This window comes from Flexivirga meconopsidis, from assembly GCF_026162425.1.
In the GTDB taxonomy this organism is placed as follows: Bacteria; Actinomycetota; Actinomycetes; order Actinomycetales; family Dermatophilaceae; genus Flexivirga; species Flexivirga meconopsidis.
Genome location: NZ_JAOBQJ010000001.1, coordinates 342,289 through 454,489, shown reverse-complemented (window position 1 = coordinate 454,489; position 112,201 = coordinate 342,289). Strand labels below are relative to the sequence as shown.

Sequence of the window (112,201 nt, the reverse complement as noted above, 5' to 3'; positions counted from 1 at the left end):
TAGGAGGTGAACTGGCTGAAAACCAGCGCTCGGTGTCCCTCCTGCGCCAGCTCGACGAGTTGCTCGACCAGGACGGCGAGTTTCGCCGAAATCTCGGGCGCCGCGGTCTCGGGATCGACCAGCCTGGGATCGAGAGCGAGTTGGCGCAGCCGGGTCAGCGACGCCAGGATCTCGACGCGGTTGGCGTCTGGGTCGTCCAGCAGGCCGAGGATGCGCTGCCGCTCGCGCTGCAGCTGCCGGTCATAGGTCTGCCGGTGCCTCGGCGTGAGCGTCACCGACAGGGTTTGCTCCTGCTTCGGCGGCAGGTCCGAGGCGACCTGGTCCTTGGTGCGGCGCAGCATCAGCGGCCGGATGCGCTGCCGCAGCTGATCGAGCAGCTCGGGCGCCTCTCCGCGCTCGATCGGTTTGCGGTAGCGCTGGGTGAAGGCGTCGGGCCGGGGATAAAGGCCCGGTGCGGCGAGCGCGAGCATCGACCAGAGATCCATCAGGGAGTTCTCCAGCGGGGTGCCGGTGATCGCCAGGGTGAACGGCGCGCCAACCCGTTTGGCCGCCTGGAAGGTCTTGGACTGGTGGTTCTTGACCGACTGCGCTTCGTCGAGCACCAAGCCGTTCCAGTCGGTTTCGGCGAATTGCTCGTCGTCCAGCCGCAGCACCGCGTATGACGTGACGACCACTTCGGCGCCGGCGATCGCCTCCGCAACGGTGGTGCCGCGCCGCTTGCTGGTCTCGGCGAGCGCGACCACCCGCAGGTCGGGCGCGAACCGGCCCGCCTCGCTGACCCACGTGCCGACGACCGAGCTGGGCGCCACGACCAGCACCGGGACGGCCAGCTCACCTTCTTCTCGCGCACGTGCGAGGAGCGCGAGAGTCTGCAAGGTCTTGCCGAGCCCCATGTCGTCGGCGAGCACCCCGCCGAGGGCACAATCCCAGAGCGCGGCGAGCCAGGTGAATCCGTCCAGCTGATAGGGCCGCAGCGTCGCCTTGAGGCCGTCCGGCACGGTCGGCCGAGTGAACTCGTCGAGCCCACGGATGCGCTCGATCTGTTGCGCCCATCGGCTGCTCTGCTGGTCGACGACGCCGATCGACTCGAGCTCCTCCCAGAGCCCGACCTGAAACCTGTTGATCGATAGGCCTTCTCGCTGCTTGTCGGACAGTTCTTTCGCTTCGGCGATCAGCCGCTCCAACTGGTGCAACTCTGGGTGGTCGAGGGTGAACCAGGTGCCGGAGTCGAGCAACATCGCCTCGTCACCGCGCGCGAGCGCCGCGAAAAGCGGTGCGAACGGGACGTCTTCGCCGTCGATCGTCACCGTCACGTGCAGGTCGAGCCAGTCGTTGTCCTCAGAGTCGGCGGCGCCGATGTTGATCTGCGGTGTGCTGGTCGACTCCTCGAAGACGGGCAGCTCTCCGTCCACGACCAGGTCGATGTCGTCGAGCTCGGCGAACGCGTCGAGCCGCTCGGCGAAGCGCACGGCGCGCCAGCCCGACAGCCGCACCCGCTCCACCGGCCACCAGCCGAGGCCGCCGATTGCGTGCAACAGGCCGGCGTCGTGCAGCTTCGACTCCAGCCGCTGCACCAGCTCGTGCTCGGCCTTCCGATCACGGGTGCGGTCATAGAGATCGGGGGTGACCGCTTTGAGGTGCCTCCCGGCATACAGCATCTGGGTGGTGACCTCGATGCTCTGCGGCTCGGGCGAGGTCACGGTCAGTCGCAGCCGCAACGGCACCGGCTCGGTGTCGGCGTCCACGACGGCATGCAGGCGGCGCGCCAGCCGCGGCAGGTAGAGGTCGATGAACTCGTCCGCGTCCTGCGCCGGCACCTCGACCGGACCGTCCAGCAGCATGGCGAGCGCCGGTCCGGTGATCAGCCGATCGGTGCCGGCGAGGGTCAGGCTCTGGTCGTAGCCGCGCAGCACGACCCCATGCGGCGGTTCGCCGACGAGCAGCAGCTCGCCGTCGTCATCGGGCAGACCGACGACGTCGGCCCGGCCGACCACCGAACCGTCCTGTTGGCGTTGGAAATCGGCGGCGACGCGCACCGGGTCCGGGACGAGGGTCACCCCATACTCACCGTTGTATGACGGGAGCAACTCCACCCCCGCATCCGCAACCTCGTGCAGGGCACCCCAGACCGCCGGCCCGCACTCATCGAGGAAAAGGTTGGCACCGGAGTAGAACACCGCGTGCGCCGAACCGCGGGCGAGCCGGTGGATCCGCGAAAGTGCTTGTGCCTGCTCGACATTGAAGCGTGAATTGAACCGATTGGCGGCTACGTCGTCCCACGAGGTCTGTTTGGACCAACGGCCCGCCTTGGTGAAATGACTGGGGCTCATGAAGATCCGCGTCGCCGGCCGGCCGTGCTGCAACTCTCGCGAGGTGCCGATGCGCAGCCCGAGCCGCACCCCGTCGTCGGCGGCTGCGCGCTGCTCGCTGTCGTCGAGTTGCTGCTGCACGAAGCGACGCCAGGCCGGGATCGGGTCGGCCCGCCCGCCGACGGCGTCGCGGGCGGTGAGCAGCGTGGCGGCGACGTGTTTGCACTCGGTGGCCACCGGGCAGGAGCAGCGCGACGTCCAGTCGGGGTCGCCGCCGATGTCGTCCAGCCGGGTGATCATCACCGTGTAGGGCCGATCGCGGCTGCCGTCGACGGTCGAGAGCAACAACCGGCCGCGGTCGCCGGTGTTGATCGTCAGCACCCGCTCGGAGTCGACGTAGACCAGCGCGCGCTCGTAGGACAGCTCCCCCACGTGCTGCACGATCTGGGCGTCGGTGACCTGGCGCACCCAGTCGGCGCCGCGCACCTCGAAGTCCGGGCTGTGGCTCACCACTCGACGGTAGCCCGAGCCACCGACATGCCGCGGAAGTTGTTCACAGCAGCTGACGGAAGTTGGTCGAGGCGAGGTCGAGCAGCTCGTCACCCCGGCCGGACAGCACGGTGCGGATCGCGTAGAGGGTGAACCCGCGCGCCTGTTCGAGGGTGACCGCGGGCGGCATCGACAGCTCCTGCCGGTTGGTCCGCACCGAGACGAGGGCCGGGCCGTCATACGCGAGTGCGTCACGCAGCGCCGGCTCGAGCTGGCTTGAGCTGTCGACCCGAAAACCCTTGATACCAATGGCATCCGCGACCGCGGCGAAGTCCGGGTTTTGCAGGTCGGTGCCGTAGGTCACGAAGCCGGCGGCCTTCATCTCCAACTCGACGAAGTTGAGCGAGGAATTGTCGAAGACCACGATCTTGACCGGCAGGCGGTTCTGCACCAGCGTGACCAGCTCACCCATGAGCATGGTCAGGCCGCCGTCGCCGGCCAGCGCGATGATCTGCCGATTGCGGTATGCCGCCTGGCCCCCGATCGCCTGGGGCAGCGCGTTGGCCATGCTGCCGTGCACGAAGGAGCCGAGCATCCGGCGGGTGCCGTTCATCGTGAGGTAGCGCGCGGCCCAGACCACCGGCGACCCGACGTCGGGGATGAACACCGCGTCGTCGGCCGCCAGCCGGTCGAGGGTGCGCGCAACGTACTGCGGGTGCAGCGGCTTACCCTCCGGCGCGGTCGTCGCGAGCTCGTCCAGCTTGGCGCGGGTCTTGCGGTAGTGGTCGCGCGCGTCGCGCAGGTGCTTGTCGTCGGTGCGCGGAGCGAGCCGGGCCGCGAGCGCGGGCACGGTCTCCTTGACGGTGCCGACCAGTCCGACGTCGACCGGGTGCCGCCGGCCGAGTTGCTCACCGCGCACGTCGACCTGCACGTACTTCGCGTTCGCGGGCAGGAACTGCTGGTAGGGAAAGTCGGTGCCGAGCATGAGCACCGCATCGGAGCCGGCCATCGCGCGATAGCCCGACGCGAAGCCGAGGAGCCCCGTCATACCGACGTCGTAGGGGTTGTTCCACTCGAGGTGTTCCTTGCCGCGCAGCGCGTGCACGATCGGCGCGTTGAGCTTGCCCGCCAGCGCGATCACTTCGTCGTGCGCGCCCGCGGTGCCGGCGCCGGCCAGGATCGTGATGCGCTGCGCGCCGTTCAGCAGCTGCGCGGCAGCCTCGAGCTCGTCCTCGGACGGCAGCACGGCGGACCGGGTCGGGCGGATGCGGACCACGCGATCGCTTTTGGCCTCGGCGAGCGCGACATCGCCGGGTATGACCAGCACCGCCACGCCGCGCTTCTCGATCGCGGTGCGGGTCGCGATCTCCAGCAGCCGCGGCATCTGCGACGGATCGGCGACGTATTCGGCGTAGACCGAGCACTCGCGGAACAGCTCCTGCGGGTGGGTCTCCTGGAAGTAGCCGGAGCCGATCTCGGCGGTGGGGATGTGGGCGGCGATCGCGAGCACCGGGACGCGGCTGCGGTTTGCGTCATACAGGCCGTTGATGAGGTGCAGGTTGCCGGGACCGCAACTGCCCGCGCACACCGCGAGGTCGCCGGTGAGTTCGGCGTCGGCCGCGGCCGCGAACGCCGCCGCCTCCTCGTGCCGGACGTGCACCCAGGTGATGTCGCCCTGCTTGCGCAACGCGTCGGTGAAACCGTTGAGCGAGTCGCCGGGCAGCCCGTAGACCCGGCGGATGCCGTTCGCGTGGAGGTTCTGCACCAGGTTCTCGGCGACCGTTGCCATCGGCGGCTCCTTCGGGGCGGTATGACGGTGCGACCGCACCATCGCGGCCTTCCCCCAGGTATAACCCAGCGGGCGGCGTGATGTGCGTCGCACCCGATGCCTGATCGTGACCTGCGTCCCGAACACGGTCGCTATCTTGGACAGCAAGGGGGCATCATGAGTGCAACTTTCGGACTCACTGCTGGGCGCACCGGGATCACCGGCACGGCCGTTGCCTGGCGGCCCGCGGTGGCCGGTCTCGTCGCGCAGCTCGCTGCGGCTGGGGACCTGCACTTCACCGAGGTCGTCGCGGAGAACATCCACCTGCCCGCGGTCGATCCGCGTCTTGAGTCACTGGCCGCCGGTGGCACGGTCGTGGTGCCGCACGGGGTGTCGCTCGGCCTGGCCGACGCGGCGCGCCCCGATGCCGCCCGGCTGCGCCGACTAGCAGATCTGGCAACGCATTTCGGATCCCCACTGGTGAGTGAGCACGTGGCTTTCGTGCGCGCCTGCGACACGCCGGACGCGATGCACGGGGACGTGCTGGAGGCGGGGCACCTGCTGCCGCCGCCACGCACGCGAGACAGTCTCGCGGTGCTCGCGGACAACATTCGCATCGCGGGCGAACAGTTGCCGGTCCCGCTCGCGGTCGAGAACATCGCAGCCGTCATGTCGTGGCCGGAGGACGAGCTGTCGGAGCCCGAATTTCTCACTGAACTCACCGAACTCACCGATGTTGGGATCGTCCTCGACGTCGCCAATCTCTATGCCAGCGCGATCGCTCGCGGCACCGACCCGCACGCCGATCTGCACCGTTTCCCGCTGCACCGGATCGCCTATGTGCATGTCGCGGGCGGGCGGTGGGAGTCCGGCTTCTATCTCGACACGCACGCCGATCCGGTGCTTCGCGCGGTCGCCGACCTGCTCACCGACCTGCTGGAGACCGTCGCGCCGGCGTCGCCGGGCGTGCTGTTGGAACGCGACGAGCACCTCTCGATCGAGGCCGTGCGCGCCGACCTCGCCGTCGTGAACGGAGCGTTCGTATGACGATGATCGCGCACGAACTCGACGTCGCCCGAGGGCAACTCGCGGCCCGGCAGGCCTCGGTGGTCGCGGACTTGTTGGCGGGACGGCCACCTGCGGGTTTCGATCCTGTTGCGGCGGAGCTCACGTCGCGGATCCTGGTGCGCAAGCGGGCGTCGGCTGCGTCATACGCCTGCCCGGAGGTGGCGCTGCTGCCCGGCTGGCGCGGCTTGTTCACCGAATATGCCTGGCAATGCGTCGAACACGGCTGCGCGCACGATGACGTCGTGGCGTTTCGGCGGTGGCTGGTTGCCCGACCGGTCACGCCCGAGATCGGCGCATGGTTGCGGCTCGCGGAGGTCTACGCCGGTGAGCGGCGCAGTTGCGTTGCGATCCGAAACGGCTTCTGGTCGTTGCACATCGGCGTTGGGAAGAGCGTCTGGCACGTGAAACTCACGCGAGCGCCCGGCTCGCGACTCGGGAGGGGAGAACGCTCATGATCATTGCGATCATCGTCATCGTCGCCGTCGTCATCGGCGGCGGCTACCTGATCCGCAACAGCGGAGCCGACGCCGGCCGACGCAAGCGGGTGAAGCGGTCGGGCACCGGCGGCGGCGCTGGCGCGGGCGTCTACGGCTACGACGGTGGGTCGTCCGACGGCGGCTCGCACCACGGCGGCGGCTCTCATCACAGTTGCAGCTCAAGCAGTTGCGGCGGGTCCAGCGGCTGCGGTGGGGGCAGCAGCTGCGGCGGAGGCGGCTGCGGCTCGAGCTGAGGCACCGTCACTGTTGGCCGGCAAAGCGGTGGCGTGCGCGCCGGGTGGGCCACCGGCCGGTCGCAGGTTCCGGTCGGTCGCAGGTTCCGGCCGGTCGCAGACGCCGCCACGGGTCAGTCGTAGGTGCCGGCTTACCCGCAGATCCAGCGGCTGCCGGTGCCGGGTTACGCGGCCGCGTGGGCATGCCCGGGCATGCGGCCTTCGGTGAGGTCCCAGGTCACGCCAGTGTTGGTGACAGCCGCGGTGTAGCCGTGGCGGTGGACTTCTTGGTGGTGTCGGCAGCACAACATGGCGGAGTTGGTCAGGCTGGTGGTGCCGCCGGCCCACCACGGCGTCACGTGGTGAACCTCGCAGAAACCAGGTGGTCGGTCGCACCCGGGGAAGGTGCACCCACCATCGCGTATGAGCACGGCCGCTCGTAACCCCTTGGTCACTAAGCGTTCTCGCCTACCCACGTCCAACGGTTGACTCGGCCCACCCAACACTGCGGGGATCAGCTCCGCATCACACGCGGCCCGCCGGACCGCTCCCGCATCGAGCACCTCACCGGTGGGGGTGGTCGCCCCACCGAGCCCCTCGGTCAACGACTTCAGGTTCATCGTCAGCAGGATTGTCGCCGCGGACCCGACCGGCGCCGACTCACCGGCAGCGACTTTCGCGCCCGCGGCCACCAACTCGATCAACGCATCCGCACGGCGTTTGCCCGGGGTGCGGTCATCCCGCACGGTCTTGCTGGTGTCGCTCCCGCCGGGCTCGCCCGCACTGGTCGTGTCGCCGGGTTCGGCGGGAGTGGACCCGTCGGTCCCGCCCGGACTGGCGGGTCGAGGCGCGCACCCAGCAGCGATCGCGGCCTTCAGCACCGCCGCATTCGCCGGCGCCAACTCCGCCACCAACCGCGTCATCCCGGTCGCGGTCGTACCCCAGGTCAGCGTTTCGACGGCTTCGAGTTTCGCGTCCTGCGCCGACAACGCCTCCGATGCGTAGGTCGCCAGGATCTTCCGGGTCAACGCCTGCACACCCTTGACCCCGAGCAACGGGTCGAGTTGCAGGAACCACGACAGCACTTCACCCCGGTCCGCGAACGGCACCACGGGCGCGACCTTGTCCGCATGGGTCAACGCGCCCCGCGCCGTCGACACCGTGCACAACCCTCGTGCGACTGCTGCCGCGATCACCGCGTTCTTCGGTTCCCGGCACGCCTCCGCCACCACCGCGATCGTCTTCGCCTCCACCGGTTCGACCGGCACCCCAGCAGCCGTGGCGTGCCGGCATACCCATTGGGTGGTGTTCGCCGCCGTCGAGCCCGCGACCGTGCCCCGGTCGACCGCATCCGCGGTGACCACCGCGGCAACCTGAGCCGACCGCCCGTGCAGCCGCAACAACACTTGCGTCAACGACTCCAGTTGCGCGTCGCCGAGCTGATGGACGACGTCCGGCACCTCGTCCAGCAACGCCGCAAGCTCCCGCACCCGCTCCAGCACGACCGGTCCACGACCCGGCTCAACCGGCACCCGAACACCATCCTCAGGCACGTCCGGACAATCCGGCAGCGGCAGGGCACGATCGAGAGACATATGCTCGAATCTCCTTCCGCCGCAGTGGTTTTCGTCGTGGTGATCATCATAACGTCGACCACCGACAACCGGCAGGGATTCGAACGTATTTCTACGCCTGGATCGGCCAGTTCCCGCGTGCGCTCAGCAACAACCCCACCGGGCGGATCATGCGTCGAGGCGGCCCGCATTGCTCCACCCGAGCGTGTCGGCCCAAGTCCTCCACCCCACCCCGCACGACCGAGAGATTTGAAACTCGGCGCCCAGAGACACGGCGCCCAGGGACACATTGCCGGCTCCGCTCCGGACTTCCGACCCATGCCGACGCCGAACACCGACAGCCCGCGGTGCGACGCGACCCGCGCTACCCCCGCCGACGAGAGCGCAGCACACTCATTGCGGCACCTTCTCCAGCTCCGCAAGCCACGCCTTAGCGTTGCCGTCACCCGGCGCCCGCCAGTCACCGCGCGGGGACAACGATCCACCGGCAACCACCTTCGGACCGTTCGGCATCGCCGACCGCTTGAACTGACTGAAACCGAAGAACCGTTTGATGAATACTTCGAGCCACGAACGGATTTCGGCCAGGTCGTAGGCGACGTGTTCATCGTCGGGATAGCCCGGCGGCCACTCGCCCGCGCCCGCGTCACTCCACGCGTGCTCCGCCAGGAAGGCGATCTTGCTGGGTCGCATTCCGTAGCGCAGCGTGTGGAAGAGGTTGAAGTCCTGGAGGGCGTAGGGCCCGATGCTGGCCTCGGTCGACTGCGGCTTCTCGTCCTCGCCGGCCGGCACCAGCTCGGGGCTGATCTCGGCGTCGAGGATGGTCTGGAGTGTCGAGGACGCCTCGGCCGGGAAGAGCTTCGAGGCGATCACCCACCGGATCAGGTGCTGGATCATCGTCTTCGGGATGCCGGAGTTGACGCCGTAGTGCGACATCTGGTCACCGACGCCATAGGTGTTCCAGCCGAGTGCGATCTCGGACAGGTCACCGGTGCCGAGCACGATGCCGCCGTCCTTGTTCGCGATCCGGAAGAGGTAGTCGTAGCGCAGGCCGGCCTGGACGTTTTCGAAGGTCACGTCGTAGACCGGCTCCCCATCACCCGCGGGGTGCCCCATGTCCTTCAGCATCTGGGTCGCGGCAGGCCGAATGTCCAACTCGTGGAACGTGACTCCCATGTCGGCGGCCAGTTTGGTGGCCGCCGACTTGCTCGCATCGCCGGTGGCGAAACCCGGCATCGTGTAGGCCAGGATGTCGGTGCGTGGCCGGTCCAGCTCGTCCATCGCACGGGCTGCCACCAGCAGGGCGTGGGTCGAGTCGAGGCCGCCGGAGAGCCCGAGCACGATCTTGGGCTGGCCGATCGCCCGCAGCCGCTGCTTCAGTGCGGACACTTGGATGTTGTAGGCCTCGTAGCAGTCCTGGGCCAGGTGCTCGGGATCGTCCGGGACGAACGGGAAGCGGTCGACCTTGCGCATCAGCCCGATGTCGGTGCGCGGCGGGTCCAGCGTGAAACTGACTGTGCGGAAATGGGTTTCGCTGGCAAACGTGCGCTCGTTGTCCGCGATCGACCCGTCCCGCAGGCGCTCCTGGCGGATCCGGTCGAGGTCGACGTCGACCGTCGTGCGCTGCGCGGTGTCGGGGAAGCGCTCGGTCTGGCCGAGCAGACCGCCGCACTCGTAGACCATCGTCATACCGTCCCAGGACAGGTCGGTGGTCGACTCGCCCTGACCCGCCGCCGAATAAACGTATGCCGCAAGGCATCTCGCACTCTGTGCCTGCGCCAGCAGGTGGCGGTCGGCGGCGCGGCCGACGGTGATGGGGCTGCCGGAGATATTCACCAGCACGGCCGCACCGGCCAGCGCAGCCAGTGACGATGGTGGGATCGGCACCCACATGTCCTCGCAGATCTCGGCGTGCACGGTCAGATCGGGCAGGTCATCGGCCTGGAAGATCAGGTCCGGACCGAACGGAATCTCGTTGCCACCCAAGGTGATCGACTCACCATGCTGGTCGTCGCCCGGAGCGAAGTAGCGCTTGTCGTAGAACTCCCGGTAGTTGGGCAGGTAGCTCTTCGGTGCGACGCCGATGACCTCGCCACCGTGGATCGCAACGGCACAGTTGTAGAGCCGCAGACCCTTGCGCAGCGGGGCACCGACGATCACCAACGGCAGCAGATCCGTTGTGGCCCGGGCAATCTCGGCGATCCCGGCTTCCACCGCGTCCAGCACCGGGTCCTGCAACACCAGATCGTCGATCGCGTAGCCGGTCAGACTCATCTCGGGGAAGACCGCGAGCGCAACCGCATCCTGGTGGCACTCCCGGACCTGGCTGACGATCGTGGCTGCATTGCTCGCCGGGTCGGCGATCGCCGTCGGGATCGTGCACGCCGCGATGCGTGCGAACCCCTGGTCGTAGGCCGAGTGGAAGTTCATGCCGCCATACTGTCAGCACGGCGCTCCGCCCGGTGAGGGTCTAACCCTTGACCGCCTTGACCACGGCCTCGTCGAAGGCTGGAAGGTCATCCGGGTTGCGGCTGGTGATCAGGTTGCCGTCGACGACGACCTGCTCGTCGACCCAGTCGCCGCCCGCGTTGCGGATGTCGGTCTGCAGGCTCGGCCAGGAGGTGAGCCGCTTGCCGCGCAACACGTCGGCTTCGATCAGCGTCCAGGGCGCGTGGCAGATGGCCGCCACGGGCTTGCCGGAGTCGACGAACGTCTTGACGAAGGAGACCGCGTCCTTGTCGGTGCGCAATGCGTCGGGGTTGGCGACGCCACCAGGCAGGACGAGCGCTGCGAAGTCGTCGACGGAAGCGTCCTTGACCTGCTGGTCGACCTGTTGGGTGGTGGATTTGTCGAGGTGGTCGAAAGTTTGCACCTCACCGGATTCGGGGCTGAGCAGCACCGGCTCGAAGCCGGCGTCCTGCACCGCCTTCCACGGCTCGGTGAGCTCGACGCGCTCGATGCCTTCGCCTGCGGTCAGAAATGCGATCTTCTTGCTGTCGGCCATGATGAATCCCTGCCTTCTCGCAATCGGGGCGGGCGCCGCACACGCGGCCTCGTCAGTCCACGTATAACGCGTAAAGGCGGCCCGCGTCGAGTCAGATCCCTTGGGATCGCAGCAAATTCACCCTTTCGAATGATGGAACGGACCTATTCGGAAGCATCCGTGCACAAGCCGTCGGCAATCTTGCCCATCACCCTGCGCAACGCAGCCTGATCGGCGGCAGTCAACCGGTCGAAGATCAACTCGCGGACCCGTTCGACGTGACCGGGCGCGGCCTCGACCAGAGCCTCCTGCCCGTCGTCGGTGAGGACCGCAAGGGTGACGCGCCCGTCCTGCGGGTCCGGCTCCCGTCGTACCAGACCCCGCTGCTCGAGCCGGCGCATCAGGTGCGACAGCCGGGACTGCTCGGAGTTGGCGAAACTGGCGAGCTCACCCATGCGCATGCTGCGACCCGGGCGGTCGGCCAGGCCGACGAGCACGTAGTACTCCAGGAAGCTCAGACCGGAGTCAGACTGCAGCTGGCGCCCCAGCGCGCCGGGCAACGTGGCGAGCACGAGGTGGAGGGAGCGCCAGGTCTGCCGCTCCTGCGAGCTGAGCCAACGCGGCCGGTCCGGCAGAGAGTCGGGCATAACAACAGCATACGTTTCGTTTGAAGATTCATATATCATCACTTGAACACTCATACGATTGGACGGAGAAACTACGTGAACATCGCAGTGTGGATCGTCAGCGGACTGCTCGCGGCGGTCTTCCTGGCCGCCGGAGCGTCGAAACTGCCGGTGACGAAGGAGAAGCTGGCGACCGACCCGAAGCTCGCCTGGGCTGCCGGCAAGCCGGCCGGGCTGGTGCGCTTCATCGGTGCCGCCGAGGTCGCCGGAGCGCTCGGTCTGATTCTGCCCGGCGCGTTCGACGTCGCCACCTGGCTGGTGCCCGTGGCAGCGGTCGGGCTCGCTCTGATCATGGTGGGCGCCGCCATCACCCACGCCCAGCGCAAGGAATGGCCCAACGTCGCGGTCAACGTGGTGCTGTTCGCGATGGCGGTCTTCGTGGCGATCGAACGGTTCGGGCCGCAGAGCTTTTGACCCACCGTCATATCCCCGCTTGCGCCCCGGCACACTTCGGCCGGGGCGCAAGCGTCTTGCTGACATGCTGGCGGCATGCGACTGGCCCCGTGGATGAGAGTGAGCTTCGCGCTCTTCGTGGTCGGGTGGGGTGCCAACGAGTTCGCCCCGCTGCTGATCGTCTACCGGCGCACCGACAACCTCTCGGAGACGCTCGTCACCGCGATGTTCGCCGCCTACGTGCTCGGCCTCGTGCCGGCGTTGATCGTGGCGGCGCGGCTCGCCGGGAGCTTCGGGCACCGGGCGGTCATGCGGCCCGTCATGGTGACCGCCGCGCTGTCGTCGCTGCTGTTGGCGATCGGTGAGGACTCGCCGCCACTGCTCTTCGCCGGTCGGGTCCTGTATGGCGTGTGCACCGGCGCCGCGATGGCCCCGGGCACGACCTGGGTGAAGGAACTGTCCGCCGGCGCACCAACCGGCACCGGCGCGCGCCGGGCGGCGATGTCGTTGTCCGCCGGTTTCGGAGGCGGCCCCCTCGTGACCGGCTTCCTGGCGCAGTGGCTGCCAGCGCCCAAGGTGCTGCCCTACCTGGTGCACATCGCGCTCACGATCGTCGCGGGCGCCTTGGTGTGGCGCGCCCCGCAGACGGCTCCCGCCGAGGAGGAGCATGTCGTCTCGTCCGGGGAGCCGTCGGTGGCGCGGGCCGTGCCGGAGCGGGGCCCGCGTCATACGGCCTTGAGGGGGCACTTCTGGTCGCTCGTCGCGCCGATGGCGCCCTGGGTATTCACTTGCGCCACAGTGGGTTTGGTGATCCTGCCGAGCCTGATGCAGGCGACGATCGAGGGGTTCGCGGTCGCCTTCACCGGCATCATGGCCGGCCTCACCCTCGGCGTCGGCGTAGTCGTGCAGCAGCCCGCCCGCGGCATCGAGGCCCAGCGTCCCGGCCTGGTCAGCGTGCTCGGTATGGCGTGTTCTGTCGCCGGGGTTCTGCTCACGGTCGTAGTCGTCAGCCACCGATCGGTGCTGCTGGTGCTCGCCGCGGGCGTGGTCCTCGGCTGTGGCTACGGCATGACGCTGGTCGGTGGCCTCACGCGCATCGAACACCTCACTCCGGCAAGCGATCTCGCGATGACCAACGCGGTCTTCTACTCACTCACCTACCTCGGCTTCTTCGTCCCCACGATCGTGTCGATGCTCGTCGAGCAGTGGCCGGAACGCTGGGTGCTGCTCGGTCTCGCCGGCCTGGGTGTGCTGTCGTTCATCGCCGCTGTGCTCGCCCAACGCGCGGCACGTCCCGCGCCGACACGGGCGGCCTCGCTGGTCGAGTAGGCCGAGCCCCAGCCTCGCTGGTCGAGTAGGCCGAGCCCCCAGGGGCGAGGCCGTATCGAGACCAGCACCTACTTCCGCGGCCACTTCTTCCGCGCCAATCCCGGCAACAGCTCGAACTGTCCCTCGATCAACGCTTCCCGCTTTGCTCGACCCCAACCCTGAATCTGCTTCTCGAAGGCGTAGGCCTCCCCGACGTTGCCGAATTCTTGACACCAGACGAGCTCCACCGGACACCGAGAACGGGTGTAGATCGAGCCGACGCCAGCCGCGTGTTCGGCCATCCGACGGTCCAGGTCACGAGTGCTACCCACGTAGTAGGAACCGTCGCTGCATCGCAGAATGTACGTCCAGGCCATTCGTCCAGGATGCGCTTGCGCCGTGCACGCGCTCCCGGTCGTTGCGTCGCCTTGTGGATTAGCGACAGGGCAGGGTCGCGGATGTGGATCGTGGTCTCGATACGGCCTCCGCTAGCGCTCCGGCCTACTCGACCATCTCAGGAACCACTAGCGCTCCGGCCTACTCGACCACCTCGGGTCCAATGCTGGTCGAGTAGGCCGAGCCCCCAGGGGCGAGGCCGTATCGAGACCAGCGCCGTCGGTAGCGTACGAATATGGAGGAGCAACTGACCCACCCGGACGGTGTCCTGGTCTCACCTGAGCGGCATTGCGGCACAGGCGTTCTCACGCTGGGCGGTTCCAGTGGGCGCATCGACGACGGCCGCGCGCGGTTGTTCGCCGCGCACGGAGCGCTGGCGCTGTCGATCCGCTGGTTCGGCGGCGACGGCCAACCCAGTGGCCCACGCCTCATCCCGCTCGAGACCTTCACCGCCGCGCTCGACCGACTCGCTCCGCACTGCGACCGGCTCGTCATCGCGGGCACGTCGTTCGGAGCGGAAGCCGCCCTCCTCACCGGTGCGTATGACGAAAGAGCCTCCGCCGCAATCGGTTTCGCACCGAGCAACGTCGTCTGGTCATTCATCGACCCCGACGGCACGCAGGTCTCGCATTGGTCCTGGGCTGGCGAGCCCATGCCGGCGGTCCCCTACGACACGGCCTGGAAACCGGACACCGACCCGCCGGCTTTCGTCGGAAACTACCGCCAGAGCCTCGCGGCGGCTGACCCGAAAACTGTTGCGGCAGCGACGATTCCGGTCGACCACATCGACGAGGTGCTGCTGGTCGCAGGTGGCGACGATCAGGTCTGGCCTGCGGCCGACTTCGCCTCCGCGATCGCCGACCGACGCCGCGCGCACGGCCGGGACACGACGGTCGTGACGCGCGGCGATGCCGGCCACCGGACGATCCTGCCGGGCGAATCGGCGGTGTCGGGGGGCATGCACATGCAGCGAGGCGGCACCGAGCAGGCCGACCGTGCGCTGGGTGAGCAGGCGTGGCCGGCGGTGCGCGACATCCTGCGGCTGCCGTCCGCGGGCTGAGAGCCAACCGTGCGGGATCCGCGGAGCAACCGACGACCCGTCGTCACAAAAGTGCAGCGCGACCGGCGTCAGCGGGACCGCGGTGCGAAAACCGGCTGTTCGCGCTGCAACCCGGCCTTCCGGGCGATCTTGGCGTTGCGTCCCATGAGCAACTTCGTCTGCTCCCAGCGCTCCTTGGCGAAGGTCCGGCGAGGGGAGGAGCCCCAACGGCTGTCGAAGAGCTTCTTTGCGGCCGCGAGTGCGTCCGGCGACCGCTGTGCGAGCTGCCCGGCCAGTTCGCGGGCTGCGTCATACGGCTCGGGGGAGACCTGGCCGACCAGCCCTAGTCGCGCCGCCTCCTCGCCGCTGATGATTTCAGCGGTCATCGTCAGGCGCTTCGCCGTCTCGATGCCGACGAGTTCGGCGAGCGCACGGACACCGGTCATGTCCGGGATGAGTCCCCACTTGCCTTCCAGCACAGACCATTTCGCGTCCGGCGCGGTGACCCGCAGGTCTGCTCCGAGAGCGATCTGCACGCCTCCGCCGTAGCAGTGGCCGTGGACCGCGGCGATCACGGGCACCGGCACCCGACGCCACGCCCAGCACGCCTCCTGGAAGACGTTCGTGCCGCGCCACGGCCGCGGGATCATGCCTAGCGGCAGCTGCTTCGGGTCGGCGCTGACTGTCTTGAAGTCCAGCCCGGCACAGAACGAGTCGCCGGTCCCGGACAGGATCACCGCGCGCAGCGACCGATCCGCACGCAGCCGGTGCGCCGCCGACGCGAGGCCGCGCAGCATCGGCATCGTCAGGCCGTTGAGCTTCTCGGGCCGGTCCAGCCGCACGTCCGCGATGCCGTCGCTGACGGCGACGTCGATGTGTGAACTCATGGCCCGATCGTAAGCGCGCGGCTCAGGGCGCGTCGTCCACCATGTCCTGCAACATCCGCGCCTGGTGCCGATAGGCGCCGAGCTCGTGGCTGACCACCGTCACGAACGGCGCGATCATGATGAGGATCAGGCTGACCGCCAACGGCGCCCCTGCCATCGCCACCACGACGGCCGCGACCAGGAAGAGCGCGGTCACCCCCAGCTGCACGAAGTGCAGGGCGTCGCCCGCACTCAGCAAGGCGTCGTGCAGAACGAAGACCATGCCGAGATAGATCGCGACGGGGACCGCGAGCAGCAGCGTCGTGGTGACATGACCGATCTTCGCCTCGTGCTCGAGATAGAGCCCCATCACGTGCAGCCCGGCCCCGGTCGCGGCAATCGCGATGAAGATCGGGATGTGCCCGTAGCCGAAGAGGTAACCGCGCCGCGGCCGGTATTGCAGGATCGTGCCAAACGGCGTGATGAAGTAGACCCACCACATGCCGAAGGTCAGCCCGATGCCGGCAACGACAACAGCCACCGCGTTGCCACTCCAGTCGGTGCCCGACTCGCCACCGAGCAGACCTTGCGAGGAGGCAACCGTGCCGACGACACCCTCGCCGAGGGTGATGATCGCGAAAAGGCTGTACCGCTCGGCGATGTGGTGCGGGTGCCACGGGGTGCCGTTCGCCTGTCCTTGGGAAAGCACCGGCAGCAGGAGTTCGAAGATGCCGAGCACCAGCGCGCACACAAAGGTCAGCGGCATGGACATCGACGTCCAGGCGACGATCACCCAGCCGACCTGCGCAATCATCACCCAGCCGATGTTCCGCAGGGCAACCCGGCGGTATGACGACTGCCGCGCCGCCCGCCACCACTGCCCGGCCATCGCGATGCGCATCACGATGTAGCCGATCACGATCAGCCGGTTGTCGACGTGCTGGCCTTCCTCGACCGAGTTGAACATCGGCGGCAGGCCCAGTGCGAACACCACGACTCCGACCATCGCCACCATCGTCAGCGCCCGATACAGCCAGTCGTCGGTGTCGAACGCCGACGCGAACCAGGCGAAGTTGATCCACGCGACACAGATGGCGAACATCGCGAACAAGAACGCCAGCAGCGCGTTGCCGATATGCCCTGCGGCGCTGACCTCGGCGAAGTGCGAGGCCGCTGTCCCGACGGCAACGACGAAGGTGAGGTCGAGAAGCAGCTCGAGGGGCGTCGACGCGCGCTCACTCTCCTCGGGGTCGCGGCCCCGCATCGGCGTCAGCCGGTGCACCAGGTCGGCCGGCGATTGGGGGTTACTCATGCCCCGAATCCTCCCAAACGCCGTCCGCTCAGGTGGTGGTTCGCGCGGGCCGATCGCCTCAGGCGGGCTTGACCGCCACCGGCTTGCCGTCGACCCATTCGTATGGCGTCATCTCGGTCAGCCCCGGTGAGTAGGCGTGAATCGTCACCGCGTAGTCGTCGCCAAGGTTGGTCACGTTGTGGATCTGGCCCGCGGCAATCACGTGCTCGTCACCAGGGGCGAGGTCGCGCACCTGCACCGACCCGCCCTTCCACAGTTCATCGCCGAGTTGACCCTCGACGACGACCATCGCGCCGCTCGCGTCACCGTGGTCGTGCCAACCCGTGGTGCTCCCGGGCGGCCACGTCATCACCCACACCTCGAGGTGCGGCGTCTGCGCCAATGGGTGACGGGTGCGCTCGTCGCCGGAGCGGTCGACGGCGCTGGCGGCGCCGGAGTCTCCGGCGAAAAGCTTTGCTACCCGGAGCAATTGGGCTCGGGTGAAATTGCGAACACCGGGAGAAGTGGTGGTCATCGAGGTCTCCGTGGGGAAGTGGCGCGCCTGCTGGCGACAGTGGTCTGTTGCGGTCTGAGCGGGTTCGGCTCAATAGCGACAGACATGCCACATGACGGGTCGCCGGTCGGCGATCCGCGTCAGGTGCGTGGCAATCGAAGACATGCCCCCAGCAGAACATGCCAGGCGACCGATCACCAAGCGGATTATCACCAGTCTTGTCATCCGGAACGGTTGTCCCGAAGGGTGGACAGTGCTATTCGCCGTGGCCCACGCGCAGCGGCTCGCCGAAGCGCTCGGCGAAGGCGAGTTGATCGAGCGGACGACGCTTTCGCGGGCGCTCCTCCCGCTCGACGTTCGCCTGGTCGACGTCCGGGGAGTCGGTCGTGCGCTCGGCGGACGGCAACCACCTCCCGACGGCGATGCCGCTCAGGACCTCCCATTGCGGCGGGACGGCGAAGCCGGCGGCGATCGCGTCGTGGTCGAACCCGCCGAACTGGTGGACAGCAAGGCCCATGCTCACGGCCTGCACGCTGAGGTGCGCCGCCGACTGACCGAGGTCGTAGGCGGTGTAGTCATAGGTGCGCAGGCCGCCCTTCGGGTCGTCGGGCTCCGCCCCGACCTGCCGCAGCCCGATCAGGATCGCGCTCGCCGCCGGCGCCCACTGTCGATTGCCGCGGCTGAGCGCCGCCACGATCCGCGCGTGGCTGGCGTCGCCGCGCCGCCCGACCAGGAACCGCCACGGTTGGGTGTTACCCCACGACGGCGACCAGCGAGCCGCTTCCAGCAGCGACGCGAGTTGACTGTCGTCCAGCGTGTGCGTCGGGTCGAAGACCGACGGCGAGCGTCGGTCGCGCAGCAACGGGTCGATCGGCGGGGTCGTCACCCGCGCCATTCAACTACGGTCGCGCAGCACGGAAGGATCGGCGCCCGCCATACGTTGCGCTGGGTGACAACGGCGAGCGGGTACTCGCTCGCCACCCACCCGAGGAGCTGACACCCGTGGCCACCACCACTTTGACGACCGACACCTTCACCGAAGGCGTCACCGGCGACGACATCGTGCTCGTCGACTTCTGGGCCGACTGGTGCGGTCCGTGCAAGATGTTCGCGCCGGTCTTCGAGGACGCGTCGGAGCAGAACCCCGACATCACCTTCGCCAAGGTCGACACCGACGCAGAGCCCGCGCTCGGCCAGGCGCTCAACATCACCTCCATCCCGACGCTCATGGCGTTCCGCGAGGGCATCCTCGTCTTCGCCCAACCCGGCGCACTGCCGGCGCGGGAGCTGAACTCACTCATCGAGCAGGTGCGCAAACTGCCGATGGACGAGGTGCGCGCCAAGCTCGCCGAGGCCGAAAAGGAAGACCAGAGCGGCTCGGATCAGCAGTGATCTGAGGCGCGCGATCCGGGCGGTCACACTTCGGGACCGCCCGGATTACACCTCGTGTCGTAGAGCACCTTGCCCGACACTACCGGCCGCCAAGGCTCGAGGTTCCAACTCGCCTTGGTCGGATCCGCAAGCCTAGCCAGCTGCCAGTGGCAGTCGAATTGCGCTCGCATTCCTGGGCTTTCGGCATCCGGCGCTCGGCGGACCACTTCCGCCCAGGCGTCGCTCTCGGCACCGGGATCGGTCGCGCGTCGCCCGCTTGCGGTCGGGTAGACCTGCAGGCTCCGCCCGCTGCGCAGCTCGACCCACACCACCTTCGCAATGTATGGCGGGGGCGCGCTCGTCACGTCCGACGCGTCTGACGAGCGGGCCGCAGCCGCCCCACCGGCCGGCATTCTCGCCTGCGAAGCAACTGTCGAGCCTTCGCTGTACGGCCCCGATCCTGGTGAACCACACCCGGACATGACGACCATGAGGACCACCGCCGACCCTGACCTGAACGCGCGCATGGGTCCATTGTCGGGCGCGACCGACGGGTGGCAGCCCCGGCCAACTGAGGTCGACGCCGTGCGGCACGCCGGCCGCTGCATCACTCGCGGCTCACACCGGTAGGGGCTCGAAGTTCCACTGATGTGCTGCTCGTTGCGTCAGCGCGACCGGTGGCGCGGGTATCACTGGAGCGCTGACGCTTCCCGTCGCGATGATGACAACCCGCTCGTCCGCGGAGCGGTAAAGCTGGACAACACAGTCAGGATCGCGTGCCAACAATGACGGTACGGCCGATCCGGATATCCAGCTGAGCAGTCGATCCAGTGCGTCCTCGGCGGCGACCGTCTCCCACATGGTCGTGCGATGCGGACTCACGGATTCCGCCGGAGCGGCGGCACTGCAGGTACATCCGGAGCTGCCGCCATATCGGCGGCGGTGAGGCGGAATGCCTCCGGGTAGAGCGCGGATTCAGTGCGTCGCTTGGGCTCGGTCGAACGCCAGCTGAAGTGACACACGCGGCACATGTAGACCGTCCAAATATTGCCGCTCGGCGAAACGGTCGCGACAGTGGCGGTGCCGTCCGGGCAGCGCGGGCAGGGTTGATTATCTGTATTCATGATCTACTCCTCTAGGTTGATCAGTTAAATGCGATCCGCCAGCATGGCGTTGAGTCGGGTAACCCACTGTGCCGTCTCAGGTAGGTCATGGGCCGCCTGTCCGTAATGACCACGAACGTCGGGGGCCACCGGAGTCGTCGCGTCTATAACCAGCTTGTCGCTGATGCCCGGCGGCACTGCGGACGGATCCAGGTTCATTACCGACATCTTGGGAAGTTGCACCAGGTCGCCATCGGGGTTGACCTTGGTCGACAGAGCCCACATGACCTGCGGCAGATTGAACGGGTCGATGTCCTCGTCGACAACAATTGCCATTTTGACATAGCCGAGTCCGTGCGGGGTCGTCATCGCCCGGACTCCTACCGCCTTGGCAAAGCCACCGTAGCGCTTCTTGGTGGATATGATCGCGAGGAGCCCGTGCGTGTACATCGCGTTCACGGCCTGCACCTCGGGATACTCGGCCTTGAGTTGCTGATAAAGCGGCACACAGGTGGCGGGGCCGATGAGAAAATCGATTTCCGTCCACGGCATTCCGAGATAGAGCGTCTCGAATATGGGGTCCGTCCGGTAGGAGACTCGGTCAATGCGCACCACCGGCATTTTCCGGCCCCCCGAATAGTGGCCCGTGAACTCGCCGAAGGGCCCTTCAAGTTCACGTGTTCTCCCTTCGATGACCCCTTCCAATACAACCTCGGCCCCCCACGGAACATCAAAACCAGTGAGCGGGGCACTGCTAATCGGATACGGCGACTGTCGCAATGCACCAGCCATCTCATATTCTGACTGGTCGTATTCGAGCGGTGTACCAGCCATCATTGTGATCACGGGGTCGTTTCCTACCGCGATGGCGATCGGCAAATCTTCGCCGCGTTCTTCCGCTTTGGTGAGCTGCAAGGCGATGTCGTGCATCGGGACCGGCTGCAGCCCAAGTCTGCGTGCTCCCTTGACCTGCATTCGATATATGCCGACATTCTGTTTACCGAAGTTGTCAGGATCCTCCGGGTCTCGGGATATCACTGGAGCCTTGTCGAGATAGAATCCACCATCACCGTCGTTGAGACGAAAGAGTGGCAACAACGAGAAGAGGTCGATTTCATCTCCTTCTGCACTATTCTCCGCCCACGGGGGGTCGTCTCGCCGCTCCGGTGCAACCGGAAACGTCTCCCACCTGCGAATGAACTCTGCGACCTGATCCCTCATGCTGGTCTCCATGGGCAGGCCAAGGGCTAGTGCGTGATTGCGCCACGACCCGTGGACTCCGACCGCAATCTGGGCTTTGATGAACCCGGCAACATTGTCGAACATGAGTGCTGGCGCGGTATCGCCGAGACGCGCGGCGGCGTTGGCCGCTGCGGCAATATCGGGTTCAGCGGTTACTTCTTCGGAAATGCGCAGCAGTTGGCCCTGCCTGTCCAGCTCGGACAAAAAGCCACGCAGATCATCAAATACCTTGCTTTTCACGAGCATTTACCTCCAGCTTTCTTGTGTCTTTCAGGCCCGCCCAACGACGGGCGTGCGGCGCGGGCAAGCCAAACTGATCGAGCACCCGGCTTACGGTGTGGTCGACGATGTCTTGGACCGTCTCTGGGTGGTTGTAGAACGCAGGCATGGGCGGCACGATGCGAACGCCCATCCTGGCCAGAGCAAGCATGTTCTCCAGATGGATCTCGTTCAGGGGCGACTCGCGAGGAACCAGCACCAGCCTGCGCCCTTCCTTGAGGACCACATCCGCAGCGCGACCAAGTAGGCCATCCGCGTAACCGCTGCGAATGCCGGCCAGGCTCTTCATGCTGCAGGGGATGATGACCATCCCCTCCGTTTGAACGACCCCGAGGAAACGAGCGCGGTCTGATCCTCCGGACCAAAGCAGTGGTCGGCCATCGACGCCACTTCAGCCGCGGTCAGAGAGGTTTCCAACTGAACCGTCGTCCGGGCCCATCGAGTCATGATGAGATAGGTCTCGACCGCCTGCTCGCGGCCGGCGAGGCGACATTGCCGGTTGATATCGGCCAGGGCCTCAAGGAGCGCTACCCCAAACGGTGCACCCGTTGCGCCAGTCATACCAACGATCAGCCGCATTGCCTCTTCCTTTCATATCGACGCTTAATGAGTCTCAGGACGTCGATGATCATGCGGTAGCATCCTCTTCAACGGACAGAGCAACCCGGATATCGCACGCCCTCAACCGAGGGAAGCCACCCGGGACATCCGAGCAATCTTGCCTCTGACTGGAATCTTCAGTGATGAGCAATTCGCGCTCGGTCTCCATATTCACCAGTCGCCCGCGCGGCGACCAGGTAGTTTCGAGCAAAAGGATGGTCAAAAGTGGACAGGCCCGACTCGGGACGCCAGGATGGTCGAGTCCTCGCCGACGCTCAGGCGATCACGGTTACACGGCTGATCGAAAACTCGGCAAATCCGCACCCTCGTCGCATGAATACGCACCGCCTTTTGTTCGTGCGATCGGGGACGCAAACAATTTTAGTGGACTTTGACGAATATTCCTGCAGCCCAGGAAGCCTGCTCTACACCCGGCCGGGGCAGATTCAACAATTCCCTCCAATCAGAAGCGGAAAGACCGAACGGCAGGATGCTATTCAGATCTGCTTTACCGGGTCGAGCCCTACCCGATTAGCACTCCGCGTCCCTAATCTTATTGACGACACGTTCAGTGCCCAACTGTGGCAGTTGGGCGGTAGCGATCGAGAGAATTTCGAGCGCTCATTCGTAGAGTTGGCCACGGAATACGACCGGAGCGTCACCGACCAGTCCGGCGTGGCCACACAGTTGCTTCGATTGCTCTTGGCAACGATGCTGTTGCGCATCACCCGATTGGCTTCGGAGACGCGAAGCTCCACGGTAGTGCTCGCGTCCCCCACGTATCACCGATTTCGCACCGAGCTCGAAGAATGCTTCACACATATCCACACGACGAACGAATATGCCCATCGGATCGGTTACTCGCCGAGAACGCTCAATCGGGCATGCATCGCGGCAAGTGGCCACACAGCGAAAGAACTAATTGAGGCTCGCGTCGTGTTGGAAGCAAAGCGCCTGCTCATCTATACGCACCTACCGGTCGCAACCATTGCCAGGCAGCTCGGGTTTACCGAGGCGACCAATTTCGGCAAGTATTTCTCACGGGTGTCCGGCGGCAGCCCTGCAGAATTTCGTCGTCGACACCAGGGAATTTGGTGATGCCGCGGCATTCGACAACCGCGGCCCTGGTCGGCCCACAATGCGTCCTAGGCTGACCAACGCCTCGCCCCAGCTACCCGAACCTCAGGCTGCCGACCAACCGCATCGGTGCGTTGTCCGACACGTGACGTCGGCGTCCCGCCCCGGTTACCGATGCGGAAGAATGGCGGCAAGACGCCATTTCGGGGAAGGAACAACCCGTCGTGACCCTGCTCCGGGGGCCGGACGCCCCAGCCGCACGCACGTTGGTGGACATCTTCACCGAGACCGTCGACGAGTGTCCCGATGCGGCCGCGATCGACAGCGGACAGACGGTGCTGACCTACTCCGAGCTGCACGAGCAGGCGATGGAGGTCGCCGCCGAGCTCGCCGGTCTCGGCATCGGGCCGGGGCACAAGGTGGGCGTCAGGATCAACTCGGGCACCACCGATCTCTACGTCGCGATCCTCGGCACGCTGCTCGCCGGCGCGGCATACGTGCCGGTCGACGCCGATGACCCGGACGAGCGCGCCCGCACGGTCTTCGGCGAGGCGCACGTCTCCGCCGTGATCACCGGCGACCTGGATATCAAGCAACCAGAAGGCAACCCGGCGACCACCGCCGATGCCGACGGAGCAGAGCCGACTCCCCCGACGATCACCGACGACGCGTGGGTGATCTTCACCAGCGGGTCCACCGGCAAGCCCAAGGGCGTCGCAGTGACTCACCGCAACGCGGCCGCCTTCGTCGACGCCGAGTCCCGGCTCTTCCTCCAGGACGACCCGATCGGCCCGGACGACCGGGTGATGGCCGGCCTGTCGGTTGCGTTCGACGCCAGCTGCGAGGAGATGTGGCTCGCCTGGCGCTATGGCGCATGTCTGGTCCCCGCACCCCGGTCGCTGGTCAAGAGCGGGATGGACCTCGGGCCGTGGCTGGTCGCCAACGACATCACGGTCGTCTCCACGGTGCCGACCTTGCTGGGCATGTGGCCGACCGATGCGCTCGCGAAGGTGCGGCTGCTCATCCTCGGCGGTGAGGCGTGCCCGCCGGAGGTCGGAGTGCGCTACGCGACCGACACCCGTGAGGTCTGGAACACCTACGGCCCAACCGAGGCAACGGTCGTCGCGTGCGCGGCCCGACTAGACGGCACCGACCCCGTGCGGATCGGCCTGCCGCTGGACGGGTGGGACCTGGAGGTCGTCGACAAGGAGGGCAACCCGGTCGCCGAGGGAGCCTCGGGCGAACTCATCATCGGCGGCGTCGGCCTCGCGCGCTACCTCGACCCGGAGAAGGACGCCGAGAAGTACGCGCCGATGCCGACGCTCGGCTGGGGCCGTGCCTACCGATCGGGCGACGTCGTCGTCAAGGACGAGGCGGGGCTGATCTTCGCCGGGCGTGCCGACGAACAGATCAAGCTCGGCGGACGGCGGATCGAGCTGGGCGAGATCGACGCCGCGCTCAGCGCACTGCCCGCAGTCTCCGGCGGCGCCGCCGCGATCCGAGCCACCGGCGCCGGCAACAAGATCCTGGTCGGATATCTGCTCACCGAGCCGGGATTCGCGCTCGAGCCCGCTCTTCAACAACTACGCGACGAACTACCCGCCACGATGGTGCCGCGGCTGGCTGCCGTCGACAACCTGCCCACCCGCACCTCCGGCAAGATCGACCGCGACGCGCTGCCCTGGCCGATCGCGACGCTGCGTGCCGGCGGCGACGACGCGCCCGACGAGCTCACCGGCACCGCGAAACAGGTCGCCGACATCTGGCTCGACCTGCTGGGCGCGGTCGTCACTTCCGGCAAGGACAACTTCTTCGACCTGGGCGGTGGCAGTCTCACGGCGGCGCAGCTGATCTCCCGGCTGCGCGAGACTCAACCCGAGGTGACCGTCGCCGACGTCTACGAGCACCCGACCGTCGAAGGCCTTGCCAGACAACTGGATTCGATGTCGAGCCCGGCCAATCTGCGCGAGCGCGACGTCCCGCCCACACCACTGAAGACGCAATTCGCCCAACACGCCGGCTTGATCGGGACTCGCTGGCTGGCCGGACTGCGTTGGGCCACCTGGCTGCTCATCGGCGTGCGACTCGCCGACCCACTGACCTCTCGTGATCTGCCGGTCGCGCCATGGTGGGTGCTCGTGCTGCTCTGGCTGGTCTTCCTCACCCCGCCCGGGCGGATCGTGCTCGGCAGCACCCTGGTGCGTGTCGTGCTCGCAGGCCTCAAGCCGGGCAACTACCCGCGCGGCGGCAAGGTGCACCTGCGGCTGTGGCTCGCCGAACGCATCGTCGACGAGGTCGGTGCCACCCGTCTCAGTGCCGCTCCGTGGATGCGCCTTTACGCCCGCCTGCTCGGGGCGCGGGTGGGACGCGACGCCGACCTGCACACGATCCCCCCAGTCACCGGCATGCTGCGGGTCGGGCGCGCGGCCTCCATCGAGCCTGAGGTCGATCTCGCCGGCCACTGGCTCGACGGCGACCGGCTCCTCGTCGGACCGATCGTGGTGCGCGGCGGTGCTCGCGTCGGCACTCGTTCGATGCTCACGCCTGGCGCGGTGGTTGGACGGCGTAGCGAAATCGCCCCGGGATCAGCGGTTTTCGGGAGTGTCCCCGACGATGAGTCGTGGAGCGGCGCACCCGCAGCCCGGGTCCGCAAGGCACGCGGCCCCTGGTCCGACACCCGGCCGCCACACAAGCCCGCGTTCTCCTTCCTGTATGGCGCAGCCGCCGTCTCGATCACGCTGCTGCCGGTGATCGCCACCGCTGCCGCGGTGGCCGTCGCGCTCGCCATACTCGGCGACCGCAGCCTGCTCGCGATGGCCTTGCCGATGGTGGTCCTGGGCGGCCTGACCGGCATCCTCGTGCTCGCCCTGCTGATCTGGATCCTGGTGCGGTTGCTGGCGATCGGCCTGACGCCGGGTCACCACCCCGTGCACAGCCGACCCGCTCTGCAGGCGTGGGGCACGCTCCGCGCACTGGACGAGGCCCGCGGGTGGCTGTTCCCGCTCTACTCAAGCGCGCTCACGCCCGCCTGGCTGCGCAGCCTTGGTGCCAAGATCGGCAAGGACGTCGAGGCCTCGACCGTGCTGATGATCCCGGCACTGGTCAACGTCGGCGACGGCGCGTTCCTCGCCGACGACACCCTCGTCGGCCCCTACGAACTCGGTGGTGGCTGGTTGCGCGTCGAACGATCCAAGGTCGGCAAGCGCGCCTTCGTCGGCAACTCCGGCATGACCGCGCCTGGACGCAAAGTGCCGAAACGTGGTCTGGTGGCTGTGCTTTCAGCCGCTCCCGGCCGCACCGACAAGGCGAAGTCGGGCACCTCCTGGCTCGGCAGTCCGCCGGTCAAGCTGCGGCGGCAGTCAAGCAAGAGCGACACCAGCCGCACCTACCAGCCACCGCGCAAGCTCAAGGTCGCGCGTGGCCTGGTCGAGGTGTGCCGACTCATCCCCTGGCTGGCCGGATTCGCCCTCGCCGGTGCGGTGGCGGTGGTGCTCATCGCGATCGGCAACGCCTGGGGCTGGTGGGCGATCCTGCTGCTCACCGGGCCCGTGCTGCTGGTGGGCGGCGCCCTCGCCGGAGCAGCCGCGACCATCGCGAAATGGTTGTTGATAGGCAGGATCGGCGACGGCGAGCATCCGCTGTGGAGCTCCTTCGTATGGCGCAACGAACTCGCCGACACCTTCGTGGAGATGCTCGCCGCCCCGTGGCTGGCGCGTCCGGCTCTCGGCAGCCCGGTGCTGGTCTGGTGGCTACGGTCGATGGGCGCCCGCATCGGCAAGGGCGTCTGGTGCGAAACCTACTGGCTGCCCGAGGCTGATCTGATCGAGTTGCAGGACGGCGCCACGGTCGGGCGTGGCTGCGTGGTGCAGACACACCTCTTCCACGATCGCGTGCTTTCGATGGACACTGTGCGACTGTTGCGCGGTGCCACCATCGGCCCACACGGGGTCATCCTGCCGGCCGCCACCATCGGCCGGCACGCCACCGTCGGACCGGTATCGCTTGTAATGAGAGGAGAATTCGTGCCCGACAAGACGCGTTGGATCGGCAACCCGATCGGCCCGTGGGTCGAGGACGAGGCCAGCGAAGTGGGTGCGCGGTGAGCGTCGCGACCGGCGTCACCGCCGACCCTTACCTGCCCGGGCACGGCGACCCGTCATACACCGTCCGGCACTACGACCTCGACCTCGACTACGCCCTCGAGAGCAACTCCCTCAAGGGCCGTGCCGTGCTCACCATCGAGGCGCTCGAGCCGGTCCGGCAGCTGACCCTCGACCTGCACGCGCTCAACGTCGTCAAGGTCACCGGGCCGAAGGCCGGGCGTCATACCCACCGCGGTGGCCGACTGAACATCCGTCTGACAGAAGAAGTTTCGCCAGGTGAGACGACCACGCTCACAGTGACCTACCGCGGTGTGCCGCGCACCGTCCCGGACAAGATCGGGGATGCCGGGTGGGAAGAACTCACCGACGGCGTGATCGTCGCCTCGCAGCCCGGCGGTGCGCCCAGCTGGTTCCCGTGCAACGACCGACCCGACGCCAAGTCGACCTACCGGCTCGCGATCACGGTCGCGAACGACTACCTGGTCGTCGCCGGCGGCGAGCGCACCGACCTACGCCGGCGGGCCGGCCGGACGACCTGGACCTACGAACAACGCAATCCGATGGCGACCTACCTGGCGACCGTCCAGATCGGCCGGTATGACGAGATCGCCCTGCCTGGGTCGGTCCCGTTGACCGCTGCGGTGCCGCCCGCGCGACGAGCCGCGTTCCAGGCCGCGTTCGCCGACCAGCCCGCGATGCTCGAGTTCTTCAGCCGTTGCTTCGGCCCCTACCCCTTCGACAGTTATCGCGTCGTTGTCACCGACGACGCGCTGGAGATCCCGCTCGAGGCCGGCGGACTGTCGATCTTCGGCAGCAACCTGCTCAACCGGTCGTGGGACGCCCAGCGGTTGATCGCCCACGAGCTGGCTCATCAGTGGTTCGGCAATGCCGTCACGCTGCGCCGGTTGCACGACATCTGGCTGCACGAGGGCTTCGCCTGCTACAGCGAGTGGCTGTGGTCGGAGGAGAGCGGTGGCCCGAGCGCGGACGCGCGCGCCCGTGAGCACTGGTCGCGGCTGCGACACCATCGGTTCAGCCGTGCGCTCGGCGACCCGGGCATCGCGCAGGTCTTCGACGACTGGGTCTACAAGCGCGGGGCCCTCACCCTGCACGCGATTCGCCGCGCGATCGGGGATGAGTCGTTCTTCGCGCTGCTGCGCACCTGGATCGACCGGCACCGTGGCGGGAATGTCACCACCGGCGAGTTCGTCGCGCTCGCAGACGAACTCGGCCACCCGCAGGTCGCTGCGATCGTCGACGCCTGGGTCTACGAGACGCCGCTGCCGGCGCTTGTCTGAGCCGCCGGTCCACAGGGCTTCGCTGACCGCACGTCCCGCGCCGGACACGCGATTAGGCTGATCGCATGCGCCCCGTCATACGCCTCACGTTTGCCGCCGGAAGCCTGCTGCTCGCCGGGTCTCTGGCTGGCTGCGGGAGCACGCCGGCCGTCAGTGTGACGTCCGGTAGTGCAGCACCCGGCAGCGCCGCGCCGAGCAGCGCGAGCGCAACCGGCCAAAGCACGGTGCCCACGGCGAAAACCGTGGTGGAGCAAGCCCGCACGTCGTCGGCGGCGGCCAAGTCGGCGCATCTGCACGCGGTCATCGCAGTGGAGGCCGGCGACGAGACGATAGATCTGAAGGGCACGATGGACGGCACCAACCAGGAGCTGACCGTCACCTATCCCGACGAGGGCACCGCAACCATTCGCACGGTCGACGACAAGCGCTACATGAAGGGGGACAGCACCTTCTGGCGCATGGCCGCCGGCGTCGGTCCGGCGACGGCCACCCAGATCGCGGACAAATGGGTGGTGACGCCCCCGCAGACGGCGCAGCGGATGAGCAAGCTGACTCTGCGCAGCTTCATCGACGAACTCATCGGGCCGCAGACCATCAGCGACAGCGACCTGGAGCAGGCCACCACCAGTCGCGCCAGCAAATCCGGCACCCCCGTGTGGCTGGTCGACTCCGGCGAGGGCGACACCCTCAAGGTCAGTGCCGACAGCTCGCACAACCTGCTGGAGGCGGCCGGGCCCACCGACGAGGGCGACGGCACCGCAACCATCGACGGCTGGAATGCCCAGTCCCGCATCACCGCGCCGCCCAACCCGATAAGGCTGCCCGGCAGCGGCGGGGGCGGTGGCAGCACAGACACCAGCACCGAGGACGGCCGCACCACCTGACAACCCGCGCCCGCGACCGCCGATCGAGCGGTCCACCAACGCATCGAGCGGCCCGCGAAATCGGCGTGATTTCGCGGGCCGCTCGCTGCTGTCCGTGCCGCTCAGTCAGCGGGGCAGCACGCGATCAGTGGCTCAGACACCGGCGAGCACCGGGTCGTCCTTGTCTCCGCCGCCGTCGCCACCCTCGGCGGCGTCCCGGTCGCGACCGGCGGTCAGGCCCTCGCCCTCGACGTCGACCTTCGGCAGGATCTTGTCCAGCCACTTCGGCAGCCACCACGCCTTGTCACCGAGCAGGTACATCACCGCGGGGATCAGCGTCATACGCACGATGAAGGCGTCGAAGAAGACCGCTGCGGCAAGTGCGAAGCCCATCGACTGGATCAGCGCGTTGTCCTGCAACATGAACGCGGCGAACACCGAGATCATGATCGTGGCGGCCGCCGCGACCACCCGTGCCCCGTGCCGGAAACCGTCCACGATCGACTCCCGCGCGTCGGCGCCGTGGACGTAGGCCTCACGCATCCGGGTGACCAGGAAGACCTGGTAATCCATGGCGAGCCCGAAGACGATGCCAATCAGGATCACCGGCATGAAGCTGACGATCGGCTGCCCCTCGACCAGCCCGAACAGGCCGTTCTGGAAGACCGCCACCGTCGCGCCGAGCGTGGCCAGCACCGAGAGCAGGAAGCCCAGAGTCGCGGTGAGCGGCACCAGCACCGAGCGGAAGACGATCATCAGCAGGATGAACGCCAGCCCGATCACGACTGCCAGGTATGGCGGGAGCGCGTCGGTCAACCGCTGTGACACGTCGGTCTGGATCGCGGTCTGACCGGTCACGCCGACGGTGGTGTTGGTCCGCTTCTCGATCGAGGACTGCCCGTCGCGCAGGTTGTTCAGCAGGTCGACGGTCGACTTGTCGTCGGCTCCGGCCTTGGGCGTGACCAGGATCTGCGCGCCGGTCTGGTCCTTGTTCATCCCGACGATTTGCGCGTTCGCGACGTCCTTCTGGCCACCGGCCCACTGCAGCACCGAACCGAACGCGGCCGGGCGCTGCTTGGTGTCAGGTATGTCGGAGGCGTCGGCCACGATCAGCAGCGGAGCCTGCCGCCCGGCGCCGAACGCCTCGGTGATCATGTCGGCGGCCTTGCGCTGCGTGGTGGAGGTCGCGGCGGTGGAGTCGCTCGGCAGGGCGAGCTGCATGTCCTTGATCGGCCCGGCGAAGGCGCCGAGCAGCACGACGACGAGCGCCACGATGATCGCCGGCTTCTTGCCGACCAGCTGCGCCCAGCGCACGCCGTTGTTGGTGGTGCGGCCGTCCGCGGCGACCTTGTCCTGCCGCTTGCGAAGCTGCCCGCCGAACGCCTTGGTCTTCAGCATGCCCAGCACCGCGGGCAGCAGGGTCAATGCGACAACCACCGCGAACGCGACGCTGCCGGCCGCGGCCAGACCCATCGAGGTCAGGAACGGAATGCCGACCACGGAGAGCGCGCACAGTGCGATAAGGACGGTCAGTCCAGCGAAAACGACTGCGCTTCCTGCCTTTCCGACGGCAAGGCCCGCCGCGTGGGCACGGTCGTCGGTCTCCTGCAACTCGGTGCGGTAGCGGGCGAGGATGAACAAGGTGTAGTCGATGCCGACCGCCAGCCCGATCATCGTGGCGAGGATGGGCGTCGTGGTGCCGATCGTGGTGAAGCCGGTCGCGAACTGGATCGCCAGCTCACCCATGCCGACGCCGATGAGTGCGGTGACGATCGGCATACCGGCGGCGACGAGCGAGCCGAAGGTGATGAAAAGCACGAACGCGGCGACGATGATGCCGAGCATTTCGCTGGTGCCACCCGGCGGTTCGACCGCCTGCATGCCGGAGCCGTTGACCTCCGCCTTCAGGCCGGCATCGCGTGCACCGTCCAGTGCCTTGAGCACGTCGTCCTGGGTGGACTTCTCCACATCGGCAACGGTCTTGACGTCGAACTTCCAGTTGATCGTGCCGGTGCGGCCGTCGGCGGACAGCGGCGAGAGCGCCTGGGCGTTCTGCTTCGCGGCAGCCTGCTCGGCCGCGGTCGGACCCGCCGCCTTCATGATCTGCTGCTGCTGGCCCTGCGCCGCGATGACCGGGTTGACCGGCTTGTCCTTGGCGTCGGTCGGCATCTGCGGCAACTTGTCGAGTCGCGCGATCAACTGGTTGACCGCACCGGAGTATTTCGCCTCGGTCAGCTTGTGCCCTTCGGGAGCCTGGACGACCACGGTCGCGCTCGCCTCGTCCTGGGCGTCACCGGTGCCCGGGAACAGCTTCTGCTGCATGTCCTGCGCCTTGAGCGACGGGATGCCCGGGATCGAGAACGTGTCGACCATCGGCTTGCTGACGCCGATCGCGAGCGAGCCGAAGCCGACCAACACGATCAGCCAGCCGACGAGGAAGAGCGGCCAACGCCGATAGGCGGTGTACCCCAGTCGGTAGAGAAGAGAAGCCATGAGGGTTCCTTAATAGGTATGACGAACCGGTGTGAAACTGCTTGTGCTGACTGATAATTGGGCTAGGCCAGCAGTTGTCGTGCGATCTTCAGGTTGTCGAGGAAGATGTCGGTGAGATCACGCTCGTCGCCCTCGCTGAAGTGGTGGATCGAGACCTCGAAGATGCTCGCCAGCAGCCCGAGGAGCAGGTGCGAGCGCGGGTCGTCCGGGCGGATGCCTTCGCGCTGTTCGATCAGGCCCTGCAGCGCCGCGATGAAACCCTGAAAGGTGTCGATCGTGGCGATCAGCAACTTCGGGTTGCGCTCGAAACACAGCCGGGAGATGCGCAGGTCCTCGCGGGTGAACTCATCGCCGGCCGAGGCCCGCAAGGTGGCCAGGATCAAGCCGCCAGATCGTCGACCGACTCCCCCGTGGGTCCGCCGTCGAGATACCTGTCGATGTCGTCCTGATCCACCCACGGGCCTGCGCCGATGGTGGCTTCGAGCTTGCCGTCGAAGTAGTTGAACAGCGTCCGCCGCGACACCTCGGCGCGCTGCGCCAACTCGTCGAGCGTGAACTCGTCGTAACCCTTTTCGACCGCGAGCCGCTGCGCCGCCCGGGTAATGCGATATGCGGTCCGCATCCGCTTGTCGGACAACCGACCCGCGACGAGGCGTCGCGGGTCGGGGTCGACCGAGGAGGGGAATCGCATGGGCTTTATGTTGCACTTCGCTAGGTCAAAGTGCAAATTTAGGCACCTGTGACCTTGGCCTCATTTCGCCAGCGGGACCGCCCGCGACCGCTGCCGGGCGCAAGCGGTACGCCTACCGACACGGGCTGGCCGACTGACCGGGGCCGGTTGGCCGCCGAATGGACGCCGTCGGCGCGTCCAGGTTGGATAGGACGCAGACCTGGAGCACCATCGAGGCGGCGCGCGAGCATGCCGCCCAGATCAAGGAGGGACACATGTCAACGCCCACAGGTGGATCGTGGAACGACGACAAGCACGGCCAGGACGAGACTCAGCGCAGCGGCCAGCAGTCCGCGCAGCAGGGACAGCCAGGGGTGAACCGGCCGGCTCAGGGCAGCCAGCCGCCCTATGGCCAGCAGCCCGGACAGGGTGGGTATGCCGCGCCGCAGGGGCAGAGCCTCGGGCAGGGTTACGGCCAGCAGGCCGCGCAGGGCACGCCGGGTCAGGGCGCTTCGGGTCAGGGCGCTTCGGGTCAGGGTCAGCAGCCGCCCAGCCAGGGCGGCCAGTCCGGTTACGGCCGGCCCACCCAGGGCGGGCAGCCCAGCGCGCCGGGTTACGGCCAGGGCCAAGGCCAGCAGACGCACGCCGGCCAGGGCGGTCAGAGTGGTTTCGGCCAGCAGGCGCAGCAGGTCGGGCAGCAGTTCATGGGTGATGCCGGTCAGATCGCGGCCGGTGCCGGCGACGGCATCGGTGCGCTGTTCTCGGACCTGCAGTTCAAGAAGTCGCTCACCGAGAAGATCGCCGGACTCACCTTCCTCGGCGTGATCATCTGGGCGGTGCTGAAGTTCCTCAGCAACCTGTTCTACAACTTCGGCAGCCAGGACTTCGCTGGCCAGTCGATCAAGAACATGAGCACCGGCTCGGCAGTCATGCACACGCTGGCCGATCTCGTCTGGCTGATCATCGTGGTCGCGATCGTGCGACTGCTGCTCGAGGTGGCGATCAACATCGCGCGCATCGCGCAGCGCAGCAGGAGCTGACAGCGTCCCGCACAAGCAGTAGGCGGCCGGTCCCGAGCGTTTCGGGGCCGGCCGTTTCGCATCCGCCGGGCGCGTCTCGCGCCGCGTGTGATACAACATATCCGAACATTTTCGAACGTTGATCCGTGGAGACCCACATGGAGCGCACGACAGGTCGGCTCGCCGACGGCCGCGAGATCATCTGGTATGACGCCGACGGCACCGGCCGGACCGCGTCACCCGACAAGCGGGACCTCCCGCACGCGGTCACCAACTCCCAGCTGCGGCGGGACCCGCTGACCGGCGAGTGGATCGCGATCGCATCGCACCGCCAGAGCCGCACCTATATGCCGCCGGCGAACGAGTGTCCGCTGTGCCCATCGCGCGACCACCTGTCCGAGGTGCCGTCCACCGAATATCAGGTCGTGGCCTTCGAAAACCGTTTCCCGTCATACAGTTTGAAGGCGGAGGCGACCGAGACGATCGAGACCGGCCTGGAGCAGACGCGGCCGGGCCATGGTCGGTGCGAGGTCGTCTGCTTCACCAGCGACCACAACTCGATGTTCGCGGCACTGTCGCCGCAGCAGGCGCGGCTGGTGGTCGACACCTGGGCCGACCGGACGACCGCACTGTCGGCGATGCCCGGCATCGAGCACGTCTTCCCGTTCGAAAACCGTGGCAAGGAGATCGGCGTCACCCTGCAGCACCCGCACGGGCAGATTTACGCCTATCCGTTCGTGCCACCGCGCGCGTTGCAGGAGCTCACGCAAGCCGAGGCCTACCGCGCGCAGACCGGGCGGTCGCTCTTCGGGGACATCATCGAGCGCGAAATCGCTGACGGCGCAAGGGTGGTCGCCAGCAACGACGAATGGGTGGCGTTCGTGCCCTATGCCGCTCGCTGGCCGATCGAGGTGCACTTCTACCCGCGCCGACAGGCGCCCGACCTCCCCGCTCTGGACGACGCGGCACGCGATGGGTTCGTGCCGATCTATCTCGATGTGCTGCGGCGCTTCGACCGGCTCTACTCCGAGCCGACGCCCTACATCGCCGCCTGGCAGCAGGCGCCGGTGCGCGCGCACCGTGACGACGCGTGGCTGCACCTGGAGCTCTACTCGGTCCGTCGTGCCGAGGGCAAGGTGAAGTTCCTCGCCGGATCCGAGTCCGGGCAGGGCGCTTTCGTCAACGACGGGCTGCCGGAGGCGCTGGCCGACCGGCTGCGGGAGGTGGGTCGTGAAGGGTGACATGAGCGCGGTCCGCACCCCTGCCGAGATCGACATCGACGGGCTGGTCGCGCGCTTCGCGCAGCTGTATGACGGGGCTCCCGCCGGGGTCTGGGCCGCGCCGGGGCGGGTGAACATCATCGGCGAGCACACCGATTACAACGGCGGCTTCGTGCTGCCGATCGCGTTGGCACAGCACACGATTGCGGCTGTGCAGCCCCGCGACGACGGTGTGGTCCGCGTGGCGTCCGCGTCAATCGACGGCGGCGCACCGGTGGAGGTCGAGCTCTCGCGGGTCGCGCCGGGTGGCGAGTTCGGTTGGGCGTCATACGTCGTGGGCGTCGGGTGGGCTGCCCGCCAGCGAGGGCTGCCGGTGACCGGGATCGACATTGCGCTGGACTCGAATGTCCCTCTGGGCGCTGGGCTTTCGTCGTCGGCGGCGCTCTCTTGCGTGACCGCACGGGCCTGGTCGGATCTGCTCGGGTGGGGCATCGACGACGAGACCGTGGCCGATCTCGGGCGCGATGCGGAAAACCACATCGCCGGTGCGCCGACCGGCTTGATGGACCAGCTCGCGTCGGTGTGCGGGCGGGCCGCCCACGCGATGCAGATCGACACCCGAGCGGTGACTATCGACCAAATACCCTTCGATCTGGGCAAATTCGGCCTCTCCTTGCTGGTGATCGACTCGCACACCGAGCACTCACATGCCGGTGGCGAATATGCCGAGCGCCGGCAGTCCACCCAGGAAGCAGCGCTGCGCCTCGGCGTTTCCGAGTTGCGCGATGTGCCACTGGAGAGCCTCGCCACCACACTCGACAAGCTCCCCGACCTGCTGCGCCGCCGGGCCCGTCACGTCATCACCGACTCCGCTCGTGTCGAACAGGTCGCCGCGATGCTCGCCGCCGGCGATGACCCCCGCCGCATCGGCCGATTGCTCAACGACTCGCATGCGTCGATGCGGGACGACTTCGAGATCACCGTGCCGTCGGTCGACTCGATCCAGGCGGCTGCGGTGAAGGCCGGTGCACACGGCGCCCGGATGACCGGCGGCGGGTTCGGCGGTTGCGTGATCGCGCTGGTCGAGGACACCGCCGCCGAGTCCGTGGCGCAGGCCTGCGTGGACGCGGCCGCGCGCGGTGGCTTCCCGACTCCGACCGCGTTCGAGGCAGTGCCGAGCGCCGGCGCGGCCCGCCTGCGCTGAGCGATCCCCCGCGGGGTGGGCGGGTGCGGTCACGTAGGGTCGATCGGGTGAGCTACGCCGTGTGTTTCGTGTGTTCGGGCAACATCTGCCGGTCGCCGATGGGCGAGGTCATCCTCCGGTCGATGCTGGCGGAGGCCGGGCTCGGCGACGAGGTCACCGTGGACTCCGCCGGTGTCGGCGCGTGGCACGTGGGCGAGCCGGCCGACCCGCGCACGGTCGCTGCGCTGCGACGTGGCGGTTACGACGGCAGCACCCACCGCGCCAAGCAGATCGACCCGTCATACCTGACCGAGCGCGACCTGATCCTGGGCGCCGACCGCGGCCACGTCCGGGAGATTCTCCACCTTGCCGGTGGCGGCGCGCCCGACGCCGACGTGCGTCTGATGCGCGAATTCGACCCGGTGGCAATGCAATCCGGGGATCTGGAGCTCGACGACCCTTATTACGGCAACGCCGCCGACTTCGACCGGTGCCGCGAGGAGGTCGAGGCCGCCTGCCGCGGGCTGGTCGACGAGCTGAAGAAGCAACTGCGCTGAGTCCGCTGCGTCATACCAACGGCAGATCGCCGCGCGCGACGTCGGTCGCCCACTGCAGGATCAGCAAGTCGTCCAGATGCCCGGTGGGTAGCCAGTCGGGCACGGCGTCGCGCTCGGTGACCAGGTAGTGCAGCGCGGCGATCACCACGCGCGGGCGCGGGTCCGCCGCCAGCGCAGCGCGCCTCTCGTCGGTGATGCCCGGCTCGGTGAGCTCCTCCAGATGCGCCTCCACCATGGCACCGGCAATGTCCACGTGCACACCGCGCGGCGAATCGGTCAGGGGGCCGATCCCGAAGACCTTGCCCTCGACGTCGGCCAACAACTTGCGCAGCCCGGCGATGTCACCGGCAAGTTGCGCAGCAACTTCCCGCGACCGCCGGAACGACGCCGAGGCCAACAGCTGAGCGAGCCCGATCTCGTCGGATGCGTCGCCCACCGAATCTCCTCCCACGTCGCCACCGTAGGTGCGCCCAGGTGACCGAGTAACCGATTTCACGAACTTCGTCGATTCTGGCCACTCGACAAAGATCCCGCAAACCCGGTCGAGGCTCCCGTCATACTCCGACTTCTGTTGCCGCCTAAGCTTCCGCACATGGCTACCCGGAAGACACCCTGGCCCGCGGGCACCCCGTGCTGGACCGACTGCGCATTCGAACCGGAGCACCGCGGCATGCACCACGCGCGTGACTTCTACAGCAAACTCTTCGGCTGGCGCATGGAGGAGGGGGCGAAGGAGACCGGTGGCTACACGACCTGCTTCAAGGACGACGAGCCGGCCGCGGCACTCCTGCCCAAGACGGAGCAGGACCAACCCACCGCGTGGGTGACCTACCTGGCCACCGACGACGTGGACGCAACGGTCGCCAAGGTGCGCGACGCCGGCGGCCAGGTCGTCGCCGAGCCGCAGGACGTGCTGACCTTCGGCCGTATGGCGCTGTGCGTGGACCCGACCGGCGCCCTCTTCGGGGTGTGGCAGGCAGGCGACCACATCGGCTTCGGCATCGTCAACGAGCCGGACACCGTCACCTGGAACGACCTGATGACCCGCGATCTGCGGGCCGCAAAAACGTTCTACGCCAGCGTCTTCGGTTACACGTATGACGAGCGCGACGATGCGTACGTCACCATCCAGCTGCCGGACGGCACGGTGGTCGGCGGCATGCACCAGGCCGATCAGCTGGACGCCGACACCCCAGCCAACTGGCTGGTGCACTTCGCGGTCGCCGACCGGGACTCCTCGGCGCAGATCGCGCAGGAGCTCGGCGCCGAGATCCTGATGACCTACGACACCCCCTTCGGTCCGGAGGCGCTCCTGCAGGGCAAGCACGGCGAGGTGTTCACGGTCTTCTCCCCTGCCACGGACGCTCCCGCGGAGTAAGGCCACCGGCGCCTGGCGGAGAGCGCATGGGGTTCTGGGAGACTTTGCCCCATGCGTTCGCTTGCTGACTCCACCCCGCCCATCGCGCTCGGTGCGCTGGACGGTCGCTACCGTGCCGCCGTCGCCCCGCTGGTCGACCACCTGTCGGAGGCCGCGCTCAACCGGCAGCGGGTCAACGTCGAGGTCGAGTGGCTGATCCACCTCACGACCAACGGTGCGGTGCCCGGCGTGCGTGCGCTGACCGACGCCGAGATCGCCGCGCTGCGTGACATTCCGGCGCAGTTCGACACCGCGGACATCGCCGAGCTCGCTGACATCGAGCGCGAGACCGTGCACGACGTCAAGGCGGTCGAGTACTACCTGAAGCGGCGTCTGCCGCAGATCGTCGGCGCCGACGACGCGGTGGACCTCTCCGAGCTGGTCCACTTCGGCTGCACCAGCGAGGACATCAACAACCTGTCCTACGCGCTGATGGTGCAGGGTGCGACGCGTCGGGTGTGGCTGCCGCGGGCGAACGCTCTGGTCGACCAGATCGCAGCAATGGCAAAGGAACTCGCCGATGTGCCGCTGCTCGCGCACACCCACGGCCAGCCCGCGACCCCGACCACGATGGGCAAGGAGCTCGCGGTGCTCGCGCACCGGCTCCGCCGACAACTGCGCCGCATCGAGGCCGCCGAATACCTCGGCAAGATCAACGGCGCGACCGGCACATATGGCGCGCACGTCGAGGCGGTGCCGGACACCGACTGGATCGAGATCTCCCGCACGTTCGTGGAAAACCTTGGGTTGCAGTGGAATCCGCTGACCACTCAGATCGAGAGCCACGACTGGCAGGCCGAGCTCTACAGCGACATCGCCCGCTTCAACGCGATCCTGCACAACCTGGCGACCGATGTGTGGACCTACATCTCGATGGGCTACTTCGCCCAGTCGCGCGGCCAGGGCACCGTCGGGTCCAGCACGATGCCGCACAAGGTCAACCCGATTCGCTTCGAGAACGCCGAGGCCAACCTCGAGGTCAGCAACGGCCTGCTCGACGTGCTTGCCCGCACCCTGGTGACCTCACGGCTGCAGCGCGACCTCACCGACTCCTCGATGCAGCGCAACATCGGCACGGCATACGGGCACTCGCTGCTGGCGATCGACAACGTCGGCCGCGGCCTCTCGGGGCTGGATGCAGTGCCCGCAGCGATGGCCGCCGACCTCGACGCCAACTGGGAGGTGCTCGGCGAGCCGATCCAGTCGGCGATGAGAGCCCTTGGGGCGCAGGGTGTTTCGGGCATGGAGCAGCCCTACGAGCGGCTCAAGGAACTCACCCGCGGACGACGGATCACCGAGGCCGACCTGCGCGACTTCGTGAAGGGCCTCGGCCTGCCGTCCGAGGTCGAGGAGCGTCTCCTGACACTCACTCCGGCGACGTATGTCGGCCTGGCGCCGCAGCTGGTGCGCTACCTCGACGCCTGAGTCAGATCCGGGCGACCAAGTTTTTGATCAGCGACCTGACCGGCCAGAGCGTAGCCGCGGGCAGGGGCGAACACTCCGCTGACCAAACATTGACCCGCTCTTGACCAGCAGATCACCCGATCGTCGGCTTGGCACGGCACGCTCGTGCCCCATGAAGACACTCATGCCCCGCCTCGGTTACACCATCGCCGCCGCCTCGCTGGTCGCCGGAGTCGGCATCGCCGGCGCCGAAGCCCCGGCGCGCGCCGCCGCTACCCTGCCGTCCTGCGCACTGTCGTCGTTGCCGCCAGAGGCGACGACCACCGCCAACCTGATCAAGCAGGGCGGGCCGTTCCCCTACCCGAGCAACGACGGTGTCGTATTCCAGAACCGCGAGGGGATCCTGCCGCAGCAGTCCGCCGGCTACTACCACGAGTACACCGTCAAGACGCCGAACTCCTCCACCCGCGGCGCCCGCCGCATCGTCACCGGCGGTACGCCGCTGACCAGCCCGCCGAACTGGTACTACACCGGCGACCACTACGCGTCGTTCTGCAAGATCACCGGCGTCTGACCGCACCGCAGAGCAAGGCCCACCCGTGCGCGGGTGGGCCTTGCTCTTGTGACGATGGGTGCGGGCGCCCCGACATACCCCCTATGGGTATACTCGAGGGCGAATCGACTCGGAAGAACGGCAGGAACACCAATGGCGGCTTACACCGGCACCAAGGACGACTACCTCAAACGGCTGCGTCGCATCGAGGGCCAGGTCCGCGGGATCCAGCGCATGGTCGAGGACGACACCTACTGCATCGACGTGCTGACCCAGGTCAGCGCGGTCACCAAGGCGCTGCAGACGGTCAGCCTCGGGCTGCTCGAGGACCACGTCGGTCACTGCGTCGTCGACGCCGCACGCGACTCCGACGAGGCAGCCCAGGTGAAGGTGCGCGAGGCGTCCGACGCGATCGCGCGGCTCGTCCGCAGCTGACGCTGCCCTGGTATGGCGAAAGCCCCGTCATACCAGCATCATTCGACAACGGGAGGCATCACCATGACCCAGACCGACATCACCGTGCAGGGCATGACCTGCGGCCACTGCGTCAACGCGGTCACCGAAGAGCTCAAAACCATCGACGGCGTCCGCGACGTCACTGTCCAACTCAACGAAGGCGGCGACTCGCCGGTGCACATCACCAGCGACGGCGACCTCGACCCGCAGGCGATCGCGGCCGCGGTCGACGAGGCGGGCTACCAGCTGGCCTGAGCCCCCGGCAGACGACAACGCCGCGGCCGCATCAGCGGCCGCGGCGTTTTGCGTGCTGGGGGTCAGAGGACGACGGTCTCGTCACCGCATCGGAACGACACCGACATCAGGCCGGGAGTGCCCATCGGGGCGATGAAGTCGAACGTGATCTCCGGCTCCCAGTCGTCGCGGTCCACGCCGGGCTCGCCGACCAGGCCGAGCCACTCGCGCACCCGCTCGGGCGAGCCGGCGATCTGCAGGGACTCCAGCGCCGCGTCGGTGGCGCCGTCCTGCGACGGGTGCTGCTGGCCCGGGGTCCACTCGATGAAGAACGGCACCTGCGGGTCGGACATCGTGCCGCGCACGCCGAGCTGCTTCCAGGTGACCTCGACGCCGTCGGGACGGTGCCGGTTGCCTGGGACCGCCGGACGGCCCACGAGCTGCTCGGCGACCGAGATGTCCTCGACCTCGACGACCCAGCCGAGCCAGCCGCCGCCGGCCTCGGAACGGGCCCGCACGGCCTGCCCGAACGGCGCCTTGTCGGACGCCGGGTGGTCGAGCACCTCGACAACCTCGAGGAAGCGGTGCTCCAGCAACGGGACGATGGAATTGCGGGTGCCGAACCGTGGGTGCAGCCCGCCGTCGACCGGCTCTACGCCCAACATGTCACCGAGCCGCTTCGCAGTCGCGACCAGTCCGTCAGGCTCTGCGGCAAAGACCAGGTGATCAACTCGCATGTCAAGCATCGTGCCACCACGGCGACTAGCCGCTAAACGCGGGTCGGCCGCTGGCGCACCGCCTCATACAACACAATCGCCGCCGATGTGGCCACATTCAGCGAATTTGCCTTGCCCACCATGGGAATTCGGACTCTGACGTCCGCCCGATCGAGCACTTGCGGGGTCAGTCCCTGCTTCTCGGTGCCGACCGTGACCGCGATCGGGCCGGTCAGGTCGACGTCGGTGTGCGTGATGTCGGTGTCCGGGGTCGCGGCCACCACCCGGATGCCGCGCGCTCGCGCCCAGTCGAGCGTCTCGACGGTCGTGGCCGACGCCACCGGGAGGGCGAAGACCGTCCCCTTCGAACCCCGCACCACGTTGGGATTGCCCCAGTCGGTCACCGGGTCGGCGGCAATCACCGCGTCGACCCCTGCGGCGTCCGCGGTGCGCAGCATCGCGCCGAGGTTGCCGGGCTTCTCGACACCCTCGGCGACCAGCACAAACGGGTCGTCCGGCAGCGACAGCCCGTCGAGCGACGTGCCCACCGCCGGCACGACCGCCAGGAACCCGTCCGCGCCCTCGCGGTAGGCAACCTTCTCGAACGCCGCGCGGCTCAGCCTCGCGACGCTCGCGCCCGCCGCACGGGCGGCGTCCACGACGTGCCGCTGCGCGGCCGGGTCGAGCATCAGCTCCGGGCAGTAGAAGAGTTCGCGCGGACGCACGCCGGCGTCGAGCGCGAGACCGAGCTCGTCATACCCCTCGACGAGGGTGAGGCCGGCCTGCTCCCTGCCGCGCCTGCGCCGCAGCGTCTGCAGCGCCTTGAGCCGCGGGTTGGCCGGCGAGGTGATGATCGCGTCCGGCATCTCAGACCAACTGCCGGAGTATGACGGCAGCCCCGTCCTCCTCGACCGGCGCGGTGACCTCGTCGGCGACCGCCTTGACCTCATCCGGCGCCTGGCCCATCGCGACGCCGCGGGCCGCCCACGCCAGCATCTCCAGGTCGTTGCGGTGATCGCCGATCGCGACCGTGTCGCCGGGCTCGACCTGCAGCCTGCGTCGTACCTGCTCCAGAGCCGAAGCCTTCGAGACGCCCTCGGGGTTGATGTCGAGCCAGGCGGTGTAGCCGACCGCGTAGTTGACCCCGTGCAAGCCGAGCCGCTCGACCAGCTCGACGAAATCCTCCGCGGTGCCACTCGGCGACCGGAAGGTGAGGCGGGTGGTCGGCTCGGCGCCGAGCTCCCGCCACGGCACGACCTTCACCGGGCCCATCAACTCGCCGTCGGGGAAGTTGGCACTCACCTTGGTGCCGATGCCCGGCTCCTCGATGCCGACGACTGCGTCGGGCCAGGCGTTCTCCAGCACGTCGAGCACCGGCGCGGGGTCAAAGGTGACCGTGTCGATGACCTCCCAGTCACTCCCGTGGACCCGCGCGAGCACCGCGCCATTGGACGTGACGGCGAATCCCCTTGGCAACTGCAGGGTTTCGAGCACCGGCACGGTGCCGAGGACGCTGCGACCGGTCGCGATCACGACATGGTGCCCGGCGCGCGCGACCGCCTGCACGGCGTCGCGCACCTCGTCGGACATCCGCCCGTCGTGATGCAGCAGGGTGCCGTCGATGTCGAGTGCGACGAGCTTCTTGGTGATCACGCCCCAACCTTAGGGGTCGGCCGGTTGGGGTCGGCGGAACCGTCAGTCACTCTCGGCGAGCGCCTGCCGGAAGCTGAGCTTGCGGCTGGTCTGCATGAGCGAGGAGCGATACATCCGCTCCGCCATACGCAGGATGTAGTAGGCGCCCACTGCGGCAATCCCGAGCGATGCCAGCGGCTCCCACCAGGATGCGTCGCCGGAGACCACTCGGGCCGGCATCGCAATGGTGGAGAAGAGCGGCACGAACGACAGGATCTTCAGCAGCCCTCCGGTGGCCAGGATGCCGCCCAGGAAGATCGCCATCACCAGAGACGTCATCGGCGCGGAGGTCGACTGCACGTCCTCCATGCGGGTTGCCAGTGCGCCGACGACCGCCCAGAGGCTGGCGAGCGCGAGGAAGCCGATCAGGAAGAACGGCAGGAACCAGCCGATCCCTCCGGCGATGGTGCTCAACAGGCCGGCGTTGTCGGTCACGACCAAGCCGCCGACCGCGACGACCGCCAGCAGGCCGACCTGCGCGATCGCGAGCACGGTGTTGCCGACGACCTTGCCGATCAGCAACTGCCGCAACGGGATTGCCGAGGCGATGATCTCGACGATGCGGTTCTGCTTCTCCTCCACGACGCTGTTGGCGATCGCCATACCGAAGAGCAACGCGGCCAGGTAGAACAGGAAGCCGAAGGCGACCGCGGACACTCGGGCCTCGGTGGTGTTGTCGTCGCCCTTGGGTTGCAGCAGGTCGTACTGCAGCTTGGCGCCCTGTTGCAGCGCGTCCAGGCTGGTCCCGGCCGCGGCCGCGTTGCGGGCGATCGCCTGAGTGCTGACCGTCTGGCCGACATACGTTGCCAGCTCGGTGTTGCGGCTGGACTTGCCGATCAGTCGCCAGCCCTTCCCCTGCGGCACCAGCCCCGCGTCGGCCTTGCCGTCCTTGACCGCCTGGTCGACTGCCTGTGTGGAGGCGACGGTCTTTGCCTTGAGTTCGAGGTCGGAGCCGGCCGCATCGGCGGTCTTACCCGACTGCGTGACGATCGAACTCGCCGCCGGGGACGCGACCGCGACGGTCTTGGTCTGCGACTTGCCACCGAGGAAGACCTGTATGCCGAGACCGACGATGATCAGCACGAGCATCAGGCCGGTCGAGACCAGGAAGTTGCGGTCGCGCAGCTTCACCGCGATCTCGCGGGCCGCCACGATGCGCCATACCGAGCCCGTTGTCATGCCGTCACCTCCCGGTAGATGTCGGCGACGCTCGGGACGAGCTCGGCGAGTTCGCGCACCGACCCCCTCCGCATGGCTTCGGCGAGCAGACGGTCGGTGTCCTGCGGTGCGGCAAGTTGCACGATCGCCCGGTCGCCGGCGACATCGACCACCTGCAGCCAGCCGAGGTCCCGCACCCAACCGACGTCTCCACCGGTGACCAGGCGGTGGCGGACCGGGCCGCTGTGGCGCAGGTCGTCCGCGGCGCCGTCGGCCACGACCCGGCCGCGGGACAGGATCACGATGCGGTCGCACAACCGCTCGACCAGGTCGAGCTGATGGGAGGAGAAGAGCACCGGCACGCCGTCACGGGTGAATTCCCGCAGCAACTCGACCATGTCGTCGACCGCCTGCGGGTCGAGGCCGGAGAACGGTTCGTCGAGCACCAGCAGCCGGGGCCGGGCGATGACGGCGGCGATCACCTGCACGCGCTGCTGGTTACCCAGCGAAAGGGACTCCAGCTTGTCTTTCGCGCGCCCGCCCAGACCGAAGCGGTCCAGCAGCAGATCGGCGCTGGATCGAGCCTCGCCGGCCGAAAGCCCTTGCAGCTGACCGAGATAGACCAGCTGGTCGACCACCGGTTGCTTGGGATAAAGGCCGCGCTCCTCCGGCATGTAGCCAAAGGTGCGGCGCTCGGCGGCGGTGACCGGCGCGTCGTTCCAGCGCACCTCGCCGTCGCTGATCCCGAGCACGCCCATGATCATCCGCATGGTGGTGGTCTTGCCGGCGCCGTTGCCACCGACGAAACCAACGAGCAGTCCGTCGGGCACGGTGAACGACACGTGGTCGACCGCGGTCACCTCACCGAATCGCCGGGTCAGTTGATCCACTTGCAGCATCGTCTCGCCTCTCGTCCACCTGCAGCGTTGCCCTCGACGCTAGGGCCGACGGCCGTATGGCGGATCAGCCGCGCGGCTGAGATGCCGGGTCGGGTCAGTCCCCCGGTCGAAGGAGCCCGGCCTCGTAGGCGAAGACGACTGCCTGCACCCGGTCGCGCAGGTGCAGCTTGGAAAGACAGCTCGACACATGGGTTTTCACGGTCGCCTCGCCCAGGAAGAGCTTCCCGGCGATCTCGCCGTTGGACAGTCCGCGCCCGACGAGTTCGAGCACCTCGCGCTCGCGTGGGGTCAGGCGGTCCAGCGCGCCTGCCTGTGCGCGGCCCGAGTCGGCGGACGAGCCGGCAGCCGTCATCCGCTCGATCACCCGCCGGGTGACCTCTGGGGCGAGCAGGGCATGACCGAGGCCAACCGACCGGATCGCCTCGACCAGATCGTCCGGGTCGGTGTTCTTCAGCAGGAAGCCGCTCGCGCCCGCCTGCAGCCCGTCGAAGAGGTAGTCGTCGCGGTCGAAAGTGGTCAGCAGCACCACCTGGCCAAGCCCCTCCGCGACAATCTGCTCGGTCGCCGCGATGCCGTCCAGGACCGGCATCTGCACGTCCATCAGCACCAGATCTGGCCGGAGTTTCCTTGCCATTTCGACGGATTCGGCTCCGTCAGCGGCTTCGCCGACGATTTCGATGTCGTCCTCGACCGACAGCATCATTGCGAACCCACTGCGCACCAGACGCTGGTCGTCGACGACCATCACCCGCAGCGGGGCTGACCCGGGTTGCGACTCGCTCACCAGCGTTTGACGGCCCCGCCGATGCCCGCGGCGAGCATCGCGACCCCCATGATCAGCACCAGCCACAGACCCCACCCGGAGGTGAGACTAGTGTCGAAGCCGCTCGGCATGCCCGAGCTCTTCATCGAGTCGGCGAAATCGCCGCTCTTGTCCCCGATCCAGATCAGCCGGTAGACCGGCAGCCCGATGAGGACCAGTCCGCCGACCGCGGCCGTGATGGCGGCGGGCAGCGCAGCCACCCGTTTACCGAGCCCGCGGACGACCCCGAGTCCGGCCACCAGGAGCGCGACGAGCGACACGACCCAGCCCTCCCACAAGTCGCCGCCCTCGTCGCCGGTCGCCGACGGCGAGCTGGAGCTGTCGGAGCTGCCGTTGTTGCCGTTGGCCTGCTCGTCACAGGCGCCGGCGCCGGCTCCGGTGCCCTTGCAGGACTGGTGGTTGAAGGCGTTGACCGAGGAGCTGATCGACATGCTGGTGCCGAGGTAGGAACCGCTCACCTTCGCGGTGGCCCACGTCCCGAAGCAGCCGATGAAGGCGATGAGCGCGATCGCGACCGGGATCCAGCCGAGCAGGCGCGCCGGCTGGGACAGCTTGTCCGCCACCAGCGGGAAGCACGGCTGGGTGCCCTGCGGGAAGTAGGGCTGCTGACCGGGGTGCGGCTGGCCCGGGACCGGCTGCTGGTACTGCGGCTGCTGCTGGAAGTGCTGCTGCGGTTGCGGCTGGGGTTGCTGGTGCTGCGGCTGCTGGAACTGCGGTTGCGGCTGAGGCTGCGGCGGCTGCTGTGGTTGCGCACCGCTTCGCTGGCCGAAACCTTGCCCGAGTGACTGCGGCGGAGCGGGCGCCCCGGCATACGGCTGTGGTGGAGGGGGTGGCCCCTGCTGCTGCTGCGGCGGCTGCCACGGCCGGCCGTCCGCGCCGATCACCGGCTGCTGGGTGGTCTCCTGCTCCGCCCGGCGCCGTCGCTCGTCGTCGGGAACGCCCGAGGAATTGTGGGACATGCCTTCCTCCCGCTCTGGTATGTCGCTCTCGGGTCACTCTAATCGGGGTGACCTCAACCCACGACGAACGGCAGGCGCACCCGCACCCGGTAACCCGCGGTGGCGCGCGGCCCGATCTCGGCTTCCCCGCCGTGCGCGGCGACGCGCTCGCGCATCCCGGTGAGCCCGAGGCCGGTGCCGCCCGAGCCGGGCACCGCAAGGCCGGCGTCGAGGACCTCGATCTCGGCATACGGCTTGCCGTCCCGGCGATCGAGACGTGCGATGACCTGCGCGCTGCGTGCGGTCGAATGCCGGCGCACGTTGGCAAGCGCCTCCTGCGCGGTGCGGTAGAGGCTGAGCCCGATCCCCGGTGGCAGCTCCCCGGCGAGCGGCGGGTCAGCGTCCACGACCCGGAAGTCGACGTCCAGCCCAGCGGACCGATACTCCTCGACGAGCCGGTCCAGATCGGCGAATCCCGGTGCCGGCGCGCGAGATTCGTCACCGTCGGCGCGCAATGTGCCGAGCAGGGCACGCATCTCGGTGACCGCCGATCGAGACGACTCCTCGATGCCGGCCAGCGCCGTCCGCGCGGCATCGGGTCGTTTGTCGAAGACACGGCGGGCAGCGCCGGCCTGCACGCCGATCACCGACACGTGGTGGGCGACCACGTCGTGCAATTCGCGGGCAATGCGCAGTCGCTCGGCGACCACCGCCTGCTCGCGGAGCGCCCGCGCCTGATCGTCGATGGTGCGCGCCTGCGCCTCGAAGGCTGAGCGCTGCCGGTTCTCCCGCCACGAGATCACCCCGACCAGGATCGCTCCGCCGAAGAAGATGACGTTGACGAGCACGCTGTAGACGATGTTGGCGGCCAGATAGCCGAACAGGCCCTGTGCCGGCCGCTTCGGGATGTCGAGGGCGAGAAACTGCCACGCGACCCAGCCGAACATGAACGTGACCATCAGCCCGACCGCGGCCAGCATCCGACCGCGCGGATGACCCCACGCGACAACGCTGTAGAAGCCGAACAGGTAGGTGATCTGCGCGATGAACGTCGCCATCACCCCGGTCATCGTGACACCGGTGACGAACATCGTCGCGGCCATCAGCACCATGGAGGTGATCGGGTACCGGCGCCGGAAGACGAGCAGACCGCCCGCGACGCTCAGCGCGAGGTATTCCGCCCAGATCGGCCCGCCGTACCGCTCCAGCATGCCCATGCTGCGGGAGAGTTCGAGCCCGAGGAACGCGCCGATCGTGAAGGTCAACGCGATCGCCAGATCCGCGCGCAGCCAGTCCTTCGGCAGCGGGCGCACCCAGGGGTCGCCCACCCCGAAGAACTGCGTCAGCCGGGTCATCACGCGGCAACTGTATGGCGGGAGCCGCGCACCCAGGATCCGTCGCGCGGCGGAGTTGGCCGCGACGGGTCCTTCTTCAGAGCGGCTTCAGCACGTCCGTCCCGAGGAACGGCTGTAGCGCGGCCGGCACCTTGACCGAGCCGTCGGCCTGCTGGTGGTTCTCCAGGATCGCGACCAGCCACCGGGTGGTGGCGAGCGTGCCGTTCAGTGTGGCGACCGGCTCGGTGCGCCCCTCGGGCGTGCGGTAGCGGATGCCGAGCCGGCGCGCCTGGTAGGTGGTGCAGTTGGAGGTCGAGGTCAGCTCGCGGTAGCGACCCTGCGTCGGCACCCACGCCTCGCTGTCGTACTTGCGCGCCGCCGAACCGCCGAGGTCGCCGGCCGCGGTGTCGATCACCCGGTAGGGCAGCTCGACCTTGGCGAGCATCTCCTTCTCCCAGTCGAGCAGCCGCTGGTGCTCGGCCTGCGCGTCGGCCGGGTCGCAGTAGACGAACATCTCCACCTTGTTGAACTGGTGGACGCGGATGATGCCACGGGTGTCCTTGCCGTGCGAGCCGGCTTCGCGGCGGTAGCAGGACGACCAGCCGGCATACCGCTTGGGTCCGCCGGAGATGTCGATGATCTCGCCCTGGTGGTAGCCGGCGAGCGCCACCTCCGAAGTGCCGGTGAGGTAGAGGTCGTCGGCGGGCAGGTGGTAGACGTCCTCATGCGCGTCGAGGTAGCCGGTGCCGTCCATGATCTCCGGCCGCACCAGCGTCGGGGTGATCATCGGGATGAAGCCCTGCTCGACCGCCTGGTTCATCGCCAGGTTGAGCAGCGCCAGTTCAAGACGAGCGCCGACGCCGGTCAGGAAGTAGAACCGGGCACCGCCGACCTTCGCGCCGCGCTCCATGTCGATCGCGCCGAGCTTCTCGCCGAGCGCGAGGTGGTCGAGCGGCTCGAAGTCGAACGTCGTGGGTTCACCGATGTGTTCGAGCACGACGTAGTCGTCCTCGCCGCCGGCCGGCACGCCGTCGAGCACGATGTTGTCGAGCTTCTTCAGCAGTCCGGTGAACTCCGCTCCCTCGTCGTCGGCGGCGGCCTCCCGGCGCTTCACCTCGGCCGCGAGCTCGGTCGCCTTGGCGCGCGCCTCGTCCGCTTCGGCCTGTATTGCGGTGACGTCGCCACCCTGCTTCTTGGCGGCGCCGAGCTTGCCCATGATCGCGCCGACCGACTTGCTGACCGACTTCTGCTCCGCGCGCAGGCTCTCGAACTCCGACAGGGACGCCCGGCGCTTCTCGTCGGCGGCCAGCACCTGGTCAACGAGGCTCTCGTCGGCGCCGCGGGCGCGCTGGCTGGCGCGCACCAGGTCGGGGTTGTCACGCAGAAATTTGATGTCGATCACGAGGGCCAAGGCTACGCGGCGGGACGGCCCCGCCCGCAACCCGATAACGTCACCTCGAACCGACCGGTAACGTCTGGCGATCGTGAGGAGTGGAGCCGTGCGTCGAGGTGCGGTCATCGTCAATCCCACCAAGGTCCCCGACTCCCGCAAACTGCGAGCCGACCTGTCGGCCATCTTCCGTGGCTACGGCTGGGCAGACCCGCTCTGGTGGGACACCACCGTGGAGCAGCCGGGCAAGCAGCAGGCGCTCGAAGCGGTCGAGGCGGGCGTCGACCTGGTCGCTGCCCTCGGCGGCGACGGGACCGTGCGCTGCGTGGCTGCGGGGTTGCTGCCGTCGCGGACACCGCTCGCGGTGCTGGCCTCTGGCACCGGCAATCTGCTCGCCCGGCAGCTCAAACTCCCGGTCGGGCACTTCGAGACCGCGCTTCGCGTCGCGCTCGCCGGCGTCGACCACGAGATCGACGTCATGCGGATCGCGTTGGACGACAACGGTTCTGGCCAGTTCGGCGCAGAGGAGATCGGGCTGGTGATGTCCGGCATCGGGGTCGACGCGGAGATCATGGCCGCCACCACCGAGGAGTTGAAGGGCCGGATCGGCTGGCTCGCCTACCCCGCGGCCGGACTGCGCCAGGTGGTGCACGACCTGGTGCCCGCGACGATCTGCTTCGACGACGGCGTGCAGATCGAGCGGGACGTCACCAGCGTGCTGGTCGGCAACTGCGGCATGTTGCAGGGCGGGATGAAGCTGATGCCGGACGCGGTTGTGGACGACGGGCTGCTCAATGCGGTTGTGGTGCGGGGCAGCGGGATTCGATGGTTGCCGGTCATCGCCAAGGTGCTCACCCGCTCCACACGAGACTCCGAGGCGGTGACCCGTCACCTGTGCCGCGAGGCGACCGTCCGCGTCGACCGACCGACCGGTGTCGAGGTCGACGGCGATGTGATCGGCACCGCGCGCGCCGTCCGGTTCGCGGTCGACCCGGCCGCACTGGTGCTGCGCCTGCCGCGGTGACCGCCCGGCACTTCCGCTTCGCCAGCACCCACCGCGTGGGCGCGGCGCGCGACGACGTTTTCGCCATACTCGCCGAGGGAGAGACGTGGGACCGGTGGTGGCCACAGATCCGCTCCATCACCGCGTATGACGAAACCCGCGGCTCGGTGCACATCCGCAGCGTGCTGCCGCTGACCCTCCGGCTGGAGCTCACCTCCGAGGTCGCGGATCCCGAATCCGGTGTGCTGCGAGCGTCATTGGCCGGCGACCTGGTCGGCTGGTCGCAGTTCGTGCTGACCTCCGACGGCCCGGCGGCGACGTCACTCGCCTACACCCAGGAGGTCGACCTGATGGTCGGCGGCGTGCTCGGGCGGGTGTCGACCTGGCGTGCGATGCGGCCGCTGTTGATCGCCAACCACGCGGCGATGATGCGCTCCGGGATGCGTGGGCTGGAGCGCGCGGCAAGTCACCCCAAGGGATGAGCACAACGGGGGTTTCCCAGCCGTAAGCTCCGGTCGACGCTGTCAGGGAGGCGGCGCGATCGTCGAGGGGGTCGTTTGTGGAGCCGCTGCCGGTGCCGGATGGGCTGGAGGCCGACGTCGAGCGGTTGCGCCGGGGCTGGAAACGCCCGTACGCCATACGGATCGGGCTTGCGGTGCTGGTCGCGATCCCGCTCGAGATCTTCCTGTTCACCGTTGTCCTGCCGAGCCCGCCGCACCACGATCGCGAGCACCACCGCTCGGCGGCCGGGCTGGTCATCGGGCTGGTCGTCGCGGCGGTGATCGTCGCCGGGTACGTGATCTTCGTGCGCCGCCTCTTCCGGCGCTACCGCGGGTCGCTCGCGCCACTGCAGTTGGCGCTGCCCTTCCGGAAGCGGCGGCAGTTGGCCAAGTCGGTCCGATCGGGTCGGCCCAGTTCCGACCCGCTGCTGCGCTACCTGGGGACCCGGTCCGCGCGGCTGCTGGTCGTGCAACAGCGGCACACGTGGCGTCGGTCCGTGCCGTTCGGGCTGTTGATCTTCGGGATCAACGTGCCGCTGCAGTGGAACTCCAACCGAAAACTCGCGCTCTTCATGCTTTGCATGCTGGCGATCTTTCTGCTGTCTCTACCACTCACCCTGCGCCTCCACCGAGCCGCAGGGCGCTACCTGCGCGCGGTCGGCATCGACCCGGACGAGCTCTACCGCACCCGCAAGCAGCAACCGGGGGCGGTGGGTCGGTGAGAAAGGGCACCACGGCGTTGTGTCTGATCGTCGGCCCGCGTGAACTGACACCGAGGTAGCACTCGTTGTCGCTATAAAGCCGCTTTAGCGACCGCAACTGCTACCTCGGTGCCAGCGCGCGAATGACGTGAGCCGCGACCTCGGCGGGTGCCCACCCCGCCGCCGCGGTCAGGCGCGTAGCTTCGGGTCGCCCCACTGATCATCGAGGCCGAGCACCACGCTCGCGATCCAGGCGATCCCGGCGGCGGTCTCCTCGGGCGTGCCCGACGGGTGGATGACGTGACTGAGCACCGTGCGCACCACGACGTCGACGCCGACGTCGAGCTGGGCGCGGGTGAGCCGCAACTCGAAGCGGAGCATGCCCTCGGTGATGGCTTCCTTGGCCAGGGTCAGCAGCGCCTCGCTGTCGGTGGTCAGCAGCGGCAGCAGCTCGGACTCGGCGCCGTGCGAGCCGGCGATCACCGCGTGCAGCAGCGGGTTCTCCAGGCTGAGCCGAAGCACATTGAGCGCGGCGCCGTGGATCGCGCCGACCGGGTCACTCGGGCTGGCCTCGAAGCCGTCGAACACCCGGCCCAGGAAGACCTGCAACTCGCCGAGCACCAGCTGCTGGGCAAGCGCGGGCTTGCTGCCGAACTCGTTGTAGACCGTCTGCCGGGACACGCCGACCTCGTCGGCGAGCCGGGACATGGTGACCTTCGACCAGCCCTCGCTGATCGTCAGCCGCGACGCCGCGCCGAGCAGTTGCGAGCGCAGCGTGTCGGCATCGGAGCGGGCGGGAGCGGTCACGCGCACCAGTCTAGGCGCGGTCGTGGTCTCCTCGATCGGCTGGGCGCTCATCACCGCCACCTCACGCGACGACCGCATCGGCAGCGGCGGCCTCGGCGAGCGCATCCTCGAACGGCGCCTGCCCCACGATGTGCCGGCGGTAGCGCATGATCTCGCGTTGGCCGTTGATGGTGAACGCACCGACCACCCGGTCACCGCGCCGGTAGAGCGCGAGGAACCGCTCCACCTCGGGTCGTATGACGCGCACCTCGTCCGCACTCGGCACACCGACGAACTGCAGCCGGTGCCCGTGCCAGTCGGACCAGAAGTAGGGAACGGTCTGCAGCGGACGCGCGGCCGACGGGTCGAGCAGGTGCCGTGCGGCGGCCGCGCCCTGCTCGGCGGCGCTCGTCCAGTGCTCCAGGCGCAGCACGTCGTCGCCGAAGACCGAGTGCGGTGAGTGCGCGACGTCGCCCGCGGCGTACACACCGGGTGCACCGGTGGCGAGGGTGGCGTCGACCAGCACGCCGCCGTCGGAGTGCAGCGGCAGTCCGGAGTCGCGCAGCCAGCCGGTGGCCGGTCGGGCGCCGATGCCGAGCACGACGAGGTCGGCGGGCACGTGGCTGCCGTCGCTGAGGCTCAATCCGGTGACACCGGAAGGCGATTGGTGCACCTGGGTGACCTGGGTGCCGACCCGCAGGTCGACGCCGGCCGTGCGGTGCAACCGGGTGAGCACGTCGGCGACGGCTCCGCCGACCGAGCGGGTCAGCGGCTGCGGCGCGGCCTCGATCACGGTGACCGGCAGATCCCGTGCCCGGGCCGCCGACGCGACCTCGGACCCGATGAAGCCGGCGCCGATGACCGCGACGCGGGCACCGGCGTCGAGCGCAGCCCGGATCGCGAGCGCGTCCTGCGCCGTACGCAACGGGTGGACCCCCGCGACGCCCGCGCCCATCGGCCACGCGTTGGCCGCGGCGCCGGTGGCGATGATCAGCCCGTCATACCCGATGCGCTCGGTCCCGACGATCACCTCGCGGCGGTCGACGTCGAGCCCGGTGGCCGGCGTGCCGAGCCGCAACTCGACGCCGAGCTCGTCGCGCAGGTGCCCCTCGGCGTGGAACGGCAGCACCTGCGCCGGGTTGTCGGCGCACAGCAGCGCCTTCGACAGCGGCGGCCGGTCGTATGGCGCCGATTGCTCCGCCCCGATCAGCGTGATCGGGTCGGTGCAGCCCGCCCGCCGGGCGGCCTCGACGGCGCGCAGCCCGGCGAGCGAGGCTCCCACAACGACCAGTCGCATGGCTGCCTCAGTCCTGCAGAGTGAGCGCGAGCACCGGGCAGGAGTCGACCGCGGCCTGCAGGTCCTGCCGGCGTGACTCGTCCGGCGAGGGGTCGTGGATCACGACGTGACCCTCGGGCCCGACCTCGAAGATGTCCGGGGCCATCGCCTCGCACATCCCGAGGCCCTCGCACTGTGCGATGTCGGCAACGATCTGCATCACGCCACCCCGGTCTTGCTGACCGGCACGAAGTCGAGCTTCTCGCGGACACCGCAGTCGGGGCAGCACCAGGTGTCGGGGATCTGGTCCCACGGGGTGCCGGCCGGGAAGCCTTCGCGCGGCGCGCCGACGGCTTCGTCATACACGTAACCGCATCCGGGGCAGCGCCCGCCGTGGTTGGCGCTCTGGTCGTGCGCGGACTTGTCGACTCGCAGCGGAGCCGCGTTGATCGGGGTCGGGTCGATCGCCTTGCCGTACTTGGCCAGGACCTTGTCCCGCTTGCGCGGCGAGATGTTGGCCTGCGAGATGTCGCCGTCGAAGTGCGCGAGCACCCGCGGGTCCATCACCTTGCGCCAGATCGCGGGCACGATCGCGAGCACGATCATCCCGGCATACCCGGTGGGCAGCACCGGCGACTCCTTGTAGTCGCGCAGCGCCTGGTAGCGCCGGGTCGGGTTGGCGTGGTGGTCGCTGTGCCGCTGCAGGTGGTAGAGCAGCACGTTGGTCGCGATGTTGTTGGAGTTCCAGCTGTGGCTGGGGTCGACCCGCTCGTAGCGCTCCTTGCCGGCCGGGCCGACCTTCTTGCGCAGCATGCCGTAGTGCTCCATGTAGTTGACGACCTCGAGCAGCGAGAAGCCGACGACTGCCTGGATCAGCAGGTAGGGAAGGATGCCGATCCCGAGGAAGGCCATCAGCACGCCCCACAGCACGGCGGTCATCAGCCAGGCGTTGAGCACGTCGTTGCCGATGTGGAACGGGTGGGTGCCCCGTCGGGCGTAGCGCTTCTTCTCCAGGTTCCAGGCGCTCTTCAGCGATCCGCTGACGGTGCGCGGCCAGAACTGGTAGAAGTTCTCGCCGACACGGCTGCTGGCCGGGTCCTCCTGGGTGGCGACCCGCACGTGGTGGCCGCGGTTGTGCTCGATGTAGAAGTGGCCGTAGGCGCTCTGCGCGAGGGCGATCTTGGACAGCCACCGCTCGTGGCTCTCCTTCTTGTGGCCGAGCTCGTGGGCGGTGTTGATGCCGATGCCGCCGACGCAGCCGATCGAGATGGAGACCGCGATCTTGTCGATCACGCTGAGGTCCCACGGCTGGACGAACCGCTCGCCCAGGTTGGTGGCGACCCAGTCGGATCCGCCGGTGAGGTTGAGGATCTCACCGACCGGGTTGTAGCCGGCGACCAGCATCATCACGCCGATCAGGCCGAGGTACTGCAGCGGCAGGTACATGTAGACGACCCACCGGTAGTACTTGTCGTTCTCCAGCGCCTCGATCACGTCGTCGGGCGGGTTGTCCTGGTCCAGACCGGCGACCAGGTCGATCGCCGGGACGATGCCGAGGATCAGGATCGGCCCGGTCCACAGCAGCACCGACCATCCGGTCAGCGCGTAGAGCACGTAGATCGCCACGAACGCCGAAGGGATCACCAGGCCGATCAGCCAGAGGTAACGCTTCTTGTCTTTCCACCCTTCGGTGGAACCGTCCGGCACGGTGCCGGATGCATCCATTATCGCCATGGTGTGACTCCCATCACGTTTGCGGTTTACAAAAGAGTGCCGTTTGTAAACCGTGGGTGTCAAGGGGTATGGCGAAAGCGATCCGCAACGCCCTACGTTCACGTAACCCACAGGTTCGGCGTGCCGGGTTCCGGTCGCGCCCGGCGGATCGGCCGTTCATAATCGGCTGCAGGGGTGCTTCGCCTCTCACGGGACCACGACGTCGACGCAGAAGAGCTGAGGGCGATGACCAACCAAGGCGGCGCACACCGCGCCTCCCGCCAAAAGGGGACCGCAGCGATCGTGGCGGGCTGCCTGATCGCCGCGGGCGGCGTCGGTGCCGTGGCGTGGAGCCTGCGACCGGACTCCTCCACCGAGGGCAACGCCGCAACGGCGTCATCGGTCTCGGCCTCCGACACGGGGACGAACAGCTCGGGTTCGGGCAGCTCCTCCGGTGCCGCCGGGTCGTCGAAGGCGTCGAAGTCGGGCTCGGCATCGCAGGGGTCTGCCGCCAAGGAGTCGAAGGGGTCCGCCGCGAAGAGCGCCACCAACGGTTCGTCGTCCGCGAAGAAGTCCGGCGGGTCGTCGCCGCAGAGCACGGTGCCGCCCAACAACTCCGTGCTGCCCAACCCGACCGGGCAGAGCAAGCGCGAGCCGATCGCGAATCCCGCTGGCGCTACCTGCATTCCGTCCAGCATGACGGTCGCCTCGGTCGGCATCTCCGGCGAAAGCGTGGTCCCGATGGGCACCAACTCGCAGGGCCAGATCTACCCGCCCGCGCGCACCACGATGTGGTACAACCGCTCCGCTCAGCCGGGCCAGAACGGCATCGCCGTCATCGCCGGACACGTGACGTATGACGGGCCGGACAACTTCTACAACCTGCGCAAGGTCGGCATCGGCTCCGCGGTCACGGTGAGTTGCACCAACGGCAAGACCGTCAGCCTCCGGGTCACCGGAAAGGAGTCGGTGCCGAAGACGAAACTGACCACGGATCAACGGGTTTGGGGCGGCAGCGCCACTCCGGTGGTGACGCTGGTGACCTGTGACAACACCTCGAAGATGGTCAACGGCCACTACCTGAACAACTACGTCGTCTGGACCCGTCCCGCCTGATCCGAGGTATGCCGTGAGCCGCGGTGAGGACCGCAGTCGACCCTGACTGCGTCAGCCGCGCAGCCGGTCGAGCCAATCGCGCGCCTCTGAAAAGGCTTCATTGGCAGCGGTTTTCGGCACCGACGCTGCCTTGCCGTCGGCGCGCGGGTAGGAGCCGAGGAAGCGGACCTCCTTGGTCACCCGGCGCAGCCCGGTGAGTGCCTCGCCGACCCGTTCGTCGCGGACGTGTCCCTCGAAGTCGATCGAGAAGCAGTAGCTGCCCATCGCCTCCCCGGTCGGGCGCGATTCGAGTCTGGTCATGTTGATGCCGCGAGCGGCGAAGTGTTCGAGCAGCTCGAGCAGACCACCGGGGTGGTCGCTGCTCTGGAAGAGCACCACGGTTGTCTTGTCGGCGCCGGTCGGCGCCGGACTGAGGCCGGGACGGGACACCAGCACGAATCGGGTGACCGCCGCGTCCCGGTCCTCGATGTGCTCGGCGAGCACCTGCAGACCGTGCCCCGCGACCGGCGCGCAGACTGCTGCGTCATACGACGGCGGATCGGAGGCCGCATCGGCGTCCCGCAGTCCGGCGGCCGCACCGGCGGTCGAGAGCGTTGGCACGTGCACTGCCTCGGGCAGGTTGGCCGCCATCCAGCCGCGCACCTGAGCCCAGCCGTGCGGGTGGGTGCCGACGGCGCGGACCTGGTCCAGCGTGATGCCCGGGGGTGCGACCAGCACGAAGGTGATCGGGACCAGCACCTCGCCGATCACCTGCAGCGGCTCACCGACCGACAGGGCGTCGAGCGTCGCGGAGACGCCGCCCTCGACGGAGTTCTCGATCGGCACCATCGCGGCGTCGAGCTCGCCGGATCGCACCGCCGCGAGCGCGAGATCGACCGAGGGACAGGCGACCTGCTCGGCGGTGGCGGCCGGCTCCCACGCGAGCAGCGCCGCCTGGGTGAACGTGCCGTCAGGACCGAGATATCCGTACTTCATCGGGTTCATTCAAGCTCACGAGTCCGGGAGGTGAGATCGACCGTCCGGACCGTGGAACCGGCGAGCACCGCGCAGGCCAGCGCGAAGGCGACCACGGCAACGACCAGGGTGTCGCGCTCGCCGATCGCGGTCGCGAGCAGACCGGCCAGCGGCGCGACGACGACCACCACCGCGCGGTTGAAGGCGCGGCCGGTGGTGTTGGTGCGCGCGAGCAGGTGATCGGGGGTGACCGTCTGCCGATAGGCCATCTCGTGCGAGTTGGACAGGCCCATCGCGCAGCCGTGCAACAACTGGCCGACGCCCAGCACCACCGTGGCACCGACCCCGCTGCCCAACCCGGCGGCCGCCATCACCATGACAGCGACCGCGGACAGCGCGTGCGCGCCGATGATCGTGCGCCCGGTGCCGATTCCGCGACCCACCCGCGTGGTCACACTCGCCCCGGCCAGCGCACCGACGCCGGCCGCCGCGCTCGTGATGGCGAAGGCCAGCACCTGCAGGTCCAACACCTGCAGTGCGTATGCCGGGACGACGACTCCCAGGGTCGCGTTCCCGACGAACCAGATGTGCGTGCTCACCGACATCGGCCCGAGACTGCCCTTGTAGAGCCAGCGCATCCCGTCGGCGATCTCGCGGCGCAGGTTGCGCGGACCGGTCACCGCCGGGATCGGGTCGGCGACCCGCAGGGAGGCCATCATCGCCGCCGAGAAGAGGTAGCTCGCCGCGTCCACGACCACGGCCAGCGGCGCGCCCATCACCTTGATCAGCACGCCGGCGAGGGCCGGTCCGCTCGCCTGGGCTACGGCGTCCGAGCCGTCGATGCGGGCGTGCGCGCGTTGCAGGAGCGGCCGGTCCACCAGCCGCGGCAACACCGCCATCGACGCGGCACCGTTGAGGAGGGTGACCGTGCCGAAGAGCATCACGACCACCAGCAGGAGGGGCAGCGACAGCACTCCGCACGCCCACGCCACCGGGATCGCACCGAGCAGCACGCCGGCGGCCAAATCGGTGGCCACCAGCACCGGCTGCCGTCGGCGCCGCTCCACCCAGGCACCGGCGAACAGGCCCAGCACGAGATACGGCAGCCACCGGGCGGAGTTGAGCCAGCCGACGTCACCGACCGTGCCGTGCAGCGTCTCAAGCACGATCACCTGCAGCGCCAGCACGCTGACGTAGGTGCCGAACGACGAGACCGTCTCGCCGGTCCAGAACCGAGTGAACGCGGCCGGCAGCGGGGTCGCGTCGGCTGCGGCGCGCCCCGTCATACGGCCCGGTCGCTGCGCGCCGAAGCCAGCGCCTGCTGTTCCTCGGGAGTGAGGGTGATCTCGGACCGACCGGAGACCACGCCCTTGGCGTAGGTGCGCGACTCGCCGCGGGCGTGGATCGACGACAGCACCAGCCCGTCGCCGGCGTCGTCGATGATCGCCGCCGAGAAGGACAACCGGCCGCCCATGTCGCCGAAGGCGTCGTAGCGAACCACCGCAACATGCCGCAGCCCGGCCGCGACATGTTCGCCGATGCCGTCGACCCGGCCGTCGAGGCGAGTGACCCGGTCGTCGAGGGCGTCGATGCGGCCGATGTGCATCCGCATGGTCGCGGCCGCATCGCGCTGCGGACCATCACCCCAGAGCACGCGGAACTGCCGTTGCACCGCGCGCAGCCGCAGCCAGGCCGCACCGGCACCGGCCAGCGCCAGCACGGCGAGGATCACGGCCAGCACGGCAATGGTTGTCGCGGTCACAGCAGTGAGGTTAGACCGGTGGCCGACACGGATTGCCCGGTTGGGGCGCCCATGCCGCAGAATGGTCGATCATGTTCAAACGGTGGCTGGCCTGGTTGCTCGCGGTCGCCGTCGTCGGGGTCGGGGTGTCCTATCTGGTCTCCTGGATCGTCGCCTGGCCAAGTGCCAAGCCGATCAGCCAGCCCGGGCCGATCGTCGTCATCAGTCAGCCGGCGTTGTCCTGGGATCAGGTCGGCCCGACCCGCACCCCGACGTTGTGGAAGCTGGCCACCGAGGGCGCCGCCGGGTCGATGGCGACCCGCAACCTGTCGCCGCACAGCTGCTCCAGCCAGTCGTGGCTGACCTTCTCGGCGGGGTCTCGTACGACGCTCGGCGCGTCCGTGCCGATGACCCCGCCCGGTGAGAAGCCGAAGCCGTGCACCGTCCTGCCGGCGCCGCAGCGACCCGGTGGCGGCACGCCGACCGGCGCCGCGGCGCCTGCCTACTACCCGTTCGCCATGTGGAACTCGTGGCGCAAGCTCAACCTGTCGCGCAGCGTCCCGGCCAATATCGCCTCGATGGGGACCCGCCTGGCGAAGGGCGGGCAGTGCATCACCGCCGCCGGCCGGTATGCCGGCTTCGCCGCCGCCAACGCCAACGGCCAGATAGCCAACTACACCATCGACGTGTCGCAGGTCGATCTGACGAAATGCCCGGTGACGCTGGTCGACCTGCCGACCCGCAACGACACGGCGCTGCGCACGATCGTCGAACGGGCACCGCCGAACACCACCTTCGTGGTCGCCGGATTCGCCGACGACTCCGGACCCGAACTCCTGCACACCGTCGTCGTCGCCGGACCCGGCGTCCCGCACGGGTTGCTGACTGCCGACTCCACGCAGCAACCCGGCGTCATCCAGACCACGGACCTGTCGGCGCTGGTCTTCTCCCGGCTCGGCGCCGCCGCCCCGAATCTGCGCGAGGGGCGGGTGCCGGTGGTGCAGCCGCGCGACGCAGGCGACAGCGCGATCGTCGATGCCCGCACGATCGCGCTGCAGCTGCGCATCGAGCACGGGCTGACCGGTGACTTCCTGGTCCGGTTCGTGGCGGCGATGGTGGCGCTGCTGGCGGTTGGTTGCGCATGGTGGGTGATCCGCAGACACCGCGCCCGGAGAGCGGGCGTCACCCTCGGGCGGAGCCGTTTGCTGCGCGGCTGGTTCGCCGGGGTCGCCGCGTGGACCGCGGCGATGCCGATCTCCACCTGGCTGGTCGGCCTGGTGCCCTGGTGGGAAGGGTCGGAGCCGCGCACCACCCTCGGCTGGAGCATCGCCGGGATCGCCCTGCTGCTCGCCGTCCTGGCACTTGTCGGGCCCTGGCGCAGGCATCCGCTCGGGCCGCCGATCTTCCTGGCGACGGTGACCGCGTCGGTGCTGTTGCTCGACGCGATCCACGGCAGTCCCCTGCAGTTCACCTCGATCATGGGCCTGCAACCGGTGTATGGCGGGCGCTTCTACGGCATGGGCAACGTCGGGGGCGCCCTGCTCACGACCAGCACGCTGCTCATCGCGGCCTGCCTGGCCGGCCAGTTGCAGTCCCGCGGACACAACCGGCTCGCCGCGGCCACCGTCATACTCATCGGGCTGACGACGCTGGTGATCGACGGCACCCCGATGTGGGGTGCCGACGGCGCTGGTCCGCTCGCGATGTTCCCGGCGTTCGCCTACCTCACGCTCAACGCCGCCGGCATCGCGCTCACCTGGCGGCGCGCCTCGCTGATTGTCGGCACAGCGGTCCTGATCGTCGGCGTGATCGCGGTGCTGGACTATCTGCGACCGCCGCAATACCGCACGCACCTGGGCGATTTCGTCTCGCAGGTCCGCAATCACGGCGAGTTCACCGGCATCGAACGCATCATCAAGGCCAACTGGACGATGCTGTCGAGCACTTGGTACACGGCGCTGGTGCCGCTCATCCTGGTGCTTGCGGTCGTCGTGCTGCTCGCGCCGTCGCGTCGACCCGGCAGCGTGGTCGCCGGAGTGGTCGACCGGGTGCCGATGCTCGGCCAGGGCCTGGCGGCGATCACCGTCTGCTGGTTGCTCGGCTTCGCGGCGAACGACTCCGGGGTGTCGATCCCGCCGACCGGGATGCTGCTGCTCGCTCCGCTGCTGATCCTGCTCGCGGCCCGGATGAGTTCGGAGACGCACGCCCGCCGCCGTCTCACCGGCACGCTCGCCCATCGCCATCCGTCGCCGGACAACGCCGAGGCATCGGCGACCTGATGCTCAGCCGTGCAGCGCGAGGTATGGCGCAACCGCCAGCATCGCCGCGACGAGCCCGAAACGCAGCATCCGCACCGGTAGTGCGCGAGCGATCCGCCAGCCGACGAACACGCCGATGAGCTCGGGGATCCCGACGAGCGCGGCCACCTTCCAGTCGACCGAACCCTGCATCGCGTAGCCGATGCTGCCGACGCCCGCGATGATCACCGACTGGGCCTGTGCGGCGGCCAGCGCCTCGAGCATGTCCACGCCGGCGACCACGAGCAATGGCACGGTGAGCATCGGGCCACCGATGCCCACGACGCCCGCGACCACGGCGACCGCCCCGCCGATGCCGGCGACGACCGCCTGCGGCGGGTGGTGACCGGTGGCGCGGTTGGTCCTACCCCGCTCGCGCAGCAGCACCAGCGCGGCCACCCCGGCCATCAGCACCGCGAGCGCGACGCTGAACGCGCGCGGTGACAACCAGGAGTTGACCAGTATGCCGATGGGTGTGCCGAAAACAGCTGTGGCACACAGTAATTGGGCAGTGCGACGCACCTGCGGACGACGCAGCTCACCGGAGCGCAGGTAGGCGGCGCTGCCGGCGCCGCCGGTCGCGACGTGCGTCACCAGCGCGGTGCCGGCGATCTGCGCGGGCGACAGCGTGGTGAGCATCGCCAGGCCGATCGTCGGCAACACTCCGCCGGGACCGATGGCGCTGATGCCGACGCCGCCGAGCAGGCCGAACACCCCGAGCGCCACGAGGGTGAGCGCGGACATCAGCGGTCCCGCTCGATCGTCGCCTCCAGGGCGATGCGGTCCGCGCGCACGTGCAGTTGCTCGGCGTCGACCGGTCGGCCGTCGGGCAGCCTGGTGAGCCGATCGATGCGGAAGACCGGGTCGCCCGTAGCGACCTGCAGCAGCGCCGCGAGGTCGGCGTCCGCGACATCGGCGTGCACGACGAGCTGCGCGCTGCCGAGCCGGGTGCCGAGGGACTCCTCGAGCAGCTGGAAGACGTCGGTGCCGGACAGGTCGGCGCCCAGCAACGGTGCACCGACGTCGGTGGGGAAATAGCTGATGTCCAGCGACAGCGGCTCGCCGTCGAGCAGGCGCAGCCGTCGGATCCGCACTCCGCCGGCAGTGGCTTTCTGGTCGAGCCGGGCGGCGGCCTCCTTCGGCAGCCGGCGCAGCCGGCGCGCCTCGAGCACCTCGTTGCGGACCTCGCCCTGACCGGTCAGCGTCTCGGCCAGGCCGGCCAGACGGTCGAGTCCGTGCCCCAGCTTCGGCGCGCTCACCCGCGTGCCGACCCCGCGCCTGCGGCTCACCAGCCCGTCGGCGACCAGCAGGTCGAGCGCCTCGCGAACGCTGTTGCGGGAGGCGTTGTATGCCGTGCCCAGCTCATCCTCGTCCAGCCGCGCGTCGGCGGGCAGTTCGCCGCTACTGATCCGCTCCCGAAGCAGGTCGGCGATCGCTCGCGCGCGGTCGCGGCGCGGGTCGGCGGAGGTCCAGCGAGCGGCGGTCACCGCACCAGTCTAGATGATCCGCCATACCTCCGCCACTGTTACGCCGGGGTTCCGCCAGGCACGCGGCTTGCCTACCGGATGGTGATCTGGCGGGAGACCAAACCGGCCCGGGCGCGGCGTTCGGCATCGTCGAGCGGCCGGTCGGCGACCGAGGCGAGCGCGGCCTCGAACCGGGTGCGCAGCTCGGCGAGCGGGGCGTCATACGAGAGTGGTTCGGCGGTCGCGTCGACCTCCCAGACCGGCACGAGGAGGCCGCTGGTGCGGAATGCTCCGAGCAGCCGGCCGTCGCCGAGCGCGCTGTCACCGGCGGCGTGCAGCCGGGCGAGCGCCGACGTGGCGGCGTCCTCGTCGTGCGGCAGAACCCAACGGACATAGGTGCGTTCGCCGATGCGGCACCAGTAGGCGGTGTCGGCGGACGGCAGCGCGACCGTCGGCGCGACGGCCTCGTTGGCCTGCTGGAGCGCCGCCGAGGTCGCCTCGTCCATCTCGTCCGCGGCGATCCAGAAGTCGAAGCCGTCATGCAGCTCAGGCTCGAACGGGCCGTCGACCAGGATGTCCTGCAGCCGCGGCGTGTCGGCGGTCACCGGCGGGGTGTTCGCGATCGAGTCGCCGGGCTCGGCGGCCGCTGCGGCCAGCAGCGCGGCGGCGAGGTCACGGCTGAGGTCTCCCGACCCGCCGCCGACCTGGGTGGCCACGAAGAGCGCGCCGTCATCGCGGTGCAGAGCCGCCCACGCCATCGGCAGGACGGTCGCGATCGTCGCGGACTGTTCGCCGTCCGGACCCCGGAAGCGCACCGGGACCGTCGCCGCGGGCAGGATCTCCCGCATCGCGACCAACTCGGTCTCACCGGTCAGATCCGCAAAAGGCCTGGCAACAAACGGGACTCGCGCTGCCCGTGCGGCCTTCTTGTCTGCGCCCTTGCGACGCGATGCCTTACCCATGAGGCATCACCCTAATCGGCGGCCGCACGGATCGCGTCGGTGACCGCCGCCAGCGCAAGCAGGCGCACCACGTCCACATGAGCAGGTATGACGCCAGTCGCGGCGGCGACGAACGCGTCCCCGTCGAAACGGGTGTGCGGCGGCGTCAGCGACCGAGCCAGGCCGTCGTGCGCACCCTGCGCCACGATGCGGCAACCGACCTTGTCCAGCCGCGCGTTGGTGACGACCACCCCGATCGTGGTGTGCGTGCGGTCGCTGGTCGCACCGAACTCGAACGGCTCCTGCAGCCGCGCCACCGCGTCGGTCGAGACCGGTGCGTCGCCGAGGTCGATGTCGCCATACGCATTGACCGCGACCAACGCCCAGACGACCACCTCACCCATGCGTCGCTCGGCGGCGCGCAAACCACCCGGTCGTGCGCCCTCCGGTCCACGCCAGTGGCTGGTGTAGGCACCGGTCCCGGCGCCGACCTGCCCGGTCAGCGAGGCGTCCGGCGAGACGGACGCGGCGGCGGCATACCCCTGCTCGGGACCGGGCCGCACGCCGCTCTCGCCGACGGCCAGGTCGAAGAGACCGAGCGCCGGCACGATCGGCACGGCGCCCGCAGGCGTCAGCACACCGCGACCGACTTCCTCCATGCGGCGCATCACGCCGTCGGCGGCGGCCAGCCCGAAGGCCGAGCCGCCGGTCAGCAGCAGTGCGTCGATGCTGGTGACCGACTTGTCGGTCTCGAGGAGCGTGAGCTCGCGTGCGGCGGGTGCGCCGCCGCGGCATTCGTAGGACGCGACGGTGCCCTCGGGGAATTCCACCACCGTGCAGCCGGTGCAGGCGTCCGTGTCGGTCCAGTGACCGACGCGCACCCCGTCTATCGGGATCGCCATGTCAGACCCGTCGCCGCGACGCGCCACCGAGCGCGGCCCACACCATGGTGTGACCGTCGTCGTCGCTGACGCCCCACTCGTAGGCGAGCGATCGCACGATGCGCAGCCCGCGGCCGCTCGGCGCCCAGTCGGCCTGCGGTTTGGGATGCGGGCGCTTTCCGGACCCGCCGTCGGTCACCTCGATCTCGACCCGCGGAGGGCGCGCACGCCAGCGCACCCGCACGTTGCCGTCGGGCATCGGCCGGCCGTGCAGGATCGCATTGGCGACGAGCTCGGCGACCACGGTCTCAGCTTCCTCGGTGACCTGCTCCGGCATCCCGCCGGCCGTCAGGTCACGGGTGATGTCGGCCCGCACCTGCGGCACCGACTCGGTGGTCCAGGGCAGCCGAACCGTGCGCACCCAGGGTTCGGTGCCGTGCTTGTCAGTCACGTGTCGGCCTTCCTTGTCGTATGACGCCAGCGTCCCACCCTATGCATCTAGAGCGCGTATGCCGCATCGACCATCTCGCGCACCAGACCCGGCTTGTTGCTGATGATCGCGTCGACGCCCAGCCGCAGGCACAGCTCGATGTCGGCTTCCGCATCGACGGTCCAGACGTGCACTTGATGGCCGTAATGATGTTGGCGCGCAACGAATTCCGGGTTTCGCCGGACGATGCCCATGCGCGGGCCGGCGATCGCCACGTTGGCGGGCAACCCGTCGCGGAAGAACGGCGAGGTGCCGACCTCGATCAGTTGGACGCGCTGCACGTGCGGCGCGAGCTTCGCCATACGCTGAATTGCCTTGGAGGAGAAGGACATCATCCGCACGGTCGGCTTGTCCGGCGCAGGTCGCAGCAGGTCGAACTCCGCGAGCACCGCGGTCAGCCGGCGCTCGACCTCCCCGGCATAGCGAGTGGGGTGCTTGGTCTCGATGACCAGGTCAGGGCGACGGTCGCTGGCCAGCACGGTGCGGATCAGGTTGCGCAAGGTGAGGATCTGCGCGTGGTGCCGGTCCGGGACCTCGTCCTCGTCGCCGTGCGCCTTCTTCCAGCTGCCCCAGTCCAGGCCCTCGAGCTGGGCGAGTTCCAGCGCCGACACCGCGCCCTTGCCGTCCGAGGTGCGGTTGACCCGCCGGTCGTGCACCAGCACCAGGTGCCGGTCGGCGGTGAGCCGCACGTCGCATTCGACGCCGTCGGCACCCTCGCCGATCGCCCGCAGGTAGGCACCGAGGGTGTGCTCGGGTTCGGAGAAGCTGGAGCCGCGGTGGGCGATGACCTTCGGTGGGCCGCCCCCGAGCGGTGAGCCGACGTTGCGCACGGCCCCATCGTCGCAAAGCTCGCCGCGCTTTCGTCGGCGGCCCGCGGGCGAGGGTGCCGGCACGACGACGCTTGCCTTGGAGCGCGCTCAAAGCTCTAGCGTCTTCGACATGGCCACCGAAGAGCTGCTGCAGAAGGCCCTCGACGCGATCGGCGAACCCGACAGTCCGCTGATCAAGGAGGTCTTCGACCGCCTGGTCACCACCGACCTGCCCGACCGTCCGATGAGCGTGCAGGAGGTCGCCGACCTGCTCGACGCCTCACCGCACACGCTGCGCTACTACGAGCGGATCGGGCTGATCGAGGTCGATCGGGACGCGTCCGGCTACCGCACCTACGACACCGACGCCGTACGACGACTCGTCTTCCTCACCCGAATGCGGTTGTCCGGTATGCCGATTCGCGACCTGCAGCACTACGTGTCACTGGTCGACCAGGGAGAGGGCACCGTGCCCGAACGGCTGGAGATGCTGCTCGAACACCGCGACACCATCCGCCGGCAGATCCGTCAGCTGACCCTGTCGCTGGCCGCCACCGAATACAAGATCGCTACCTATGGAGGCGAAACCGCACCATGAGCACCTCATCGCACGCTGACCTGACCTCGATCCCCCGCCGCCGCATCGCCGACCTCGACGTGTCCGCCGTCGGACTCGGCTGCATGGGGATGAACTTCGCCTACGGAGCGACCGCCGCGGACGAGACCGAGGCGATCGCCACGCTCAACGACGCCATCGACCTCGGCGTGAACTTTCTCGACACCGCCGACATGTATGCCGCAGGCGCCAACGAGCAACTGCTCGCAAAGGTGCTGGCCGACCGGCGGGACGAGGTGGTGCTGGCGACCAAGTTCGGGATCACCATCGGGCCGGACGGAATGGCCAACGGCACGAACGGTTCTGCGTCATACGTGAAGGAGAGTGTGGACGGCTCGCTGCGGCGGCTCGGCGTCGACACGATCGACCTCTACTACCTGCACCGGGTCGACCCGCAGGTGCCGATCGAGGAGACGGTCGGTGCGATGGCGGAGCTCGTGGCCGCCGGGAAGGTGCGTCAGCTGGGGCTGTCCGAGGCGTCCGCGGACTCGCTGCACCGGGCAACTGCGGTGCACCCGATCGCGGCGCTGCAGTCGGAGTGGTCGATCTTCAGCCGCGACATCGAGGCCGAGGACGTGCCCGCCGCGCGCGAGCTGGGGATCGCGGTCGTGCCCTACAGCCCGCTGGGTCGCGGGATGCTGACCGGTTCAGCTGCCGCGGCGACGCCGGGTGGTGACGACTTCCGCAGCACTCTCCCCCGCTGGCAGGGCGACAACCTGACCGCGAATCTCACTCTGGTGGAACGCATTCGGCAGATTGCGGGCGAACTCGATGCGACACCGGGCCAGGTTGCGCTGGCCTGGTTGCTGGCCCAGGGCGACGACGTGGTGCCGATCCCAGGCACCAAGCGCCGAAGCTACCTCCGCGAGAACGCCGCCGCGACCACGCTCGCCCTGCCGGCCGACGTGATCGCCGAGTTGTCGGCGATGCAGGCAACCGGCGACCGCTACCCCGACATGTCCTGGGTCGCCGGCGACTCCGCGCGCGCCTGAGATTCCGCGCGCCTGAGCGCTGCACTGCCGCACCTCCCACCGAGAGGCACATTCCCGCATCGAGGGGCAAACACATTTCGGCCCAGGGTCTGTGCCTCTCGATGCGCTTGTGGGCCTGTCGGCGAGCAGGTTGCGGTTTTTCAAAGTAGGTGCGTATCCTCCAAACAACAGCAATCACGCACCACCCGGGGGAGCACTTTTCCGATGCCGCACCAACAGACCCACGACTCACTGATCGGCTCGGTGCCGAGCCTTCGTATGCCGCCGTCGGTCGGCTATCAAGCGGCCGCGGTGGCCAGCTGTGTCGTCCTGGCGGCGGTCGGAGTCGTCGCGATCACGCGCGAGGTCGGCCGGCCGATCGGCATCGCCGTCGCCGTGCTGCTGCTCGGGTTCGTCCTGTGCTGGCAGTGGGCCGAGGGCCGAGCAGCGGGTCGCCGGCCCTGGACGCGTTCGTCGACGATCCTCAGTTGGGTCTCGATCATCGCCGTGACCTTCCCGATGAGCCAGCTCATCTGGCCCGCAGCGAGCGACACCACGACCTACGCATGGGTCTCGTCGGCGCTGGCGGGGCTCGGCCTGCTCGCCTTCTTCATCGACCGCTGGCGGGGCTGAGCCCGCACCGACGGCCCGACACACATGGATCCACGAGCAGCGCTGCCGAGCACCCTCCACTCGCCCGTCCGATTAGCGATCCTGGGATCGCTGCGCACCGTGCAACAGACCGAATTTGCAGCGCTGCAAACGACGTTCGAGATTCCGGCTTCCGAGCTGTCCCGCCAACTGGCGATCCTGGAGCGCGAGGGACTCATCGAGCTTGCGAAGGTCCGCAAGGGAAGACGCAGCGTGACGCTCGTGCGTATTTCCGACTCGGGCCGGCAGCGGTTCGAGGACTACCTCGACGCACTGCACCGCATCGCCTTCGCACACGAGCCCGGTCAGACGTAGGGGTGTGGCGCCCGCAACCCGCGGGCGCCACACCCTCAGCTCACGACCAGGGCGTCGCGCACCACACCGCGTATGCGCCGAGAGCGGCCGCCATACCGACGACACCACCCTTGACGACAACCTTGAGCCCGCGCTTGGCAGCCTCCTTGAGGATCAGGCCGGCCGCCTTCTGCCATGCCTTCTCCTTGATGGCGTTGACGATCGCCGTCGACGCGCCGACCAGACCACCAAGACCCACGGCCTTCAGGAGGCACGCCGCGTACTGTCCGGCGCTCTTGCCAAACAGGCCGGCCGTCACCAGAACCCCACTGCCCGCCTGTGCGCCGAGCTGCACCGTGCCACCGACGACGTGCGAATCCCATTGGGCCCCAAAGTTCGCCGCGTACTGAGCACCGAAAGCGCGAGTGGCTGCAGCGGCGTCGAACCGGCCGTCCGGACCAAGCAACCCAGCGGCTCCGACACCGCGCAGATAACGGGCGAGGTCATCGACCGTCCGTTGCTGCAGCTGTGCGGCCGGCGTATGGGGCGTGGGTGCTGCGACCGCCGACCCTGAGGCGGCGCTTCCGACGCCCACCGCGAGAACAGCCGACGTTCCGACCGTAAGGAGACGTTTCCTGGCTGACATCGACACGATTGATCTTCCCCCAAACAATTCGTAGTTCCCCCAAACGCCCCGTTGACGAGCGGGGGCTTCCACCTGCGCAACGGCACCGCTTGGGCACCTGGCTGCGGACGAGAAGCTAACAGGGCGAATGGTTTTCAACCAACCCGGGGGCATGCCGTCGCCCGACAGCCGACCTGATAGGGGCCGTTCGTAGGTCCTGCGCGACCAGCGGACCGCCGGGCCGGCGCTCAGGCCTGCAGCAACTCGGTGACCACGGTGACGTCGTGGAACGGCACGTCACCGGTCGGCAGGTGCTGCACCCGCTCGTGCCCCTTGCCGGCCACCACGACGACGTCGCCCGGGCGCGCCTCGGCCAGCGCGGCGGCGATGGCGGCGCGGCGGTCGAGCACGATCCGGGTGTTCGCAGCGTCGGCGCCGGCGAAGACCTCATCGGCGATCTGCTGCGGATCCTCGTGGTAGGCGTCGTCGGTGGTGACCACGCACTCGTCGGCGAGCTCCGAGGCGACCGCGCCCATCTTGGGTCGCTTGTCGGGGTCGCGGGCGCCGGCTGCGCCATACACGCAGATGAGGCGGCCGTCGCCGGCGACCTCGCGAGCCACCTCGAGCACGAGTCGCAGTCCGACGTCGGTGTGCGCATAGTCGACGACCACCTCGAAACCGCGGTCGACGGCCGCGGGAACACGCTCGAATCGCCCTGGCACCTGGGCCATTTCACGCACCGCACTCACGAGAGTCTCGGGAGGCATGCCCATCTCGAGAGCGATCCCGGCCGCTCCCGCGACGTTGTGCACGTTGTAGTCACCGAGCAGCGGGATGCTCAGCGTGAGCCGACCGTGCGCGGGGGTGTCGAGCTCGAAGACCGTGCTCGTCCCCTCGGTGCGCTCGCCGCTGATCCGGTATGCCGCGTCGGCCGCAGTCCCGAAGCCGAGGGTGCCGTCGATCTCCCCCACCAGCCGGCGGCCCCACTCGTCGTCGACGTTGGCGAGCTTGGGCCCGGCGGTCCATTCGAAGAGCCTGCGCTTGGTGAGGTAGTAATCCTCCATCGTGCCGTGCAGATCGAGGTGGTCGCGGGTGAGGTTGGTGAAAAGCGCTGCGGCATAACGGGTTCCGTCCACGCGATGCAGGTGTATGCCGTGGGAGCTGGTCTCGAGGACCACGTGCTGCACACCCGCGTCCCGCATCCGGGCGAGGTTGGCCTGCACCTGGGTCGCCTCGCCCGTGGTGCGGATTGCCGCTTCGTGCTCGGCGCCGACGATGATCTCGGCGGTCGTCATCAGGCCGGTCGCCCGCTCGCCATACGCCGCAGTCAGAATCGCGTGCAGCACATAGGAACTCGTCGTCTTGCCGTTCGTGCCGGTGATGCCGTAGACGGTCAGCTCGCGCGACGGATGGCCGGCGAGCTCGGTCGCGAGCGCCGCGAGCGCCACCCGGTCGCTCGGCACGACCGCGGTCGGCGCGCCGTCGACCGGCTCCTCGGCGACGATCAGCGCTGCTCCCTTCTCCAGCGCCTGCGGCACGAAGTCGGCGCCGCGGGAGGTGAAGCCGTTGATCGCCACGAACGCGCCGCCGGGCACCACCGCGCGCGAGTCGTGGGTGACCGCGACGATCGGGCAGGGCAGCGGCGGGACATCGACGCCGAGCACCCGGGCGACGGCTTGCTGGTCCAAAGGCACCGCAGGAGCGTACCCGCGCGCGACGCGATCCACGCGCCGGGGCACGCGCTCGATCGCACCTTCTATTCGTATCTATTATTATCTATATACATCGGTAGAAGCACCGATCGAGGATCAGCGACCAGACTGTCGGACGTGCCCACTCCCGCGATCCTCTGGCTGCGCCGCGACCTGCGTCGCCACGACCATCCCGCCCTCGGCGCGGCGACCGCCGCGGCCGGCCGCGCCGGCGTCCTGCCGGTCTTCGTGATCGACCCCGTGCTCTGGGAGGGCGCCGGCCCGGTGCGCCGCCGCTGGCTCGCCGACACCCTCCGCACCACCTCCGCCCTGTATGACGACAAGCTCGCGATCCGGGTCGGTGACCCCCGGGACGTGCTGCCCGCGCTCGCCGCGGAGACCGCCGCGGGCAGCGTGCACGTCACCCGCGAGACCACTCCCTACGGCGCGCGCCGAGACGCGCAGGTGGCCGAGCGCCTGCGCGCCGCAGATGTCGATTTCACCCCGACCGGCACGCCCTACGCGATCGGTCCGGGCATCGTCCGCACCCAGGGTGGCACGCCGTTCCAGGTGTTCACCCCCTTCAGCCGCGCGTGGCGCGACCACGGCCGGCCGGCGCCCGCGCCAGACCCGAAACCCACTCTGCACGATGCCGGCACCGACCTTGCCGCCGACGAACTCCTCACCGCGGCAACGGATTTCGAGCTCGCCGAGCCACTGCCCGACGCCGGGGAGCCGGGCGCTCTGGCCCGCTGGGCGCACTTCCTCGACCGGATCGACGACTACGACACCGACCGCGACCGGCCGGATCTGGACGGCACGTCGCGGCTCTCGCCATACCTCAAACTGGGGGCGATCCACCCGCGCACGCTGCTGGCCGATCTCGCCGAGCAGCACGGACCGGGCGTCGACCGGTTCGTCACCGAACTCGCCTGGCGCGAGTTCTACGCCGACGTGCTGCACCACCACCCGCGATCGGCCTGGCACGACCTGCGCGACGGATTGCAAGGGATGGCCTATGACGATCCCGGGGAGGAGGTCGATGCGTGGCGAGAGGGCCGGACCGGCTTCCCGATCGTCGACGCGGGCATGCGGCAGCTGGCCCGCACCGGCTGGATGGCGAACCGCGCGCGGATGATCACCGCGAGCTTCCTGACCAAGGACCTGCACATCTGGTGGCCGGTCGGCGCACGGCACTTCCTGGACCACCTGATCGACGGCGACCTGGCCTCCAACAACCACGGCTGGCAGTGGGTCGCCGGCACCGGGACGGACGCCGCGCCATACTTCCGGATCTTCAACCCGGTCACCCAGGGCATCCGCTTCGACCCGGACGGCGCCTACGTGCGCCGCTGGGTGCCCGAGCTCGCGCACCTGCCGGGCCGGGCCGCCCATGAGCCGTGGAAGCACGACGACGGCTACGACCACGGCTATCCGGAGCCGATCGTGGACCACGCCGCCGAACGCCGCGACGCCCTCGCCCGGTATGACGCAGCGCGCCGCTGAGCTCAGCCGCGCAAACCCAGATAGTCCGTCATCGCCGCCAGTTGCTCGCGCCACAGCTCGTCCTTGTGCTCGATGGCGCCCTGGAACCGCCCGAACAGGTCGAAGCTCAGCGCCCCGAAGAGCTGCTCCCAGGCGATCAGGCCACGCAGCAGCATCGCCTCCGGCACCTCGCTGGTGCCGAGCTGCGCAAGCACGCCCCGCAGCTCGCCGGCCACCGGCTCGCCGATCTCGGCGTCGGGCACCGACCGCCCGGCGGCCGCCGCGTCGCGCAGGATCGTCACCATGGTGACCACCGGCCGGCTCGCCGGCTCGATGGTCGCGGGCGGTGCGGCATACCCCGGGACGGGACTGCCGTAGAGCAGTGCGTACTCGTGTGGGTGCTCCATTGCCCAGCCGCGGATGCCGTCGGCGAGCGCAATCCACCGCCCGGCGAAGTCGTCCCGGGGTGCGGCCGCCTCCGCTGCCTCCGCCGCCTGCGCCAACGCCTCGTAAGCGTCGACGATCAGCGCGGTGAGCAGGGCGTCCCGGCTGTCGAAGTAGCGGTAGACCGCCGACGACACCATGCCGACATCGCGCGCGACGGCCCGCAGCGACAGATCCGCGCCGTGTTCGGCGAGATGCGCCCGGGCGACCTGTTTGATGCGAGCGGTCGTCTCGACCCGCGCCCGGGCACGGATCCCGGTGCCTCGCACGTTCGTCATAAGCGACACCGTGCCACACGGCGCGGTGGGCACGCCGGCGCCGGACAGCTGATTGTCTCAACTCGGTAGCGAAGTCGAACATCCGACGAAACGCGCCGTACTCTGGCGGGCGGCAGCTCACCGGCATCGGACAGTGCCGTCCGATCCTCGAGCCCAAGACCCCAGAGAATTTTGCGAAAACGGAAGCACGATGACGAACGATGAGATGGCCGCCCGCGGCGTGCCGGAGCACCCGGCATACCTGCTGAGCGTCCGTGCCGAGGCCGATGGCACCGAGTCGGCGTGGCTGGACGACCAGCGCGTGATGGTGCCACCCGGCGTCGGCGTGCACCGGGCGCTCATCCAGGCGGCGCGTCAGCGCGCGGACGTCGACTTCCCTGGTGAGACGGTCCGGGTCGTCGGCACGACGCCGGACTCCCGTGCCTTTCACATGGCGATCGGGCCCGACGGGCGCGCGTGGGAGGTGCCGGAGCCGGAGCAGACGTATGACGCGCCGGCCCCCGCGGCGACCAGGCCGGGAGCCGTGTCGGCCTTCACTCCCATGGCCGGGTCACCCGAGCCAGCGGGGTCACCCGAGCCGGCGGGGTCGCGTGAGCCGGCCGGGTCACCCAAGCCGGCCGCGCCCGCCGACGACCGGGCGCCGGCGACGGCCGAGGCCGAGCAACCGGTCCCCGACGACGTGGCGCATGTCGCCGAGCTGCGCGAAAAGGACGGCCGGCTCACCGGCTTCGTCGACGACGAACAGCTCAGCCTGTTGCCCGATGACGACCCCTACGAACAGCTGCTGCGGGCGGCCCGTCGCAAGGCCGACACCCATTCCCCCGGTGCGACCGTTCGGGTGGTCGGCCGCACCCCGGACGGCCGCGTCTGGCACATCGCCCTCGCACCGGACGGCACGCCGCGCATCGTCCCGCCGATCGGCGGGCAGACCGGCGCGACGCCGGAGCCGAAGCCGGACCCGCGCCCGCCCGCCGACGCGACGGCAGCCGGCACGACGGCATCCGGCACGACCGCGGCCGGCACGACACCGGCACCAATTCCCGCGTCCTTGCCGTCGAGCAGCGAGGAACCGCTCACCGACGAGGCCGGCCGCGTCATACCGACCACGACGACGCATTCACCGGCGCCGCGGGACTACCGCCCGGAGGCGACCGAGCCGATCCCGCGGGAGCCGGAGGGCCGCTCCGTGAGCGAGGCCCCGGCGGATCAGGACGAGTCACGGATGTCTCGTCGCGGGCTGCTCGTCGGCGGGGCGGGCGCTGCGGTGCTCGTCGCCGGCGGGGCTGCCGCCTTCTTCGCCACCCGCGGCGGCAGCAAGCCAACGCCCACCCCGGCCCCCACCGGCACCGCGATGCCGGCCGGGGTCAACGCACCCGCCGGCCTGCCCAACAGTTATCTCTGGTCGGTCGCGGGGGTCTCGGACGTCGCACCGGAGATCGTGGTGACCGACGACCAACTGATCTGCACCATCGACAACGACGCGACCGGCGGCACACAACTGGTGTCGATCGAAGCCGGCACCGGAAAGCAGCAATGGAAGTCGGACCTGCCGGTGGACGCCGTGATGACCGCCGGGCCGGCCCGAGCACCGATCGACGGGGTGCAGTCGGTCGTCGTGGTGACCCAGTCGCAGATCCTCGCCTGGCCGATGACCGGCGGCAACCCCAAGACGTGGCCGGTCGAGCAAAACTGGAACACCGCAATCCTGTCCAGCGGCGTGGTCACCACCAAGCCGAGCGACAAGGGCAGTGCCTATGTGCTGCACCGCGGCCAGTTGAGCAAGCGCACGCTGCCCGACAACGCCAACCCGGTGGCGCTGCTGACCGACGGCACCATGGTCGCGACCGACTCCCGGGGCCAGGTCTGGCAGGTCAAGGACGACAAGACGGCGCCGAAACCACAGAAGCTGGCGGCGCCGGAGGGCACCAGTCCCGGCACGTTCGTCGCGGCGACCGCGGGTCAGTTGATCAACGCATTCGTGCCCAAGGACAACCCGCAGGCGTCGATGCTGCGCTCGTTCACGCTGCCGACGCTGCAGCCGCGGATCACCACCGAGGCCTTCCGACCGGCAATCTTCCCGACCAACTTCATGCTCGCGCCGGACCAGAGCTGGGCGGTCGCCGGCAACGCGTGGGTGGACATGAGCAACGGTCAGTCGCACGTCATCGCCGCGCAGTGGTCGCCGATCGCGGTGTCGCAGTACAACTCCTGGAGCAAGTCCGGCGACAACGTGCTCACCGCCGACGGCAAGGGCAAGTCGCTCGGTGCGGCGGTCGACCGGGGCGGCCAGGTCGCCACCCCGCACGGCGGCACCCGGAAGGTCGCCTACTGCGTGGCGTCGGTCGGCAGCGACACCACGCTGTATGCCGTGCCGTTCGCCGGCTGACCGGCGCCGAGCGCAGCCCGCCCCCACCGGCCCGCCAGTGACGGTTTCCGCACCGATCGACGGCACGATCGGACCGTCGGTCGGCAAGGGAGTCCTCGCTCACCGATCGCTGCCCTGGACAATGGCCGGGTGCTGACCGTCCTGCTCCTTGCGGTCGCGGTGCTGCTCACCTGGCCGGTGCCGCGGTTGCTCCCCCGGGTGCCCGCGCTGGAGCGGGTGCCGGGCCCGGCTTTGCTGTTGTGGCAGGCGGTTTCACTCTCAGCGGTGTTCGCCGCGATCTGTCTCGCCCCGCTCGCGGTGCTGCAGTTCGTGCGAGACGGCAGCTCGATCCCGCACCCGGCCGCAAACCTGCCGATGCTCGTGCTCGGCCTGGCGATCTCCGGACTGGTGCTCGGCCGGCTGCTTGTGCAGGGCCACCGCATCGGCCGCAACCTGCGCGCCGCACGTCGCGAGCATGCCGAGCTGGTCGACCTGCTCGGCGAGCCGGCGCAGCCGGTCGCCGCGGGCTCCCACGGGCCGCTGACCGTGCTGGCCCACCCGACACCGACCGCCTACTGCATCCCCGGGCGACGGACTCGGGTGGTGCTGACCGATGGCACGATCCGGGCACTCCCGGACGAAGAGCTCGCGGCCGTGCTCGCCCACGAACGCGCACATCTGCGCCACCGCCACGACCTCGTGCTGGAGTTCTTCACCGTGCTGCACACGGCGGTGCCACGGGCGGTCCGTAGCGACCGCGGGATCGGCGAGGTGAAGCTACTGATCGAGTTGCTGGCCGACCGTATGGCGGCGCGCGCGGTCGGGCCGGTGCCGGTCGCCCGAGCGCTGGTCGAACTTGCCGGTGGCGCTCATCCGGATGCGACACTCGGCGCCGGTGGCGGCGCAGCCGGGCGACGGCTGGAACTGCTCGCCGACCCGAAGCCACACCGGATGCTGGCCGCCGGGACACTCGCGGCCGCGGCGCTCGTCATCGTCATACCCGGGGTGCTGGCATGGGGCGCGCTGCTCGGAGTCGGCTGACCCGCGCGTCCGGATGTCAGGTCCGGTTGCGCCGCTCGACCTCCTCCAAACCGGCACGCAGGGCGTCCCGATCCTCGGCCGACGCGTCTTCCAGGAAGTGCAGCAACACCGCGCGGCGGTCGTCCGGGGTGAGCGACTCGAGCCCGGCGTGCAACGTGTCCGCCGTCAGCTGCTCGCGGGAGGCGACCGGCCGGTAGTGCCAGGCACGGCCCACCCGCTCCCGATCGACCAGTTGCTTCTTGGCGAGCCGGTCGAGCACGGTCATCACCGTCGTGTAGGCCAGGTCGCGGCCGGCGAGGCGCTCCTGCACCTCGCGCACCGACAGCGAGCCGTCGTCCGGCAGCTGCCACAGCTGATCCATGACAGCGCTCTCCAACTCGCCCAACGAGGGCACCGGTCGCCGCTTCACGACGTCACCGTAACCGGTCGGGCGGCGGAGTCCTCAGCCTGTATGACGACGACCCGGTCCGCGCCGAATTCGCCTGTCGCCTGGTGTGTTACAGCGATCACAGTCGCGCCCGCGGTGGCGGCGTGCAGGTCACGCATGACCGCCCGGGCGGTCGGTGAGTCAAGGTGCGCTACGGGCTCATCGAGAAGCAGCACAGGCCGCCCAGAGAGGATTGCCCGGCCGATCGCGAGCCGGGCCCGTTCCCCGCCACTCACGCCGCGCTCCGGTCCCAGCTCGGTGTCGAGACCGGCCGGCAGTGCCGCGAGCCACCGCCCGAGCCCGGCGTCGACCAGCGCGGCACCGAGCTGCCCGTCGGTCGCGTCGGGCCGCGCCAGCAACAGGTTGGCTCGCACGGTGCCGGTGAAGACGTGTGGCTCGTCGTCGACCAGTGCAATGGACGACCGCACCGGGTCCAGGCCGAGCAACCGCACGTCCCCTCTGCCGAACCGGTAGCTGCCGCGCGCCGGGTCGAGGTGGCGGGCGAGCACCGCGAGCAGGGTCGACTTGCCGGCGCCGTTGGGTCCGGTGATCGCAAGGCGTTCGCCAGGATCGACATGCAGCCGGTCGAGTCGCAGATCCTCGGTGTCACCGACCCAGGTGGCTCGAATGTCCTTCAATGCCAATGCCGGTCGTGTCGGTATGTCGCCGGCGTCCGCAATCGACGGCAACTCGTGCACCGCCGGCTCCTGGCTGGTGAGGCTCTTCAGTCTGACGCGAGCGTGCCGGCCACGGGCCGCGGCGCCGACCGCGTCCGGCAGCGTGGCGAGCAGATCGGCCAACGCGAGCGGGCCGAGCACCAGCAGGGCCGCGATGGGTGCTTCGATGCGCCCGGCGTCGTAGGCCTGCCCGGCAACGACCGCCATCACGACCGCAGCAGCCCCGGTCAGCAGCGTGCTCAGACCGATCCCAATGGCTCGTCCGCGAGCCTGTCGTCCGGTAGCGCGCGCCGCACCCGCATCGGCGGCGGCGAGTTGTCGCAGGTAGCTCTTACCGGCCGAAATCGCTTGTACGGCGGCCAGATTGGACACGATCAGTTGCGTTGCCCGGTGCACCTCGCCGCGGGTGCGGAGGGCGTGACCCTGCCCGTCATACTCCAGTCGGTGGTCGAGCCAGGCGATCGCGCCGGCGACCGCCACCACTCCGGCGAGGACCAGTCCGCCGAGCGGCAGCAGTGCGGTGGCGATGCCGATCGCGAGCAGCGATGTCAGCGCGGCACCGAGCAGCGGCACCAGCGCCCGCACCTGCACGTCGACCTCGTCGTCCAGGTCGCTGACCGCGCCGGTGAGCACATCGGCGCGCCGGCGGCGGCCCAATCGCGCTGGGGTCAGCGGGATCAGCGAAGCGAAGAGCACCGCGCGACGCCTGGTGAGGTCGCCGAGTGCGGCGTCGTGCGACCGGACGCGTTCGTAGTAACGCAGCACCGGTCGGCCGATGCCGAAGGCGCGCACGCAGACGATCGCGACCAGCAGACTGAGCACGGGCGGCTGGGTGCTCGCCTGGACGATGAGCCAGCCGGACGTCGCCGTGAGCGCGACGCCACAGGTCGAGGCGAGCGCGCCGACCAGTGCGGCACGGAGCACGCCCGGCGCCGGACGCCAGAGCGAGCCGGTCGGCGTCTCCGGCCGTTGCCCGGTCGGCTCGGCGGTCACGGCCGCCGACGGTGTGCCGGCCGGCGCGCGTTCGGCAGTGCGAGCGGCAGACTCGTCGGCCTCGTGTGGTGCCAACTCGACCACCTCGTCAGCGAGCTCCTGCAGTCGCTCGCTGTGCGTCGCGACGACGACGATCCGGTCCGCGGCAAGGCGGGTGATGAGCTCGTGGACCGTGAGCGCCGACGTGTCATCGAGGTGGGCAGTCGGCTCGTCCAGGAGTATGACGGGAGCCCCGGACAGGTCGGCCCGCACCAGTGCGAGCAGCGCGCGCTGACCGGCCGACAGGCCGAATCCGTCGTCACCGAGCGGAGTTTCGAGCCCGAGCGGAAGCTCCCGCAATGGCTCCGGCAGCCAACCGGTGCCGGCCGGGAGGTCGTGCACGCCGTCGGCAGCGGTCAGGTTGTCGCGCAGCGTGCCGGGCGCGACGAAGGGGCGCTGGGTGACGTAGTGGACTCGCGCGGAGCGGGAGACACTGCCGTTGGTCGGACGGCGAGTGCCGGCGAGCAGCTCCAGCAGCGTCGTCTTGCCCGCGCCGGACGGGCCGCGGAGCACCGTGAGCCCGGTCCCGAACCTCCGGCTCAGCCCCTCGATGACCGGCGCCGTAGCACCCGGATAGCGATAGCCGAGTCCGTCGACCCGGAGCGCCAGGTCGCCGATCGCGGCAGGTGACTGCTGGCTGCCGTCGACGAGCAGGTCGTCCAGCGCCTGCACGCCGTCGGCTGCCGAGTGAAACTCCTGCCCGACCCGGCGGATCGGCCAATACGCCTCCGGCGCAAGCAAAATCGCGACCAGACCTACCTGCAGGTCCATGCCGCCGTGCACCAACCGCAGCCCGACGGCGACGGCGACGATCGCCACCGAGATGGTGGCGAGCAGCTCGAGGGCCGCCGTGCTGAGGAAGGCCGTGCGCAGCGTCCGCACCGTCGCACGCCGGTGCCGCTCCCCGACCGCGCGCACCACACCGACCTGGTGTTCGGCGCGCTGATAGCCGACCAGGGTAGGCAGGCCGCGCATCACATCGAGGAAATGACCTGTCAATCGGTCGGATTCGCGCTGCTTGTCGGCCGTCTGCTCCCGCGTGTGCTGTCCGATGAGCGCCGCGAAGAGTGGCAGCAGCGGAAGGGTGAGCAGCACGATCAGTGCGCTGATCCAGTCGGTCACCGCCAGTGCGATCAAGGCGAGGACCGGCACGACGGTCGCCGCCACCAGCGTCGGTAGATACCGGGCCACGTAGGGCTCGACGGCGGCCGCGCCACCGGTCGCCCGGGTGAGCATCTGCTGCTCGCTCGGACGATCGTCCGCCGGCGCACGCAACCAGGCGGCGACTGCCCGCCGGCGCAGCAGTGCTGCTACTCGCGAAGCCGCCCAGGCCGCAACGCGTTCCGCCATACCGCCCGCGAGGCCGCGTGCTCCGAAGAGCAGCAACACCGCCGCTGCGGGTGCAACGGGCGAGTCGCGGCGCACGACGGCGACGACGAGGGCCGCGACCGCGAACGCCTGGGCGACGGCCAGTGCGCCCTGGACCACGCCGAGCGCTGCGAGGGCAGCCAGGGGCCGTCGCGTGCCCGGCTCGGCGCGCAACACCCGCGAATCGAACGGCCTCATGCGTGCGGCTGTGCCTCGACCGGCGCCAGCGGGTCGCCTTGCGGCTCAATGTTGGCCGGTGACAACCGCTTCCGGAAGACCCAGTAGTTCCAGGCGCTGTAGAGGATCGCGATCGGCAGGAAGACCACCGCGGCACCGGTCATGATCTGCAGCGTCAGGTGCGTGCTGGCCGCCTCGTGCACCGAGAGGCTGTAGGCCGAGTTGGTGGTGCTCGGCATGACATCGGGATAGACGGCCAGGAAGTAGGTCGCAGCGGTCAGCCCGATCGCGAAGAACGTGCCCAGGAAGGCCCAGCCGTCCCGTCCGGCGCGGTCGGCGAGGGCCGACGAACCGAGCGCGAGGAGCGCGACCACGGAGGCCGCCCAGGACCAGACCGTCCCGGTGTGCACGTTCGCCCAGATCAGCAGCGCCGCCAGCAAGACCCAGGCGACCGGACCGAAGCGACCGGCGAACTTCCTTGCTGCCTCACGGATCTCACCGGTCGTCTTGAGTGCCAGGAAGAATGCACCATGAGTCAGCGACAGGGCCACGAAGGTGATGCCACCCAGAATGCTCATCGGGCCGAGCAGGCTGAAGAAGTTGCCGGTGAAGTCGCCCTGCGCGTTGATCGGGACGCCGTGCACGAGATTGGTCAGCGCGATGCCCACCAGCAGCGGCGCGAGCAGTGAACCGCCGATGATCGCGGCGTCCCAGCGGGCCCGCCACTGGGCACTGTCCCGCTTGTAGCGGTATTCGAGGCCCATGTTGCGCAGGATCAGCACCACGAGCAGGACCAGCATCGCCAGGTAGAAGCCGCTGAACATCGTTGCGTACCAGGCAGGGAAGGCCGCGAACATCGCGCCCGCCGCGGTGATCAGCCAGACCTCGTTGCCGTCCCAGAACGGACCGATCGTGGTCAGCATCAGGCGCCGTTTGTCGTTGGTCTCGGCCTCGGTCTCGCCGCGGCCGATGATCGCCAGCAGCATGCCGACACCGAAGTCGAAGCCTTCCAGGACCAGGTAACCGGCCCAGAGGATGGCGATCGCGATGAACCAGAGCGTTTCGAGTGACATTGCGAATCTCCCCGTTCCTTCAGTAGGAGAAGGCCAACGGCTCGTCCTCGGCCGTCTGCTTCGTCGGGTGGTAGGGGTCGGCACCGCGGCGGGTGTAGTCGAGGAAGAGCTTGACCTCGACGACGGCCAGTGCGGCATAAAGGAGCGTGAAGACGACCATCGAGGTGATCACGGCGCCGGCCGAGTTGCCGGACACTCCGGTGGCGGTGGTCATGACGCCGTAGACGAGCCATGGTTGTCGGCCGGTCTCGGTGAAGATCCAGCCGAAACTGTTGCCCAGCAACGGAAGGAACGGCGTCGCGATCGCGGCCCAGACCATCCAGCGCGGGATGGTGTCGCGGCGCTTGCGGGTGAACCAGAGGGCGAGCACCGCGACCGCGCACGACGCCATACCAACACCGATCATCAACCGGAACGACCAGTAGGCCAGCGGAATGTTCGGGGTGAAGACCGCGTCCGGCGGCTGCACGTAGCGCAGCGGCTCCTGTCTGGCCTGCGCCTCCTGGGTGATCTGCGCCGGCAGCTCCCGTTTGAGGTCGTTGATGCCCTCGACCTTGCCCTGGAACGAGCCGGTGCCGAGGAAGCTCAGCAGACAGGGGACGGTGATCGCGTAGCGCTCCTTCTCACCGTTGAGCGAGCCGACAGTGAAGATGGAGAACTCCGCGCAGCTGTCGCGGGTGGTGTAAAGCGCTTCTGCCGCAGCCATTTTCATCGGCTGGACCTCGGTCATCACCTTGCCCTGGGAGTCGCCGGAGATCGCGACGCCCAGACCGGCGACCAGCGTGACGACCGCGCCGACCCGCGCCGCCTTCCGGTACATGCCGCGGTCCTGCTGGTGCTTGCGCATGAGCCAGAGCCCGATGCCGAGCACTACGGAGCCGCCGACGAGGTATGCCGAGGCGAGCACGTGCGGGAAGGCAACCAGCTGCACCTTGTTGGTCAGCACGGCCACGAAGTCGGTGAGTTCGGCGCGCCCGGACTGCGGGTTGTAGCGCCAGCCGACCGGGTGCTGCATGAACGAGTTGGCCGCGAGGATGAAGTACGCCGACAGGACGGTGCCGATGTGCACGATCCAGATGCAGGCGACGTGGACCTTCTCCGGCAGTCGCCCCCAGCCGAAGAGCCAGAGGCCGAGGAAGGTGGACTCGAGGAAGAACGCGAGCAGTGCCTCGAACGCGAGTGGGGCACCGAAGATGTCACCGACGAACTTGCTGTACTCCGACCAGTTCATCCCGAACTGGAACTCCTGCACGATGCCGGTGACCAGTCCGAGCGCGAAGTTGATCGTGAAGAGCTTGCCGAAAAACTTTGCCAGCCGGAGCATTTCGGGCGTCCGAGTGCGCAGGTACCACGTGTGAAACCCGGCCACGATCGCCGACAGCCCGATGGTGATCGGCACGAACAGGAAGTGGTACACGGTCGTGATGGCGAACTGCCACCGCGCCAGGTCCAAGGCGTCCACGCTGGCTCCCCTTCATCTACTACTCATTGTCGTAGTAGATGCTACTACCTGAAGTAGTAGTGCGTGCACGATCGGGCTGAACTGTTCGCAAACACCGCGGGGCCCGGGCCGACGAACGGCCCGGGCCCGCGGCTTGGGTGGACGGGGCTCCCGTCATACGGATCAGAGGACGTCGTGCCCCGGGTGCGGCTCGGACGGGACGGTGCCGAGCTTGCCGGCCTGGAAGTCCTCGAACGCCTGGACCAGCTCGTCGCGGGTGTTCATCACGAACGGGCCGTATGCCGCAACCGGCTCGCGGATCGGCTGGCCGCCCATGATGTAGAGCTCCAGGCTCGGGCTGCGCGACTCCTGGCTGTCGTCGGCGGCGAACTCGATGACATCACCGGCGCCGAAGACCGCGAGCTGACCGGACTCGATCGGACGCCGCTCGGTGCCGACGCTCCCGCGGCCGGCGAGCGCGTAGACGAGCGCGTTGAAGTCCTTGCGCCAGGGCAGCTGCACGCGGGCACCCGGGGCGACGGTCGCGTGGATCACCGAGATCGGGGTGTGGGTGACGCCGGGGCCGGAGTGGCCGTCGACGTCACCGGCGATGACGCGCAGCAGGGCGCCGCCGTCGTTGCTCGACAGCAGCGAGACCTCCTTGCTGCGGATGTCCTGGTAGCGCGGGTCGGACATCTTCTGGGTGCTGGGCAGGTTGACCCACAGCTGCAGGCCGTGGAAGAGCCCACCGGACATGACCAACTGCTCCGGCGGCTTCTCGATGTGCAGCAACCCCGAGCCGGCGGTCATCCACTGGGTGTCGCCGTCGGTGATGCTGCCACCGCCGCCGTGGCTGTCCTGATGCTCGAAGACGCCGTCGATCATGTAGGTGACGGTCTCGAAGCCGCGGTGCGGGTGCCAGGGCGTGCCCTTCGGCTCGCCGGGTGCATATTCGACCTCGCCCATCTGGTCCATGTGGATGAACGGGTCGAGGTCGGCCATCGAGACGCCGGCGAAGGCGCGACGCACCGGAAAGCCTTCGCCCTCAAAGCCTTTGGGGGCGGTCGTGACCGACCGCACCGGCCGATCGACTGCGGTCGGCGCCGGGGTCGACACGCGGGGCAGGGTCAGGATGTTCTCGACTGTGACAGCAGGCATATCGGCCACAACTTCCTTCAGATTTGAATTATTCCCGTAGGTCGTCGAGCAATCGGGTGAACACCCGGTCCAGCACCGTGAGTTCGTCATCGGACAGATCGTCGAGGAAGAGGCTGCGCACCAGCGCGAGGTGCGGGCGGCCGGCCTGCTGGAACGCCGTGCGGCCGGCCGCGGTGATGCACGCCCAGTTGACCCGGGCGTCGTGCTCGTCGCGCCGGCGACTGACCCAACCGCGCCGCTCCAGCACGCCCACCTGGTAGGTGAGCCGGCTGCTGGAGAAGACCATCGCGCGGGCGAGTTCGCCCATCCGCATCCGGCCGTCGGCCTGCACAAGGAGCAGCAGCAGGTGGTACTCCAACAGCGACATACCCGAGTCGGCGCGCAGCTGCTCATCCAACCGGGTCTGTAGCAGGATGCTCGACTCGAAGTAGGACCGCCACGTGGTCGTTCTCGACTGTGCCATCGATTCGAAGCCTAGCTTCAAATTTGAGAGTTAGCCTGTATGCCGTGACAACTCTCGAACGCCTGGAAGCGCGCGAGGTGCCGCTCGGCGGCCTTCGCGCGATCTTCGTGCAGCGCACCCTGCCGCACCGCGACCGCACCCTCGTCGGAGCCTGGTGCTTCGCCGATCACTTCGGCCCGTCGACGACGCCGATGGACGTGCCGCCGCACCCGCACTGCGGATTGCAAACGGTGACCTGGCTTTTCGACGGCGAGATCGAGCACCGCGACAGCGCGGGCAACACGCAGCTGGTGCGACCGGGCGAGGTCAACCTGATGACCGCCGGCAACGGCATCAGCCACTCGGAGGTGTCGCGTGCGGGGTCGCTGCGCGGCGTGCAGTTGTGGGTCGCACAGCCGGATGCGACCCGCGACAGCGAAAACGGCTTCGACCATTTCGTCACCGCGGTCACCGAACTTTCGGTGCTGGCCGGTGGCGCGACGGCCCGGGTCTTCGTGGGGTCACTGTGTGGTGCCTCATCGCCGGTGCGGACATTCAGCCCGCTGGTCGCGGCCGAGCTGCACCTCGAGCCGGGCACGGTGCTGGACCTGGAGGTGGACCCGGACTTCGAGCACGGCGTGATCGTCGACGACGGCGAGGTCACCCTCGCGCCCGGAGACGCGAGCGAGGACGAGGCGCTGCTGCTGGAGCGCACCGAGCTCGGCGTGGTCGAAACCGGCCAGACATTGCTGCGACTGACGTCGGGCGACGAACGCGCCCGCGTCATCCTCATCGGCGGCACGCCGCTCGACGAGGACATCATGATGTGGTGGAACTTCGTGGCCCGCAGTCACGAGGAGATCGTCGCCGCGCGAGACGAATGGCAAGCCGACACAGGGCGATTCGGCACGGTCGAGGGGTATGTCGGCGAGGTCGATCGCATCCCCGCGCCCGACCTGCCTGCGGTGCGCCTCAAGCCACGCAAGGGCCGTCGGCGGTCGGCGTGATCCTGGCCTGACCTGGACCTGATCTCGATACGGCCAGCCCGGCTCGATCAGCATCGGGGTTGGTCGAGTAGCCGGGCGCCGGCGAGCCTGCGAGCCGACGGCCGGCGTATCGAGACCCCCGTCATACCCCTCAGGTCAGCCGGTGCTCCGGGGACTTGGTCTGGGCGGGGTCGCGCTGGGCGAGACCGCCGATGGCGTTGTCGATGCGGCGCAACGTCTCGTCGTCCAACTTGACCCCGGACGCCTTGACATTGTCGGTTACCTGCTCGGGCCGCGAGGCGCCGATGATCGCGCTAGCGACATTGTTGTTCTGCAGCACCCAGGCCACCGCGAGCTGCGCCATCGTGAGTCCGAGATCCTGCGCGATCGGCGCGAGTTTCTGCACGCCGGTGAGGGTTTCGTCGTTCATGAACCGCGAGATCATGTCGGCGCCGCCCTTCTCGTCGGTCGCGCGACTGCCGGCCGGCGGCTGCTCACCCGGCTTGTACTTCCCGGTCAGGATGCCCTGCGCGACCGGTGACCAGACGATCTGGGAGATGCCGAGCTCCTCGCTGGCCGGCACCACCTTCTCCTCGATGACCCGCCACAGCATGGAGTATTGCGGCTGGTTCGAGATCAGTTGGAAACCAAGCTCTTTCGCGAGCGTGTGCCCGGCCTTGAGCTGATCGGCGGTCCACTCGCTGACCCCGACATACAGCACCTTGCCTTGTCGGACGAGGTCGGCGAAGGCCTGCATCGTCTCTTCGAGCGGAGTGTCGTAGTCGTAGCGATGCGCCTGGTAGAGGTCGACGTGGTCGGTGCGCAGCCGGCGCAGGGAGCCTTCGATCGACTCCATGATGTGCTTGCGGGACAGACCGGTGTCGTTGGGGCCCTTGGGGCCGGTCGGGAAGTAGACCTTGGTGAAGATCTCCACGCTTTCGCGCCGTTCACTGGCGAGTGCACCGCCGAGCACAGTCTCCGCCGCGGTGTTCGCGTAGACGTCGGCGGTGTCGAAGGTGGTGATGCCGGCGTCGAGCGCCGCGCGCACCGACCGCACCGCCTGCTCGTTCTCCACCTGCGATCCGTGGGTCAGCCAGTTGCCGTAGGTGATCTCGGAGATCTTCAGACCTGAATTGCCGAGGTAGCGAAAGTCCATGCTCCGCACGTTACGCCGCCGGCCGCAGCGACGGGCCGCGGGTTTGCGTCCGATCAGCGGCGGGCGATGACAAATCGGGAGTCGGCGTTGAACCGCTTTGTCAGTCGGTCGAATTCACGCCCGTAGCCGTCTGCGACCGCAGCCGCCGTCTGGGTCTGCACCTGCCAGCCGTGGTCGGTGAACCATGCGCCGGGGTCGGTGCGTTCGCCGGTGTCGAGCAACTGTTTCATGTCCGCCCCGAGTTCTTCGGACAGCCGCACGAGCTCGGGGTCGTCGAGTTGCCCGCTGAGTGTCGTGAAGTCCTCCACGGCGACCCGGGAGCCGGGTGCCGCGAGCTTGTCGATCGTCGAGAGCAGGTCTCGCTCCGCCTCGGTCGGCAGGTAGGCCAGCAACCCCTCGGCCAGCCATGCCGACGGCAACGACGGGTCGAATCCGGCCTCGAGCAGCGCCCCGGACCAGTCGTCCCGCAGGTCCACCCGTATCACGCGGCGGTCCGTGGCGGGGCTGGCGTCATACCGATCGAGCACGAGGTCCTTGAAGTCGAGGACTCTGGGCTGGTCGATTTCGAAAACGGTTGTGCCCGTGGGCCATTCCAGGCGATGTGCCCGGGTGTCGAGCCCGGTCGCCAGGATCACCACTTGCTGCGCACCGGCCTCGGCGGCCGCCAGCAGGGTCTCGTCGAAAAGACGTGACCGGACCCCCATGTAGGTCGACATCATCTGCCATGTCGCGGTGAGCGAGGTGTCGGACGCCGGCAGCGGCCTGGTTGGCAGCGGTTTCGGCGGGCGAGCTGCCGCCACGAAGCGCTCAGCCCACGGATCGTCGACCAGCCGATCGGGGCGATGCGATTCGACCGCCCGGCCTGCGGCCACGATGAGGGCGGTGAGCCCGACCCCGCTGATGATGTCCCACTCGTCACGCGCACTGTTCGCCATACATTGATCGTCTCTTTTGTTACCGAGGGGTAGCTATCCCGTGCGACCCAAGAAACGGTCAAGATTCGACAGGTACTTCGCCTCCCCGGCGTCAGGCCGCCGCGTGGGTGTGGCCGGGCATGCGGCCGTCGGTGAGGTCCCAGGTCACGCCGTCGGGGCGGACTTGTGCGGTGAACCCTCGGCGGTGGACTTCCTGGTGATGTCGGCAGCAGAGCATGGCGGAGTTGGTCAGGCTGGTTTCGCCGCCGGCCCACCACGGCGTCACATGATGGACTTCGCAGAAACCCGGTGGCCGATCGCAGCCGGGGAAGGTGCACCCGCCATCACGTATGAGCACGGCCGCGCGTAACCCCTTGGTGACCAGGCGTTCTCGCCGGCCCACATCCAACGGTTGACTCGGCCCACCCAGCACTGCGGGGATCAGGTCCGCGTCACACGCGGCCCGCCGGGCCGCTCCCGCGTCGAGGACGTCACCGGTCGGGGTGGTCGCCCCACCGATGCCGTCGGTGAGCGACTTGAGGTCCATCGTCAGCAGGACCGTGGCCGCCGACCCCACCGGTACCGCTCCACCATCGGCGACGCGTGCGCCAGCGGTCACCAACTCGATCAACGCGTCGGCACGGCGTTTGCCCGGGGTGCGGTCATCCCGCACGGTCTTACTGGCACCGGTGGCCACGGTCGGGTCACCGGCACCGGGCGTCTGGTCTGCGGTGGCGGGTCGGGGTGCGGAGCCGACGGTGATCGCCGCCTTCACCACCGCAGCATTCGCCGGCGCCAACTCAGCCACCAACCGCGTCATCCCCGTGGCCGTGGTGCCCCAGGTCAGGGTTTCGACCTGCTCGAGTTTCGCGTCCTGCGCCGACAACGCCTCCGATGCGTAGGTAGCCAGGAGCTTCCGCGTCAACGCCTGCACACCCTTGACCCCGAGCGACGGATCGAGTTGCAGGAACCACGACAACACCTCACCCCGGTCCGCGGACGGCACCACGGGCGCGACCTTGTCCGCATGGGTCAACGCGGCCCGCGCCGTCGACACCGTGCACGACCCGCGTGCGACGGCTGCCGCGATCACCGCGTTCTTCGGTTCCCGGCACGCCTCCGCCACCACCGCGATCGACTTCGCCTCCACCGGTTCAACCGGCACCCCAGCCGCCGCGGCGTGCCGGCATACCCACTGGGTGGTGTTCGCTGCCGTCGAGCCCGCGACCGTGCCCCGGTCGACCGCATCCGCGGTGACCACCGCGGCAACCTGAGCCGACCGCCCGTGCAGCCGCAACAACACTTGCGTCAACAACTCCAGTTGCGCGTCGCCGAGCTGATGGACGACGTCCGGCACCTCATCCAGCAACGCCGCAAGCTCCCGCACCCGCTCCAGCACGACCGGCCCACGACCCGGCTCAACCGGCACCCGCACCGCCCCGGCAGGCACGTCCGGACGCTCTGGCACGTCCGGAGGCTGCGGCAGCGGCAAGGCAGAATCGAGAGACATAGGCTCGAATCTCCTTCCGCCGCAGTGGTTTTCGTCGTGGTGATCATCATAACGTCGACCACCGACAACGGAGCGCGCCCGAACGCAACTGCTGGGGATGGAGCGAGCATCCGCCCGCCCGCGCCGCTGCCCAAACGAGTCGGACAATGCCGCGACGTCGATGTCGTGGATCGCGAGCTGACCCACGAACAGACTCGCAGCTAGTCGCCGAAGCCCCGCACATCGACCGGCCGAGCGAGGAACAGCTCAGGACGCCTGCGCGTCGGCGAACTCCAGGACCGGGTCGTGGTGGTTGTGTTCGTACGCCTTGGCCTTCGTCTTCGCCGTCAGCGCGGCCCACTGCGCGGGAATGGTGTCGAAGCCGAACTTCCCGCGGGCTTCCGCCGGGGTGTAGACGACCTTCTCGACCGGGTCGATGTCGCGGAAGACGGGCGTCAGCACCGGACGGGTGCGGGGTGACAGGAAACCGATGACGGCGAGCTTCACCCGCGGGCTCCAGTTGGCTACGCGCACAACGGGTTTCGTCGCCGCGGTGATCACCGCATCGGTGACTCGACTCTGCGGAGTGCCACCGAGGTCGCGCATCCACCGCGGGAAGGTCGAGATGACCGCGCGGCTCATGAAGGCGTTGATCGTCCAGCGGATCGCGTAGGGCACCGAATGCGGGATCGAGTGCAGCTCCATGTTGGCGAGGAACTGGAACATGTCGCGTGCCAACTCGGATCCGACAAGTTGCGGGCGATAGTCCTCGAAGTATTGCCGGATGCCTTCGCGGCTGCGCGGGACGCGGTCGGGGTCAATCGTCTGGAACTCCGCGGCGAGCGCGCACTCCTGCCAATAGCGCGCCTCGTCCTCGGCGGAGAGCTTGCCCGGGCCGAAGCGCTCGTAGGTGTAGAGGATCGAGTGCCACGCGGTCAGGTGGATCCACAGCTGCGACTCTGGGTCGTTGGCGTCATACCGCTTGCCGGTCACCGGGTCGGTGCCGATCGCCCGCGAGTGCACCTTGACCAGGATCTCGGACGCCTTCAGCACCGACTGGGCATCGCCGAAGATGACGGTGGCGAAGTACTGCAGCGTGCGGTCGTAGCGCAGCGGGGTGCGCTGCTTGACCTGTCCGCTCTCCTGCACCGATGCGACAAGCAACGGATCCAGCTCCTCGATCGTCACCGCACGGGAGAAGCCGAGCCAGAACGACGTCGGATAGGACCAGACCTTCCACGACACGGAGTCTGGACCGAAGAATCCCCAATCCTGAGCCTGCGCAGACTTTTTCGCGTGCCGACCACGGCGAAGCCGGTCGGTGAGGGCAGTGGTGCGTCGCATGGTGGTCTCCGGGGTCGGTGATTGCTATGTGACGCACCTTACACGGATCACTTTACAAATTGAACCAGTTTGTAAAGTGATCCGTGTTTGCGGGCGTCAGCGCACCCGCGCCGGCAGGTGCTCCCAACCACGCAGGACTCGGGTGGGCCGACGCTTCGCACCGGCCAGCAACTCCACCTGCGTGAACCGGTCGTAGAAGGACCGCAGCGCGACCTCGCCCTCCATGCGGGCAAGCGCGGCACCGAGGCAGAAGTGCCGACCCGCGGAGAACGACACGTGATCGCGCGCGTTCTCCCGCCGTACGTCGAAACGATCCGGGTCGCTGAAGACCTTCGGATCGCGGTTGGCCCCGGCAAGCACGGTCATGATCACCTGCTGGCCTTTAACCGGCACGCCGGCAATCGTGGCGTCGCGCACCACCTGGCGGCCGGTCAACAGCACCGGCGGAGCGAGACGGAGGATCTCGTCGACCGCGTTGGGCCACAGCTCCGGCTCCGCCCGCAGAATCTGCAGCTGGTCAGGATGCTCGTCGAACAACCGAATCGCATTGCCCAGCAAGTTGACCGTCGTCTCGAACCCTGCCCCGAGCACGAGGCCCGCGGTCGACTTGAGCTCCTTCTCGGTCAGCTGCTGTCCTTCGTCGCTGGCCCGGACCAACTGACTGAAAAGATCAACGCCCGGCTCCCGGCGGAGACGCACGAGATGCTCGCCGAGCCAGGCGTCGAAAGCGTCGAGCGCGAGCTCAACAGTGCGCAACTCGCGCCAGCCGAGGCCCATGTCGAGGCTGGCCGCGGCTGCGGTGCCCATCTCCAGCACGCGCCGCCGATCGCTCTCCGGCACACCGAGGACATCGGCGATCACCTGCACCGGCAGTTGCGCGCAATAGGCGTCGACCAGGTCGACCTCGCGACCGGCTGGGATGGCGTCGAGCAGTGCGGCCGCGAATTTCTCGGTGCGGTCCCGCAGCTGGTCGACGGCCCGCACGGTGAAGACCTTGGTGACCAATTTGCGGTAGCGGGTGTGGTCCGGCGGCTCGGTCGCGAGCATCGACGGCGGTTCAACCGGATGTATGCCGGGACGCGCCGCCCAGCCGAGCGCGCGAGTCAACATGCTCTCGTCACCCAGACCGATGCCAGCGCGAACATCGTTGCTGGACAGCACTTCTCGCACGGCTGCGTGATCGACGGTCGCATAGCCGATCCGTGATCTCGCCATCGGCCCTTCGGCGCGGATCTGCTCGAAGATCGGCACGAGCTCGTCGGTCGAGTCCGTCTTTGCCCGCGTCGCCAACTGACCTTGCAGATCGCCGCGTCGCGCGCCGATCCGCATGAACGTGCCAGGCAAGGCGTGCCCGATACCCCAGCGGACGCTGCGTCGTACCTCGTCGATCGCGGTCATCACGTCTCCCAGCTTTACGACAGGTGTAGTTACCCAGCCAGGTTAGGTGATCTGGATCACCACCGCCAGCGGTGTCAGGAACTGGCAGCCTTCATCTCGTCCTGCACGACCCACTTGTGATTCTTCATCGTCATGCCGTTCATGTCGTAGTCGACGGCATACACCGGCTCGGTCGTGGACCCGGCGATCGTGGCCTTCGCACCGTCCATGCCGGGCATGTGGTCGGTCGCGAGCGTGACCTGCGTGCCGTCGGCGAGGCGGCCGGCCCCAGCACCCTTGAGCTCCTGCTGCACGACCCACTTGTGATCCTTGACCGGCGCACCACCGGTGGTCGGCGTGTAATTCACCGCGTAGGTGTTGGTGGCATAGACGCCGACAACCTTCGCCTTGGCATCTTTCATGCCGGGCATGTGGTCCGCAGTCAGCACGACCTCGCTGCCGACCGGAAACTTAGGATTTGCAGCGGCTTTCATGCCCTTCGGCACCGAGCCGCCGTCCATGCCATGTTGCATGCCTGCCATCGACGAGGCTGACCTCATCGGCGCCGATGACTCGGCACCGGCCCCTCGACCGCTCGAACATCCGGCGACAGCCACCACTCCGGCAACACTCGCGATCGCGCCAAACTTCGTCCAGGTGGTCCTACGCACAGCAACTCCTCGGATCGTCGAACGGACGATCCGTGTATACCACTTACCCCTATGGGGTATGACGGGAGCTTCTCACATGCGGACGGCGATCGCGCCGATCAGCAGCACTGCCAACGAGATCGCCAGCTTGCCGGCGAAGACCCAGACCAGCCCGGTGACGCCACCGTGCGGACGCGCCGCTTGCTTCGGATCGCGGATGCACTCAAAGACGGCATACGCCAGCACCCCCAGGCCGAGGGTGAGACTGCTGAGCCAGAACCAGAACCATCGGTTGCCGCGCCTCGGTTGATATCCGAACACGATCGCGGCGATCCCGAAGGCCCAGAAGCCGACCCCCAGCCAGCGCGGCACCGACGGGATGTCGAGTCGTCGGTCCGGGGCGCCCTGCTGGACCATCCACTGATCGAGGACACGGCCGGCATCGCCGTTGGTCTGTGGTGCGGACTGCGGCTCAAGGGGCTGCACCAGGTCGGCACCATCTGCCCAGTAACGCTGACCGCTGGCGTCCTGCCATTCGATGATCGTGCCCGCAGTGCCGGTCATATTGCCCATGCCCTTGCCCGGTCCGAATCCGGTCGAGGACAGCAGGCCGTCGGGTGCGCGCGACGAGCGGTCCCATGCCTTGACGTCGCCGCTGCTCACCGCATTACGCAGGTCGCCCGCGGTCTCTTCGTGGGGCGCCGACCAGAGCGTGACGCCGAACCACGCAACCCACATCGCGACCAGGAACACCCCGAGCAGGTGCCGCTGGGAACGCCACCAGCCCGGTGCAGCGTGGCTCAAGTGGCCCGGCGTCGGTTGTGCCGGTGTGAGTTGTGGCGCTGTGTGCTCCCCCATGGGCGGAGTCTCCCACCGAGGACGAGTCTGCGCCATACCCCTATCAGGCGCGCCGGCGGCTTGCCGTCGCGATATCGGCCAGCCCGACGAGCAGCGACGCGGCAACGAATGCGGCCACGCTGATCAGGCCGTGCACCAGGGCGGTGGAGAAGTCGGGGCGACCGCCGTCGGCGAGCACACCGTAGAAGACGCTGCCGGTGATCGCGATGCCGGCGGCCGATCCGATGCGCTGGCCGGTCTGCAGCACACCGCCGGCGACTCCGGCCTGGCGCACCGGCACCTCCGAAACGGTCAGCGTGAGATTCGGACTGATCACCAGGCCGCTGCCGAGGCCGCCGATGAGCATGGGCAGGGCGCCCGCCCAACCGAGATCGCTGCTGCGCACCTGACCGGCGACGATCGCCAGCGCGATGGTGCCGACGAAAATCCCCACGAGACCGACCACCACGAGCGGACGACCGTACTTGGTCACCAGCCGGCCGCCGAGGGCCGCCGCGACGGCGGATCCGACCGCGAACGGCGTTGCTGCCAGCCCGGATTCGAGTGCGCTGTAACCCAGGCCCTCCTGCAGCGTCTGTGCGTAGATGAAGAAGATCCCGGTGAAGCCGGCGAAGTAGAGCGTGCCGAGCGCGACACCGAGCGAGAAGCTGGACCGCTGGAAGAGCCGGAAGTCGACGACGGGCACATTGCCGAGCCGGCGATACCGGCGTTCCCACCAGATGAAGATGCCAAGCATGATCGCGGCGGCGGGGAAGAGCAACAGCCGGGCGTTGGAATGCCACGACTCCTGCTCGATGAAGGGCAGGATCACCAGCAGCACCGCGAGACCGAGCAGCACGACGCCGACCGGATCGAGGTCGTCGCGGCTGCGCTCACCGCGGGCCCGCTTGTGGTGCGGCACCCAGCGCAACGCAAGCAGGATCGCGAGAGCCCCGATCGGCAGATTGACGAAAAACACCGAACGCCAACCATTCTCGGTGCCGAACAGCTGGATCAGCAGACCGCCGGCAAGCGGACCGATCGCGGTCGAGATGCCCACGGTCGCACCGAAGAGACCGAATGCCTTGGCGCGCTCGACGCCCTGGAACATCGACTGGATGAGTCCGCTGATCGTTGGACTGACGAGCCCTCCACCAAGGCCTTGTATGACGCGGCCCACGACCAAAAGGGTTGCGTTGGGCGCAAATCCGCACGCCGCACTGGCGAGCGTGAAGACCGCGAGCCCGACGATCAGGGTCGGGCGTCGACCCCGCGCGTCGCCGATGCGACCGGCCGGCACGAGGAGCAGACCGAACGCGAGGGCGTATCCGGAAACCACCCAGGACAGCGCGTTCGGTCCCGCGCCGAGGCCTTCGCGAATGCTGGGCAGGGCGACGTTGACGATGCTCACGTCGAGCAGGGTCATGAAGCCGGCAACGAGGCAGACGGCGAGTGCCCGCCAACGGTTCGGGTCGGGTGCTCTGGTCGCTGCTCCCGCAGCCGTCTGCTCAGTTGTCATCGATCGACAGCCTATGACTGATACCTACCTGGCGTAGAGGGGTCCTTCAGGCGGCACGCAGCAACGCCAGCGACGCTGGGAGGCATGAAGCTGATGGACCGAGTGCTCTGGTCGATCCGGGAACGGCAATACCCGATGCCGGAGGCAGACTGGACGACCGGCGACCTGCTGCGGCAGGCGACCTACACACTGGAGTCACTGACCCGAAGTGGCATCCTCGACGACGAACGCACCGCTCTGCACGAGCTCATCGGCACGCTCTGCGAGCAGGACCTCGAGTCGCCGATGCGCCCAGCCGACGCTGTGGAGTGGCTGCGCATCCGCGAGCTCGGGCACTGAGCCGACACCGCCGACCGGAGTCAGCTGCGGCTCCGGGTAACGAAGCCGATCAGGTTGCCGAACGGGTCGAGGACCTGTAGCAGCCGGTCGCCGTTGAAGACGGTCTTCGGACCGCGATTCGTCCCCGTCGCGGGAGTCGGTCGCCTCGGCGCCGCGCTGACCGAGCACCGTGTCCCGTCAGTCGTGCAGACGATCCCGGGCGCCCGTCACGCGAAGGGTTACCAGGCCGACGCACTGCCGGTCACGCTCGCCTGGCTTGCCGGGCAACTCGGCTGATCCCGCGACGGTAGCCGGAGCGGGTCAGCGCAGCTTGCGCACCCGGTGCTTCAGCTGCAGCACGCGCAGGTAGCCGGGGATCGCGACGAGCAACACCCCGGCGACGAACGCCACGAGCAGCGCGACTGCAAGCGACACCGTCCCCTCCCAGCCGAAGAAGCTGACGGTGGTGCTCGCGGAGTTCTGCGACATGAAGATGACCATGAGGATCAACAGAATCGCCGCGATCACCAGGCCGGCGATGAATCCGCCGTGACCGCCGCGCTCGACGGCCCGGTCCTGCCGGAGGTCGCCCTCACGGACATCGCCGGCACGTTGCTCGGCTCGGCCGAGATCGGGCCGCTGCGGGTCGTTGTCGTAAGGGGTCGACATCGCCGAATTCCTCTCGTGTGCAACGGATCAGGTTTGCTGCCAAGCGTATGCGGCTCGGCTCACGCCGGGTGGGAACTGGCCCACTCGGGGTCCGTGCGGCGCGGCGCGAGGGGATCATCCGGATCATCACCCCGTGCCCGGCGCAGGGCGTCGTCCAGCTCGGTGAGCCGGTGGCCGTCGGCGAGCAGGTCGGCGCGAAAGTCGTCCTCGTGGGCCACCATGTCGTGGTGCAGGCTCTCGACGAGCGCCTCGACCGTCGGAGCTGGTACGTCGGTGATCAGGCCGGTGAGTTTGCCCACGACCGCAGTAGGGACCAGAGGCACCTTGACCTGCTTGCGGTCGATGTCGGCGTCGGCGGCAAATCTGTCGAGCAGCTCCGCGTAGGTGAGCACCTCGGGCCCACCGATGTCGTAGGAGCGAGAGCTGCCTTCCACCGAAAGCGCACCTACGAGCGCGGCGAGCGCATCGTCGACCGCGATCGGCTGCACTCGTGAGTCCATCCAGGTCGGAATCGCTTGCACGGGAAGGCGTTCGGAGATCTGCCGGACGATCTCGTATGACGTCGACGCGCTACCCAGCAGGATGGCCGCGCGGAGCGCGACGGTGTGGATGCCGGAGTCGGTGAGGATCTGCTCAACCTCACGACGGGAGGTGATGTGGTCGGACAGCTCGTCCTGGTCGTCGACATCGGGCACGATGCCGGACAGGTAGACCAGCCGCCCGACCCCGGCCTCGCGAGCTGCCTGCGCAAGGATCTGTGCGCTCTGCCGGTCCTTGGCGACGAAGTCGTCGCCGCCCATCCCGTGGATCAGGTAGTAGACGGCGTCGACGCCGTCGACCGCACTCGCCACCGAATCCGGGTCGAGTGCGTCCATCCGCACCACCTCGACCCGGTCCGACCACGGAAACCGGTCGGCGTCCTCATCGGGTAAGAACGCCGCGCGCACCTGGAGTCCCTCATCGACCAGTAGCGGGATCAGCCGGCCGCCGACGTATCCACTCGCACCGGTCACAAGCACGCCTTGACGCGTCTGGGCAGCCACGATCGAGACAGTAGAGCACCTCGCCGCCGCGCCGCCTCACCCCAACGGATGGCATGGTCGGTCGCCCAGCCGTTGTGTCTAAAGTGGCCGCGTGGCTGGATTGGTCGGTTCCATGGGGACTTTCGCGCGTGGCAGCCGCCGCCCGGCGGCCTTGCGGCGAGCGCGCTGGGCGAGTGCGGTGACCATTGCCGCGGGCGCGCCGGTGCTGCGCACCGCCATCACCAGCCCGCCGGGTGGCCGGAAGTTTCGGCGGTGGACGGTGGTCCTCGCCTCGACCTGGACCGCGGGCGCCGTCGCCGGCTCCCCTCGGCCACTGCGTCAACTGGTGCGACCGGCGACGCTGACGCGGTCGGTGGTGCGGCCGGCCATCATCGGGGCGGGCGCGGTCGCGGTCTTCTCGGCGGGTGCGGTCGTGACTACCCGGATCCCATTGCTACGGGACCGGATTCGTGCCGTCGTCGACCACGCCAGGCACGGCTCGCTGCCAACGGTCATCGGGCTGGCGCTACTCACCGGCGTCACCGAGGAGTTGTTCTTCCGGGGCCCGCTCTACGACGCGGTCGATCTGCCGGGCGTGCACCCGGTCCTGACGAGCACGGCCATCTACACCCTCGTCACCTGCGCCACCGGCAATCCGATGTTGGTCTTTGCAGCAGGGGTGCTCGGCACGATCACCGCGCTCGACCGGCGTGCCACCGGCGATGTGATCGGGCCTGCCGTCATACATCTCACCTGGTCGACGGGGATGCTGCTGGTGTTGCCGCCGATGGTGCATCGCTTCGACCGCTCACCGACCGGGCGGTAGCGCGGGCCCGCGGCACCACCATCGGAGTGCCCGTCTCGGGGTCCGGTATGACGGTGCTCGCGAGCTCGAACACCTCCTGCACGAGGTCGGCGCTGAGCACGTCCCCGGGCGCGCCCTGCGCGATGACGTCGCCGGAATTCATCACCACCAGGTGGTCGGCGTATCGAGCCGCCTGATTGAGGTCGTGCAGCACGGCGACGACCGTGATGCCGAGGTCGCGTAGGTCACGGCACAGGTCGAGCACTTCGTATTGGTGCGCGACGTCGAGGTAGGTCGTCGGCTCGTCGAGCAGCAGCACGGGAGTGCGCTGGGCGACGACCATGGCAAGCCAGACGCGCTGTCGCTGACCGCCGGACAGCTCCGCGACCGGACGCGTCGCAAGGTCAGCCACCCCCGCCCGCTCCATCGCGCTCTGCACCGCCTCGTCATCGTCCGGCGACCACTGCCGCAGCAGCGAGTGATAGGGAAAACGACCGCGCCCCACCAGATCTCGCACGGTGATCTGCTCCGGGACGACCGGCGTCTGCGGCAGCATCGCGACCACCCGTGCCGCCTCCTTGGTCTTGTATGACGCTGCCGGCCGTCCGTCGAGCAGCACCTGCCCGGAGGTCGGGGTCAGTACCCGGCCGAGCGCCTTGAGTAGCGTCGACTTGCCACAGCCGTTCGGGCCGATCACCGCGGTCACCGCCCCGTCGGGCAGGTCGAGGGTGAGGTCACGACAGACCACCCGGTTGCCGTAGGACAGCGTGAGGCCACGCGCGGCGAGGCGGTTCATGCGCTTCCCTTCTTCCATTCCTTCACGAGCAGGACCCCGAGGTAGACGCCGCCGAACGCGGCGGTGAGGATGCCGACCGGCAGGTCACCGAGCCAGCCGGCCTGCTGGACCCACAGGTCGGCGGCGACCAGGACGACCGCACCGGTCAACGCCGAGACCACAACCGCGCCGTGCGGACCGCCGACCAGCCTGCGGGCGATCTGCGGCGCGGTGAGCGCGACGAACGCGATCGGGCCGGCAGCGCTCACCGCGGCCGCGCACAGTGCGACGGCGATCAGGATGGCGAGACTGCGAGTGCGACCGGCGCGGGCGCCGAGCGAGTCGGCCATTGCGTCGCCCAGCTCCATCAGGCGCAGCCGCGGGCCCAGCGCGAGCGCACACGGCAGCAGCACCAGACACGCCAGGCCGACGAACTGTGCCTGCCCCCAGGTGCGGGCCGACAGGGTGCCGGCGAGATAGCCCGCCAGTGAAAGGGACTCGTCCTGGTCCTTGACCATGACGACGTACTGGATGAAGGCGGTCGCCATCGCGGAGACGCCTACCCCGGCGAGGATGATCCGGCTGGGCACCGCAAATCCGCTGCCCGTGGAAAGGTAGACGAGTGCGGCGGCGACTGCGGCGCCCGCAAATGCGCCGATGCCGAGCGGTAGCAATGGGATCCACAGACTCGCCACGACGGCTCCAGCGCCGGCACCCGCCGTCATGCCGACAACGTCGGGACTTGCCAACGGGTTGCGGGTGCCGGACTGGAAGAGCAGACCGGAGACGCCGAGCGCCGCGCCCGCGCCGACCGCCACGGAAAGGCGCGGCCCGCGCAGCTCCTCGAAGACGAACTTCTCCTTGCCGTCGGCGTGCCCGCTGATCGCGGTCCACAACCCACCGGGCGGGATGCCCAGTTTGCCCATCGTCAGGGTCAGGATGCCCAGCACGACCAGGAGCGCGAGAGTCACCGCGCCGACGACCACCGCTCGCGGGCTGACGTGCAGCACGACGCGCCCCGTCATACCGACCCGACGGGTCGACAGACCGTCCACGGCACTCACGACGACTCACCCGCCGTCCGCCGGACCAGCCACAACAGCACCGGCGCGCCGACGAACGCGGTGACCACGCCGACCTGCAACTCCTGCGGGCGCAACAACAGCCGGCCGACGACGTCGGCGATCAGCAGCAGGCTGGGTCCGATCAGCAGTGCCGCCGGCAACTGCCAGCGATGATCCGGGCCGACGATGGCACGAGCAAGATGCGGAACGGCAAGGCCCACGAACGCGATTGGCCCGGCGGCCGAGGTGGCGGCCGCGGACAACACCGTCGCCGCGGCGATGCCGGCCCAGCGCGTCACGGCCGGATTGGAGCCCAGCGAGATGGCTATCTCCTCCCCGAGCGCCAGCGCGTTGAGCGAGGTGGCGAGCAGACCGGCGACCACCAGGCCGATGATCGCCCACGGGAGGATTTCCATGACGTCGGCGCCGCCGCCGGCAAGTGAGCCGACGGCCCAATAGCGGTAATCGTCAAAGGCATTCGGGTGGGTGAGAGTGATCGCCTGGATGACTGCCGTGAGCACCGCAGTCACCACGGCACCGGAGAGGACCAGCCGCACCGGCACCACGCCGCGCCGCCCCGACCCCATCGTCGTGACGATCAGCATCGCCAGGAACGCGCCCGGCAAAGCCGCCCAGGTGGGGCTGCCGGGCAGGTGCAGGAACGCCGTCGAGACGACGATGCCGGTGGCTGCGCCGGCGTTGACCCCGAGCAACCCGGGGTCGCCGAGCGGGTTGCGGGACAGCCCCTGCATGACGACGCCGGCCACGGCCAGGCAGCCCCCCACCAGCAGACCGAGCACGGTTCGTGGCACCCGGCTGTCGAGCACGTCGCGGACGTGCTCCGGGCCTCCGCCGCCGACCGCCGTCCAGATCTGCCCGAAGGACAGCGCCTTCGAGCCGAAGGCGAGACTGAGCAGCACTGCGACGAGAAGCAGCGCCACCAAGGCGGCCAGTGCGGGCACGCGCCACGGCAGGAAGCCCGCCGCCGGGGCTTCCTGCCGGGTGAGCGTGCGGGTGTCAGCCAACCTTCGCGATGGCCGCGTCGATCATCGGCGGGTAGCGCTTGATCACCCACGGCACCGTGAGCGGATTGATCATCGACGATGCGGTGACGAACGACGGGTCGTCGCTGCTCACGACCGAACCACGTTTGACGGCAGGTATTTTCGCGTAGAGAGGCTGCGCCTCGATGCTCTTCTTGGTCTTCGCGTCGGAGTAGAAGGTAAACATCAGGTCGGCCTTCGAGATTTTGTCGGCGTTCTCCAGGCCGATGACGGCGGAGTCGGTGCCGTCCTTCTCCTTCAACGTCTTCACGACCGGATCGACCTTGAGGCCCATCTTGGTGAGCATCGCCGAGCGCTGCTCGGTGGGCAGGAAGACTCCGAGCGTCCCCGGCCCGTCGGTGTAGGTGTAGACGAAGCTGGTGTCGGCATACTTCGGGTGGGTCTTGGCGACCTGCGCGAGTTGGTCGTCGATCGTGGTGATCAAGCCCTTGGCCTTGTCAGACTCACCGAGCGCCTGACCGATCGTGGTGATCTGCTGATCCCAATCGGTGCTCCACGCCTTGTCGGGATAGGCGACGGTCGGCGCGATCTCCTTGAGCTTGTCGTACTGCGCCTGCGTGATGCCCGACCACGGGGCCAGGATGACGTCGGGGTCGAGCTCGAGGATCGCCTCGATGTCCAGCTCGGTGCCTCCGGTGAACTGCTTGGGCAGCGTGCCGTTCTTGGCCTTCACCGCGTCGTAGATCCACGGCAGATAGCCGGTCTTCTGGTCGCTGCCCCAGGGGTAGGACTCCATGCCGACCGGAGTCACCCCGAGCGCGATCGCGGTCTCGGTCGAACCCTGCCCGAGCGTGACCACCCGCTTCGGCTTCTCGGAGATCTTCGCGTCGCCGAGGGCGCTCTTGATCGTGACCGGGGTGAAGGAGGCACCCTTGCCGGACGCGGAGCCGGTGCCGGATGCGCCGGCGCTGCCTCCTGAGGACGAGCCGCAGGCGGTCAGACCTGCGACAAGAAGAGCGGCGGTGCCGGCGATAAGGGCACGGCGGGACGTTCGGTTCTCGAGCATGAGGTAAGGCTAACCTCACCTGGCCTGCGTGGTAAACCGGGTACCGCTCAGCCTTGGTCGTCGGCCTCCTGCGGCCACGTCTTTGCCACGAGGGTGAGCACGTCATACGTCGCAACGGGGTCACCCTCGGCGTTGGCGACAACGGCATCCCAACGCACTTCGCCGTAGTCGGCATTCAGACGTGGGGTGACCTGCTTGACCGTGAGCGTCACGGCGATGGTGTCGCCGGCCTTCACCGGGGTGAGGAAGCGCAGGTTGTCGACACCGAAGTTGGCCAGCACCGGACCCGGATTCGGCTCGACGAAGAGTCCGGCGGCAAGTGAAACGACCAGGTATCCGTGGGCGACGATGCCACCGAAGAGCGGATTCGCCGCGGCGGCCGCGGGGTCGGTGTGCGCGTAGAACGTGTCGCCGGTGAATTCGGCAAACGTGTTGATGTCCTCCAGCGTCACCTCGCGCTGGGCGCTGCTGATCGTGTCGCCGATCTGCAGCTCTGCCAGGCTTTTCCGGAAGGGATGTATGGCGCCTTCGCGTCGCTGCGCACCGGCGGTCCACCGCCCACCGATCGCGGTCACCATGTCCGGCGAACCCTGGATCGCGGTGCGTTGCATGTGGTGCAGCACCCCGCGGATGCCACCGAGCTCCTCTCCACCGCCCGCACGACCTGGACCCCCGTGCACCAGCATCGGCAGCGGCGACCCGTGCCCGGTGGATTCACCGGCATCGTCCCGGTCGAGCACCAGGATCCGGCCGTGCCAGGGAGCAAGGCCGAGCACGATCGTGCGCGCGACCTCCGGGTCGTGGGTGACGACCGAACCCGCAAGACTGCCCTTGCCGCGAGCCGCGAGTTCGATTGCCTCGTCGAGGGTTTCGTAGCTGATCACGGTGCTGACCGGACCGAACGGTTCGACGTCGTGCACCTCGCGGGCTCCGTCTTGCGCGCGCAGCAGGATCGGCGAGATGAACGCACCGCTCTCGGCGTCGGCTCCCACGACCGTCACGTCGTCCGGGTTGCCGAAGACGATCTCGGACGACGTCCGCAGCGCCTCGACTGCCTTGCGCACCTCGTCGCGTTGGCCGAGCGAGGCAAGCGCGCCCATCCGCACACCCTCGGCATCGGCCTTGCCGACGGTGACCTTGGCGAGTCGGTCACTGATCGCGGCGACGACGTCGTCGGCGATCCCGGCCGGCACGATCACCCGCCGTATGGCGGTGCACTTCTGACCGGCCTTGACGGTCATCTCGGTGACGACGCCCTTGACGAACAGTTCGAATTCCGGGTCGTCAACGGTGACGTCGGTGCCGAGCACCGAGCAGTTGAGCGAGTCGGCCTCGACCCCGAACTGCACACCCCCGTGCAGCACCGACGGGTGCTGGCGGAGGATGTCGGCGGTGTGCGCCGAGCCGGTGAAGGCCACCGAGTCCTGCGCGCCGAGGTGGTCGAGCAGGTTGCCGGCCGAACCACTGACCAACTGCAGTGACCCTGCCGGCAGCAGACCGGAGTCGACGATCTGCCGCACGACGGCCTCGGTGAGGTAGGCGGTCTGGCTCGCGGGCTTGACGATGGAAGGCAGTCCGGCGAGGAAGGCCGGCGCGAGCTTCTCGAGCATCCCCCAGACGGGGAAGTTGAAGGCGTTGATCTGCACGGCCACTCCTGGTCGCGACACGAAGACGTGCTGACCGACGAAAGTGCCTCCCTTTCCTAGCGGTTCGGCCGGGCCGTCGAGCACGACCTTGCCGTCGGGCAGCTCCCGCGTGCCCTTGCTGGCATAGGCGAACAAGGTGCCGATGCCACCGTCGATGTCGACCATCGAGTCGCGCTGCGTGGCGCCGGTCCGGAAGGACAGATCGTAGAACGCGTCCTTGACGGCTCGCTCCGACAGCGTCTTGGCGAGCGCCTTGAGTCGCGCTGCGCGCTCGTGGAAGGTGAGCGCCCGGATCGCCGGTCCCCCGGTCTGGCGCGCGTAGTCGACCATCGCGGCGAAGTCGAGGCCGGAGCTGGAGACGCGCACGATCTCCTCGCCGGTGCTCGCGTCGAGGAGCGGCGCGCCGTCGTCGGGTGCGAACCAACGGCCCGCGGCGTAACTCGGCAGGACTGCACTCATGGGAGATCTCCGTTGCGGGTCGGGTGCCTGGCCCGCCATACGGTAATACAGACCGCTCGGTCAGTAAATAGTCCGCTCAGCGCTTGTAGAGCAGGTACTGCCGTCGGGTGCGATCGATCGCGCGCAGTTCGGGCTGCCACGCGGCGACGATCTGAGCCGCGCTGTCGCCGGCGGCGAACATCCGCAGGAAGCGGTCCGATCCGGTGAGCAGGTTGATCCAGCGGCCGGCGTCACCGCGCCAGTCGAACTCGGCGTAGAGGTCGCGCAAGGTCGTCATCATCGTCGTCGCGGTGCGTATGGCGTCGACCCGCTGCGGATCGGCGATGTGCACCTGGACACCGCCGCACACCTTGCCTTCGTTCTTGGAGAACGTCGGGTTGAAGTAGGCCTCCCGGAACTCAACGCCCGGCAGTTGCTCCCCCGAAAGTCGTTGCGCCCAGCGGTAATCCACGTATGGCGCACCGATCAACTCGAACGGCCTGGTGGTGCCGCGGCCCTCCGACAGATTGGTCGCTTCGAACATGCCGAGTCCCGGATAAAGCAGGGCAGTGTCCGGCGTCGGCATGTTGGGTGACGGCATGATCCACGGTGCGCCGGTGTCGGCGAACAACTCGCCCGGCGACCAACCCTGCACCTGCACCACGGCCAGGTCCTGGACGGGACGGCCGGCGACCCGCGGCATGAACTCGCCGTTGTAGAAGCGGGCCAGCTCACCCGCGGTCATGCCGTGCTGCTGGGCGATCTTGTCCAGGCCGACGCCGGAGGTGAATCCGTCCTTGAGGACGGGGCCTCTTGCTTGTCCGCCAACCGGATTCGGTCGGTCCAGCACCACGAAGCGTTTGCCGGTCCGAGCAGCCGCCGCCATCGCGTTGTAGAGCGTCCAGATGTAAGTGTAGAAGCGCGCCCCGACGTCCTGGATGTCGAAGACGACCGTGTCGACCTGCGCGGTCGCGAAGTAGCCGGCGAACTTGTCGATGGTGGCGCCGTAGGCGTCGTAGACCGTGACACCGGTGCGTTCGTCGACGTAAGTGTCTTCGGCCTCACCGGCCTGCGCGGTGCCGCGGAAACCGTGCTCCGGGCCGAAAACGCCTCCTATCTCGACCTTTCCGGACTCGACCATCACATCGACGATGCTGCGCAGTCCATCCCGGACCACCCCGGTCGGGTTGGTGATCACGCCAATGCGCTGGCCGGAGAAGACCTTCCAGCCCTTCGCCGCGGCGACATCGGCACCGCATCGGAAGCGGTCGCCGTGATCCTTCGTCGCCGGTGCCGCGGTCGCGGGCTGCGTCATACCTCCGATCGAGAGTGCTCCCGCACCGATCGCGGCCGCTCCGAGGAAGCCCCGTCGGCCAAGTCGTCCGTCCCTCTGCTCACTGGAGTTGTCCATGCGTGCGAGCCTGCCGCAGACGGGGGCCGAATGGGCCCCTCGCTATCCCTAGACTTGGGGGCTCGACAACCATTCGGAGGTGCGATGAGTGACGACTTCCGCGTGGGCGACCACGTGCGGTGGAACTCCGAGGCCGGTGAGGTCAGCGGGGTGATCATCGAAAAGCACACACATGACACGGAATACAAGGGTCATCTGCGCCGCTGCAGCCCGGATAACCCACAGTATTCGATCCAGAGCGACAAGACCGATCACATCGCGATGCACAAGGGCAGCGCGTTGCACCGGATCGACTGACCGCTCCGTATGACGTGAGCTGCTCACAGATCTGGACGATCGGGCACTGGACTCAGCCGATCCCCGACTTCCTCGCGACACTGCGCCGGCACGACATCGACCTTGTCGCGGACGTGCGCGCCCAGCCGGGCTCGCGGCGCAGCCCACAGTTCGACAGCGACACCATGGCGCAATGGCTTGCCGAGGCCGGCATCGGTTACCTACGTCTGCCGACCCTCGGCGGACGACGGCCCCGCCAGGACGTCGACCCCGAAATCAACGCGGGCTGGCAGAACGCCAGCTTCAAGAACTACGCCGACTACACGCTGAGCGACGAATATGCCTCAGGCATATCAGAACTCATCGACCTGGCGAGCACTCATCGGGTCGCGATCATGTGCGGCGAACCCATGCCGTGGCGTTGTCATCGGTCCCTGATCGCGAATACGCTCGCCGCCGCCGGCTGGACCGTGCACGACCTGATGCCCCACGGCTCGAGTCGTGACCACGAGCTCGGCGCCTGGGGTGCGACGCCGGTCGTCGGCGCGGACGGACGGATCACCTATCCGGCGTAGCCACGCTCTCGCCGGTGCCGAGGTTGCGAGCGACGACGTGGTGGGCGTAACCGGGATCAGGCAGGGCGTGCGATGGCGAAATAGGTGACCGGCGGCTCATGTCCGGGCTCGGACAGGGTGAACCCCGCCGCCTCGGCCAGTTCGGCATCCGTCAGTTTGCCCCGTCTGCGACGAAGGAGCGCACTGAGCAGCGTCTGCGGTGAGGCGGGCTCGTATCCGTGTATCTCAGCTATTTCCAGGTTGATTCGTCCTACGGCTTCGGCAAGGAAGGCAGGGGTGCGCAGCCGGTCGGTGGTGTAGCGACCCGGCGGCATGATCCGTGTGCCCGGCACCTGTTGGAAGAGCCGGAGGTAGATCAACCGGGACAGCCAGGTGTCGCTCACGGTGTCCAACACGAGTGCTCCTGACGGTCGTCGGACGCGCGCCAACTCCGCCAGCACTCCGTGCGGGTCGTCGGTGGTTTCGAGGGTGTCGATGCACCAGACGAGATCGAACGATGCGTCCGGCGCCGGCAGGCTGGTGACCTCTCCTACCCGGAAGTCAATATCAGCTGCGACCTCAGCGGTGTTCGACGATGCAACAGCCGTCGCCTCGGCCGAAGAATCGATCGCGGACACCTGATATCCGGCACTGGCGATCAGGTGTGGCAGCCAGCTGTAACCGGCCCCGACCGTCAACGCGCGGGGCGTCGCGTCGGTGGCCGACGCCGGCAGCGGCAATAGGTCGAGCAGTTCGCGTTGCGCGCCCTCGAACGCGGCCGCCCGAATGTGTCGGCCATCGAGAACGTCGGGATCGGGGTTGTTGAGCGCAATCTGTGACATGTCCCCTCCTGAGTGAGTATCCTCAAGATACTTACCAAGGAGAGGTCATGACAAGAGTCGATCTGAGCGAGGTGTCGTGTTCGATCGCGCGCACGGTCGCCGTGATGTCCGACGCATGGTCATGGTTGATCGTGCGCGATCTGGCTGTCGGACTTGGGCGCTTCGACGAGTTGCACACTGACCTTGGGATCTCCCGAAAAGTGCTGTCGCAGAGGCTGATTGAGCTGACTGAAGCCGGTGTCGTGGAACGTCGCGCCTACCAAGAGCACCCACCGCGCTTCGAGTACCAACTCACCGAGCAAGGTCGCGACCTCATACCCGTGCTGCGCGCGATGGTCACCTGGGGAGACGAGTGGCGGCCCACTGGGCGAGGAGCGCCGATGCGCTATGAACACGCGTCGTGCCCTGGCAGTCGCCCGGAGGCAGTCTGCGACGTCTGTGCCGAGCCGGTAGACCCAGACGATCTCGTGCCGGTGGCCGGACCGGGTGGACGGCACGGCCCTGGGACCGCGTTGATCGGCGGCTACTTGAAGTAGCTCACGCGATACGGTCCAGATCCTGCACGGTGATCTGATGTTGCAACGGCTCGCCCGACGCGAGGCGGCGAACCTCCTCGACTGCTGCGTCGCCGAGTCGCCGCACCTCGTTGCCCATCGCTCCGGCGATGTGCGGAGTGACAACGACATTCGGCAGCCGGAAGAGCGGACTGTCCGCCGGCAGTGGTTCAGGGTCAGCGACGTCCAGGTAGGCGTCAAGCCGGCCGGTGGTCAGGTGCGACAGGAGCGCCTCGGTGTCGACCAGGCTACCGCGTGCGGTGTTGATCAGCACCGCACCGTCAGGCATGAGGGCCAGCCCGGCGGCGTCCAGCAGGTGGCGGGTAGAGGGCAACTCCGGGGCGTGCAGGGTGACAATGTCGCTCTGGCGCAACAGTTTTGGCAGATCCACAAGTTTCGCGCCGAGTGTCTCGGCGGCGGTCTTGTCGAGGTAGGGATCGGCGATTAGCAGCTGAAAATCCTTGTCCCGCAGTTGCTCCAGCACCAGCCGGCCGATGCGGGAGGCGCCGACGACACCGACGGTGATGCCGTGCGTCCCGTGCCATAGTTCACGATCCTCCTGCGAGCGCAGCTGCCCGGTTGCGCGGTAGGCCGCGATATGCCGAGATGTCCGCTTTGCCGCGAACACGATTGCAGCGACGGTGAATTCAGCGACGGGTATGGCGTTGGTCGCGGCCGCCGACGAGACCTGGACACCACTCTGCAACACCTCGGGCGCGACAATCGGTCGGATGGACCCGGGGGTGTGCACGATCGCTCTCAGGTGCGGCAGGCGAGCGGCGACGGCCTCATCGATGAACGGACTGCCCCAGCCCGTGACGACGATCTCGGCACCGGCAAGACGGTCCCACGGGGCAGTGTCCAGGTCGGCGACCACCAACGGTCGTCCGGCCTCGTCCCGCAGCAGCTCGGTGCACTCAGTCAGGGTCGTGAGCGCCGCATCGTCGAACACTGCCCGCACGGTCTCCGGCGGCATGAGCAGCACGCAGGTCGGTCGATCGTCGGGACCATTCGGCGTCATGCTCGGCAAGTTACCGCGCAGATGGCACGGTTGACTCATGACGACCCCAACACCACCACTCGGCCTGTGCTCGGTGACCTTTCGCGGGTTCTCCGCGAAGCGGGTCGTGCAGGTCGCTGCGGACGCCGGGCTGAGCTCGATCGAGTGGGGCGCCGATCGGCATGCACCACCGGGAGACCGCGCCGTCATACGGCAGGTGCGGGAGCTGACCGAGGCCGCTGGACTGAGGGTGGCGTCATACGGCAGTTATTGGCGCGCGGGCGTGACCGGCCTCGATGCAGCAAGCGAATTGCTCGACACCGCACGCGAACTCGGTGCCCCACGGGTGCGAGTCTGGGCGGGTGACACCGGCACGACCGAGACGAGCGCGGAGCAGCGAGCACACGTGGTCACCGAGCTGCGACGGTTCGCCGGCCTCGCCGCGGAAAGAGGGATCGTCGCAGGCACGGAGTTCCACGGCGGCACGCTGACCGACTCTGCGGACGCGACCGTGCGCCTGCTCGAGGAAGTGAATCACCCCAATTTGCAGACCTATTGGCAGCCACCCGTGGCGATGCCGGACGAGGAAGCACTGGACGGCCTACGGCTGCTGCTCGCTCGCACCGGGGTTTGCGCGGTCCACGTCTTCTCCTGGTGGCCGGAGACGGAACGGCTGCCGCTCACCGACCGGGCGGCGTTGTGGGCGTCGGCACTCGCCGAGCTGGCGAGCGTCGGCGTGGTGCCGGAGTTGCTCTTCGAGTTCGTGGCCGGCGACGACCCGGCCGCGCTCGTCAGGGACGCTTCGGCGTTGCGTGCCCTGTCAGCTCGGTGACCCTGCCGGCTCTGGTGACTGTTTGTTCCGTCGCCACCAACCGCCGCGTCCGCCGTGCCAGAGTCGACCGCATCAATCGGTCGCAGCGGGAGTTGATGAGGAGCGGGGCCATGCCGGTGTCATCGGTCAGGTACAGCCCCGAGAACGACAACGTGATCCAGCACCTGGGGATGCTCCGGGAGTTCGCCGGACCCTGGGAAGGGCGCGGCTTCAACCTGATCGCCCGGCCGGACTTTGAGGGACACGCCAACCTCTATCTGCAACTCAACCAGACGCAGGAGACCTTCGACGTCACGCCGATCGGCTCGGCGGTGCCCAATCGCGCATGCGGTTGCGACGACATCGACCTCTATGGGCTGACCTATCTGCACAAGGTGAAGGACCGGTCGACCGGCAGCGCCCTGCACATCGAACCGGGCATGTGGATGATTCAGCCGCCGACGGACTACCCGTCCGTGCACGCACCGGCCGGCGGTCAGATCGTCTACCGGATGGCCTCGATCCCGCACGGCAACACCCTGCTGGCGCAGGGCGCGGCCGCCAACTTCTCAGGGACGCCCATCGTGGCCAACAGCGTTGCGCCATACGCCCTTTCGGACTTCTTGTCGTTCAACAGCACGCCGATCACAGGGGCGACGCCACCGGAGGTCGCGATCATGAACGTCGCGGGTTCGTCGGAAGCGGGCACCACCCGCAGTGACCACCTGGTGCCGTTCGACCAGTACAACCTGTCGATCCCGGAATCGGCGGAGAACCCTCGCACGCCCTATGCCACCCGGCCACCCGAGCCGCCGCTGCCGCGCGAGATCGACGGCGTGCCGATGCAGCAGCTGGTCAACGATCCGATCACCCTCCTGCAGGCGGAGGTGCAGAGGCAGGTCGACGCCGGTTACTCCTTCGAGGGCGTCGCGATCAATGTGCTGACGCAACAGCAGGTCGGCTTCCGCAAGCACGTCAACGACCCCTACGGGCCGTATGACACTGTCAGCCCGTCGAATGCCGCGGGCGGCCTGACGAACACGCCCTTCCTCGCGGGCGGCGACCCGGTCGGCCACATGGGGCCGAACGCCGCCGCGGCGCTGGTCTATGCGACCTACTGGATCTCGCGGCTCACCCATCCCGACGACAACCGGCCGCCGATCATGCAGTTGCAGTATGCGCAGATGACCGTGCTCAACTTCGAGATCCTCAACATGCCGGACCAGGGGATCATCGGCTGGCCGCACGTCTCCGTCGCGACGCTGCGCAAGAGCTTCGGCTGTGCGCGGCTCCGGCGCGGGAATCTGCTTGCCGCGCTTGCTGTTGAGGCGGTCGATCGGTCCCCGCGGCCGCACCGGAAGTGTTAGGGATGACGCATGCGCCTGTATCTCGACAAGGCCGCACCGGACGTATGGGGCGCCGCCCGCGCCTACTCGGAGTCGGTGCTGACCGAGGCGACCGGGCGGGGCCTGGAGCCCGCCGAGACCGAGCTGATCAAGCTGCGGGCGTCCCAGATCAACGCCTGTGCGTTCTGCCTGGACCTGCACTCGCGCGAGGCACGGCGTGCCGGCATACCGCAGCAACGGCTCGATCTGCTGCCGGCCTGGCGCGAGACGGAGATCTTCACCGAGCGTGAGCGGGCGGTGCTGGCGGTCGCGGAGGCCGCGACCCAGCTGCCGCTGACCGAGGAGAGTCGCGCCGACCTGGCCGGGGCTCTCGCCGTACTCGGTGAGGAGGCGTTCGTCGCAGCCGAATGGGTTGCGGTCACGATCAACACGTTCAATCGGGTGTCGATCCTCAGCGAACACGCCGTGCAGCCGCGCGGCGCCGACGGACGACTTGCCCGATGAGTTCAGCAGCCCACCAGTTCAGCTCACAGTTCAGCTCACAAGGAGGAAGCGCATGACACAGGAACGGTTCGAGGTCCGCAACATCCCGGAGCAGTCGCGGTATGTCCTGATCGACCACGGCGAGGACGGCTCGGCTCAGGACGAGATCGGTGTCGAGCAGTATGTCGACTTCGACGGCGACGCCAAACCCGAGCGAATCCTTTACCACACAGCGGTTTCGGAGGATTACGCCGGACAGGGGCTGGCGTCGGTGCTGGTGCAGACCGTCGTCGACGACGTGATCGCCGGCGGCCGCGAGATCGTCCCGGTCTGCCCGTATGTCGCCAAGTGGCTGCCCAAGCACCCGCAGTATGACGAGCACGTCGTCAAGCCGAAGGCGGCGCACCTTGAGGCGGTGCGCGAAGCCGCGCGGTGACGCGGAACGCCTGCGCCTGAGCTGGGCCGGCGCTACCGTCGAGAGCATGGACATGCTCAGGGGCGAGCAGATCGCCGCGGCAAACCTGACCGACTGGCGCAAGCTCGCCCAGGGGCTGCATGCGCGCTACGTGATCGACAGCTTCGCTGCCGGCGCGCGGTTCGTCACCGTCGTGAGCGAGGCGGGTGACGCAGTCGGACACCACCCGACCGTGCGGATCGGCGACGGGTATGTCGACCTCGAGCTCGTCACCGACGATGCGATCTACCGCGGCGAGGACGGGACCGAACTCGTCATCGAATGGGTCACCCAGCAGGATGTCGACCTCGCCCGACGGATCACCGAGATCGCCGCCGAGCACGGGCTGACCGCTGACCCGACAGCTGTCAGCGAGCTCGAAATCGGTGTGGACACAACCGATTCCGCGGCTGTCGCTCCGATGTGGGCGGCCTTGCTGACGGGTGACCCCGAGGCGCAAGGGCGAGGGACGCCCGGGGATGAGATCCGCGACCTGACCCGCCGGTTGCCGAACCTGTGGTTCGGCGACGCCGACGGGTCATCGGGGCAGCGCTTCCACGTCGAGGTCTACGTCGCGCCGGAGGTGGTCGAGCAACGGATCGCCGCCGCGGTCGCAGCCGGCGGGAAGGTCGTCGACGACAGCGAGTCACCGGGTTTGACCGTGATCGCCGACGCCGAGGGCAACCGGGGCGTCATCTGCGCTGACACGTCGGCGCAGAGCGACTGAGTGCTGACCAAGGTCAGATCGGCAGCACCTTCACGTCGGTGCCCTGCAGCAGCAGCTCCATATCGGGCACGTCCGCGGTCACGACGACCCGGGGCTCGGGCAGGCCTGCCGCCGTCGCAGCGACCAGCGCGTCGACCGTCAGGTCGCGCGCCTTCCTCCGTTGCTTGGCGGCGCTCGCGCGCATGGCACCGGCCCGGAAGCCGATGACATCGTCGACGTCGATCAACCGGATTGCCTTTGCCGCGTGCC

General features: G+C 68.6%; 114 protein-coding genes (2 of these 114 running past the window's edge). 44 read left to right on the top strand and 70 right to left on the bottom strand.

Features of this window, described 5'->3' with window-relative positions; all coding sequences use genetic code 11:
• Positions 1-2,819, bottom strand: the 5' portion of a protein-coding gene (locus tag N2M23_RS02210) for a DEAD/DEAH box helicase (protein WP_265442957.1). 415 nt of this gene lie to the left of the window's left edge; the window shows 2,819 of its 3,234 coding nt (coding positions 1-2,819); its start codon is at positions 2,817-2,819; its stop codon lies beyond the left edge, outside the window.
• Positions 2,820-2,862: 43 nt separating this feature from the next.
• Positions 2,863-4,587, bottom strand: a complete 1,725-nt coding sequence (poxB, locus tag N2M23_RS02205) for a ubiquinone-dependent pyruvate dehydrogenase (protein ID WP_265442956.1) — start codon at positions 4,585-4,587, stop codon at positions 2,863-2,865.
• A gap of 156 nt (positions 4,588-4,743) precedes the next feature.
• On the opposite strand from poxB, the gene N2M23_RS02200 reads away from it, so the two are divergent.
• From N2M23_RS02200 to N2M23_RS02190, 3 genes are read left to right on the top strand one after another with little or no spacing between them, the layout of a single operon-like run.
• Positions 4,744-5,613 (top strand): multinuclear nonheme iron-dependent oxidase, encoded by an 870-nt coding sequence (locus N2M23_RS02200; protein ID WP_265442954.1) that lies wholly within the window; start codon positions 4,744-4,746, stop codon positions 5,611-5,613.
• Positions 5,610-6,089, top strand: a complete 480-nt coding sequence (locus N2M23_RS02195) for an SCO6045 C-terminal-like domain-containing protein (RefSeq protein ID WP_265442952.1) — start codon at positions 5,610-5,612, stop codon at positions 6,087-6,089. Before N2M23_RS02200 ends, N2M23_RS02195 begins: the two co-directional genes overlap by 4 nt.
• A complete protein-coding gene (locus tag N2M23_RS02190; RefSeq protein ID WP_265442951.1) occupies positions 6,086-6,364 on the top strand; it encodes a hypothetical protein in 279 nt (92 codons plus the stop codon). The genes N2M23_RS02195 and N2M23_RS02190 overlap by 4 nt, the downstream gene beginning before the upstream one ends.
• 164 nt (positions 6,365-6,528) lie before the next feature.
• Here the strand turns inward: N2M23_RS02190 and N2M23_RS02185 are convergent, their stop codons facing one another.
• The 4 genes from N2M23_RS02185 to N2M23_RS02170 form a co-directional block, all read right to left on the bottom strand.
• Complete coding sequence (locus N2M23_RS02185) at positions 6,529-7,938, bottom strand: HNH endonuclease signature motif containing protein (protein WP_265442950.1); 1,410 nt, start codon at positions 7,936-7,938, stop codon at positions 6,529-6,531.
• 372 nt (positions 7,939-8,310) lie between these two features.
• Positions 8,311-10,347 carry an NAD(+) synthase gene (locus tag N2M23_RS02180; protein ID WP_265442949.1) on the bottom strand — a complete coding sequence of 679 codons (2,037 nt, stop codon included), beginning with the start codon at positions 10,345-10,347 and terminating at the stop codon, positions 8,311-8,313.
• Between the two features lie 40 nt (positions 10,348-10,387).
• Positions 10,388-10,921: a type 1 glutamine amidotransferase domain-containing protein gene (locus tag N2M23_RS02175; protein WP_265442948.1), complete on the bottom strand. Its 534-nt coding sequence runs from the start codon at positions 10,919-10,921 to the stop codon at positions 10,388-10,390.
• Between the two features lie 143 nt (positions 10,922-11,064).
• Positions 11,065-11,547: a MarR family winged helix-turn-helix transcriptional regulator gene (locus tag N2M23_RS02170; protein ID WP_265442947.1), complete on the bottom strand. Its 483-nt coding sequence runs from the start codon at positions 11,545-11,547 to the stop codon at positions 11,065-11,067.
• 75 nt (positions 11,548-11,622) lie between these two features.
• On the opposite strand from N2M23_RS02170, the gene N2M23_RS02165 reads away from it, so the two are divergent.
• Together N2M23_RS02165 and N2M23_RS02160 are read left to right on the top strand one after the other, a co-directional pair.
• Positions 11,623-12,000, top strand: coding sequence for a DoxX family protein (locus N2M23_RS02165; protein WP_265442946.1), 378 nt, complete (start codon positions 11,623-11,625; stop codon positions 11,998-12,000).
• Positions 12,001-12,075: 75 nt separating this feature from the next.
• Complete coding sequence (locus N2M23_RS02160) at positions 12,076-13,308, top strand: MFS transporter (protein WP_265442945.1); 1,233 nt, start codon at positions 12,076-12,078, stop codon at positions 13,306-13,308.
• 68 nt (positions 13,309-13,376) lie between these two features.
• On the opposite strand, the gene N2M23_RS02155 is transcribed toward N2M23_RS02160, so the two are convergent.
• Positions 13,377-13,664, bottom strand: a complete 288-nt coding sequence (locus N2M23_RS02155) for a GIY-YIG nuclease family protein (protein ID WP_265442944.1) — start codon at positions 13,662-13,664, stop codon at positions 13,377-13,379.
• A 254-nt stretch (positions 13,665-13,918) separates the two neighbouring features.
• On the opposite strand from N2M23_RS02155, the gene N2M23_RS02150 reads away from it, so the two are divergent.
• Positions 13,919-14,743: an acyl-CoA thioester hydrolase/BAAT C-terminal domain-containing protein gene (locus N2M23_RS02150; protein WP_265442942.1), complete on the top strand. Its 825-nt coding sequence runs from the start codon at positions 13,919-13,921 to the stop codon at positions 14,741-14,743.
• Between the two features lie 68 nt (positions 14,744-14,811).
• Here N2M23_RS02150 and N2M23_RS02145 read toward each other — a convergent pair whose 3' ends face one another.
• The 4 genes from N2M23_RS02145 to N2M23_RS02130 form a co-directional block, all read right to left on the bottom strand.
• Positions 14,812-15,609 carry a crotonase/enoyl-CoA hydratase family protein gene (locus tag N2M23_RS02145; protein ID WP_265442940.1) on the bottom strand — a complete coding sequence of 266 codons (798 nt, stop codon included), beginning with the start codon at positions 15,607-15,609 and terminating at the stop codon, positions 14,812-14,814.
• Between the two features lie 22 nt (positions 15,610-15,631).
• A complete protein-coding gene (locus tag N2M23_RS02140; RefSeq protein WP_265442938.1) occupies positions 15,632-16,900 on the bottom strand; it encodes a low temperature requirement protein A in 1,269 nt (422 codons plus the stop codon).
• A 58-nt stretch (positions 16,901-16,958) separates the two neighbouring features.
• Positions 16,959-17,414 carry a cysteine dioxygenase gene (locus N2M23_RS02135; RefSeq protein WP_265442937.1) on the bottom strand — a complete coding sequence of 152 codons (456 nt, stop codon included), beginning with the start codon at positions 17,412-17,414 and terminating at the stop codon, positions 16,959-16,961.
• A gap of 235 nt (positions 17,415-17,649) precedes the next feature.
• Positions 17,650-18,279, bottom strand: coding sequence for a nitroreductase family protein (locus N2M23_RS02130; protein WP_265442936.1), 630 nt, complete (start codon positions 18,277-18,279; stop codon positions 17,650-17,652).
• A 116-nt stretch (positions 18,280-18,395) separates the two neighbouring features.
• On the opposite strand from N2M23_RS02130, the gene trxA reads away from it, so the two are divergent.
• On the top strand, positions 18,396-18,785 hold the full coding sequence (gene trxA, locus N2M23_RS02125; protein ID WP_265442934.1) for a thioredoxin: 390 nt from the start codon (positions 18,396-18,398) through the stop codon (positions 18,783-18,785).
• A 23-nt stretch (positions 18,786-18,808) separates the two neighbouring features.
• On the opposite strand, the gene N2M23_RS21100 is transcribed toward trxA, so the two are convergent.
• The 5 genes from N2M23_RS21100 to N2M23_RS20565 all read right to left on the bottom strand — a co-directional run bounded on the left by N2M23_RS21100 (position 18,809) and on the right by N2M23_RS20565 (position 21,967).
• Positions 18,809-19,177 (bottom strand): DUF2599 domain-containing protein, encoded by a 369-nt coding sequence (locus N2M23_RS21100; protein ID WP_425270185.1) that lies wholly within the window; start codon positions 19,175-19,177, stop codon positions 18,809-18,811.
• 465 nt (positions 19,178-19,642) lie between these two features.
• Entirely contained in the window at positions 19,643-19,888 is a 246-nt protein-coding gene (locus tag N2M23_RS21095) for a non-oxidative hydroxyarylic acid decarboxylases subunit D (RefSeq protein WP_265442932.1), read from the bottom strand.
• Between the two features lie 24 nt (positions 19,889-19,912).
• Positions 19,913-21,355, bottom strand: a complete 1,443-nt coding sequence (locus N2M23_RS02115) for a non-oxidative hydroxyarylic acid decarboxylases subunit C (protein WP_265442930.1) — start codon at positions 21,353-21,355, stop codon at positions 19,913-19,915.
• Entirely contained in the window at positions 21,330-21,677 is a 348-nt protein-coding gene (locus N2M23_RS20570) for a UbiX family flavin prenyltransferase (protein WP_279671352.1), read from the bottom strand. The genes N2M23_RS02115 and N2M23_RS20570 overlap by 26 nt, the downstream gene beginning before the upstream one ends.
• The gene (locus N2M23_RS20565) at positions 21,674-21,967 is read right to left on the bottom strand and encodes an HFCD family protein (protein ID WP_279671351.1); all 294 of its coding nucleotides are present in this window, start codon (positions 21,965-21,967) and stop codon (positions 21,674-21,676) included. The genes N2M23_RS20570 and N2M23_RS20565 overlap by 4 nt, the downstream gene beginning before the upstream one ends.
• 246 nt (positions 21,968-22,213) lie before the next feature.
• On the opposite strand from N2M23_RS20565, the gene N2M23_RS20880 reads away from it, so the two are divergent.
• From N2M23_RS20880 to N2M23_RS02090, 4 genes are all read left to right on the top strand, one after another.
• On the top strand, positions 22,214-23,086 hold the full coding sequence (locus tag N2M23_RS20880; protein ID WP_265442929.1) for a helix-turn-helix domain-containing protein: 873 nt from the start codon (positions 22,214-22,216) through the stop codon (positions 23,084-23,086).
• 203 nt (positions 23,087-23,289) lie between these two features.
• Positions 23,290-27,168 (top strand): Pls/PosA family non-ribosomal peptide synthetase, encoded by a 3,879-nt coding sequence (locus tag N2M23_RS02100; protein WP_265442928.1) that lies wholly within the window; start codon positions 23,290-23,292, stop codon positions 27,166-27,168.
• On the top strand, positions 27,165-28,466 hold the full coding sequence (locus N2M23_RS02095) for a M1 family metallopeptidase (RefSeq protein ID WP_265442927.1): 1,302 nt from the start codon (positions 27,165-27,167) through the stop codon (positions 28,464-28,466). The genes N2M23_RS02100 and N2M23_RS02095 overlap by 4 nt, the downstream gene beginning before the upstream one ends.
• Before the next feature lie 65 nt (positions 28,467-28,531).
• Entirely contained in the window at positions 28,532-29,350 is an 819-nt protein-coding gene (locus N2M23_RS02090; protein ID WP_265442926.1) for a hypothetical protein, read from the top strand.
• A 132-nt stretch (positions 29,351-29,482) separates the two neighbouring features.
• Here N2M23_RS02090 and N2M23_RS02085 read toward each other — a convergent pair whose 3' ends face one another.
• The 3 genes from N2M23_RS02085 to N2M23_RS02075 form a co-directional block, all read right to left on the bottom strand.
• Positions 29,483-31,822 carry an MMPL family transporter gene (locus tag N2M23_RS02085; protein WP_265442925.1) on the bottom strand — a complete coding sequence of 780 codons (2,340 nt, stop codon included), beginning with the start codon at positions 31,820-31,822 and terminating at the stop codon, positions 29,483-29,485.
• A gap of 62 nt (positions 31,823-31,884) precedes the next feature.
• Positions 31,885-32,205: a tautomerase family protein gene (locus N2M23_RS02080; protein WP_265442923.1), complete on the bottom strand. Its 321-nt coding sequence runs from the start codon at positions 32,203-32,205 to the stop codon at positions 31,885-31,887.
• Positions 32,202-32,513: a helix-turn-helix domain-containing protein gene (locus tag N2M23_RS02075; protein WP_265442921.1), complete on the bottom strand. Its 312-nt coding sequence runs from the start codon at positions 32,511-32,513 to the stop codon at positions 32,202-32,204. The genes N2M23_RS02080 and N2M23_RS02075 overlap by 4 nt, the downstream gene beginning before the upstream one ends.
• Before the next feature lie 254 nt (positions 32,514-32,767).
• Here N2M23_RS02075 and N2M23_RS02070 point away from each other — a divergent pair, with 254 nt between their 5' ends.
• The 4 genes from N2M23_RS02070 to N2M23_RS02055 all read left to right on the top strand — a co-directional run bounded on the left by N2M23_RS02070 (position 32,768) and on the right by N2M23_RS02055 (position 36,471).
• Complete coding sequence (locus N2M23_RS02070; RefSeq protein WP_265442920.1) at positions 32,768-33,532, top strand: DUF4282 domain-containing protein; 765 nt, start codon at positions 32,768-32,770, stop codon at positions 33,530-33,532.
• Between the two features lie 137 nt (positions 33,533-33,669).
• Positions 33,670-34,752, top strand: coding sequence for a galactose-1-phosphate uridylyltransferase (gene galT, locus N2M23_RS02065; protein WP_265442918.1), 1,083 nt, complete (start codon positions 33,670-33,672; stop codon positions 34,750-34,752).
• A complete protein-coding gene (gene galK, locus N2M23_RS02060) occupies positions 34,742-35,935 on the top strand; it encodes a galactokinase (RefSeq protein WP_265442917.1) in 1,194 nt (397 codons plus the stop codon). Before galT ends, galK begins: the two co-directional genes overlap by 11 nt.
• Positions 35,936-35,982: 47 nt before the next feature.
• Positions 35,983-36,471, top strand: a complete 489-nt coding sequence (locus N2M23_RS02055; RefSeq protein ID WP_265442916.1) for a low molecular weight protein-tyrosine-phosphatase — start codon at positions 35,983-35,985, stop codon at positions 36,469-36,471.
• A 10-nt stretch (positions 36,472-36,481) separates the two neighbouring features.
• Here N2M23_RS02055 and N2M23_RS20875 read toward each other — a convergent pair whose 3' ends face one another.
• Positions 36,482-36,907, bottom strand: a complete 426-nt coding sequence (locus tag N2M23_RS20875; protein WP_265442914.1) for a DUF1232 domain-containing protein — start codon at positions 36,905-36,907, stop codon at positions 36,482-36,484.
• 156 nt (positions 36,908-37,063) lie between these two features.
• On the opposite strand from N2M23_RS20875, the gene N2M23_RS02045 reads away from it, so the two are divergent.
• The 5 genes from N2M23_RS02045 to N2M23_RS02025 all read left to right on the top strand — a co-directional run bounded on the left by N2M23_RS02045 (position 37,064) and on the right by N2M23_RS02025 (position 40,556).
• A complete protein-coding gene (locus N2M23_RS02045) occupies positions 37,064-37,849 on the top strand; it encodes a VOC family protein (protein ID WP_265442912.1) in 786 nt (261 codons plus the stop codon).
• Positions 37,850-37,900: 51 nt separating this feature from the next.
• Positions 37,901-39,313, top strand: coding sequence for an adenylosuccinate lyase (purB, locus tag N2M23_RS02040; RefSeq protein ID WP_265442910.1), 1,413 nt, complete (start codon positions 37,901-37,903; stop codon positions 39,311-39,313).
• Positions 39,314-39,464: 151 nt separating this feature from the next.
• Positions 39,465-39,866: a guanyl-specific ribonuclease gene (locus tag N2M23_RS02035; protein ID WP_265442909.1), complete on the top strand. Its 402-nt coding sequence runs from the start codon at positions 39,465-39,467 to the stop codon at positions 39,864-39,866.
• Between the two features lie 132 nt (positions 39,867-39,998).
• Positions 39,999-40,280 carry a metal-sensitive transcriptional regulator gene (locus tag N2M23_RS02030; RefSeq protein ID WP_265442906.1) on the top strand — a complete coding sequence of 94 codons (282 nt, stop codon included), beginning with the start codon at positions 39,999-40,001 and terminating at the stop codon, positions 40,278-40,280.
• 63 nt (positions 40,281-40,343) lie between these two features.
• Complete coding sequence (locus N2M23_RS02025) at positions 40,344-40,556, top strand: heavy-metal-associated domain-containing protein (protein ID WP_265442904.1); 213 nt, start codon at positions 40,344-40,346, stop codon at positions 40,554-40,556.
• A gap of 62 nt (positions 40,557-40,618) precedes the next feature.
• Here the strand turns inward: N2M23_RS02025 and N2M23_RS02020 are convergent, their stop codons facing one another.
• From N2M23_RS02020 to serS, 9 genes are all read right to left on the bottom strand, one after another.
• Positions 40,619-41,272 carry a VOC family protein gene (locus N2M23_RS02020; protein WP_265442902.1) on the bottom strand — a complete coding sequence of 218 codons (654 nt, stop codon included), beginning with the start codon at positions 41,270-41,272 and terminating at the stop codon, positions 40,619-40,621.
• 32 nt (positions 41,273-41,304) lie between these two features.
• A complete protein-coding gene (locus N2M23_RS02015; RefSeq protein WP_265442901.1) occupies positions 41,305-42,117 on the bottom strand; it encodes a TrmH family RNA methyltransferase in 813 nt (270 codons plus the stop codon).
• 1 nt (position 42,118) lies between these two features.
• Complete coding sequence (locus N2M23_RS02010; RefSeq protein ID WP_341870574.1) at positions 42,119-42,904, bottom strand: HAD family hydrolase; 786 nt, start codon at positions 42,902-42,904, stop codon at positions 42,119-42,121.
• Positions 42,905-42,946: 42 nt separating this feature from the next.
• Positions 42,947-44,122, bottom strand: coding sequence for an ABC transporter permease (locus N2M23_RS02005; protein ID WP_265442900.1), 1,176 nt, complete (start codon positions 44,120-44,122; stop codon positions 42,947-42,949).
• Positions 44,119-45,000, bottom strand: a complete 882-nt coding sequence (locus N2M23_RS02000) for an ABC transporter ATP-binding protein (RefSeq protein WP_265442898.1) — start codon at positions 44,998-45,000, stop codon at positions 44,119-44,121. The genes N2M23_RS02005 and N2M23_RS02000 overlap by 4 nt, the downstream gene beginning before the upstream one ends.
• Positions 45,001-45,094: 94 nt before the next feature.
• Positions 45,095-45,745: a response regulator gene (locus N2M23_RS01995; protein WP_265443870.1), complete on the bottom strand. Its 651-nt coding sequence runs from the start codon at positions 45,743-45,745 to the stop codon at positions 45,095-45,097.
• 35 nt (positions 45,746-45,780) lie between these two features.
• Positions 45,781-46,782, bottom strand: a complete 1,002-nt coding sequence (locus tag N2M23_RS01990; protein ID WP_265442896.1) for a hypothetical protein — start codon at positions 46,780-46,782, stop codon at positions 45,781-45,783.
• 53 nt (positions 46,783-46,835) lie between these two features.
• On the bottom strand, positions 46,836-48,116 hold the full coding sequence (locus N2M23_RS01985) for a sensor histidine kinase (RefSeq protein ID WP_265443867.1): 1,281 nt from the start codon (positions 48,114-48,116) through the stop codon (positions 46,836-46,838).
• A 76-nt stretch (positions 48,117-48,192) separates the two neighbouring features.
• Positions 48,193-49,497, bottom strand: a complete 1,305-nt coding sequence (gene serS, locus N2M23_RS01980) for a serine--tRNA ligase (RefSeq protein ID WP_265442895.1) — start codon at positions 49,495-49,497, stop codon at positions 48,193-48,195.
• 97 nt (positions 49,498-49,594) lie between these two features.
• On the opposite strand from serS, the gene N2M23_RS01975 reads away from it, so the two are divergent.
• From N2M23_RS01975 to N2M23_RS01965, 3 genes are all read left to right on the top strand, one after another.
• Entirely contained in the window at positions 49,595-50,509 is a 915-nt protein-coding gene (locus tag N2M23_RS01975) for a diacylglycerol/lipid kinase family protein (RefSeq protein WP_265442894.1), read from the top strand.
• Entirely contained in the window at positions 50,506-50,970 is a 465-nt protein-coding gene (locus N2M23_RS01970; protein WP_265442893.1) for an SRPBCC family protein, read from the top strand. Before N2M23_RS01975 ends, N2M23_RS01970 begins: the two co-directional genes overlap by 4 nt.
• Positions 50,971-51,047: 77 nt before the next feature.
• Positions 51,048-51,710 carry a hypothetical protein gene (locus N2M23_RS01965; protein ID WP_265442892.1) on the top strand — a complete coding sequence of 221 codons (663 nt, stop codon included), beginning with the start codon at positions 51,048-51,050 and terminating at the stop codon, positions 51,708-51,710.
• 168 nt (positions 51,711-51,878) lie between these two features.
• Here N2M23_RS01965 and N2M23_RS01960 read toward each other — a convergent pair whose 3' ends face one another.
• From N2M23_RS01960 to N2M23_RS21090, 4 genes are read right to left on the bottom strand one after another with little or no spacing between them, the layout of a single operon-like run.
• Positions 51,879-52,547, bottom strand: a complete 669-nt coding sequence (locus N2M23_RS01960) for a TetR/AcrR family transcriptional regulator (RefSeq protein WP_265442890.1) — start codon at positions 52,545-52,547, stop codon at positions 51,879-51,881.
• A gap of 10 nt (positions 52,548-52,557) precedes the next feature.
• Complete coding sequence (locus tag N2M23_RS01955) at positions 52,558-53,772, bottom strand: NAD(P)/FAD-dependent oxidoreductase (RefSeq protein WP_265442889.1); 1,215 nt, start codon at positions 53,770-53,772, stop codon at positions 52,558-52,560.
• A 7-nt stretch (positions 53,773-53,779) separates the two neighbouring features.
• Positions 53,780-53,971, bottom strand: coding sequence for a ferredoxin (locus N2M23_RS01950; protein ID WP_265442887.1), 192 nt, complete (start codon positions 53,969-53,971; stop codon positions 53,780-53,782).
• Positions 53,971-55,476: a fatty acid desaturase gene (locus N2M23_RS21090; protein WP_425270171.1), complete on the bottom strand. Its 1,506-nt coding sequence runs from the start codon at positions 55,474-55,476 to the stop codon at positions 53,971-53,973. Before N2M23_RS21090 ends, N2M23_RS01950 begins: the two co-directional genes overlap by 1 nt.
• A gap of 234 nt (positions 55,477-55,710) precedes the next feature.
• Here N2M23_RS21090 and N2M23_RS01935 point away from each other — a divergent pair, with 234 nt between their 5' ends.
• Positions 55,711-56,580: a class F sortase gene (locus N2M23_RS01935; RefSeq protein ID WP_265442885.1), complete on the top strand. Its 870-nt coding sequence runs from the start codon at positions 55,711-55,713 to the stop codon at positions 56,578-56,580.
• Between the two features lie 51 nt (positions 56,581-56,631).
• Here N2M23_RS01935 and pheA read toward each other — a convergent pair whose 3' ends face one another.
• From pheA to N2M23_RS01920, 3 genes are read right to left on the bottom strand one after another with little or no spacing between them, the layout of a single operon-like run.
• Positions 56,632-57,564, bottom strand: a complete 933-nt coding sequence (pheA, locus tag N2M23_RS01930) for a prephenate dehydratase (RefSeq protein ID WP_265442884.1) — start codon at positions 57,562-57,564, stop codon at positions 56,632-56,634.
• Positions 57,561-58,820 carry an MFS transporter gene (locus tag N2M23_RS01925; protein WP_265442883.1) on the bottom strand — a complete coding sequence of 420 codons (1,260 nt, stop codon included), beginning with the start codon at positions 58,818-58,820 and terminating at the stop codon, positions 57,561-57,563. Before N2M23_RS01925 ends, pheA begins: the two co-directional genes overlap by 4 nt.
• Positions 58,817-59,296: a DUF4446 family protein gene (locus tag N2M23_RS01920; RefSeq protein WP_265442881.1), complete on the bottom strand. Its 480-nt coding sequence runs from the start codon at positions 59,294-59,296 to the stop codon at positions 58,817-58,819. The genes N2M23_RS01925 and N2M23_RS01920 overlap by 4 nt, the downstream gene beginning before the upstream one ends.
• A 71-nt stretch (positions 59,297-59,367) precedes the next feature.
• Here N2M23_RS01920 and N2M23_RS01915 point away from each other — a divergent pair, with 71 nt between their 5' ends.
• Positions 59,368-61,554, top strand: coding sequence for a hypothetical protein (locus N2M23_RS01915; RefSeq protein WP_265442880.1), 2,187 nt, complete (start codon positions 59,368-59,370; stop codon positions 61,552-61,554).
• Between the two features lie 3 nt (positions 61,555-61,557).
• Here N2M23_RS01915 and N2M23_RS01910 read toward each other — a convergent pair whose 3' ends face one another.
• The 6 genes from N2M23_RS01910 to N2M23_RS01885 all read right to left on the bottom strand — a co-directional run bounded on the left by N2M23_RS01910 (position 61,558) and on the right by N2M23_RS01885 (position 66,180).
• Positions 61,558-62,316 (bottom strand): sulfite exporter TauE/SafE family protein, encoded by a 759-nt coding sequence (locus tag N2M23_RS01910; protein WP_265442879.1) that lies wholly within the window; start codon positions 62,314-62,316, stop codon positions 61,558-61,560.
• Entirely contained in the window at positions 62,316-63,059 is a 744-nt protein-coding gene (locus tag N2M23_RS20870; protein WP_265442877.1) for a GntR family transcriptional regulator, read from the bottom strand. Before N2M23_RS20870 ends, N2M23_RS01910 begins: the two co-directional genes overlap by 1 nt.
• 71 nt (positions 63,060-63,130) lie before the next feature.
• On the bottom strand, positions 63,131-64,000 hold the full coding sequence (locus tag N2M23_RS01900) for a DUF5926 family protein (RefSeq protein WP_265442875.1): 870 nt from the start codon (positions 63,998-64,000) through the stop codon (positions 63,131-63,133).
• 11 nt (positions 64,001-64,011) lie between these two features.
• Positions 64,012-64,881, bottom strand: a complete 870-nt coding sequence (locus N2M23_RS01895) for a P1 family peptidase (RefSeq protein ID WP_265442874.1) — start codon at positions 64,879-64,881, stop codon at positions 64,012-64,014.
• Position 64,882: 1 nt separating this feature from the next.
• Complete coding sequence (locus N2M23_RS01890) at positions 64,883-65,311, bottom strand: ATP-binding protein (protein WP_265442873.1); 429 nt, start codon at positions 65,309-65,311, stop codon at positions 64,883-64,885.
• Between the two features lie 47 nt (positions 65,312-65,358).
• A complete protein-coding gene (locus N2M23_RS01885; protein ID WP_265442871.1) occupies positions 65,359-66,180 on the bottom strand; it encodes a glycerophosphodiester phosphodiesterase in 822 nt (273 codons plus the stop codon).
• Between the two features lie 109 nt (positions 66,181-66,289).
• On the opposite strand from N2M23_RS01885, the gene N2M23_RS01880 reads away from it, so the two are divergent.
• From N2M23_RS01880 to N2M23_RS01865, 4 genes are all read left to right on the top strand, one after another.
• The gene (locus N2M23_RS01880) at positions 66,290-66,757 is read left to right on the top strand and encodes a MerR family transcriptional regulator (protein ID WP_265442869.1); all 468 of its coding nucleotides are present in this window, start codon (positions 66,290-66,292) and stop codon (positions 66,755-66,757) included.
• Positions 66,754-67,767, top strand: coding sequence for an aldo/keto reductase (locus N2M23_RS01875; protein WP_265442868.1), 1,014 nt, complete (start codon positions 66,754-66,756; stop codon positions 67,765-67,767). Before N2M23_RS01880 ends, N2M23_RS01875 begins: the two co-directional genes overlap by 4 nt.
• A 204-nt stretch (positions 67,768-67,971) precedes the next feature.
• On the top strand, positions 67,972-68,379 hold the full coding sequence (locus tag N2M23_RS01870) for a hypothetical protein (protein WP_265442866.1): 408 nt from the start codon (positions 67,972-67,974) through the stop codon (positions 68,377-68,379).
• A gap of 24 nt (positions 68,380-68,403) precedes the next feature.
• Entirely contained in the window at positions 68,404-68,712 is a 309-nt protein-coding gene (locus N2M23_RS01865; RefSeq protein WP_265442864.1) for a transcriptional regulator, read from the top strand.
• Positions 68,713-68,752: 40 nt separating this feature from the next.
• On the opposite strand, the gene N2M23_RS01860 is transcribed toward N2M23_RS01865, so the two are convergent.
• Together N2M23_RS01860 and N2M23_RS01855 are read right to left on the bottom strand one after the other, a co-directional pair.
• Positions 68,753-69,286 (bottom strand): hypothetical protein, encoded by a 534-nt coding sequence (locus N2M23_RS01860; RefSeq protein WP_265442862.1) that lies wholly within the window; start codon positions 69,284-69,286, stop codon positions 68,753-68,755.
• Between the two features lie 278 nt (positions 69,287-69,564).
• Entirely contained in the window at positions 69,565-71,010 is a 1,446-nt protein-coding gene (locus N2M23_RS01855) for a UDP-N-acetylmuramoyl-L-alanyl-D-glutamate--2,6-diaminopimelate ligase (protein ID WP_265442861.1), read from the bottom strand.
• A gap of 135 nt (positions 71,011-71,145) precedes the next feature.
• Here N2M23_RS01855 and N2M23_RS01850 point away from each other — a divergent pair, with 135 nt between their 5' ends.
• Positions 71,146-72,513: a cryptochrome/photolyase family protein gene (locus N2M23_RS01850; protein WP_265442860.1), complete on the top strand. Its 1,368-nt coding sequence runs from the start codon at positions 71,146-71,148 to the stop codon at positions 72,511-72,513.
• Between the two features lie 2 nt (positions 72,514-72,515).
• On the opposite strand, the gene N2M23_RS01845 is transcribed toward N2M23_RS01850, so the two are convergent.
• On the bottom strand, positions 72,516-73,214 hold the full coding sequence (locus tag N2M23_RS01845) for a TetR/AcrR family transcriptional regulator (protein WP_265442859.1): 699 nt from the start codon (positions 73,212-73,214) through the stop codon (positions 72,516-72,518).
• A gap of 190 nt (positions 73,215-73,404) precedes the next feature.
• On the opposite strand from N2M23_RS01845, the gene N2M23_RS01840 reads away from it, so the two are divergent.
• Both N2M23_RS01840 and N2M23_RS01835 read left to right on the top strand, forming a co-directional pair.
• Positions 73,405-75,600 (top strand): hypothetical protein, encoded by a 2,196-nt coding sequence (locus N2M23_RS01840; RefSeq protein WP_265442858.1) that lies wholly within the window; start codon positions 73,405-73,407, stop codon positions 75,598-75,600.
• A 129-nt stretch (positions 75,601-75,729) separates the two neighbouring features.
• Complete coding sequence (locus N2M23_RS01835) at positions 75,730-76,620, top strand: M56 family metallopeptidase (RefSeq protein ID WP_265442857.1); 891 nt, start codon at positions 75,730-75,732, stop codon at positions 76,618-76,620.
• A 16-nt stretch (positions 76,621-76,636) separates the two neighbouring features.
• On the opposite strand, the gene N2M23_RS01830 is transcribed toward N2M23_RS01835, so the two are convergent.
• The 6 genes from N2M23_RS01830 to N2M23_RS01805 all read right to left on the bottom strand — a co-directional run bounded on the left by N2M23_RS01830 (position 76,637) and on the right by N2M23_RS01805 (position 84,436).
• On the bottom strand, positions 76,637-77,029 hold the full coding sequence (locus tag N2M23_RS01830; protein ID WP_265442855.1) for a BlaI/MecI/CopY family transcriptional regulator: 393 nt from the start codon (positions 77,027-77,029) through the stop codon (positions 76,637-76,639).
• Complete coding sequence (gene cydC, locus N2M23_RS01825; protein WP_265442853.1) at positions 77,026-80,322, bottom strand: thiol reductant ABC exporter subunit CydC; 3,297 nt, start codon at positions 80,320-80,322, stop codon at positions 77,026-77,028. The genes N2M23_RS01830 and cydC overlap by 4 nt, the downstream gene beginning before the upstream one ends.
• The gene (gene cydB, locus N2M23_RS01820; RefSeq protein WP_265442851.1) at positions 80,319-81,374 is read right to left on the bottom strand and encodes a cytochrome d ubiquinol oxidase subunit II; all 1,056 of its coding nucleotides are present in this window, start codon (positions 81,372-81,374) and stop codon (positions 80,319-80,321) included. Before cydB ends, cydC begins: the two co-directional genes overlap by 4 nt.
• Positions 81,375-81,393: 19 nt before the next feature.
• The gene (locus N2M23_RS01815; RefSeq protein ID WP_265442850.1) at positions 81,394-82,836 is read right to left on the bottom strand and encodes a cytochrome ubiquinol oxidase subunit I; all 1,443 of its coding nucleotides are present in this window, start codon (positions 82,834-82,836) and stop codon (positions 81,394-81,396) included.
• A 162-nt stretch (positions 82,837-82,998) separates the two neighbouring features.
• Complete coding sequence (locus N2M23_RS01810) at positions 82,999-83,973, bottom strand: pirin family protein (protein WP_265442849.1); 975 nt, start codon at positions 83,971-83,973, stop codon at positions 82,999-83,001.
• Positions 83,974-84,001: 28 nt separating this feature from the next.
• Positions 84,002-84,436: a MarR family winged helix-turn-helix transcriptional regulator gene (locus tag N2M23_RS01805; protein WP_265442848.1), complete on the bottom strand. Its 435-nt coding sequence runs from the start codon at positions 84,434-84,436 to the stop codon at positions 84,002-84,004.
• A 44-nt stretch (positions 84,437-84,480) separates the two neighbouring features.
• Here N2M23_RS01805 and N2M23_RS01800 point away from each other — a divergent pair, with 44 nt between their 5' ends.
• Entirely contained in the window at positions 84,481-85,422 is a 942-nt protein-coding gene (locus N2M23_RS01800) for a pirin family protein (RefSeq protein WP_265442847.1), read from the top strand.
• Between the two features lie 130 nt (positions 85,423-85,552).
• Here N2M23_RS01800 and N2M23_RS01795 read toward each other — a convergent pair whose 3' ends face one another.
• From N2M23_RS01795 to N2M23_RS01760, 8 genes are all read right to left on the bottom strand, one after another.
• Positions 85,553-86,557, bottom strand: a complete 1,005-nt coding sequence (locus N2M23_RS01795) for an aldo/keto reductase family protein (protein ID WP_265442845.1) — start codon at positions 86,555-86,557, stop codon at positions 85,553-85,555.
• Between the two features lie 53 nt (positions 86,558-86,610).
• Positions 86,611-87,492, bottom strand: coding sequence for an SAM-dependent methyltransferase (locus N2M23_RS01790; protein ID WP_265442844.1), 882 nt, complete (start codon positions 87,490-87,492; stop codon positions 86,611-86,613).
• Positions 87,493-87,583: 91 nt separating this feature from the next.
• Positions 87,584-88,981, bottom strand: coding sequence for an HNH endonuclease signature motif containing protein (locus N2M23_RS01785; RefSeq protein WP_265442842.1), 1,398 nt, complete (start codon positions 88,979-88,981; stop codon positions 87,584-87,586).
• A 246-nt stretch (positions 88,982-89,227) separates the two neighbouring features.
• Positions 89,228-90,304 carry an oxygenase MpaB family protein gene (locus N2M23_RS01780; RefSeq protein ID WP_265442840.1) on the bottom strand — a complete coding sequence of 359 codons (1,077 nt, stop codon included), beginning with the start codon at positions 90,302-90,304 and terminating at the stop codon, positions 89,228-89,230.
• A gap of 96 nt (positions 90,305-90,400) precedes the next feature.
• Positions 90,401-91,702, bottom strand: coding sequence for a cytochrome P450 (locus N2M23_RS01775; RefSeq protein WP_265442838.1), 1,302 nt, complete (start codon positions 91,700-91,702; stop codon positions 90,401-90,403).
• 74 nt (positions 91,703-91,776) lie between these two features.
• Positions 91,777-92,223 carry a YdhK family protein gene (locus N2M23_RS01770; RefSeq protein WP_425270170.1) on the bottom strand — a complete coding sequence of 149 codons (447 nt, stop codon included), beginning with the start codon at positions 92,221-92,223 and terminating at the stop codon, positions 91,777-91,779.
• 201 nt (positions 92,224-92,424) lie between these two features.
• On the bottom strand, positions 92,425-93,189 hold the full coding sequence (locus N2M23_RS01765) for a hypothetical protein (RefSeq protein WP_265442836.1): 765 nt from the start codon (positions 93,187-93,189) through the stop codon (positions 92,425-92,427).
• A 43-nt stretch (positions 93,190-93,232) separates the two neighbouring features.
• On the bottom strand, positions 93,233-94,687 hold the full coding sequence (locus N2M23_RS01760) for an MFS transporter (RefSeq protein ID WP_265442834.1): 1,455 nt from the start codon (positions 94,685-94,687) through the stop codon (positions 93,233-93,235).
• Positions 94,688-94,771: 84 nt separating this feature from the next.
• On the opposite strand from N2M23_RS01760, the gene N2M23_RS01755 reads away from it, so the two are divergent.
• A complete protein-coding gene (locus tag N2M23_RS01755) occupies positions 94,772-95,026 on the top strand; it encodes a hypothetical protein (protein WP_265442832.1) in 255 nt (84 codons plus the stop codon).
• 93 nt (positions 95,027-95,119) lie between these two features.
• Entirely contained in the window at positions 95,120-95,302 is a 183-nt protein-coding gene (locus N2M23_RS01750; RefSeq protein WP_265442830.1) for a hypothetical protein, read from the top strand.
• 24 nt (positions 95,303-95,326) lie between these two features.
• On the opposite strand, the gene N2M23_RS01745 is transcribed toward N2M23_RS01750, so the two are convergent.
• Together N2M23_RS01745 and N2M23_RS01740 are read right to left on the bottom strand one after the other, a co-directional pair.
• Positions 95,327-95,674 carry a LapA family protein gene (locus N2M23_RS01745; protein WP_265442828.1) on the bottom strand — a complete coding sequence of 116 codons (348 nt, stop codon included), beginning with the start codon at positions 95,672-95,674 and terminating at the stop codon, positions 95,327-95,329.
• A gap of 59 nt (positions 95,675-95,733) precedes the next feature.
• The gene (locus tag N2M23_RS01740; RefSeq protein WP_265442827.1) at positions 95,734-96,717 is read right to left on the bottom strand and encodes an NAD(P)H-binding protein; all 984 of its coding nucleotides are present in this window, start codon (positions 96,715-96,717) and stop codon (positions 95,734-95,736) included.
• A 91-nt stretch (positions 96,718-96,808) separates the two neighbouring features.
• Between N2M23_RS01740 and N2M23_RS01735 the strand changes: the two genes are divergently transcribed.
• Positions 96,809-97,522: a CPBP family intramembrane glutamic endopeptidase gene (locus tag N2M23_RS01735; protein WP_265442825.1), complete on the top strand. Its 714-nt coding sequence runs from the start codon at positions 96,809-96,811 to the stop codon at positions 97,520-97,522.
• On the opposite strand, the gene N2M23_RS01730 is transcribed toward N2M23_RS01735, so the two are convergent.
• The 6 genes from N2M23_RS01730 to N2M23_RS01705 all read right to left on the bottom strand — a co-directional run bounded on the left by N2M23_RS01730 (position 97,446) and on the right by N2M23_RS01705 (position 104,905).
• On the bottom strand, positions 97,446-98,297 hold the full coding sequence (locus N2M23_RS01730; protein ID WP_265442824.1) for an ABC transporter ATP-binding protein: 852 nt from the start codon (positions 98,295-98,297) through the stop codon (positions 97,446-97,448). The two genes, N2M23_RS01735 and N2M23_RS01730, sit on opposite strands and share 77 nt — an antisense overlap.
• Positions 98,294-99,340: a FecCD family ABC transporter permease gene (locus tag N2M23_RS01725; protein ID WP_265442823.1), complete on the bottom strand. Its 1,047-nt coding sequence runs from the start codon at positions 99,338-99,340 to the stop codon at positions 98,294-98,296. Before N2M23_RS01725 ends, N2M23_RS01730 begins: the two co-directional genes overlap by 4 nt.
• Positions 99,337-100,365 (bottom strand): FecCD family ABC transporter permease, encoded by a 1,029-nt coding sequence (locus N2M23_RS01720; protein WP_265442822.1) that lies wholly within the window; start codon positions 100,363-100,365, stop codon positions 99,337-99,339. Before N2M23_RS01720 ends, N2M23_RS01725 begins: the two co-directional genes overlap by 4 nt.
• Positions 100,358-101,410, bottom strand: a complete 1,053-nt coding sequence (locus N2M23_RS01715; RefSeq protein ID WP_265442821.1) for an iron-siderophore ABC transporter substrate-binding protein — start codon at positions 101,408-101,410, stop codon at positions 100,358-100,360. The genes N2M23_RS01720 and N2M23_RS01715 overlap by 8 nt, the downstream gene beginning before the upstream one ends.
• Positions 101,411-101,457: 47 nt before the next feature.
• Entirely contained in the window at positions 101,458-103,515 is a 2,058-nt protein-coding gene (gene paaZ / locus N2M23_RS01710) for a phenylacetic acid degradation bifunctional protein PaaZ (RefSeq protein ID WP_265442818.1), read from the bottom strand.
• Positions 103,516-103,591: 76 nt separating this feature from the next.
• Positions 103,592-104,905 (bottom strand): exo-beta-N-acetylmuramidase NamZ family protein, encoded by a 1,314-nt coding sequence (locus N2M23_RS01705; protein ID WP_265442816.1) that lies wholly within the window; start codon positions 104,903-104,905, stop codon positions 103,592-103,594.
• Positions 104,906-104,989: 84 nt separating this feature from the next.
• On the opposite strand from N2M23_RS01705, the gene N2M23_RS01700 reads away from it, so the two are divergent.
• Complete coding sequence (locus N2M23_RS01700; protein WP_171151832.1) at positions 104,990-105,202, top strand: hypervirulence associated TUDOR domain-containing protein; 213 nt, start codon at positions 104,990-104,992, stop codon at positions 105,200-105,202.
• A gap of 14 nt (positions 105,203-105,216) precedes the next feature.
• The gene (locus N2M23_RS01695; RefSeq protein ID WP_265442814.1) at positions 105,217-105,756 is read left to right on the top strand and encodes a DUF488 domain-containing protein; all 540 of its coding nucleotides are present in this window, start codon (positions 105,217-105,219) and stop codon (positions 105,754-105,756) included.
• 56 nt (positions 105,757-105,812) lie between these two features.
• On the opposite strand, the gene N2M23_RS01690 is transcribed toward N2M23_RS01695, so the two are convergent.
• On the bottom strand, positions 105,813-106,577 hold the full coding sequence (locus N2M23_RS01690) for a class I SAM-dependent methyltransferase (protein ID WP_265442813.1): 765 nt from the start codon (positions 106,575-106,577) through the stop codon (positions 105,813-105,815).
• A gap of 47 nt (positions 106,578-106,624) precedes the next feature.
• On the opposite strand from N2M23_RS01690, the gene N2M23_RS01685 reads away from it, so the two are divergent.
• The gene (locus N2M23_RS01685; RefSeq protein WP_265442811.1) at positions 106,625-107,113 is read left to right on the top strand and encodes a winged helix-turn-helix transcriptional regulator; all 489 of its coding nucleotides are present in this window, start codon (positions 106,625-106,627) and stop codon (positions 107,111-107,113) included.
• A gap of 1 nt (position 107,114) precedes the next feature.
• Here N2M23_RS01685 and N2M23_RS01680 read toward each other — a convergent pair whose 3' ends face one another.
• Positions 107,115-108,152 carry a hydroxyacid dehydrogenase gene (locus N2M23_RS01680; protein WP_265442810.1) on the bottom strand — a complete coding sequence of 346 codons (1,038 nt, stop codon included), beginning with the start codon at positions 108,150-108,152 and terminating at the stop codon, positions 107,115-107,117.
• A gap of 37 nt (positions 108,153-108,189) precedes the next feature.
• Here N2M23_RS01680 and N2M23_RS01675 point away from each other — a divergent pair, with 37 nt between their 5' ends.
• The 5 genes from N2M23_RS01675 to N2M23_RS01655 all read left to right on the top strand — a co-directional run bounded on the left by N2M23_RS01675 (position 108,190) and on the right by N2M23_RS01655 (position 111,952).
• Positions 108,190-108,963, top strand: coding sequence for a sugar phosphate isomerase/epimerase family protein (locus tag N2M23_RS01675; protein WP_265442808.1), 774 nt, complete (start codon positions 108,190-108,192; stop codon positions 108,961-108,963).
• 110 nt (positions 108,964-109,073) lie between these two features.
• A complete protein-coding gene (locus tag N2M23_RS01670; RefSeq protein WP_265442807.1) occupies positions 109,074-110,309 on the top strand; it encodes a heme-binding protein in 1,236 nt (411 codons plus the stop codon).
• A gap of 9 nt (positions 110,310-110,318) precedes the next feature.
• The gene (locus N2M23_RS01665; RefSeq protein WP_265442806.1) at positions 110,319-110,792 is read left to right on the top strand and encodes a carboxymuconolactone decarboxylase family protein; all 474 of its coding nucleotides are present in this window, start codon (positions 110,319-110,321) and stop codon (positions 110,790-110,792) included.
• A 52-nt stretch (positions 110,793-110,844) separates the two neighbouring features.
• A complete protein-coding gene (locus tag N2M23_RS01660; protein WP_265442804.1) occupies positions 110,845-111,207 on the top strand; it encodes a GNAT family N-acetyltransferase in 363 nt (120 codons plus the stop codon).
• A gap of 46 nt (positions 111,208-111,253) precedes the next feature.
• A complete protein-coding gene (locus tag N2M23_RS01655) occupies positions 111,254-111,952 on the top strand; it encodes a 4a-hydroxytetrahydrobiopterin dehydratase (RefSeq protein WP_265442802.1) in 699 nt (232 codons plus the stop codon).
• Positions 111,953-111,965: 13 nt separating this feature from the next.
• Here the strand turns inward: N2M23_RS01655 and N2M23_RS01650 are convergent, their stop codons facing one another.
• A protein-coding gene (locus N2M23_RS01650) for a type II toxin-antitoxin system VapC family toxin (protein WP_265442800.1) crosses the window boundary here: on the bottom strand, positions 111,966-112,201 show its 3' portion. It continues 178 nt past the right edge of the window; the window shows 236 of its 414 coding nt (coding positions 179-414); its start codon lies off the right edge, out of view; the stop codon is at positions 111,966-111,968.

What these genes read in the sequence shown, in the direction of transcription:
- N2M23_RS02090 (WP_265442926.1), top strand. Translation starts at nt 28,532, where the DNA reads ATGCGCCCCGTCATACGCCTCACGTTTGCCGCCGGAAGCCTGCTGCTC.
- cydC (WP_265442853.1), bottom strand. Translation starts at nt 80,322, where the DNA reads ATGAGGCCGTTCGATTCGCGGGTGTTGCGCGCCGAGCCGGGCACGCGA.
- N2M23_RS02030 (WP_265442906.1), top strand. Translation starts at nt 39,999, where the DNA reads ATGGCGGCTTACACCGGCACCAAGGACGACTACCTCAAACGGCTGCGT.
- N2M23_RS01955 (WP_265442889.1), bottom strand. Translation starts at nt 53,772, where the DNA reads ATGCGACTGGTCGTTGTGGGAGCCTCGCTCGCCGGGCTGCGCGCCGTC.
- N2M23_RS01730 (WP_265442824.1), bottom strand. Translation starts at nt 98,297, where the DNA reads ATGAACCGCCTCGCCGCGCGTGGCCTCACGCTGTCCTACGGCAACCGG.
- N2M23_RS01870 (WP_265442866.1), top strand. Translation starts at nt 67,972, where the DNA reads ATGCCGCACCAACAGACCCACGACTCACTGATCGGCTCGGTGCCGAGC.
- N2M23_RS02170 (WP_265442947.1), bottom strand. Translation starts at nt 11,547, where the DNA reads ATGCCCGACTCTCTGCCGGACCGGCCGCGTTGGCTCAGCTCGCAGGAG.
- N2M23_RS01865 (WP_265442864.1), top strand. Translation starts at nt 68,404, where the DNA reads ATGGATCCACGAGCAGCGCTGCCGAGCACCCTCCACTCGCCCGTCCGA.
- N2M23_RS01680 (WP_265442810.1), bottom strand. Translation starts at nt 108,152, where the DNA reads ATGACGCCGAATGGTCCCGACGATCGACCGACCTGCGTGCTGCTCATG.
- N2M23_RS01960 (WP_265442890.1), bottom strand. Translation starts at nt 52,547, where the DNA reads ATGAGCGCCCAGCCGATCGAGGAGACCACGACCGCGCCTAGACTGGTG.
- N2M23_RS01900 (WP_265442875.1), bottom strand. Translation starts at nt 64,000, where the DNA reads ATGGGTAAGGCATCGCGTCGCAAGGGCGCAGACAAGAAGGCCGCACGG.
- N2M23_RS01875 (WP_265442868.1), top strand. Translation starts at nt 66,754, where the DNA reads ATGAGCACCTCATCGCACGCTGACCTGACCTCGATCCCCCGCCGCCGC.
- N2M23_RS01700 (WP_171151832.1), top strand. Translation starts at nt 104,990, where the DNA reads ATGAGTGACGACTTCCGCGTGGGCGACCACGTGCGGTGGAACTCCGAG.
- N2M23_RS02160 (WP_265442945.1), top strand. Translation starts at nt 12,076, where the DNA reads ATGCGACTGGCCCCGTGGATGAGAGTGAGCTTCGCGCTCTTCGTGGTC.
- N2M23_RS02000 (WP_265442898.1), bottom strand. Translation starts at nt 45,000, where the DNA reads ATGCTGCAAGTGGATCAACTGACCCGGCGATTCGGTGAGGTGACCGCG.
- N2M23_RS01925 (WP_265442883.1), bottom strand. Translation starts at nt 58,820, where the DNA reads ATGACGGGGCGCGCCGCAGCCGACGCGACCCCGCTGCCGGCCGCGTTC.
- N2M23_RS01675 (WP_265442808.1), top strand. Translation starts at nt 108,190, where the DNA reads ATGACGACCCCAACACCACCACTCGGCCTGTGCTCGGTGACCTTTCGC.
- N2M23_RS02075 (WP_265442921.1), bottom strand. Translation starts at nt 32,513, where the DNA reads ATGCGATTCCCCTCCTCGGTCGACCCCGACCCGCGACGCCTCGTCGCG.
- N2M23_RS02145 (WP_265442940.1), bottom strand. Translation starts at nt 15,609, where the DNA reads ATGAGTTCACACATCGACGTCGCCGTCAGCGACGGCATCGCGGACGTG.
- N2M23_RS02200 (WP_265442954.1), top strand. Translation starts at nt 4,744, where the DNA reads ATGAGTGCAACTTTCGGACTCACTGCTGGGCGCACCGGGATCACCGGC.
- N2M23_RS01655 (WP_265442802.1), top strand. Translation starts at nt 111,254, where the DNA reads ATGGACATGCTCAGGGGCGAGCAGATCGCCGCGGCAAACCTGACCGAC.
- N2M23_RS21095 (WP_265442932.1), bottom strand. Translation starts at nt 19,888, where the DNA reads ATGAATACAGATAATCAACCCTGCCCGCGCTGCCCGGACGGCACCGCC.
- pheA (WP_265442884.1), bottom strand. Translation starts at nt 57,564, where the DNA reads ATGAACCCGATGAAGTACGGATATCTCGGTCCTGACGGCACGTTCACC.
- N2M23_RS01910 (WP_265442879.1), bottom strand. Translation starts at nt 62,316, where the DNA reads ATGTCCGCGCTCACCCTCGTGGCGCTCGGGGTGTTCGGCCTGCTCGGC.
- N2M23_RS02005 (WP_265442900.1), bottom strand. Translation starts at nt 44,122, where the DNA reads ATGACAACGGGCTCGGTATGGCGCATCGTGGCGGCCCGCGAGATCGCG.
- N2M23_RS02020 (WP_265442902.1), bottom strand. Translation starts at nt 41,272, where the DNA reads ATGCGAGTTGATCACCTGGTCTTTGCCGCAGAGCCTGACGGACTGGTC.
- N2M23_RS01795 (WP_265442845.1), bottom strand. Translation starts at nt 86,557, where the DNA reads ATGGACTTTCGCTACCTCGGCAATTCAGGTCTGAAGATCTCCGAGATC.
- N2M23_RS02135 (WP_265442937.1), bottom strand. Translation starts at nt 17,414, where the DNA reads ATGACCACCACTTCTCCCGGTGTTCGCAATTTCACCCGAGCCCAATTG.
- N2M23_RS02185 (WP_265442950.1), bottom strand. Translation starts at nt 7,938, where the DNA reads ATGTCTCTCGATCGTGCCCTGCCGCTGCCGGATTGTCCGGACGTGCCT.
- N2M23_RS01665 (WP_265442806.1), top strand. Translation starts at nt 110,319, where the DNA reads ATGCGCCTGTATCTCGACAAGGCCGCACCGGACGTATGGGGCGCCGCC.
- N2M23_RS01685 (WP_265442811.1), top strand. Translation starts at nt 106,625, where the DNA reads ATGACAAGAGTCGATCTGAGCGAGGTGTCGTGTTCGATCGCGCGCACG.
- N2M23_RS01950 (WP_265442887.1), bottom strand. Translation starts at nt 53,971, where the DNA reads ATGCAGATCGTTGCCGACATCGCACAGTGCGAGGGCCTCGGGATGTGC.
- galT (WP_265442918.1), top strand. Translation starts at nt 33,670, where the DNA reads ATGGAGCGCACGACAGGTCGGCTCGCCGACGGCCGCGAGATCATCTGG.
- N2M23_RS01670 (WP_265442807.1), top strand. Translation starts at nt 109,074, where the DNA reads ATGCCGGTGTCATCGGTCAGGTACAGCCCCGAGAACGACAACGTGATC.
- N2M23_RS01760 (WP_265442834.1), bottom strand. Translation starts at nt 94,687, where the DNA reads ATGACAACTGAGCAGACGGCTGCGGGAGCAGCGACCAGAGCACCCGAC.
- N2M23_RS01915 (WP_265442880.1), top strand. Translation starts at nt 59,368, where the DNA reads ATGTTCAAACGGTGGCTGGCCTGGTTGCTCGCGGTCGCCGTCGTCGGG.
- poxB (WP_265442956.1), bottom strand. Translation starts at nt 4,587, where the DNA reads ATGGCAACGGTCGCCGAGAACCTGGTGCAGAACCTCCACGCGAACGGC.
- N2M23_RS01880 (WP_265442869.1), top strand. Translation starts at nt 66,290, where the DNA reads ATGGCCACCGAAGAGCTGCTGCAGAAGGCCCTCGACGCGATCGGCGAA.
- N2M23_RS01745 (WP_265442828.1), bottom strand. Translation starts at nt 95,674, where the DNA reads ATGTCGACCCCTTACGACAACGACCCGCAGCGGCCCGATCTCGGCCGA.
- N2M23_RS01770 (WP_425270170.1), bottom strand. Translation starts at nt 92,223, where the DNA reads ATGGCAGGCATGCAACATGGCATGGACGGCGGCTCGGTGCCGAAGGGC.
- N2M23_RS20570 (WP_279671352.1), bottom strand. Translation starts at nt 21,677, where the DNA reads ATGAAGAGCCTGGCCGGCATTCGCAGCGGTTACGCGGATGGCCTACTT.
- N2M23_RS01895 (WP_265442874.1), bottom strand. Translation starts at nt 64,881, where the DNA reads ATGGCGATCCCGATAGACGGGGTGCGCGTCGGTCACTGGACCGACACG.
- N2M23_RS01755 (WP_265442832.1), top strand. Translation starts at nt 94,772, where the DNA reads ATGAAGCTGATGGACCGAGTGCTCTGGTCGATCCGGGAACGGCAATAC.
- N2M23_RS01690 (WP_265442813.1), bottom strand. Translation starts at nt 106,577, where the DNA reads ATGTCACAGATTGCGCTCAACAACCCCGATCCCGACGTTCTCGATGGC.
- N2M23_RS01715 (WP_265442821.1), bottom strand. Translation starts at nt 101,410, where the DNA reads ATGCTCGAGAACCGAACGTCCCGCCGTGCCCTTATCGCCGGCACCGCC.
- N2M23_RS01790 (WP_265442844.1), bottom strand. Translation starts at nt 87,492, where the DNA reads ATGGCGAACAGTGCGCGTGACGAGTGGGACATCATCAGCGGGGTCGGG.
- N2M23_RS01785 (WP_265442842.1), bottom strand. Translation starts at nt 88,981, where the DNA reads ATGTCTCTCGATTCTGCCTTGCCGCTGCCGCAGCCTCCGGACGTGCCA.
- N2M23_RS02140 (WP_265442938.1), bottom strand. Translation starts at nt 16,900, where the DNA reads ATGAGTAACCCCCAATCGCCGGCCGACCTGGTGCACCGGCTGACGCCG.
- N2M23_RS21100 (WP_425270185.1), bottom strand. Translation starts at nt 19,177, where the DNA reads ATGCCGGCCGGTGGGGCGGCTGCGGCCCGCTCGTCAGACGCGTCGGAC.
- N2M23_RS01845 (WP_265442859.1), bottom strand. Translation starts at nt 73,214, where the DNA reads ATGACGAACGTGCGAGGCACCGGGATCCGTGCCCGGGCGCGGGTCGAG.
- paaZ (WP_265442818.1), bottom strand. Translation starts at nt 103,515, where the DNA reads ATGAGTGCAGTCCTGCCGAGTTACGCCGCGGGCCGTTGGTTCGCACCC.
- N2M23_RS02180 (WP_265442949.1), bottom strand. Translation starts at nt 10,347, where the DNA reads ATGAACTTCCACTCGGCCTACGACCAGGGGTTCGCACGCATCGCGGCG.
- N2M23_RS02115 (WP_265442930.1), bottom strand. Translation starts at nt 21,355, where the DNA reads ATGCTCGTGAAAAGCAAGGTATTTGATGATCTGCGTGGCTTTTTGTCC.
- N2M23_RS02175 (WP_265442948.1), bottom strand. Translation starts at nt 10,921, where the DNA reads ATGGCCGACAGCAAGAAGATCGCATTTCTGACCGCAGGCGAAGGCATC.
- N2M23_RS01705 (WP_265442816.1), bottom strand. Translation starts at nt 104,905, where the DNA reads ATGGACAACTCCAGTGAGCAGAGGGACGGACGACTTGGCCGACGGGGC.
- purB (WP_265442910.1), top strand. Translation starts at nt 37,901, where the DNA reads ATGCGTTCGCTTGCTGACTCCACCCCGCCCATCGCGCTCGGTGCGCTG.
- N2M23_RS01660 (WP_265442804.1), top strand. Translation starts at nt 110,845, where the DNA reads ATGACACAGGAACGGTTCGAGGTCCGCAACATCCCGGAGCAGTCGCGG.
- N2M23_RS02025 (WP_265442904.1), top strand. Translation starts at nt 40,344, where the DNA reads ATGACCCAGACCGACATCACCGTGCAGGGCATGACCTGCGGCCACTGC.
- N2M23_RS01935 (WP_265442885.1), top strand. Translation starts at nt 55,711, where the DNA reads ATGACCAACCAAGGCGGCGCACACCGCGCCTCCCGCCAAAAGGGGACC.
- N2M23_RS02070 (WP_265442920.1), top strand. Translation starts at nt 32,768, where the DNA reads ATGTCAACGCCCACAGGTGGATCGTGGAACGACGACAAGCACGGCCAG.
- N2M23_RS01995 (WP_265443870.1), bottom strand. Translation starts at nt 45,745, where the DNA reads ATGGTCGTCGACGACCAGCGTCTGGTGCGCAGTGGGTTCGCAATGATG.
- N2M23_RS02195 (WP_265442952.1), top strand. Translation starts at nt 5,610, where the DNA reads ATGACGATGATCGCGCACGAACTCGACGTCGCCCGAGGGCAACTCGCG.
- N2M23_RS01985 (WP_265443867.1), bottom strand. Translation starts at nt 48,116, where the DNA reads ATGACCCGGCTGACGCAGTTCTTCGGGGTGGGCGACCCCTGGGTGCGC.
- N2M23_RS01780 (WP_265442840.1), bottom strand. Translation starts at nt 90,304, where the DNA reads ATGCGACGCACCACTGCCCTCACCGACCGGCTTCGCCGTGGTCGGCAC.
- N2M23_RS21090 (WP_425270171.1), bottom strand. Translation starts at nt 55,476, where the DNA reads ATGGATGCATCCGGCACCGTGCCGGACGGTTCCACCGAAGGGTGGAAA.
- N2M23_RS01840 (WP_265442858.1), top strand. Translation starts at nt 73,405, where the DNA reads ATGACGAACGATGAGATGGCCGCCCGCGGCGTGCCGGAGCACCCGGCA.
- N2M23_RS01765 (WP_265442836.1), bottom strand. Translation starts at nt 93,189, where the DNA reads ATGGGGGAGCACACAGCGCCACAACTCACACCGGCACAACCGACGCCG.
- N2M23_RS02045 (WP_265442912.1), top strand. Translation starts at nt 37,064, where the DNA reads ATGGCTACCCGGAAGACACCCTGGCCCGCGGGCACCCCGTGCTGGACC.
- cydB (WP_265442851.1), bottom strand. Translation starts at nt 81,374, where the DNA reads ATGTCACTCGAAACGCTCTGGTTCATCGCGATCGCCATCCTCTGGGCC.
- N2M23_RS02150 (WP_265442942.1), top strand. Translation starts at nt 13,919, where the DNA reads ATGGAGGAGCAACTGACCCACCCGGACGGTGTCCTGGTCTCACCTGAG.
- N2M23_RS01990 (WP_265442896.1), bottom strand. Translation starts at nt 46,782, where the DNA reads ATGTCCCACAATTCCTCGGGCGTTCCCGACGACGAGCGACGGCGCCGG.
- N2M23_RS01810 (WP_265442849.1), bottom strand. Translation starts at nt 83,973, where the DNA reads ATGCCTGCTGTCACAGTCGAGAACATCCTGACCCTGCCCCGCGTGTCG.
- N2M23_RS02085 (WP_265442925.1), bottom strand. Translation starts at nt 31,822, where the DNA reads ATGGCTTCTCTTCTCTACCGACTGGGGTACACCGCCTATCGGCGTTGG.
- N2M23_RS02015 (WP_265442901.1), bottom strand. Translation starts at nt 42,117, where the DNA reads ATGCCGGACGCGATCATCACCTCGCCGGCCAACCCGCGGCTCAAGGCG.
- N2M23_RS02155 (WP_265442944.1), bottom strand. Translation starts at nt 13,664, where the DNA reads ATGGCCTGGACGTACATTCTGCGATGCAGCGACGGTTCCTACTACGTG.
- N2M23_RS02190 (WP_265442951.1), top strand. Translation starts at nt 6,086, where the DNA reads ATGATCATTGCGATCATCGTCATCGTCGCCGTCGTCATCGGCGGCGGC.
- N2M23_RS01775 (WP_265442838.1), bottom strand. Translation starts at nt 91,702, where the DNA reads ATGACCGCGATCGACGAGGTACGACGCAGCGTCCGCTGGGGTATCGGG.
- N2M23_RS02035 (WP_265442909.1), top strand. Translation starts at nt 39,465, where the DNA reads ATGAAGACACTCATGCCCCGCCTCGGTTACACCATCGCCGCCGCCTCG.
- N2M23_RS01805 (WP_265442848.1), bottom strand. Translation starts at nt 84,436, where the DNA reads ATGGCACAGTCGAGAACGACCACGTGGCGGTCCTACTTCGAGTCGAGC.
- N2M23_RS20565 (WP_279671351.1), bottom strand. Translation starts at nt 21,967, where the DNA reads ATGCGGCTGATCGTTGGTATGACTGGCGCAACGGGTGCACCGTTTGGG.